The organism is Rothia sp. HMSC064F07 (assembly GCF_001837265.1).
In the GTDB taxonomy this organism is placed as follows: Bacteria; Actinomycetota; Actinomycetes; order Actinomycetales; family Micrococcaceae; genus Rothia; species Rothia mucilaginosa.
In genome coordinates, this window is record NZ_KV831926.1 from 976,348 (window position 1) to 1,091,690 (window position 115,343).

General features: G+C 59.2%; 81 protein-coding genes and 3 tRNA genes (1 of these 84 running past the window's edge). 65 read left to right on the top strand and 19 right to left on the bottom strand.

Translation table 11 applies throughout. From position 1 onward, the window contains the following. Positions 1 to 432 precede the first annotated feature (432 nt). Entirely contained in the window at positions 433 to 1,179 is a 747-nt protein-coding gene (locus HMPREF2712_RS09260; protein WP_083323946.1) for a metalloregulator ArsR/SmtB family transcription factor, read from the bottom strand. Positions 1,180 to 1,271: 92 nt separating this feature from the next. Here HMPREF2712_RS09260 and arsD point away from each other — a divergent pair, with 92 nt between their 5' ends. Both arsD and arsA read left to right on the top strand, forming a co-directional pair. Beyond that, a complete protein-coding gene (gene arsD, locus HMPREF2712_RS06405) occupies positions 1,272 to 1,673 on the top strand; it encodes an arsenite efflux transporter metallochaperone ArsD (RefSeq protein WP_070819536.1) in 402 nt (133 codons plus the stop codon). Further along, on the top strand, positions 1,664 to 3,436 hold the full coding sequence (gene arsA, locus HMPREF2712_RS06410) for an arsenical pump-driving ATPase (RefSeq protein ID WP_070819537.1): 1,773 nt from the start codon (positions 1,664 to 1,666) through the stop codon (positions 3,434 to 3,436). The genes arsD and arsA overlap by 10 nt, the downstream gene beginning before the upstream one ends. A 579-nt stretch (positions 3,437 to 4,015) precedes the next feature. Here the strand turns inward: arsA and HMPREF2712_RS06415 are convergent. Further along, positions 4,016 to 4,089, bottom strand: a tRNA-Gly gene (locus HMPREF2712_RS06415). 268 nt (positions 4,090 to 4,357) lie between these two features. Here HMPREF2712_RS06415 and HMPREF2712_RS06420 point away from each other — a divergent pair. From HMPREF2712_RS06420 to HMPREF2712_RS06445, 6 genes are all read left to right on the top strand, one after another. Continuing rightward, positions 4,358 to 4,432: transfer RNA gene (locus tag HMPREF2712_RS06420), tRNA-Pro, on the top strand. 107 nt (positions 4,433 to 4,539) lie between these two features. Next, the gene (gene tig, locus HMPREF2712_RS06425) at positions 4,540 to 5,841 is read left to right on the top strand and encodes a trigger factor (RefSeq protein ID WP_070819538.1); all 1,302 of its coding nucleotides are present in this window, start codon (positions 4,540 to 4,542) and stop codon (positions 5,839 to 5,841) included. A gap of 319 nt (positions 5,842 to 6,160) precedes the next feature. Then, on the top strand, positions 6,161 to 6,814 hold the full coding sequence (locus HMPREF2712_RS06430) for an ATP-dependent Clp protease proteolytic subunit (protein WP_070819539.1): 654 nt from the start codon (positions 6,161 to 6,163) through the stop codon (positions 6,812 to 6,814). A gap of 5 nt (positions 6,815 to 6,819) precedes the next feature. Next, on the top strand, positions 6,820 to 7,509 hold the full coding sequence (locus HMPREF2712_RS06435) for an ATP-dependent Clp protease proteolytic subunit (RefSeq protein WP_083323947.1): 690 nt from the start codon (positions 6,820 to 6,822) through the stop codon (positions 7,507 to 7,509). 508 nt (positions 7,510 to 8,017) lie between these two features. Further along, on the top strand, positions 8,018 to 9,340 hold the full coding sequence (clpX, locus tag HMPREF2712_RS06440) for an ATP-dependent Clp protease ATP-binding subunit ClpX (protein WP_210401019.1): 1,323 nt from the start codon (positions 8,018 to 8,020) through the stop codon (positions 9,338 to 9,340). A gap of 174 nt (positions 9,341 to 9,514) precedes the next feature. Further along, complete coding sequence (locus HMPREF2712_RS06445) at positions 9,515 to 10,156, top strand: DsbA family oxidoreductase (protein ID WP_070819542.1); 642 nt, start codon at positions 9,515 to 9,517, stop codon at positions 10,154 to 10,156. A 140-nt stretch (positions 10,157 to 10,296) separates the two neighbouring features. On the opposite strand, the gene HMPREF2712_RS06450 is transcribed toward HMPREF2712_RS06445, so the two are convergent. The 4 genes from HMPREF2712_RS06450 to HMPREF2712_RS06465 form a co-directional block, all read right to left on the bottom strand. Continuing rightward, positions 10,297 to 11,898, bottom strand: a complete 1,602-nt coding sequence (locus HMPREF2712_RS06450; protein ID WP_070819543.1) for an LssY C-terminal domain-containing protein — start codon at positions 11,896 to 11,898, stop codon at positions 10,297 to 10,299. 288 nt (positions 11,899 to 12,186) lie between these two features. Beyond that, on the bottom strand, positions 12,187 to 12,588 hold the full coding sequence (locus HMPREF2712_RS09030; protein ID WP_141754952.1) for a hypothetical protein: 402 nt from the start codon (positions 12,586 to 12,588) through the stop codon (positions 12,187 to 12,189). A gap of 528 nt (positions 12,589 to 13,116) precedes the next feature. Continuing rightward, positions 13,117 to 15,849 (bottom strand): valine--tRNA ligase, encoded by a 2,733-nt coding sequence (gene valS / locus HMPREF2712_RS06460; protein WP_070819544.1) that lies wholly within the window; start codon positions 15,847 to 15,849, stop codon positions 13,117 to 13,119. Between the two features lie 19 nt (positions 15,850 to 15,868). Beyond that, positions 15,869 to 16,183: a hypothetical protein gene (locus tag HMPREF2712_RS06465; RefSeq protein ID WP_070819545.1), complete on the bottom strand. Its 315-nt coding sequence runs from the start codon at positions 16,181 to 16,183 to the stop codon at positions 15,869 to 15,871. A 205-nt stretch (positions 16,184 to 16,388) separates the two neighbouring features. Here HMPREF2712_RS06465 and HMPREF2712_RS06470 point away from each other — a divergent pair, with 205 nt between their 5' ends. The 10 genes from HMPREF2712_RS06470 (at position 16,389) to HMPREF2712_RS06515 (ending at position 33,994) form a co-directional block, all read left to right on the top strand. Further along, on the top strand, positions 16,389 to 16,703 hold the full coding sequence (locus HMPREF2712_RS06470) for a hypothetical protein (RefSeq protein ID WP_005508144.1): 315 nt from the start codon (positions 16,389 to 16,391) through the stop codon (positions 16,701 to 16,703). Between the two features lie 135 nt (positions 16,704 to 16,838). Continuing rightward, positions 16,839 to 17,639 carry an SDR family oxidoreductase gene (locus tag HMPREF2712_RS06475; protein ID WP_070819546.1) on the top strand — a complete coding sequence of 267 codons (801 nt, stop codon included), beginning with the start codon at positions 16,839 to 16,841 and terminating at the stop codon, positions 17,637 to 17,639. A gap of 536 nt (positions 17,640 to 18,175) precedes the next feature. Then, a complete protein-coding gene (locus HMPREF2712_RS06480; protein ID WP_070819547.1) occupies positions 18,176 to 20,029 on the top strand; it encodes an LPXTG cell wall anchor domain-containing protein in 1,854 nt (617 codons plus the stop codon). A gap of 241 nt (positions 20,030 to 20,270) precedes the next feature. After that, entirely contained in the window at positions 20,271 to 21,278 is a 1,008-nt protein-coding gene (locus HMPREF2712_RS06485) for an NADP-dependent oxidoreductase (protein ID WP_070629457.1), read from the top strand. A gap of 554 nt (positions 21,279 to 21,832) precedes the next feature. After that, positions 21,833 to 23,848: an adhesin gene (locus HMPREF2712_RS06490; RefSeq protein WP_070819548.1), complete on the top strand. Its 2,016-nt coding sequence runs from the start codon at positions 21,833 to 21,835 to the stop codon at positions 23,846 to 23,848. 297 nt (positions 23,849 to 24,145) lie between these two features. After that, a complete protein-coding gene (locus HMPREF2712_RS06495) occupies positions 24,146 to 25,960 on the top strand; it encodes a propanediol dehydratase (RefSeq protein ID WP_070819549.1) in 1,815 nt (604 codons plus the stop codon). Between the two features lie 521 nt (positions 25,961 to 26,481). Continuing rightward, positions 26,482 to 28,239 carry a hypothetical protein gene (locus HMPREF2712_RS06500; RefSeq protein WP_246828686.1) on the top strand — a complete coding sequence of 586 codons (1,758 nt, stop codon included), beginning with the start codon at positions 26,482 to 26,484 and terminating at the stop codon, positions 28,237 to 28,239. Positions 28,240 to 28,696: 457 nt separating this feature from the next. Next, complete coding sequence (locus HMPREF2712_RS06505; RefSeq protein WP_246828687.1) at positions 28,697 to 30,187, top strand: enoyl-CoA hydratase; 1,491 nt, start codon at positions 28,697 to 28,699, stop codon at positions 30,185 to 30,187. Between the two features lie 178 nt (positions 30,188 to 30,365). Next, positions 30,366 to 33,170: an HtaA domain-containing protein gene (locus HMPREF2712_RS06510; RefSeq protein WP_070819552.1), complete on the top strand. Its 2,805-nt coding sequence runs from the start codon at positions 30,366 to 30,368 to the stop codon at positions 33,168 to 33,170. Positions 33,171 to 33,253: 83 nt separating this feature from the next. Continuing rightward, positions 33,254 to 33,994: a sirohydrochlorin chelatase gene (locus HMPREF2712_RS06515; RefSeq protein ID WP_246822811.1), complete on the top strand. Its 741-nt coding sequence runs from the start codon at positions 33,254 to 33,256 to the stop codon at positions 33,992 to 33,994. 128 nt (positions 33,995 to 34,122) lie between these two features. Here the strand turns inward: HMPREF2712_RS06515 and nirD are convergent, their stop codons facing one another. Then, positions 34,123 to 34,449, bottom strand: coding sequence for a nitrite reductase small subunit NirD (gene nirD / locus HMPREF2712_RS06520; protein WP_005505749.1), 327 nt, complete (start codon positions 34,447 to 34,449; stop codon positions 34,123 to 34,125). A 545-nt stretch (positions 34,450 to 34,994) separates the two neighbouring features. Between nirD and nirB the strand changes: the two genes are divergently transcribed. Both nirB and cobA read left to right on the top strand, forming a co-directional pair. Beyond that, positions 34,995 to 37,664, top strand: coding sequence for a nitrite reductase large subunit NirB (nirB, locus tag HMPREF2712_RS06525; protein ID WP_070819553.1), 2,670 nt, complete (start codon positions 34,995 to 34,997; stop codon positions 37,662 to 37,664). A 1-nt stretch (position 37,665) separates the two neighbouring features. After that, positions 37,666 to 38,577 (top strand): uroporphyrinogen-III C-methyltransferase, encoded by a 912-nt coding sequence (gene cobA, locus HMPREF2712_RS06530; RefSeq protein ID WP_049354524.1) that lies wholly within the window; start codon positions 37,666 to 37,668, stop codon positions 38,575 to 38,577. Between the two features lie 229 nt (positions 38,578 to 38,806). Here the strand turns inward: cobA and HMPREF2712_RS06535 are convergent, their stop codons facing one another. Together HMPREF2712_RS06535 and HMPREF2712_RS06540 are read right to left on the bottom strand one after the other, a co-directional pair. Beyond that, the gene (locus HMPREF2712_RS06535; RefSeq protein WP_070819554.1) at positions 38,807 to 39,772 is read right to left on the bottom strand and encodes a DUF6318 family protein; all 966 of its coding nucleotides are present in this window, start codon (positions 39,770 to 39,772) and stop codon (positions 38,807 to 38,809) included. A gap of 339 nt (positions 39,773 to 40,111) precedes the next feature. Continuing rightward, positions 40,112 to 41,047, bottom strand: coding sequence for a DUF6318 family protein (locus tag HMPREF2712_RS06540; protein ID WP_070819555.1), 936 nt, complete (start codon positions 41,045 to 41,047; stop codon positions 40,112 to 40,114). A 1,464-nt stretch (positions 41,048 to 42,511) separates the two neighbouring features. Here HMPREF2712_RS06540 and ileS point away from each other — a divergent pair. The 17 genes from ileS (at position 42,512) to HMPREF2712_RS06630 (ending at position 65,253) form a co-directional block, all read left to right on the top strand. After that, positions 42,512 to 45,853: an isoleucine--tRNA ligase gene (ileS, locus tag HMPREF2712_RS06550; protein WP_070819556.1), complete on the top strand. Its 3,342-nt coding sequence runs from the start codon at positions 42,512 to 42,514 to the stop codon at positions 45,851 to 45,853. 131 nt (positions 45,854 to 45,984) lie between these two features. Continuing rightward, entirely contained in the window at positions 45,985 to 47,643 is a 1,659-nt protein-coding gene (locus HMPREF2712_RS06555) for a bifunctional folylpolyglutamate synthase/dihydrofolate synthase (protein ID WP_070819557.1), read from the top strand. A 396-nt stretch (positions 47,644 to 48,039) separates the two neighbouring features. Next, the gene (locus HMPREF2712_RS06560) at positions 48,040 to 48,717 is read left to right on the top strand and encodes a TenA family protein (protein ID WP_070819558.1); all 678 of its coding nucleotides are present in this window, start codon (positions 48,040 to 48,042) and stop codon (positions 48,715 to 48,717) included. Positions 48,718 to 49,194: 477 nt separating this feature from the next. Continuing rightward, positions 49,195 to 49,857 carry a vitamin K epoxide reductase family protein gene (locus tag HMPREF2712_RS06565; RefSeq protein ID WP_070635094.1) on the top strand — a complete coding sequence of 221 codons (663 nt, stop codon included), beginning with the start codon at positions 49,195 to 49,197 and terminating at the stop codon, positions 49,855 to 49,857. A 383-nt stretch (positions 49,858 to 50,240) separates the two neighbouring features. Next, positions 50,241 to 50,480, top strand: a complete 240-nt coding sequence (locus HMPREF2712_RS06570; RefSeq protein WP_070635093.1) for a nucleoside-diphosphate sugar epimerase — start codon at positions 50,241 to 50,243, stop codon at positions 50,478 to 50,480. A gap of 579 nt (positions 50,481 to 51,059) precedes the next feature. Next, positions 51,060 to 54,872 (top strand): Rne/Rng family ribonuclease, encoded by a 3,813-nt coding sequence (locus HMPREF2712_RS06575; RefSeq protein ID WP_070819559.1) that lies wholly within the window; start codon positions 51,060 to 51,062, stop codon positions 54,870 to 54,872. Between the two features lie 523 nt (positions 54,873 to 55,395). Continuing rightward, positions 55,396 to 55,707 (top strand): 50S ribosomal protein L21, encoded by a 312-nt coding sequence (gene rplU, locus HMPREF2712_RS06580; protein WP_005505764.1) that lies wholly within the window; start codon positions 55,396 to 55,398, stop codon positions 55,705 to 55,707. Between the two features lie 40 nt (positions 55,708 to 55,747). Further along, positions 55,748 to 56,005 (top strand): 50S ribosomal protein L27, encoded by a 258-nt coding sequence (gene rpmA / locus HMPREF2712_RS06585; RefSeq protein ID WP_005505766.1) that lies wholly within the window; start codon positions 55,748 to 55,750, stop codon positions 56,003 to 56,005. Between the two features lie 194 nt (positions 56,006 to 56,199). After that, positions 56,200 to 57,807, top strand: coding sequence for a GTPase ObgE (gene obgE / locus HMPREF2712_RS06590; protein WP_070819560.1), 1,608 nt, complete (start codon positions 56,200 to 56,202; stop codon positions 57,805 to 57,807). 366 nt (positions 57,808 to 58,173) lie between these two features. Then, positions 58,174 to 58,923, top strand: coding sequence for a nicotinate-nucleotide adenylyltransferase (gene nadD / locus HMPREF2712_RS06595; RefSeq protein WP_070819561.1), 750 nt, complete (start codon positions 58,174 to 58,176; stop codon positions 58,921 to 58,923). Beyond that, a complete protein-coding gene (locus tag HMPREF2712_RS06600; protein WP_070819562.1) occupies positions 58,916 to 59,968 on the top strand; it encodes a sulfite reductase subunit alpha in 1,053 nt (350 codons plus the stop codon). The genes nadD and HMPREF2712_RS06600 overlap by 8 nt, the downstream gene beginning before the upstream one ends. A gap of 67 nt (positions 59,969 to 60,035) precedes the next feature. Further along, entirely contained in the window at positions 60,036 to 60,473 is a 438-nt protein-coding gene (gene rsfS, locus HMPREF2712_RS06605) for a ribosome silencing factor (protein ID WP_005505774.1), read from the top strand. A 195-nt stretch (positions 60,474 to 60,668) separates the two neighbouring features. Continuing rightward, positions 60,669 to 60,741: transfer RNA gene (locus HMPREF2712_RS06610), tRNA-Ala, on the top strand. Positions 60,742 to 60,853: 112 nt separating this feature from the next. After that, the gene (locus tag HMPREF2712_RS06615) at positions 60,854 to 61,828 is read left to right on the top strand and encodes a cation diffusion facilitator family transporter (RefSeq protein ID WP_070629468.1); all 975 of its coding nucleotides are present in this window, start codon (positions 60,854 to 60,856) and stop codon (positions 61,826 to 61,828) included. 344 nt (positions 61,829 to 62,172) lie between these two features. Next, positions 62,173 to 63,573 carry a glutaminase gene (locus HMPREF2712_RS06620; protein ID WP_070615847.1) on the top strand — a complete coding sequence of 467 codons (1,401 nt, stop codon included), beginning with the start codon at positions 62,173 to 62,175 and terminating at the stop codon, positions 63,571 to 63,573. Positions 63,574 to 63,923: 350 nt separating this feature from the next. Continuing rightward, positions 63,924 to 64,934: a polysaccharide deacetylase family protein gene (locus HMPREF2712_RS06625; RefSeq protein ID WP_070819563.1), complete on the top strand. Its 1,011-nt coding sequence runs from the start codon at positions 63,924 to 63,926 to the stop codon at positions 64,932 to 64,934. 46 nt (positions 64,935 to 64,980) lie between these two features. Further along, positions 64,981 to 65,253, top strand: a complete 273-nt coding sequence (locus HMPREF2712_RS06630; protein ID WP_239661600.1) for a hypothetical protein — start codon at positions 64,981 to 64,983, stop codon at positions 65,251 to 65,253. 97 nt (positions 65,254 to 65,350) lie between these two features. Here HMPREF2712_RS06630 and HMPREF2712_RS06635 read toward each other — a convergent pair whose 3' ends face one another. From HMPREF2712_RS06635 to HMPREF2712_RS06645, 3 genes are all read right to left on the bottom strand, one after another. Further along, complete coding sequence (locus HMPREF2712_RS06635; RefSeq protein ID WP_083323948.1) at positions 65,351 to 65,929, bottom strand: excalibur calcium-binding domain-containing protein; 579 nt, start codon at positions 65,927 to 65,929, stop codon at positions 65,351 to 65,353. Between the two features lie 269 nt (positions 65,930 to 66,198). After that, positions 66,199 to 66,939 (bottom strand): DsbA family oxidoreductase, encoded by a 741-nt coding sequence (locus tag HMPREF2712_RS06640; protein WP_070819564.1) that lies wholly within the window; start codon positions 66,937 to 66,939, stop codon positions 66,199 to 66,201. Between the two features lie 192 nt (positions 66,940 to 67,131). Further along, entirely contained in the window at positions 67,132 to 68,256 is a 1,125-nt protein-coding gene (locus HMPREF2712_RS06645; protein ID WP_070819565.1) for a polysaccharide deacetylase family protein, read from the bottom strand. A 177-nt stretch (positions 68,257 to 68,433) separates the two neighbouring features. Here HMPREF2712_RS06645 and HMPREF2712_RS06650 point away from each other — a divergent pair, with 177 nt between their 5' ends. The 10 genes from HMPREF2712_RS06650 (at position 68,434) to HMPREF2712_RS06695 (ending at position 84,058) form a co-directional block, all read left to right on the top strand. Further along, complete coding sequence (locus tag HMPREF2712_RS06650) at positions 68,434 to 69,543, top strand: App1 family protein (protein ID WP_070676573.1); 1,110 nt, start codon at positions 68,434 to 68,436, stop codon at positions 69,541 to 69,543. Between the two features lie 774 nt (positions 69,544 to 70,317). After that, a complete protein-coding gene (gene nrdH, locus HMPREF2712_RS06655; protein ID WP_005505794.1) occupies positions 70,318 to 70,542 on the top strand; it encodes a glutaredoxin-like protein NrdH in 225 nt (74 codons plus the stop codon). Positions 70,543 to 70,616: 74 nt separating this feature from the next. Continuing rightward, positions 70,617 to 71,147, top strand: a complete 531-nt coding sequence (nrdI, locus tag HMPREF2712_RS06660) for a class Ib ribonucleoside-diphosphate reductase assembly flavoprotein NrdI (protein ID WP_070676571.1) — start codon at positions 70,617 to 70,619, stop codon at positions 71,145 to 71,147. Continuing rightward, positions 71,120 to 73,300, top strand: coding sequence for a class 1b ribonucleoside-diphosphate reductase subunit alpha (nrdE, locus tag HMPREF2712_RS06665; RefSeq protein WP_049354718.1), 2,181 nt, complete (start codon positions 71,120 to 71,122; stop codon positions 73,298 to 73,300). The genes nrdI and nrdE overlap by 28 nt, the downstream gene beginning before the upstream one ends. 147 nt (positions 73,301 to 73,447) lie before the next feature. Beyond that, positions 73,448 to 74,425 (top strand): class 1b ribonucleoside-diphosphate reductase subunit beta, encoded by a 978-nt coding sequence (gene nrdF, locus HMPREF2712_RS06670; RefSeq protein ID WP_049342043.1) that lies wholly within the window; start codon positions 73,448 to 73,450, stop codon positions 74,423 to 74,425. A 311-nt stretch (positions 74,426 to 74,736) separates the two neighbouring features. Further along, a complete protein-coding gene (locus tag HMPREF2712_RS06675; protein ID WP_070819566.1) occupies positions 74,737 to 75,780 on the top strand; it encodes a zinc-binding dehydrogenase in 1,044 nt (347 codons plus the stop codon). 233 nt (positions 75,781 to 76,013) lie between these two features. Next, positions 76,014 to 77,726, top strand: coding sequence for a formate--tetrahydrofolate ligase (locus tag HMPREF2712_RS06680; RefSeq protein ID WP_005505800.1), 1,713 nt, complete (start codon positions 76,014 to 76,016; stop codon positions 77,724 to 77,726). Positions 77,727 to 79,084: 1,358 nt separating this feature from the next. Continuing rightward, on the top strand, positions 79,085 to 79,858 hold the full coding sequence (locus HMPREF2712_RS06685) for an MBL fold metallo-hydrolase (RefSeq protein ID WP_049352872.1): 774 nt from the start codon (positions 79,085 to 79,087) through the stop codon (positions 79,856 to 79,858). Between the two features lie 140 nt (positions 79,859 to 79,998). Next, entirely contained in the window at positions 79,999 to 82,887 is a 2,889-nt protein-coding gene (gene uvrA, locus HMPREF2712_RS06690; RefSeq protein ID WP_070819567.1) for an excinuclease ABC subunit UvrA, read from the top strand. 28 nt (positions 82,888 to 82,915) lie between these two features. Further along, positions 82,916 to 84,058: a GNAT family N-acetyltransferase gene (locus HMPREF2712_RS06695; protein WP_070819568.1), complete on the top strand. Its 1,143-nt coding sequence runs from the start codon at positions 82,916 to 82,918 to the stop codon at positions 84,056 to 84,058. 191 nt (positions 84,059 to 84,249) lie between these two features. Here HMPREF2712_RS06695 and HMPREF2712_RS06700 read toward each other — a convergent pair whose 3' ends face one another. Next, complete coding sequence (locus HMPREF2712_RS06700) at positions 84,250 to 85,749, bottom strand: glycoside hydrolase family 1 protein (RefSeq protein ID WP_070819700.1); 1,500 nt, start codon at positions 85,747 to 85,749, stop codon at positions 84,250 to 84,252. A gap of 141 nt (positions 85,750 to 85,890) precedes the next feature. Between HMPREF2712_RS06700 and HMPREF2712_RS06705 the strand changes: the two genes are divergently transcribed. The 5 genes from HMPREF2712_RS06705 to thrS all read left to right on the top strand — a co-directional run bounded on the left by HMPREF2712_RS06705 (position 85,891) and on the right by thrS (position 93,894). Next, on the top strand, positions 85,891 to 86,589 hold the full coding sequence (locus HMPREF2712_RS06705) for a lipoate--protein ligase family protein (RefSeq protein WP_070690726.1): 699 nt from the start codon (positions 85,891 to 85,893) through the stop codon (positions 86,587 to 86,589). A gap of 105 nt (positions 86,590 to 86,694) precedes the next feature. Further along, positions 86,695 to 87,585, top strand: a complete 891-nt coding sequence (locus HMPREF2712_RS06710) for a fumarylacetoacetate hydrolase family protein (protein ID WP_005505816.1) — start codon at positions 86,695 to 86,697, stop codon at positions 87,583 to 87,585. 874 nt (positions 87,586 to 88,459) lie between these two features. After that, positions 88,460 to 91,174: a Rib/alpha-like domain-containing protein gene (locus tag HMPREF2712_RS06715; RefSeq protein ID WP_070819569.1), complete on the top strand. Its 2,715-nt coding sequence runs from the start codon at positions 88,460 to 88,462 to the stop codon at positions 91,172 to 91,174. Positions 91,175 to 91,302: 128 nt separating this feature from the next. After that, positions 91,303 to 91,728, top strand: a complete 426-nt coding sequence (locus HMPREF2712_RS06720) for an ArsR/SmtB family transcription factor (RefSeq protein ID WP_049350122.1) — start codon at positions 91,303 to 91,305, stop codon at positions 91,726 to 91,728. A 132-nt stretch (positions 91,729 to 91,860) separates the two neighbouring features. After that, a complete protein-coding gene (gene thrS / locus HMPREF2712_RS06725) occupies positions 91,861 to 93,894 on the top strand; it encodes a threonine--tRNA ligase (protein WP_070819570.1) in 2,034 nt (677 codons plus the stop codon). Between the two features lie 283 nt (positions 93,895 to 94,177). Here thrS and HMPREF2712_RS06730 read toward each other — a convergent pair whose 3' ends face one another. The 3 genes from HMPREF2712_RS06730 to HMPREF2712_RS08960 form a co-directional block, all read right to left on the bottom strand. Beyond that, positions 94,178 to 94,750 (bottom strand): HD domain-containing protein, encoded by a 573-nt coding sequence (locus HMPREF2712_RS06730; protein ID WP_049347345.1) that lies wholly within the window; start codon positions 94,748 to 94,750, stop codon positions 94,178 to 94,180. A 132-nt stretch (positions 94,751 to 94,882) separates the two neighbouring features. Next, complete coding sequence (locus tag HMPREF2712_RS08955) at positions 94,883 to 95,407, bottom strand: DUF1697 domain-containing protein (RefSeq protein ID WP_080975030.1); 525 nt, start codon at positions 95,405 to 95,407, stop codon at positions 94,883 to 94,885. Between the two features lies 1 nt (position 95,408). Further along, positions 95,409 to 96,074, bottom strand: coding sequence for a DJ-1/PfpI family protein (locus HMPREF2712_RS08960; RefSeq protein WP_210401012.1), 666 nt, complete (start codon positions 96,072 to 96,074; stop codon positions 95,409 to 95,411). A gap of 1,051 nt (positions 96,075 to 97,125) precedes the next feature. On the opposite strand from HMPREF2712_RS08960, the gene HMPREF2712_RS09180 reads away from it, so the two are divergent. Then, entirely contained in the window at positions 97,126 to 97,605 is a 480-nt protein-coding gene (locus tag HMPREF2712_RS09180) for a hypothetical protein (protein ID WP_239665140.1), read from the top strand. Positions 97,606 to 97,708: 103 nt separating this feature from the next. Here the strand turns inward: HMPREF2712_RS09180 and HMPREF2712_RS06745 are convergent, their stop codons facing one another. The 3 genes from HMPREF2712_RS06745 to HMPREF2712_RS06755 form a co-directional block, all read right to left on the bottom strand. Continuing rightward, on the bottom strand, positions 97,709 to 100,615 hold the full coding sequence (locus HMPREF2712_RS06745; RefSeq protein ID WP_070819571.1) for an FAD-binding and (Fe-S)-binding domain-containing protein: 2,907 nt from the start codon (positions 100,613 to 100,615) through the stop codon (positions 97,709 to 97,711). 337 nt (positions 100,616 to 100,952) lie between these two features. Next, on the bottom strand, positions 100,953 to 101,942 hold the full coding sequence (locus HMPREF2712_RS06750) for a restriction endonuclease (RefSeq protein ID WP_070819572.1): 990 nt from the start codon (positions 101,940 to 101,942) through the stop codon (positions 100,953 to 100,955). 125 nt (positions 101,943 to 102,067) lie between these two features. After that, complete coding sequence (locus HMPREF2712_RS06755; RefSeq protein WP_070819573.1) at positions 102,068 to 103,009, bottom strand: hypothetical protein; 942 nt, start codon at positions 103,007 to 103,009, stop codon at positions 102,068 to 102,070. Between the two features lie 157 nt (positions 103,010 to 103,166). Here HMPREF2712_RS06755 and HMPREF2712_RS06760 point away from each other — a divergent pair, with 157 nt between their 5' ends. The 12 genes from HMPREF2712_RS06760 to secD all read left to right on the top strand — a co-directional run. Further along, the gene (locus tag HMPREF2712_RS06760) at positions 103,167 to 104,813 is read left to right on the top strand and encodes a potassium channel family protein (RefSeq protein ID WP_070819574.1); all 1,647 of its coding nucleotides are present in this window, start codon (positions 103,167 to 103,169) and stop codon (positions 104,811 to 104,813) included. 477 nt (positions 104,814 to 105,290) lie between these two features. Next, complete coding sequence (locus tag HMPREF2712_RS06765) at positions 105,291 to 105,953, top strand: hypothetical protein (RefSeq protein WP_070819575.1); 663 nt, start codon at positions 105,291 to 105,293, stop codon at positions 105,951 to 105,953. A gap of 87 nt (positions 105,954 to 106,040) precedes the next feature. Beyond that, the gene (locus HMPREF2712_RS06770; protein ID WP_070819576.1) at positions 106,041 to 106,616 is read left to right on the top strand and encodes an HIT family protein; all 576 of its coding nucleotides are present in this window, start codon (positions 106,041 to 106,043) and stop codon (positions 106,614 to 106,616) included. Positions 106,617 to 107,137: 521 nt separating this feature from the next. After that, positions 107,138 to 108,346, top strand: a complete 1,209-nt coding sequence (locus tag HMPREF2712_RS06775) for a hypothetical protein (protein ID WP_070819577.1) — start codon at positions 107,138 to 107,140, stop codon at positions 108,344 to 108,346. Between the two features lie 171 nt (positions 108,347 to 108,517). Then, entirely contained in the window at positions 108,518 to 109,801 is a 1,284-nt protein-coding gene (locus HMPREF2712_RS06780) for a Mur ligase family protein (protein WP_070819578.1), read from the top strand. After that, a complete protein-coding gene (locus tag HMPREF2712_RS06785; RefSeq protein ID WP_070819579.1) occupies positions 109,801 to 110,568 on the top strand; it encodes a type 1 glutamine amidotransferase in 768 nt (255 codons plus the stop codon). Before HMPREF2712_RS06780 ends, HMPREF2712_RS06785 begins: the two co-directional genes overlap by 1 nt. A gap of 132 nt (positions 110,569 to 110,700) precedes the next feature. Further along, positions 110,701 to 111,459 carry a YebC/PmpR family DNA-binding transcriptional regulator gene (locus HMPREF2712_RS06790; RefSeq protein ID WP_005508777.1) on the top strand — a complete coding sequence of 253 codons (759 nt, stop codon included), beginning with the start codon at positions 110,701 to 110,703 and terminating at the stop codon, positions 111,457 to 111,459. 297 nt (positions 111,460 to 111,756) lie between these two features. Next, positions 111,757 to 112,413, top strand: a complete 657-nt coding sequence (gene ruvC / locus HMPREF2712_RS06795) for a crossover junction endodeoxyribonuclease RuvC (RefSeq protein WP_049362705.1) — start codon at positions 111,757 to 111,759, stop codon at positions 112,411 to 112,413. A 217-nt stretch (positions 112,414 to 112,630) separates the two neighbouring features. Next, positions 112,631 to 113,251 carry a Holliday junction branch migration protein RuvA gene (gene ruvA, locus HMPREF2712_RS06800; RefSeq protein ID WP_005505871.1) on the top strand — a complete coding sequence of 207 codons (621 nt, stop codon included), beginning with the start codon at positions 112,631 to 112,633 and terminating at the stop codon, positions 113,249 to 113,251. 171 nt (positions 113,252 to 113,422) lie between these two features. Further along, positions 113,423 to 114,409: a Holliday junction branch migration DNA helicase RuvB gene (ruvB, locus tag HMPREF2712_RS06805; RefSeq protein WP_172855776.1), complete on the top strand. Its 987-nt coding sequence runs from the start codon at positions 113,423 to 113,425 to the stop codon at positions 114,407 to 114,409. A 365-nt stretch (positions 114,410 to 114,774) separates the two neighbouring features. After that, positions 114,775 to 115,134, top strand: a complete 360-nt coding sequence (gene yajC / locus HMPREF2712_RS06810) for a preprotein translocase subunit YajC (protein WP_070819580.1) — start codon at positions 114,775 to 114,777, stop codon at positions 115,132 to 115,134. A 99-nt stretch (positions 115,135 to 115,233) separates the two neighbouring features. Then, positions 115,234 to 115,343, top strand: partial view of a protein translocase subunit SecD gene (gene secD, locus HMPREF2712_RS06815; protein ID WP_070819581.1) — the beginning only. Its footprint extends 1,582 nt past the window's final position; 110 of the gene's 1,692 nt are visible here — the first part of the coding sequence; it begins with the start codon at positions 115,234 to 115,236; its stop codon lies beyond the right edge, outside the window.

Genomic DNA, 115,343 nt, shown 5'->3' on the forward strand with positions numbered 1-115,343 from the left:
TGCACAGTTTGAGCCCGTGGGTGCACGTCGTCCGGAAGACAGGGAAACTACATGACGGGAGTGCGTTGGGTAAAGGATCCTGTTGAGTCAGTGTGTTGCTCCGTTGTTGAACCTGATGGCGATAGCGTCGTCGGGGTGAATGGTGGCCTGGTCGACGAGGACTTGTGAGGCTTTGGGTGTACGGGTAATTGCGGGGTGCTGAGTGTTGGCGGCAAGGCCTATAGCTTTTGCCGCTGTTAGGCGACGCAATGCAGGGAACAGAACTGTTAATGAAGGAGTGTCGAAGCGACATTGGGGCTTCGCCAGGAGCTTTTCGCTGGCTCAATGCAGCTGTTGCTAGAGCTCCGGAAGCTGCGCGAGAGCAATAAACATGGTCCCGGCGACCTTCCTAGTTGCACCAAAACTCTTTGCAACCAGAGAGGCTCATTGGGATTACCCTTGGGAGACTGTGTCAAGCAGTTCCTGGACGCGTGTTCTGATCTGGTCAATGATGCCCCGGACTTCTTCGAGTGAACGGTCGCTGGGGTCGTCGATCTTCCAATCCTGATAATGGACGCCTGGGAAGAAGGGACAGACTTCGCCACACCCCATGGTGACGACCCAGTCAGACGTTTTCACCTGTGCGGGGTCTAGTGGTTTGGGCTGAGAATCGGGTTGGAGGCCAATCTCGGCGAGAGCCTCAACGACGACGGGATGAACTGCATCAGCAGGCTCGGATCCTGCCGACAGAATCGTCACACCTTCTGGCGCAAGTTGCTTAGCTAACGCTGCGGCAATCTGGGAACGCCCAGCATTTTGCCGGCAGACGAACAAGATTGTGGTTTCTGAGGTTGTATCGCTGACATTCATGGCGACTCTTGGCTCAAGGTTTTCAAGAAGATTGTGATCAAAGCTTGGATGGAGCGTGAAGTACGCCCATTTCCCTCGCTTCTGTCTTTCGAGAACCCCTGCTTTGACCAGCTTGCCTAAATGATGGGAAATCGTCGACTGACTCATGCTAAAGGCTTCAGGGAAGTTGCATGCACACACTGGGGACGGTGCCGCCTGCTTAACCATCAAAGCTAGCTGTAGCCGGGTGATATCACCCAATGCCTTGAACTGCTCCACCCGAGCTTCAAGCGACGTTGACGGCGAGGTCACCTCGCCCACAGGGTAAGCACACATGTAAATATCGTTCACCCTTCCATCATGTCACATATTGACAGATTTCGATATGTAGGTGTAATATGTGTCATATCGATAATCATCGATATGACATGTGGAGGTAAGAGATGACCAAGATCGAGATCTTTGATCCGGCGATGTGCTGTTCGTCGGGCGTATGCGGAGAGGACGTTAATCAGGAAGTCGTTGATGCGGCGGCGGCTGTGAGTGCCGCGCGGAAGGAAGGGCTGGACGTGGTGCGGCACAATTTGGCCAGTGCTCCGTTGGACTTTGCGTCTACTCCGGTTGTGCGTGAGTTGCTTGAGTCTGAAGGGGCGGATTCTCTTCCCGTGGTGGTGATTGACGGCGAGATCGTCCTTAAGGGCGTGTATCCCACCCTGACACAATTGCGTGCGTGGGCGCGTCGGGATTCTGTAGGCACCTCCGATTCTCAAGTTGCACGTGACGGCCGATCGGAGCTTCCAGTGGCAGGCTCGTCGTGTTGTGGAGGTGCTTCGGGATGCTGTTGAGCCAGTGGCCGCCAACAACAAAGTTTCTGATGTTCACTGGCAAGGGTGGGGTTGGTAAGACGACGGTGTCATGCGCTACTGCCCTTTCGCTTGCTGCGCAAGGGCGCAAAGTCTTGCTGGTGTCGACGGATCCGGCATCAAATGTTGCACAGGTTTTCGGGCAACCTATCGGATCTGAAATTATTGCGCTAGGCGACGTTGTTGCCAGGGAGATGGGGATGGAGGTCGAGCTCGATGCGATCGAGATTGACCCGAACATGGAGGCAGAAAAGTATCGCGAGTCGATTCTTGCGCCAGTTCGTCATCTCCTGCCGCCCGAAGTGTTGCGCGAGTCCGAGGAGACGCTCTCTGGCTCATGCACGGTGGAGGTCGCCTCATTCAACAGGTTTGTTGATTTCCTCGTTTCCCCGAACATTGTCGATGTTTACGATCACATTGTTTTCGACACCGCACCCACAGGCCACACGTTGCGGCTGCTCGCACTGCCGGGTGACTGGTCGTCTTTCATTAAGAAGGGAGCTGGTGATGCTTCCTGCCTTGGTCCGTTGTCGGGACTCGATAAGCATCGCCAGACCTATGACGATGCGGTCAACACACTGAAGGACCCTGCCCTGACCACTTTGGTGCTTGTGGCACGTGCTCAAGATTCCAGTCTCCAGGAGGCTGAGCGTGCAGCCAGCGAGCTCTCGGAACTCGGGGTTAATCCGCAGGCGCTGGTTGTCAACGCACTCTTACCCGAAGCAGGCAATGACCCGCTCCACCGTAGGCTTATGCTCGGCGAGCGGAGTGTCCTAAATGGACTCGCAACTACCCATCCAGTGCTCAGTGGATTGGCATGCTTCACGATTCCCATGAACCCTGAACCCGTCATGGGAATCAAGGGACTGACCACTGTTGCCCCGCAGTCCCACGAGAGCGTGGCCGGCCTTGAGGAACTGTCCTCCGCCGAAGTTGTCGACGTTAACGAGGCGGTGCAACCTGCCCTGTCTCAGGCAACAGAAAAGATCGTAGAAGGCGGCCCCAAAGTCGTTCTGGCTATGGGTAAAGGTGGAGTAGGTAAGACGACCGTTGCGCAGGCTCTTGCCATATCTGTCGCCAGCAAGGGGTTGCCTGTACTTCTGGCGACCACTGACCCGGCCTCGCACCTGGATGTGACTCTTCCGCAGAAATATCCAGGTCTCGATGTGGTCAGCATCGATCCTCACAAGGTTGTGGAAGAGTACCGTCGAGAAGTGCTCAACACAAAGGGTGCGACACTGGATTCTGATGGCCGAGCACAGCTTGTCGAGGACCTTGCCAGCCCATGCACGGAAGAAGTTGCTGTCTTCAGAGCGTTCTCTGCTGTCCTAGAAGAAGCCGACCACCGCTGGGTCATCATCGATACAGCTCCCACCGGACACACCCTGCTGCTTTTGGACGCTACGGGTTCCTATCACCGAGAGCTCCTGCGCCAATCCGGGGCAGATGAAGGGAGTAATGGCACCATGACCGCTCTAATGCGTCTGAGAGATCAGAACCGGACATTCCCAATCCTGGTAACGCTTCCCGAGTCAACTCCGATCTTGGAAGCCAAGGAACTCGCTGATGACCTCGCCCGTGCTGGCATTACGCCACGAGCCTGGGTCATCAACCAGTACCTACCAATGAACCAGTCACAGTCAACATTCCTCAAACAACGAGCCACAGCGCAGCGCAACACTGTGGAGCGTTATCTGGCCACAGACCAGATGCGCACCCCTGTCTGGGAAATCCCGGTGGTATAGCCGCATCAGAGCAAAGGTGGGGTGTCCAGGGCAATTCAACTCCTGGACACCCCACCTTGATCGTTCTAAAGGCGCTAAACAAAATCTGCATTGAACACTACGCCAATTTATACAAGATGAGACCGACTATCCTACGACTGTGGCACATTCTGTATCAAGGTCGAAAAACACGAGCGGCCCGATGATTGCGCTTTCCCACGCTACATACGGCATCGGTGCATGGCTTTGGAAAACCTATTGACGTTAGCCCCATACTTTTTGACGCTTCGCGCCTCAACCTGCTGAGCAAGCCCCCGAGAGGACTCTCCGAGGGCCTAATCAGCCGTATCCAGGAGTCCATCAAGGGGCATCAGCGATCAGTCGCCACAGATCAAAAACCGCTGCAGAACACGGAAAACGCCACCCCGGATACTTCCCGGGAAACCCGGAAATCTTTGCATCCAGAGTGACGTTCTGGTGGAGGGGATGACGGGCTGGAGTCTAAAAGTTTCGAAAGCTTTCGGAACTTTTAGACGTAAGCGATTCCCGGAATCCCCGGAATATAAAAAGGCCCCGACGCTTGCGTCGGAGCCTTTTTCATGGAGGGGATGACGGGAATCGAACCCGCGTAATCAGTTTGGAAGACTGAGGCTTTACCATTAAGCTACATCCCCGGAATGGAACTTGACCATAGTAGCGAGGTTCCATCTGTGCTGTCAAACTCTTTGGCGTGTTGGCGCGGTTTTGCGTGGTGGCCTTTGCCTGTTCTTGTGGGCGCTCGCCTCCTCTTTTTGTGCCGGTCTGCGCATCTTTATTAGGGGAGTACGCGCTCAGTGGAAATAAACCGCGCACGAGCCGCTGTGTTGGGCATTTAGCGGGAAAACAGGTAAACTAGGGCACTGACTGTGTTAAACACGCAAGTGCGCAACACGGTCGGTTTCACGGGGCGTGGCGTAGCTTGGCTAACGCGCCTGCTTTGGGAGCAGGAGATCGCAGGTTCGAATCCTGTCGCCCCGACGTGAAACGGTTGCCGCGACGCTACAAGGTCGTGGCGCTCTTTCCACTAAGCAACCGCGGCACACACGATTCGTGCCGCACCGAAACTATATGAGGAGATCACGGACGTGAAGACCGCCGTCGAGAAGCTCAACCCGACCCTCGCAAAGATTGAGGTCGAGGTTCCCTTCGCAGAATTCAAGCCCTACCTGGACCGCACCTACAAGAACCTCTCGGGTCAGATCAGCGTTCCCGGCTTCCGCAAGGGTAAGCTGCCCAAGCAGCTCATCGAGCAGCGTGCGGGCTTCGACTACATCGTCGAGGCATCCCTGAACGACGCTCTGAACGACTACTACGCACAGGCACTGGGCGAGAACGAACTCTCCCCCCTGGCACAGCCCGAGCTGGATGTTCAGTCCCAGCCCTCCACCGAGAACCGTGAGGCAGACGTCAAGCTGACCATCACCGTCACCGTCCGCCCCGAAATCGAGCTGCCCAACTACGAGGGCCTCGAGGTTGAGGTTGACGAGGTAGAGGTCACCGCTGAGGACGAGGTGCAGGCACTGGACGCTCTGCGTGAGCGCTTCGGCACCCTGAAGACCGTTGAGCGCCCCGCAGCTGACAAGGACTTCGTGACCATCGACATCGCAGCTGAGATCGACGGCGAGCAGGTAGACGCAGCAAACGACCTGTCCTACCAGATCGGTTCCGGCACCATGCTCGACGGCATCGACGAGGCTCTGACCGGCCTGTCCGCTGGCGAGGACGCAACCTTCGAGACCAAGCTCTCCGGCGGCGAGCACGCAGGCGAGCAGGCAGTCATCAAGGTCAAGCTCTCCGCAGTCAAGGAGCGCGAGCTGCCCGCAGCTGACGACGAGTTCGCACAGCTGGCTTCCGAGTTCGACACCATCGAAGAGCTGAAGGAAGACATCAAGAAGCAGGTTGCAGAAGCTAAGGTTGCCGAGCAGGGCACCCAGGCACGCGACAAGGTCCTCGCAAAGCTCGTTGAGCTCGTCGAGATCCCCGTCCCCGAGAAGGTTATCGAGGACCAGCTCGAGCAGCACTTCAACAACCCCAACGCTGAAGCAGACCACGACACCGAGGAGCACCGCACCGAGGTTCGCGAGAACACCGAGACCGCATTCAAGAACGAGATGGTTCTCGACGCTGTTGCGGACAAGGAAGAAGTGACCGTCGACCAGGCTGAGATGATCAACTACATCATCACCATGAGCTCCCAGTACGGTATGGACCCCAACCAGTTCGCACAGATGCTGGACGGCTCCGGCCAGGCTGGCGCACTGGTCGGCGAGGTTCGCCGCTCCAAGGCTCTGGCAGCAGTGCTGAAGACCGCAGTGGTCAAGGACACTAAGGGCAACGTTGTTGACCTGTCCAAGTACCTGGGCGAGGGCGAAGAGGCAGCTGCCTAAATCCCCGCCACGGTCTGCAAAAAGCCACCCCGCTAGAGGGCGTGCGCTGATTGCTTGAAACGTGTAGCCTCAGCGGGCATCCACCGAATTACCGGTTGGGTGCCCGCTGAGGCTCTTTTCCCCCCAAACTATTCCGCCCTCAAGTTATTCCGTACCGAGGTTTTCGCCTCTGCTTCACCCCCTGGCGAACGAACAACCCGAAGGGAAGCGGGGGAGAGCAACTATCGGTAAGGTAGTAGCAACGAAACTTTTCGCGTGCGCTCCGGCGCGTAAATCGCGCAAAGATGCAGCGAAGACCCATTAGAGAAGAAGAGGAAGAATGTCCAGCTACATGCCTCTGCCCATCGGCGCCTCCCAGGCAGCCGGCGTGGCGCCCGCGCCGTCTATGGCAAACCCCATCGTTGGTGCCCAGGAAGATTACGTCTACAACAGCCTCCTGAAGGAGCGCATTATCTGGCTCGGCTCCGAGGTGCGCGACTCCAACGCCAACCTCATCTGCTCCCAGATGCTGCTGCTCTCGGCTGAAGACCCCGAGGCAGACATCTACCTGTACATCAACTCTCCCGGCGGCTCCGTCACCGCCGGTATGGCTATCTACGACACCATGCAGCTCATCCCGAACGACGTGGTGACCGTGGTGACCGGTATGGCAGCATCCATGGGTCAGTTCCTGCTCACCGCAGGCACCATCGGCAAGCGCTACGCAACCCCGAACGCCCGCATCCTCATGCACCAGCCCCTCGGCGGTATTGGCGGTACCGCATCGGATATCCGCACCCAGGCTGAGCTGATTCTGGACATGAAGAAGCGCCTGGCAGAGATCACCGCTGAGCGCACCGGCAAGAGCCTTGAGACCATCCTGAAGGATAACGACCGCGACAACTGGTTCAACGCGGAAGAGGGCCTGGAATACGGCTTCTTCGACCACATTGCCACCACCGCCGGTAAGCTGCCCGAATCGAAGAACGCATAAGGGAGATGCACATGAACTACCTGCCGAACGATATCACCACCTCGGCGCCGGCTATGCCGAGCAACCGCTACGTGCTCCCCAGCTTCGAGGAGCGCACCCCCTACGGTTACAAGCGTCAGGACCCGTACGCAAAGCTGTTCGAGGACCGCATCATCTTCCTGGGCACCCAGGTGGACGACGCATCCGCTGACGACATCATGGCTCAGCTGCTGGTTCTGGAGGCACAGGACCCCGAGCGTGACATCACCCTGTACATTAACTCGCCCGGCGGCTCCTTCACCGCGATGACCGCCATCTACGACACCATGCAGTTCATCCGCCCCGAGATTCAGACCGTGTGCCTGGGCCAGGCGGCATCCGCTGCGGCGGTTCTGCTGGCTGCCGGTACCCCCGGCAAGCGTCTGGCACTGCCGAACGCTCGCGTGCTGATTCACCAGCCCGCACTGAGCGGCCAGCAGGGCGGTCAGGCATCTGACATTGAGATTCACGCGAACGAGGTTATGCGTATGCGTGAGTGGACTGCACAGACCCTGGCACTGCACTCGGGCAAGACCTACGAGGAAGTTGACCGTGCCATTGAGCGCGACAACATTCTGACTGCGGCTGCTGCCCTGGAGTACGGCCTGGTCGATAAGGTACTGGAGTCTCGTAAGCTGCGTAAGCCTGCGACCAACACCGCTATTTCCCACACCTAAACTTTAGTTTTGAGGAATATTCCCGAGCGTTTTTCGGGGGAGGGGCGGCATCGCTCCGTGTGCGAGCCTTCGGGCTGGTGCGCGGTGCGGTGCCGCCCTTTTTGCGCCCGCCGGGTGGGGGCGGCGAACCAAGCTGATATGTGGCGTTGACCTGCGCTTTCTTGCCGGGCTTTAGCGTCACATACCTATCGTCATATGCCGGAGTATCAGCCTCGCCGCCGTCATAAAAGACGCGCTTTGTCATATGCCCGGTAAGTCCGTTCATTTGCGGTGCGTAATTCTGAGTTCCGGGGTGAACTCCGGTAGCCTTAGAGAAGGAGAAAATTCGAGTATTTCATACCGGTTTCTCACTCAAACTAAGGCGCCCACCCACCACCGGTGCCCCTCCTGAGAAATCACCGCAGATATCAGGTCACTGACCCTTCTGCACCGATTTCACCACGCCGATCGAAAGGGAATCTTCGTGGCCACAGACATCATTGTGCCTCCCGAACAGCCCAACGCCAGCATGCGATGCTCCTTCTGCAAGAAGACTCGCGCGCAGGTTTTCAAGATTGTGCTCGGCCCGAATGTTTCCATCTGCGACGAATGCGTGGAGCTGTGCGAAGAGATCCTTGCTGAAGAGCGTCTGAAGGTGAAATCCTCCGCGGCGGCGCCTGCATCTCAGCTGGCTACTCCGCGCGAAATTTACAGCTACCTCAACGACTACGTCATCGGTCAGGACGCGGCGAAGCGCACCCTGGCGGTGGCGGTGTACAACCACTACAAGCGCATCCACGATATTGATAACCCGGTGCTGACCTCCCGCATTCTTTCGGCGACCGCGGGGGAGCAGGTGGAGCTGGGCAAGTCGAATATTCTGATGCTCGGCCCGACCGGCTGCGGTAAAACCTACCTGGCGGCAACCCTGGCGAAGAAGCTGGATGTACCCTTCGCCCTGGTCGACGCAACCACCCTCACCGAGGCGGGCTACGTGGGTGACGACGTGGAGAACATTCTGCTGCGCCTCATCAACGCCGCTGACGGCGATATTGCTAAGGCTCAGCGCGGCATCATCTACATTGACGAGATCGACAAGATTGCCCGCAAGGGCGGCGAGAACCTCTCCATCACCCGTGACGTGTCTGGTGAGGGCGTGCAGCAGGCGCTGCTGAAGATTATTGAGGGCACCGTGGCGACCGTACCGCCGGAGGGCGGACGCAAACACCCGGCACACGCGAATATTGAGATTGATACCTCGAACATTCTCTTCATCGTGGCTGGCGCCTTCGACAATATTGACGACCGCATCGCAGCCCGCGTGGGTGCCGGCGGTATCGGTTTCGGTGCTGAACTGGGTGGCTCCGTGAAGAACCCGCTGGACCAGATCATGCCCGAGGACCTGGCGCACTACGGCATTATCCCCGAGCTGATTGGCCGCCTGCCGGTCATCTCGACCCTGAGTGAGCTCAACGAAGAAGAGCTGGCTCGCGTGCTGACCGAACCGAAGAACGCACTGCTCAAGCAGTACCGCCACCTCTTCGCCCTGGACGGCGTGGACCTGGTCCTCGACGACGCAGCGATCGCGGCTATTGCCCGCCTCGCCGCCGAACGCGGCACCGGCGCCCGCGGCCTGCGCTCCATGATGGAGCAGATTCTGCAGCCGATTATGTTCGATATCCCGGACCGCACCGATGTGGTGTCCATCGTCATCGGTGAGGACACCGTGCTCAACGGCACGGAACCCCGCTACGTGCTGCAGGCGCCCGACCCCGAAACCGAGACCACCCGCACCGTGAAGGGGGAGGCGAAGGCTGCCTCCCTGAAGGAAGCGGACCGTCAGGCGGCATAACCGAATACTTCCAGCCGATAGGCTAGGGAATAAAGAAGCCGTCGCCCCGGTTATACGGGGTGACGGCTCACTAGCAGGTACTGCTCTCGCTGGCGTGTCCTGATGAGCGTGTACCGAAGAATAAGCGCCGGCTCATAGAAGCGGCTGGCGCAACCGTATGAGAGAGGAACACTCATGACTGAGAACGCACCCGCACAGATTGATTTCTGGTTCGACCCGATCTGTCCCTGGTGCTGGATTACTTCCCGCTGGATTGGCGAGGTGCAGAAGGTCCGCAACGTTGAGGTGACCTGGCGTCCCTTCTCCCTGTCCATGCACAACCAGGGCCGCGACCTGCCCGCCGACTACCAGGCAATGATGGACCGGTCCTGGGCGCCGACCCGCCTCATTACCGCTGTGCGTGAGCTGCACGGCAACGAGGTCATCAAGCCCCTCTATGACGCTCTGGGCGAGCAGATTCACCACAACAAGAACAAGGCTGATTCCTACCGCGATGCAATCGTCAAGGCGCTGGAGGAGGTCAACCTGCCCGCAGAGCTGGCGGACGTCGCCTTCACCGATCAGTACGACGAGCAGATGCGCGCTTCTTTGGACCTCGCCCTGAAGACCGTGGGTGGCACCGACATCGGTGTTCCGCTGATTTCCATTAACGGCACCGCTTTCTTCGGCCCGGTCATCTCCCCGAGCCCTGCCGGTGAAGAGGCAGGTAAGCTCTTCGATGGCGCCCTGGCGCTGGCTTCCTACCCCGGCTTCTTTGAGCTCAAGCGCCCCCGTAACGTGGGCCCGATTTTCCACGGCGAAAAGGGCGAAGCCTAAGAACCCTGCAATGCGCTGAGAGTCCTGCAATGCGCGCAGGATCGGTAGAGTCTGCGGTTGCAGAGCATAAAAGTACCGCCCGGTCATGTACTGACCGGGCGGTACTTTTCTATTCACGATGTTGCGCTGAAACGTGCAATCTACGCGCGGTGAGCGCTACTTGCAGAGGTAGCATTGGGTGCCTTCTGCGCATTGTGCGTCTTCTGTGCTTTCAGCGCTTTCTGGGCTTTCTGGGCTTTCTGAGCCTTGCGCTGTGCCCTGTGCTCGAGAACCTTCGGGTGCGTCGCGCGCTGCACAATCTTTGTATCGCGCATGTGGAAGGTGCGGGTTGCCGTGTACTGAACCGCCGCATCCGAGGTGAACGCCAGCATCGCAAACACCGCAACACCCAGCTGGAAGAAAATCGTGGACAGCGGCAGGGACTGGTGGCCCCACAGCACACCACCGGTAATCGCCGCGAAGTTCAGCGCCGTCAACAGCAGAGCCAGGCGACGAGCCTTCGACGAGCCGCGCAACGTGCTCCACAGCAGGAACAGGTGCACCGCCGAATAAATTGCTACAAAACCCACCAGCACGGTGCCGGTAATGGTGAGCAGCACGTTGCTATCCACCTGATCGAAGAGGTCCAGCAGCTCAATGTCGTTGCCGGAGCCTTCCTCCAGCAGCTTGGCGCGAAGTGCCGGGCGGCTGAGCGCCAAAATGACGCTGTTGACAATGTCGGCGAGGGTCACAGCGATGAGCATACCCGAACCAACCAGCAGGCTCAGCGGCATGCGGTACGCCAGGTCGTGCGCGCTGGAGAGGTGAATTTCTTCCTGCTCCTGCGGCTCCAGTCCCTCATTGTTTAGCACGATGACCGGGAGCGCGCCGTCCGTGCGGATCGCGTCACCGCCGCCGTTACGGGCGTGGTAGCCGGAGGAAAAATCGTGCAGAATCTCAACGTGAGTTTCCGGGTGAGCGTACTGAATGGACTCCACAATATAGTCGCGTTCAAAGTCGGTTTCAGCGTCAATGCGGTGCGTGACCTGCAGGGTGAAGAAACTGAAACCCACACCAGAGTCGTACGTGCCCGCCGCCAACCAATCCACCTGGTGACCGCCCGGCAGAAGCCAGCCGTCCGGGGTTTTCCAGAAGCGCACGTGGTGGCGCTTCTCGGGGTTGCCGTCCACTTCCTTCTGGTAGGCGAAAGCCTGCGTCTTACCAAAAATTTTCAGCGGGGAGACGGGCGCCTCCGCGTAGGAGCGGCGGGTGATGGTGGAGAGAATAATCTTCCAGGAAGAGACGAGGGTGACGTTGTCAGCGCGGGTCCAGCCTGCGTCCTGCATGACCTGGTGAATCTGCTCCTCGGTACCAATCAGACCGATATTGACCGGGTCGCCGAGCAGGCCGTCCGGGGTGCGGGTACGCCCAATAAAGTAGTCGGGCACATAGATGCGGGTCATGATGGCGTGAAAACGCGGTAGCGTCAGGTACGCGGTGACCGCCCAGAAAATGAAGGCAATGGGGAAACCCCAGAAAGAATGGCCAACCGTATTCGCCAGAATCATGAAGGTCAGCACGAGGGCCGCGATGCCGGCGAAGATAAAGAAGAGAGTGTCCCAGAAATCGACCCACAAGCTGCGCGGGACGAGGTCTTGCGCCGTGCCGCGCGCGTCAATATCACCACGGTAAACCGGTGGGGAAGTAACTGGGGGAGCAACATCGCTACGTATAGGCCGCAGGACGCGTTTTTGGTGGGACATTCCCGCCCTTTCTGCAACATAGTTAGGGTCTTTGAATATCCATAACTATAGCAAGGGGGCAGGTTGTGTGAAGTACGCATTCCGGGCAGGGCTTAATCGCTTGGGTCGATCGCCCCGCCACGGAATTGCGACGGAATCGCGGGGTGCTTCAACGTACAGAGCGTGCGCTGAAAGTGCGTTGAATAAAGGGAGAAATGAACAATAGAAGAAACAGGGGGAGTGCTAGCCCTATTTGTACCTTCCCAAAGCAGGCATGTACTGCGTGGGGAATTCCCACAGTGAGAATTCCTACTCGGGGAGGGGCTTAGTCTCAACCGCGGCGCGTGCCGCAGCAATAGTGCTTTCGTGATGCAGCATGTCGCGGCTTTCACGCATGAGGCGCACCCACTTGCGGGTCAGCTCCTCAAGCTGCTGAGCGGTCAACGAGCCGGAGGCGATGCTCGCCTCATCGGTGGCGGCGCTGGTGGAAATATGCTGATGCCAGAGCTCGTACACCTCGTTGGTGTAGCTGGCACGCAGCGCCTGGGCGTGCTCACGTGCCTGGCTGATGTATTCGTTCAGGCTCGTGTGATAGTGCTGAAGCTGGTCGGGGGAAATGTTTGCTTGCGCTCCTGGCGGTGAGCTCGGGGTTGAGCTCTGCCTCGCCTGAGGCTCTTGCGGTAATCCGGAAGATGAAGAACGTGAATTCATAGTAATTATGGGTGCGCCTACTTTGGCGCGGGTCAGAGTCAGGACGCATCGCTGCGCCTGACGGGTGGTTTACTGTCGTGCGGTTGGTCGGGGTATGTCGTTACTCGTACCGGTAATTTGTCTGTTGCTGAAGTTGAATAGAGGGTTGTTCCTGATGGTAAAACCCTCGCATCAACAATCATACATAAGTGACAGTCAATCTCATAAGGTTGATTATGCTCTTTGCACATTGATGAATATAAAAAGGGGTTGGAAATCCCACAGAATCCCCACAGATTAGCAGGCTAAACCCACATCGTTGGGGAAGGAAGCTAAGGAAAGTTCTTCGAATCAGACGCAGGTACTTGCGGGCCTCACAGAAATAAAACCCAAAGTCAGCACCGTATAGGTCCGCAGTCGGAATCTCACACCCGGCGAGCTACAACGAACAGCAGGCACAGAAAACGGGGCGGTACTGAAAACCAGTACCGCCCCGTTACCAACACCAAAGTGGCGTCATAAAATCAAGCGATAAACGCTAAGGCGCGATTACTCAGCTGCTTCTTCCACAACGAGCACAACATCGCGAACCTCCAGCTCGCCCTCAGCCGCCACCAGGGACAGCTCACGAGCGTTACCGGCAGCCTTCAGATCAGCCATGCCAGCAGCAATGCGATCCAGCTGTGCCTGGGGAGCCGCAATAGTTGCGGACTCAACCTCGGTGCGCTGCTTAACCTTCGCGTCACTCTTAGCCTTACGCAGGCCACCCAGAGCCTCAGCAACATCCGGCAGGATTTGCTTCAGCGACTCAATCTGAGCCGGGTCAGCGTCCGCCAGGACCCACTGAGCAGAAATGCCAGCAGTCGGGTTCTGTGCAGAGTACTCAGCCAGCAGGGTACCCTCCAGAATGGGCAGTGCCTGCGGCCACTCGGCGCGGTGCACGCTACCTGCACGCCACCAGGACCAAATCTCTTCGGTCACGAACGGCAGGAAGGGTGCGAACAGGCGCAGCAGAGCATCCAGGGTGGTTGCCAGCGCGGCCAGAACAGAAGCCTGCTCCTGCTCGCCGCGAGCACCGTACGCACGGTCCTTGATCAGCTCAACGAAATCGTCGGTGAAGGACCAGAAGAAGCTCTCACAAATCTGCAGGGCACGAGCGTACTCGTACTTCTCGAATGCGGTGGTTGCTTCCTCAATCAGGTACGCCAGGCGAGCCAGCAGGGAGCGGTCCAGGGCGTTGATGAGCACGCGGCCCTGAGCCTGAGAAGTGATGACGGACTTCTCGGTAGCGCCCAGGTTCAGTACGAACTTGGATGCGTTCAGCAGCTTGATGGCAAGGCGGCGGCCAATCTTCATCTGGCCTTCGTCGTAGGCGGTGTCAGCACCCAGGCGAGCCGAAGCAGCCCAGTAGCGCACAGCGTCCGAACCGTACTTCTCCAGAACCTCGTTGGGGACCACAACGTTGCCCTTAGACTTGGACATCTTCTTGCGGTCCGGGTCGAGAATCCAGCCGGAGAGCGCGGTGTTGTACCACGGCACGGAGGAAGCCAGGGTCTCCGCGCGAACAGCGGTGGAGAACAGCCAGGTACGGATAATGTCGTGACCCTGCGGGCGCAGATCCATGGGGAAGGTCTTCGCGTGCAGGTCCGGGTCCACGCCCCAGCCGGTCGCAATCTGCGGGGTCAGGGAGGAGGTAGCCCAGGTGTCCAGAACGTCCGGGTCGGCGATGAAGCCGCCCGCTACGCCACGCTGATCCTCGGTGTAACCGGGAGCAGCCTGAGAGGCGGGGTCAACCGGCAGCATGTCCTCAGAAGGCAGAATCGGGTTCTCGTAGTCCGGCTCGCCCTCAGTGTCCAGCGGGTACCAGACGGGGAAGGGAACGCCGAAGAAGCGCTGGCGAGAAATCAGCCAGTCGCCGTTCAGGCCCTCAACCCAGTTCTCGTAGCGGCTACGCATGAAGGAGGGGTACCAGTTCATCTCACGGCCGCGCTCGATGAGCTTCTCGCGGCGTGCAGCGTCACGGCCACCGTTGCGGATGTACCACTGGCGGGAAGCAACGATTTCGAGGGGCTTGTCGCCCTTCTCGTAGAACTTCACGGGGTGGGTAATCGGCTTGGGGTCGCCGTCCATTTCGCCAGCCTCAACCAGCATTTCCACGACGGTCTTCTGTGCGGTGAAGACGGTGGCGCCAGCCATGCGCTCGTAGCGCTCGCGACCCTCAGCGGAGGTGATCCACTCGGGGGTTTCGCGGGAGAAGCGGCCGTCGCGACCGATGAGGGCGCGGGTGTCCAGCTGCAGTTCACGCCACCAGGTGACGTCGGTGGTGTCACCGAAGGTACAGATCATGGCGATACCGGCACCCTTGTCGGGCTGTGCCAGCGGGTGCGCCTTGATTTCGACCTCAACGCCGAACAGCGGGGAGGTGACGGTGGTGCCAAACAGCGGCTTGTAACGCTCGTCGTCCGGGTGCGCCACGAGAGCCACGCAGGAGGGCAGCAGCTCGGGGCGGGTGGTCTCAATCCAGACCTTCTCGCCGTTGGGGCGGTGGAAGCTGATGCGGTGGTACGCGCCGGGGCGTTCCTTGTCTTCCAGCTCAGCCTGTGCCACTGCGGTGCGGAAGGTGACGTCCCACATGGTCGGTGCTTCAGCCATGTAGGCGTTGCCTGCTTCCAGGTCCTTCAGGAAGGCGAGCTGGGAGACCTTGCGGGAGTGCGCGTCGATGGTGCGGTAGGTGCGCGACCAGTCAACGGACAGACCCAGGGTGGTGAAGAGGTTTTCGAAGACCTTCTCATCTTCAACCGCGAGTTCTTCACAGAGTTCGATGAAGTTGTTGCGGGAAATGCGCGGCCACTTTGCTTGGCTGCGGTCGGGCTTGGGGGTGCCGTCTGCCTTCCAGGTGATCAGGTCGCGGAAAGAGTCGTTGTCTGCCACGGAGGGGTCGCAGAGAACGCCGTAGTAGTTCTGAACGCGGCGTTCGGTGGGCAGGCCGTTGTCATCCCAGCCGAGGGGGTAGAACACGTTCTTGCCGGTCATGCGCTGGTAGCGTGCGATGACGTCGGTCTGGGTGTAGGAGAACATGTGACCCACGTGCAGGGAGCCGGATGCGGTCGGCGGCGGGGTGTCAATGGAGTAGACCTGTTCGCGAGTGGTGTTCTCGTCGAATGCGTAGGTCTTCTCGTCGGCCCAGCGCTGCGAGAGCTTCTCTTCGAGGCCTTCGAGGGCGGGGCGGTCGGGAACGTTAATCTGTACGGGCGAGTCTGAGCCCAAAATGTTTTCAGCCATAACGGCTATTTTCTCATATTCACGGCGTTCTCTCAGCTCCAGGGGAATTCTGCGCTGTGCTTGCCTGTTCGTACTGCTTGATTGCGGCTTCTAGACGTGCCAGGAGGGGCTTGTATTGGCGCACAAATTGTGCCCTGCGTACTGCGGCGCGTACCCCTCTGGAGGCGGTGATTTCCTGCCAGCTGGCGGGGTCGAGGTAGCTCTGCCCGAGCATCAGATGCACCTCAGAACTATAGGGGGTTCCGGTGGCGGCACGGATAGTGCGCGCCCGCTGCTGGAGTGCTTGGCGCTGCTCTTTAAGAGAGGTGATGCGCTGGTGCGGTATTGCTGTCATGTGGAGGTTCCCAATATGAGGAGTAATCGGTGATTCAGCGGTGAGCTCAGTGAAAAACGGAAATGGGGAGAGAGCCCCCTAATAAGCCGCTCTCGGTTACCTGCAGTGTAGGCGCGAAAATCCGCAGTATCAACAGTTGGCGAATCCTTCTCAGGGGCGCGGGCACGGCGTAGACTGAAAGTACACGACCTTTGAGGAGTTGCCAATGAGTTCTCTGAGTATTTTTGGTTTGGGCACGTCTGAAACTGTTCTGCTGATACTGCACCTGGTGCTGGTTGCGTTGTGCGTCTGGCATTTGACGGTGCGTAGCGGCTATGGTGAGGCGCGTATGCGTTTCGTGCTACCGCTGATTATGTTCATGCCCGGCGCTGCGGTTCTTTATCTGCTGTCTGCGCGTGAAGGTACGGTCCCTCCGGACACGATTAAGACCGGCAGTAGCTCGCCCGTGTACTTTGAGCATCGCCTCGGATTCCGTGACGGCGGCAGGAGCCGCTGGGGTCTGCCGCGCCGCCGCAAGTAGCACGGGTGATGGTGTCTGTATCGTTTGTTCTGAACGGCGGCGGATACCTATCTCACTATCGAAAATTTCAAAATATATGCCCGCGAGTCTGCTCGAACTGAGCACCCGCGGGCATCACTCTACTAGGATTAAAGTATGACTGAGAACACCCACATTCCTGCATCTCCTTTCCTGCCCCATACCGGTGACGGCAAAGTGGCCGTGGTGACCGGCGCATCCAGCGGTATTGGCCGAGCCACCGTACAGCAGCTAGTAGCAAGTGGCTGGACCGTCTACGCCCTGGCTCGTCGTACTGACCGTCTTTACACCCTTTATGCGGAGACCGGCGCTCATCCGGTGACCTGCGATGTGGCCGATGAGCAGTCCGTTCAGTTCGTAGCCGAGCAGATCCTGGAAGAGCAGGGCACCATTGATGCCCTGGTCAATATTGCTGGCGGTGCTATCGGTGTGGACAAGGTTGCAGAGGGTAAGCCTGATGACTATCTGAAGATGTATCAGATGAATGTGCTTGGCATTCTGCATATGGTGCGTGCCTTCGCAGAGGCGTTGCGCCAGAACGGTCACGGCACGATTCTGAACCTGACCTCCACCGCTGCCGAGCACGGCTATGAGGGAGGCGCCGGGTACAACGCGGCGAAGTTCGGCGCTCGCGGCCTGACCGAGGCGCTTCGCCTGGAGGAGGCGGAGAATAATATTCGCGTGATTGAGATTTGCCCGGGCATGGTGCACACCGAAGAGTTCTCTCTAAACCGCCTGGGGTCCAAGGAAGCAGCCGAGCGCGTCTACGCGGGCGTTGAGAAGCCCCTGACCGCAGAGGATGTGGCGCAGACCGTGACCTTTGCGTTGAACGTTCCGCACCATGTGAACCTTGACCGTATTACGATTCGCCCGGTGGCCCAGCCGAGTCAGTTCAAGGTGATTCGCAAGGAGGGCTAAGCTCGCGGCGCGCCGTGACGCTTGAGCCTCAGCGAGGCTTTGATAGCCCCGCCTGCATCCTCGTGTGTTGGATGTGGGCGGGGCTTTCTCTGTGTTCTCGGGGCCCTATATAGAAGGTATACAGGGGGTACCTAAGGGGTTCTGGAGGGCAGGGGAGAGGTATGAAGGAGAACTTGAGGGAACTATAAAGTGGTACGTGAGACTTTAAGGTTCACTTAGATGAAAATGGTGAGTCGAAATCACCTATGGAACACCCTATATTTTCTTCAAACGCAATCAAAAGATAGGGTTATATGCCCTCGTGTGTCACTAGATGGGCGCAAAATCCCTGAATTGGTCTGCATTAAACTTCAACTTAAGGGGTGGTTTTATAACGATTTCATTACAGTTGCGCAAAGGCGGTGGTAAGCGGGCTAAACCTCCAGGGGCAAATGCTAGCCTTTTAGCAGTCACACCCATGTATGGGCTTACTGCACCTTCAAAGACGGAGGCGTACTACGGTAGGCTCAACACCGATAATCAGAGATCGAGGAAAAATGTCGAAGACTACCCGTCGCGTTTACAAGATCGCAGCAGCGGCAGCCTTTACGGCTGGTTCCGTGGCAGCAATCCCGGCAACCTTCGCGGCAGAAGCACCCGCTGATCAGCAGCAGCAGGTTGTCAATCAGAAGGCAACTGCGCAGACTTCTTCCCTGCCTGGTGGCAATGCAGCCGAGGCCCCTAAGGCTGAGGCAACCCAGGCTCCTAAGGCTGAAGCTCCTAAGACCGAGGCCCCTAAGGCTGAGGCAACCCAGGCTCCTAAGGCTGAAGCTCCTAAGACCGAGGCCCCTAAGGCTGAGGCTACCGAGGCTCCTAAGGCTGAAACCCCCAAGGCTGAGGCTCCTAAGGCTGAAACCCCCAAGGCAGAGACTCCTGCCCCCACTGCTCCGGCTACCGAGGCACCTAAGGCAGAGACCCCCAAGGCAGAGACTCCTAAGGCTGAAGCAACCGAAGCTCCCAAGGCTGAAACCCCCAAGGCAGAGACTCCTAAGGCAGACGCATCCGAGGCTCCCAAGGCTGAGACTCCTGCCCCCACTGCTCCGGCAGCCCCCGAGCCCACCACCCCTGCAACCCCGGCCCCCGAGGCAAAGCAGGCTGACCCCTCCGTCGTTATTGAGAACGCTCACTTCCCCGGTGACGCACAGTTCAACACCGTGAGCGTTGTTGCAACCGGCTTCTACGGCGAGAAGGTTGGCCCCGGCGTTCAGGTCAGCATCTACGCACTGGATGCAAACAACCAGGTCACCGGCGATGCTATCGCAACCGTTTCCGTGTCTGCAGACCAGATTCAGGACGGCTCCTTCAAGACCGCCTTCACTGTTGAGGCAAGCAAACTGCCCGCCGGCGCATCCTACGCTCTGGTTGCTGTCAGCAACCCGCAGGGTCAGCCCGAGCAGAAGCTTGTGGCTCTCTCCTCCTTCAAGGTCACTGAGTCCACCTCTCCCAAGACTGAGACCCCCAAGGCTGACGAGACTCCCGCTCCCGTAACCCCGACGCCCGAGACCCCGAAGGCTGACGAGACCCCGGCACCCGAGGCTCCCAAGACCGAGGCCCCCAAGGAAGAAACTCCTGCTCCGGAGGCACCCAAGGCTGAGACCCCCAAGGCTGACGAGACCCCCGCTCCTGAGGCTCCCGCAGCACCCGAGAACGCAACCCTCACCACCGAGGATGCATCCCTGAATCCGAACGACCAGTACAACGTTCTGACTATCAATGGTTCCGGCTTCACCCACGAGTCTGTTGCTCAGGGCGTTCAGATTAACATCTACCGCCTGGATGCTGACGGCAACATCACCGGCGAGGCTCTGGCAACCTACGATGTGCCTGCTTCCGAAATCATGGAGGGTACCTTCCGTGCGAAGGTCAGCATCCTGTCCGAGCGCCTGCAGCCCGGTTACGCATACGCAATGGTGGCAACCAGCGACCCCAACGGTCTGGTACACCAGGTAGCAGTAACCACTGCTGTTGTGAGCGATGCAGACCACCCGGCGCCGACCCTGCCGGCAGCTACCGAGGGTGACAACACCACCGTTCGCGATAATGGCGACGGCACCACCAGTGTCTTCACCGCTGAGATGCGCGAAGATGGCTCTGTTGTGGTGAGCGAGACCCGCGTACCTTCTTCTCAGGCACCCAAGGCTAAGGTTGGCAACGCATCTGCTGCTACCTCGTCGAAGGGTCACGGCCTGAGCACCTCCGGTTACCAGGGTTCGTCTTCGACCTCTTCTTCCTCTTCGAAGCAGCAGCTGGCTCACACTGGTGCTGAGGGTGTTGCAGGTATCGCTGGCGTTGGTGCCGCAGCTCTGATTGCTGGTGCTGCACTGATGCTCCTGCGCCGCCGCAGCCTCTAAGGTTTATCCTTTCACATAGAGTCTTATGAAACGCCCTCGTGGTTTCCTTGGGATTAAAATATTCCTGGAGACCGCGGGGCGTTTCTGTGTGTTCAGACCAGTGGGAACAACGTGCAAAGCGGTATTTTGCGGAACGTAACAATCGCGATAGTTGGACAAGCCGGTGCAGATTTGTTTGTTGCAGGTTTCCTGAGCCTGTGAGTTTTGGAGTCCCGAATTGGGAAGAAAGGAACGAGAAACGATGAGCGTGCAGGCGGTGCAGTATGACTGCTTTGGGCCCGTGGAGAATCTGAAGCTCGCGAACGTACCGGGGGAGAACCCCGAAGAGGGGCAGGTAAAGATTGCGGTTCATGCGGTCGGCCTGAACCCTGTGGACTATAAAATCTTTGAGGGTTCTCCTCAGCTCAAGATGCTCTCGCGCGTCATGAAAATCAGGAACCCCCGCCGCTGGTTTGAATCGAAGAAAGCACAGTTTCCTCGCGGAGTGGGGCGCGATTTCTCCGGCACTGTGACTGAGGTGGGACCCGGTGTATCGGGTTATCTTGTGGGTGACGAGGTCTTCGGAACCATTGTTAGTGCCCCCGGTCTGGGTACCAAGAGGGGGTCTCTAGCTACGGAAATTTGCGTGAATACCGGTGATATTGCGCTTAAGCCCGCCTCCATCGATTTTGACCATGCCGCTGCAATGGGTGTCGCGGCCTTGACCGTGGGAGGCGCCTTCCGCCATATTGGCGTGGGTGCGGGCGATACTGTGGTCATTTCTGCAGCCTCGGGCGGAATTGGGTCCACCGCCGTGCAGTATGCGGTGGCTCGTGGCGCACGGGTCGTCGGAATCGCGGGGGCTGTGAATGCCGAATTTGTTAGGTCACTGGGTGCTGTTCCGGTTGCCTACGGTGAGGGCGTTAGGGAGCGTGTGCTCAAGGCTGCTGAGGGCCGCGTGACGAAGTTCCTGGACTGCTATGGTGGCGACTACGTCAGCTTGGCATTCTCGCTGGGTCTGAAGGGTAAAGACATTGGAACTCTCGTTCCCTCGCCCAAGGTCATGATCAGGGGAGCGCAGTTTACGGGCCCCCGCCACTCGGAACACGGGGATTTTGAAGCCCTAGCCGAGCTGGTTACCGAGGGAAAGGTGTCAATTCGGCTGGATCGCGTGTACGGGTTCACGATTGAGGGCGTCCGTGCAGCATACCGCGATTTGAAGGCTGGCCATACGCGTGGCAAGAGAGTCGTTCGTATTACCGATTCATAGGGAGTTTATTACTGAGGGTGCTGGGGTGGGGTGGTGTAGCGGAATGATTTTGTCGACTTATTTTGTGCGTGGTTATTGGTACGTACGCTTTTAATCAATGTGCGGGAAAAGGCGCTGTGACCTGCATTTTTTCACTTAAAAGAAATAAATTAAATGCATGAATGTGCAGAATATTTTTATCTCAAATCCATTAAAACTGCATATGCATGCAATAAAACCTTGAACCTCAAGGGAGAGTTGAAAAATTTCGCCTAGTCCATGCAATTTGAGTGCTCTTGATACTGTTCCGGAGAGTAAAAAATATTCCATGTGGGTTATTGCACAAGAAAATAGTCAGGACGTAAAGCGTATTTACAGCAATAACCTAAAAAGTATTGTTAGTGTGGAATTACCGATAAATAGAGCGATTCCCTTCGCGGCAACTTCCACCATTACATGAATGTTATGACTAGTCCGTGCGTTATAGCGTTCATTCCCGAAGAGGTACCCAACCATCTTCAATCCGTGGCACCCTCCGGAGGGTATCGTTCACACTCACAGAAAAGGTGTGTTCCATGCCCGAACCCGCTCACTCAAAAACCCGAGCAACAGCCGCTATTGCTGCATCCGTCCTGTCCGTTACCGGTGTTGGTACTGCGCACGCAGATGTGCAGGTGCAAAATACCGGCGGAATTGCTTCATCGACTGCGGTAGAACCCGACAATCCCCCCTCCGCAACAAACGCAACCCCCATCGAAAACGTTGCCACCCAAACCTCCCCGCAGGTGTACGTCGAGCAGGGCGTCGTCATTAACCCGGCACGTTCCCAGAGCATCACCGTCACCGGTGAAGGCTTTACCGGCGGTGCCGTTGAACGTTACGGTGTGGCAGTGTACGTGAGCGAATACCGCCAGTACCCCCTCTACGCACTGGGCCGCGGCTCTGCAGTGACGATGACCCTCGTGCCCGAACTCGATGTGGACGGTGGCCGTTTCAGCACCCAGTTGACCCTGCCTGCAGGTACCCTCGACCCCAACCAGCAGTACGTCGTCGCAACTGCCGTGGTTGACCCTGCCAAGGGCTACGCGACGGAGGATCCCTCCTACAACTCCTCTGCACCGCTGGAGCTGCTGCCCGCAAATACTCAGGATGAGCCGCTGAATGCTCAGATTCTCTCGGGCCAGATGGAAATTCCACAGGAGAAGAACCTGGTGGTTTACAAGGTCACCGGCCTGGGTGAAGCGCAGGCATTTGAAGTGATGACCTACGTCTACGCCTTGGATAGCCAGGGTAACCGCATGCTGCTGGCTGTTTCTCCCGCGCGCGCCGACGTTGTGAACGGTACCCTCCTGGATGGCATTGAGGTGCCCGGATCCATGCTGGAAGAAGTTCAGAACGTCCACGAGAATCTGCGTTACGTGCTGAGCGTTGAGGTGGCTCCCTCTGCAGCTAATGGTTACACCGCCCAGGAAGTTGAGGTTCCCTTCATGAATGGTTGGAATGTACAGAATGGCTCCGCTCCGGTTGCCACCGCTGAGCGTGCAATGGCGGAGCAGGCACAGTTCAAGAAGAAGCAGTCTGCAGAGGAAGCGCAGCCCGAGCAGGCTACCCAGCCGACTCAGGGTGTTCAGTCCGAGCAGGTGGCCTCCTCGAATACTGCCGAGCAGTTCGACCACGTGCTGCCCGAGGATGATCCGCGCCGCCACTACGACCTGCCGCGTAACACCCTCTTTGACCGCGTCCATGACACCACCAAAGAAGACACTACCGAAGAACAGACCAACGACACCGCTAGCCCCGTGATGACCGCCCGCCTGCACGTAGAAGAAACCGTAGTTCCCGAAAACGATTCCGCAAAGACCCTGACCCTGCGTGGAGAGGGCTTCACCGGCGTCAGCTCGGTGCACCTGATGGTTAGCGCTATCGATGAATACGGAGTGGCTACCGGCGGCGTGATTGCGTCGGCTGACGTCTCTGAGATTGACGACTCCGGTGCTTTCACCGCACAGGTGCAGATTCCCGGCTCGGAGCTCAAGTCCGGTGCCACCTATCGTGTGAGCGCTGTGGCTGAGGATGAGCAGGGCACCGTGCGTATGGTCAATGGCGGCTTTACCGTCGAGCGCGATAGCGTGGATAGCCTGCCCACTACCCCTGAGCAGGATACGCCCACTGTCGAGGCTCCCGTAGCCGACACTCCCGCTGTCGAGACTCCCACGGTCGATGCTTCGGTGCCTACTGAGCCTGCGGCTGATCAGGCTTCTGTTACCGAGCAGAAGGCGGGGGAGAGCGGTGCTGAGCAGAAGAAGGACGCTCCGGCTGGTGTTCAGGGTGCTCCCGCGCAGAATGTTTCTGCACAGAATACCTCTGTGCAGAAGACTGAAGCGCAGAAGGGCAACGCGCAGAAGGTCGAAGCACAGGCATCTGGCTCCCAGAAGGTTGCCTCCGGTGCCCAGCAGAAGCGTGAGCAGCTGGCGGCTACTGGCGCCTCCAATATGTTGGTCATTAGTGCCGCTGGATCGCTGTCACTGCTTGCCGGTATGCGTTTGAGCCGCCGTCGCCGTAGTGAGATGCAGCTCAGTTCTCGCCGCTAAAACGGGTCAATTATTGCCCCACTAGGCAAAATATGCATATAGATGTAGGGATGTCCGAAATGCAAGATTCGGGCGTCCCTACATCTTTAACTTTTTCTAAGGTTATACCTATAATTTAGAGTGCTGTCATAGACGGTACTATCACTCTTTACCACCTCGTTCACCCGAGGTGAGGAGTCGCTGTGAAGCGCCTCCGGTCACCGATATCAGAGAACCGTTATTCTGTGCCTACTTCCGACCTTTGGGCGCAGGAGTCACACGACGATTCATCACACTCACTCACGAAAATAGGTGACCATGTTTTCCACGCAGCGAACTGCTCGCGGCGCGGCGCTAGTAGCGTCTGCCGCCCTCGGTTTGGGTGGCTCCGTCGCGCCTGCAACTCTGGCCCCCGCCACCTTTGCCTCTGCCGCTCACGCGCAGACTCAGCAGACCCCGAAGCCTGAACTTCCCATCGCCGTTGCCGCCGATGTGGTTAGCCACGACATTACCTTGGACCTGGTTGCTCAGAGCAATGACTACACCCTGCTGTCGTTGACCGGTGTAACCTCTTTGGAGAATCTGAGGGTTCGCCTGTCCGCCATCTCCGTTGAAGATGGCGTTGTGGCGACCATGACCGTACCCGCAGCCCAGATGACTGCCTCAAAGAATGAAGAAGGCAATATTGAGCTGAGCATCCACCAGCGCCTCAACGTTGAGCAGCCGTACATGGTGGAAATTGAGAATCTGAGCAACGGCGAGACTGTCTCCGTTGAGTTTATGCCCGAGTACGGTGTAACAGTCGACGAGATTATGGCTAGCAGCCAGAACATTTTCTTCCCGGACACCCCCGGTGTTCCCCGTGCTAACCGCGTGGAGGCGAATCCCACCCCCGAGGTGTCCCTGAGCCCCAGCGCATCCCCGAGCGGCGCGAAGGATAGCCCGCGCCCGACGGTCGCCCCGGCACCTTCTGAAGCGCCGTCTGCATCGCAGAAAGTTTCGACTCGTCCTTCTGCGAGTGCATCTGCTAGCGCCTCGGTAAGTGCGTCCGCGAGTGAGTCTGCTTCGGCGAGTTCTTCTACCGATGATGCGGCGCCCGCTGAGGTGACCGAGGATCGTCTGCTGGTGCACTCCCGCTCCGATCGGGCTCCCGCGGAGACCCGTGAGGCGACCCTGGAAATTTCTACCGCAGAGCTGCGCGGATCGGATGAGCTGCAGCCGATTAGCGTGCGCGCTAGGAACGTTGCGGAGAGCGGCCTGGGCTATGACGTGATGGTCTTTGAAATGCCTGCTGACGGCGGTGCCGTGGGTTCACCGCTGGCGACCACGCATGTGAGCCCTCAGCAGGTGACTGATGCTTCTTTCTCTGCTGATTTGAAGGTTCCCGGTACCTCTTTGAATGCGGGTAAGCGCTACCGTGTGGTTGTGGTGGGTGGTAACTCCACTGAGGAGCTGCAGCTCATGGCGACCAGTGCTTTTGGTGTGAGTGTGATTCAGCGTGCGGTTCCTGTTGATCCGGCTCCGAAGCCTACGAATACTGTTGTTCACCCGCAGATTCCGATGATTTCTGATGCGAATCAGCGTGTGAGCCCATCGGCCCCTTCGGGTCGCGTGAGCACTGTGGATTCTTCAGATGCCTCTGCGGATGCTCAAGATTTGGTGACTGATTCTGTTGCTAAGATCCCGTCGGTGGATAGCGCTCTGGGCTATATTGTGCAGACGCAGCAGTCGGCGCGTGCGATTACCGCGCAGGCTCGTAGTTCTGTGGCTGAGACTGCGGTGGTTCCTTCGACGATGGTGATGTCTGGTTATGCGGTGATGTTGCCGGGGCGTACCGTGGTGAACCTGTTGGGTTACCAGTCTGCTGAGGGGGAGACGGTGACTGTTGCTTCGCCTCAGGAGAATGTGGGTGCTGCAGGTTCGGGTAGTTTCTATACGCGTAGCTCGAAGTCGCGCGGTGATTCTGCCGGTTCGAAGCTGGAGGCGAGCGCTCAGGATAATGGCCCGCTGCCGGAGGGTACCTTGCCGCTGAGTATTGCTCTGCTGGGTTCGGTTGCCTTTGTGGGTACTGCTGTTGCGGTTAATGTGTATCGTCGCCGCCTTGAGGGTGCTGAGGAGCTGGGTGCTGAGTAGGTCAGCTATTTGTTGCTTAGCGCTGTGAGGCGTGGCTCTCTGTAGGGGAGTTGTTGAGTGGGAGGCGCTCTGTCGGGTGCGTGCCGTATGGGTGCGTGTTCGGTGGGGCGCCTTCTGCGTGCCCGGATGTTTGACTCTATTGCGCGGTGGTCTGGTGCGCCTTGGGGCGGTGTAAAAATCTCTTTTTGGTGCACTTTAGAGAATATATTTTGACATTCGAATTTTGCGTTATTTATATCTCAGTAAAGTAATTAATTCCCTTTTATTTCGGTAATTATTGCGACATAAAGTTTTAGCACATGAATGCAATGCAACATTAAGTGCAATATCCGTGTTAGGCTAGGGTGTAACCGACGTACTGGTGCGCAAATACTTGGATAGAAACACCGGGCTTGTGGTGAGCCTTCCCTAGTCCAGGCTTTGCGCCTACATCGATCGAAATGGCGCACATGACTATCACTCGACTTCCGAAACGCATTCATGCTCTTTCGCTTGCAGCCGCTTTAGGTGCAAGCACTTTTATGCTTCCTGGCGCCTCCGCAGTAGAGGCTGAAGCAATTAACGTGAATGATTGCCTGGCGGCTCTGGTTAATAGCGAATTTGAATCGAGTTGCCCCTATGAAGACCTCGAAATTGAGGTCGACACTATTGAGATTCAGATTCAGTCCATCAAGGACGGTCAGGCAACCATTAAGCTCGCCCCCCTCTATGAGGGCGGCTACGTGGGCGATGCCTCTAGGGTGTACCTGGTAATGCAGTACTACGACGCCACTGGCACGTTGCTTGGGTCTGACACTTACGAGCCCTCCGCAATGCAGGTTGAGCGTGCGGACGACGGCTCGATGCTCGTCACCTTTGAGATGCCGCAGATGCCCCAGGAGGGCTACTACTCCATGAGCGTCATGGACCTGACGACCTCCGACGCGGGCTATGGCGAATTCATGATTTCTGAGGGTTCCCTCGTTCCGCACGCTATCCCGATTGAGGATGACTCTGACGAGGTGATGGTGGACAAGAAGGAAAACGCCCACCAGGTGCCGACCATTGACGAGCTAAAGACGATGGAAAAGCTTCGTGAAGAGGAGCAGAAGAACCAGCAGGCTGCAGATCAGAAGGGTAGCAAGGATAAGGTTAAGACTGAGGTGCCTTCCGAGTCTGCTGAAAACCTGAACCTCGAAACCCACACGCAGAAGCTGGAGCAGGTCCCCGGCGGATCGACCTCTTCTCGCGATACTCAGACCCTGAGTGTTGCGGAACTGAAGGTCGCCTATGCTGAGGTTCGCTCTGATAAGGAAACCAAGCCGGTGACTATCAGTGCAGCGCGTCTGCCCGCGAATGCGGCTGGCTACGACCTGATTGTGGTTGAAACCGATATGAGTGGCAACCATAAGGGTGATGCGCTGTCCATTACGCACATCAGCTCTGATCGCATTGTGAATGGCGCGTTCAAGGAAGAGGTCGGCATGCCCGGCTCTCTTCTGAAGACCGGCTCGGTGTACACCGCCTACCTGGTGCATGCGGACGATACTGAGTATGCGGAAGAAGTTGTCTCGGTGCGATTCAAGATCAGTGGCGAGGCGACCGGCAACTCAACCTCCTTGACGAAGGATGAGCTGTCCCGCCAGGATGCAAGCGCATCGCTCGCGCCCAGCGCCAATGCGGCCGAGGCGACCGGTAGCACTCAGGGTAGCCCCTCGGCTGCTACTAGCGCCGTCTCGACTCGTTCTGATGACACCCAGTCGGGCTCGGGTCAGTCTGCCGCGAGCGCACCCCGCTCCACTCTGGATGCGGTGAGCGCCATGTCCAAGGCAAAGGAAGCGAAGGCTGAGCGTCAGCGTCAGGCTCTGCAGGCTTTGGCTCAGGCACGTACGATGGCTCCGCGTTCGGCTTTTGAGCCGACTCGCACCAATCAGATTTCGGCGTACAGTTCGGGCTCTGATCCGGCATCTATCGCTGCTACCGCGAAGCTGGATGCTTTGACGGATGAAGAAAAGGCAGCATCGGCAGCTTCCGGTAACGGAAATAAGGGTTTCACCCCCGTGGTTCATTCGGAGCCTAATAATCGTTCAGCTACGGTGAACTCGAATACCACTCAGGTGCGCTCCACCGCGAATGCTGAGCGTCAGGATGGCGTGAAGGCTGCAGCTTCGGCGGAGTCTCCCGCTAGTGAAGAGGTTGCGCAGCACGGTGTAGCTTTCTGGGCTCTTGGAGGCACCGGTTTGGCGCTGGTGGTTGGTGCCGCGTGGCTGGCTCACCGCAGGGGAGTCCTCGGCGGCTAACGCCCCTAATCCGTGCTTTTTGACGGCATCGCATAGTATGTTCGTTGTTTCATGAGGAACACTCACCCCCGCTATCTGTTGGTGCAGATCCCAGGGGGCGAGTCGTGCGTTCAGGGTGTTCAAAAAAACTCTACCCTCGCGTGAGTGAACCTTAAGGTTCGTGATAGGGTTGAAATAACCGATAAATAGATGCGAGCTGTTGTCAGGTCTTCTTCACCTGAAATATGAAGCGGAGTGTGGTACGACGAATCCGGGTGCATGGCGCACTCGGGAGTCCGTGCGGCACATGAGGAACGGGCAGTAGCACGCACATTTCCACCATGAAAAGATGCATTGCATGAGTATTTATTCAGCGAAGCACCGTATTGTCACCGCAACCATTTTGGTTGCGGGGCTTCAGTGCGGGCTTGTTGTACCCTCTGTCGCAACGGAAGCGCCCGTCACGACGCACTCTGCCGTGCAAAAAACTACGACCCTGGACGCGACCCCGAATCAAACTGAACAGAACCCGGAGGTTCAGGGTGCCGCCTCCACAATCACCATGAAGGCGCAGCTCAAGGATGGTGGTTACCTGCTACGCTGGACAGGCTTCCCCGAAGATTTGGAGGCCTCCAGCGTTCTAGTTGACGTGAACTTCTACACCCCTTCCGGCGAGTACGGTGGCTCCATTCTGGAGAACCCGGCCCTCTCTGAAGGAACCAAGGAAGGGGAGCTGAACCTCCTGATGAGCCCGGCAACGGACTCGAACGTCATGTACGTGATCGTTCTGGAGGATACGGTCCACGGCGCCTCCTACGAATTTTTTGTGACCGAGCAGGGGAACCGCCTGGTCCAGGCTGCTGACCCGCGCAACGGTAAGGTAAAGCCCACCCAGCCGCCGGTCGACATTGAGCGTGAAGAGGGAGGAGCCCCCGAAGAGACTGCCACCCCCAGCCCCGGGGCAGTGAGCCTGCCTTCGCCTACCGCTACTGACACGGTCCGCCGTACCGTAGACAACCCGCAGAACAAGGATTCTGGCCAGTACGTTATCTCCGAAGACAATAGCGTGTATGACCCGACGAATCAGCGCAAGGGCAAGGCGTACCTGTCCATTCAGGATTCGCAGGGTGACTCTCGGGATGATACGAAGCCTGTTACGGTCCGTGCCACGAACTTCCCCCAGAATGACAAGGGTTACGACCTGATCGTCATGGAAATCGACTCCAACGGCAACACTGTGGGTGACGCGCTCGCCATTGTGCACGTTAGTCCGGAATCGATTTCTGCGGGCGCTTTCGAAGCGGTGATTGGTGTGCCCGGTGCGTCCCTACAGATTGGTAAGACGTACCTGGTGGCGGCTTTTGATGCTGCCGGTGACGGTAACCTTCAGCTCAATACGGTGCGTTTTACGGTGACTCAGGCATCCTCTGAGAATGGCGGGTCGTCGTCCGGTCCTTCGTCTAAGAGTGAGGGGAAGCCGGTTGCGGCTTCTTCCGCCTCTCCTTCGACTGCCTCTGAGACTGCGAACGCATCCGGCGCGAAGGCACCCGCTGCGGGTTCTAAGTCTAAGACCCGCGGTATTCAGGCTGATACCGCCATGGCTCCGGGTACTAATGACGCCACGATTTCTATTCCGCGCCCCTCGGGTGGTTCCGCTACCGAGTCTTCCTCGGCTCTGGGGTACCGCACTGAGGAGGCGCAGCCTGTTCGGGTTGCGACCCCCGATTCTAACCTACCTTCGGGTACTGATTCGGCGGCGCAGTCTCGCCGTGCCGCGATTCTGAATGGTTCTTCCTCTCAGGTTCGTACTGAGCCTGGATCGCCGAACGGTGTGAAGGCAACGGAGGCGCAGATTACCCGCAACATGGATAAGAGTTCGCCTCTTCTGCCGATTTTGGTGACCCTGGGCGGTGGCCTGATTCTTGGTGCTCTGGGCATGTCACGCATGCATACCTCGAAGAAGGATTAGTCGCGTAGGGGGTGGGGGAGTAGCGGCCCCTGTTGCCTGTTGAGGGGGTATTGCCCTGTCGGTGTGCTGTGGGGTGGTTTGTCACAAAACGGTTTCTTGGAACCTGATGTTGAGAAATACTCACGCTATCGATATAGTAAGCCTGTCCTAACAGTGTCGATAGTATGGATACACACCAATGAAGATTTTCACATCTGGCACCCGCCTCTCCAAGGGAGCCTGCGCCCTCGCTGTCGCTGGCGCTGTCGCCCTGCCCCTGGCACCCGTTCTCGCCGAGAACATTAATATCGCTGCCCAGAACGTTGCCGCACAGAACGTCGCTGCAGGCGACCAGGCAACTGCAGGCGCGTCCTTCGGCTGGGGCGTGCGCGCCTCCTTCCTGTCCTACAACGGTATGCCCCGCGAAATGACCGACGGCGCAGCCTGGGACGCAACTGCAAAGCAGTTCACCTTCACCCCGACCTCCACCACCGTCTCTGAAGACGGCAAGCAGGTCACCCTGCAGGCTGCCGGCCGCCTCTGGTTCACCGGCCACTGCGCCGAAGGTCAAGACCCCGAAACTGGTTGCGCCCTGAACCTCACCTTCTCCAACCCCCGCGTGGAACTGAACCTTGCTGACGGCACCGGCTCCCTCTACATGACCGTGCGCACCAAAAACTACGCCTCCGGCAAGTTCGAGGGCCCCATGGAAGTCAAGATGGCGACCCTGAGCACCGGCACCGCCAAGCAGAGCGAGAAGGACGGTGTGGTCAGCATCAGCGGCATCTCCGCGAACCTGACCGCCGACGGTAACCACGCCTTCTCCGACTTCTACAACGAAGGCGCCAGCCTCGACCCGCTGAGCATCTCCTACAACGGTAGCGCAGCTAACACCCCCAAGAGCGCCTACAGCGTCGCTGAGTCCTACAACACCGGCGCGGGCGTGAACCAGCCCCAGAACACCGCACGTCTGGGCCAGAACCACATCGTGCACGTGGCACCCCCGAGCTTCGGCGGCGACACCACCTACACCGTGCTGACCAGCTCCAACCTGAAGATGACCGACACCGGCGTACTGAAGGCCAACAAGGGCGTTTTCGCCGTGGATGCTGACGGCAACCGCATGCTCGTCATCAACAGCGAGACCAACAAGCCCGAGCTGTACACCGTAACCGCTGAAGGTAAGCTCGTCTCCTCCGGCACCTACTCCAACGCAGACCTCGGCACCACCACCGTCAAGGCAATCGGCTACAACCCCGCCAACAACACCTGGGGTATCGTCAGCATTGACGGCCAGGGCGGCGGCAAGCTCACCATCATTGACGCATCCGGCAAGGCAACCTCGCAGGCTCTGCCGAAGCCCGACTCGATCGACCCGCAGGTTGTGAACGCCTACTCGCTCGACGAGTACTACGGTGATTCGTTCTCCAACAACACCGTGACCCTCGCACCGCTGCCCGACGGCAGCTTCGTGTACGCGCCGTCGACTTCCATCTACGATGCGGCCGGCGAAAAGGTGGTTCAGAAGGGTCACCTGCTGCACATGAGCAGCAACGGCGTGTCCCTGGTGCCGAACTCCTCGCCCGAGGGGTACACCACCGCCCTGCCCTCGACCCTGGTCAGCCCCAAGGGCTACATTTACCGTTGGAACAACTGGTACGGCGGTAAGGTGCAGATCCTCAAGTACGAGAACGGCACTTTCAGCGTGGTCCGTGAGTCCGCAACCCTTGAGGGCTTCGAGAAGACCGAGGTTGCCACCATGTTCCTGACCCGCGCGGGTAACGTGGTTGTGGTGGACGCATCCGGCTCCCGCCTGGTGTTCATGGATGAGACCCTGAACAAGGTGAACGAGGTGGTGCTCTCCTCGATGCGCAAGACCGACAAGAGCGGCGGCTACAACGCTCTCGAACTGCCCAACGGCGATATTATCTACCCGACCAGCTTCGAGAACCCGAACACCTACGAGGATCAGCTGTGGCTGAACCGCCTGGCAGCGAACTCGGCACCGACCCCGGCACCCGAGCCCACCAAGTCTGCTGAGCCTACCGTTGCTCCCACCGTAGCTCCGACCGTGGCACCGACTGCTGAGCCGACTAAGGCACCCGAGCCGACCGTTGCTCCTACCGCAGAGCCCACCGCTGAGCCGACTAAGCCTGCTGAGCCGACTGTCGCACCCACCGTGGCACCGACCGCAGAGCCCACTAAGTCTGCTGAGCCGACCGTCGCGCCCACCGTGGCACCGACCGAAGCCCCGTCTGCTGAGCCGACCGTCGCTCCGACCGTCGTGCCTTCTGCTGAGCCCTCGGCAACTGCAGAACCCACCGCGGAGCCTTCGGCAACGGCTGAGCCCACTGCAACCGCAGAACCGACTGCTGAGCCCACCAAGACTGCAGAACCCACCGTAGTGCCTTCGGAGGAGCCCACCTCGCCGTCTCTGCCGACCGCATCCGTGGCACCTTCTGTAGCCCCGAGTGCTTCTGCAACCCCGAGCGCATCGGTGAGCGCATCCCCGACCGCGGTTCCGAGCGTTCCCGCAGCGCCTCCCTCGGTGAGCGCGTCTGCATCGGCGTCCGCTAGTGCGTCTGCTTCTTCGAGCGCGTCTGTGAGCGCGTCGAGCTCCGCAAGCAGCTCCAGCAGCGCATCGGTGACCGCATCGGCTAGTGCGTCTGCTTCTTCGAGTGCGTCCGCAAGCGAGTCTGCATCCGCGAGCGCTTCTGCTTCTGAGAGCAGCACCGCTGACCAGAACGCAGCCGGCCACAAGGGTGGCTCCAACGGCGGTTCTGACGCAGGTTCCGGCGCCTCCGACAACTTGGGTGTGAGCAGCTCCTCCAACGGCGGTTCCTCTAACGGTGGTTCTTCCGCAGGTGGTTCCTCGACCTCCGGTAGCTCCTCCTCCAAGCTGGCACAGACCGGCGCATCCGGCGCTATGTTCGCCGCAGCAGCTGGTGCTATCACCCTGGCTGCGGGTACCGCACTGGTCGTGGCTCGCCGCCGCAAGAGCTAAAATTTAGCCTTCGTGCAACACCCCGCTTCGCCACTCGTGTTCATGAGTGGGGGAGCGGGGTGTTCCTTTCATACAATGGAAATATGACTATTCTGAATGTAATCGCAACTTCGCACGGCACTGACTCGGTCGCCGGTCGTGAAGCTATCACGCTGATTCGTGAGCAGATCAAGTTCCTGCTTGCCCAGCGTAATGACGGTGTGGAGTACCGTGTCCACGCCGCATATGTGGATGTGGAATCTCCCAGCGTTGATGATGCCGCAGCCTCTCTGCCCAATGATGAGCCCTGCGTGATCGTGCCGATTCTGCTGTCGACCGGCTTCCACACTCAGGTGGATTTGCGTCGTGCCGCACGCAATAGCGGTATTGAGCGTATTAGTATTGGCGAGTCTCTGGGACCGGATGCACGTCTTGCCGCTCTGACCCGCGCCCGCCTGGAAGAGGCTGGTTGGACTCCCGGCGACGGCCCTGTGGTGCAGGGTGCCGCTGGTTCTTCCCGCGCCGATGGTCGTGCCGATATGGAGCGTGCCGCTGAGCTGCTGGCTGACGAGCTGAACGCTCCGGTACATCACGGCTTTATTGCCGCTATCGATCCAAAGTTCCACGAGGTCGTTGCCGAACATCAGCCTAAGTTTGCCGCGACTTACCTGCTGGCGGATGGTTTCTTCTCCGGTAAGATGCGCCGTGATGCTGAGTCGACCGGTGTGCCGGTGAAGGTTGCCGCGCCGCTGGTGAACGCGCAGGGTGGTGCTTCTGCTGCCGTGGTGGCGGAGTGCTTTATTGACCGCATGGATGCCGCTATTGCCCAGCTGGATGCCGCCTAGATGACTTAAAATCAGGCTAGTGCGCTCGCTGTTCACTCACCTGATGAGGGGCTTCTGAAAATCCATACAAAAACCTCGGGAGGTGATTCTCCCGAGGTTTTTTGTATGTAGCTGAAGTAGCTGAGTGCTTAGGCAGTCTTGAGGTAGACGTCGCCGTCGCGGACCTCTACGGGGTAGACCTTGATGGAGTAGGAGGGGTCAGAGACGCACTCGCCGGTGGTCAGGTCGTAGACCTCCTTGTAGAGGGGGGAGGTGATGGTGGGGTTGCCGTTCTTCTCGCCGACGATACCGCGTGCGAGGACCAGTGCCTGGCTGTGCGGGTCGAGGTGGTCGCCGGCGAAGATGCCGTGCTTGGTCTTGTAGATGGCGTACTGGTAGCCGTCGACCAGGGCGACTTCACCCCAGTTTTCTTCGAGGTCAGATTCGGCGCAGATGCGTACCCAGTTCTCAGCCATGGGGGTTTCCTTTCGAAGTGGTGGTCTGCGCCGCGCGGGGTGCAGGACACAATAGCGGTTCGTGTGTTCTTTGTTTGGAGTTTACCTTATGAAACCCACATTTGGAAATGGGGCACGCGGAGGGTGCTAAAGGTTATTTTTACCCTAAAAGATGATCTCAAATTTCATAGATTAGCCTTACCTAATTTAATTTCAGGTAAGGTGAGAATACCCTATTCCAGCCCGGTATTCCGCGGATTTTTTGGAAAATTTTCCCAAAAAATACGGATTTTCGATGCTTCGACCCCGCGCTAGAGTGTACGATAAAAGTCGTAGTTTAAAACGCCTTTTGACTGCCTGAAGAAAACAACATAATCCCACACAAAAATGTTTCGTAATTTTCAGATGCATTCTAAAGAAGCGGGCGCTCCAACTACTCGGTACGCATCAGGTACGAGCCCAACGGTACGGAAACTAGGAGTTCCAATACCGGGCACGATCCAGCCGCACACTGAGGGTAGATAAGTGCCATGAACTACCTGCATTACAACTAGGAAGGAAAATCCATGTCGCACACCCCCCGCAACATTCTCGTTGTCGGCGCAGGCCCCGCTGCGTGGCGTTTTGTACGCGCGTACCACGAAGGCGCTGAAGCTGCCGGTCGCGCAGCGGACACCATCACCGTCCTCAACGATGAGCCCTACATCCCCTACGACCGCGTTGCTATCGAGAAGATTTTCAAGGACACCGAGAAGGACCTGACCCTCGGTGACCCCGAACTGTGGAATGCAGAGAACATCAACCTGGTCAACAACTGCCACGCAGAGAAGCTTGACCGCACCCGCCGCGTCGTCACCGACACCGAGGGCAACGAGTACCCCTACGACGTACTGGTCTTCGCGACCGGTTCCCGCGCGGTTCGTATCCCCATTCTTAACTCGGACGCCGCACACGTCTTCCGCACCATTGACGACGTGAAGAACATGGTCTCCGAGGTTAACCGCCTGCAGGACACCCTCGGCCGCGCACCCCGCGGTATTGTCGTCGGTGGCGGTCTGCTCGGCCTCGAAGCAGCTGAGGGTCTGAAGGACCTGGGCGCAGAGCCCACCATTCTGGATGTGGCTCCCTGGTTGCTCTCCGTTGAGGTTGACCAGGGCGGCGGTTACGCCGTGAATGCCCAGATTAAGGCAACCGGCATTGAGATTGAGACCGGCGTGTACATCTCCGGCATCAACAAGGATGCTGACGGCAACGTCGTCTCCGTCTCCATCGCAGATTCTCCCTCTGAGGATGCAGAAATCCGCACCCTGCCCGCCGACATGGTGGTCTTCGGTGCCGGTATTCGCCCCAACGACGAGCTGGCACGCGACGCCGACCTGGCACTGGGCGAGCGCGGCGGTATTCTCGTCAACGACGCATGCCACTCCTCCGACGAGCACATTTGGGCTATCGGTGAGGTCGCCTGCGTACTGGGCCGCACCTGGGGTCTGGTCGCACCGGCTAACGCTATGGCTGACGCTGTGGCAGCTAACCTGCTCAACGACAATGAAGAAGCTCAGGTTGAAGAGTTCGACATCGCAACCAAGCTGAAGTTCTCCGGCGTTCAGGTCGCTGGCTTCGGTGACCGCCGCGGCACCACCGAGGGTTGCCTCGAGGTTCTGTTCGCAGACCCCGCACGCGGCATGTACCAGAAGATCGTGACTAGCGGCGACGCAAAGACCCTGCTCGGTGGCGTGTTCGTCGGTGACACCGCTCCCTTCGACTCCCTTAAGCCCCTGCTCGGCCGCGAACTGCCCGCTGAACCGAACGTTTACCTGACCGCAGCTGGCGGCGGCGACGGCATCCCCGACACCGAACTGCCCGACGACGCAATCCTGTGTTCCTGCAACAACATCAGCTTCGGTGCTGTCCGCGAGGCTATCGTTGACGGCAACCACGATGTTGCATCCCTGAAGTCCTGCACCACCGCGGGTACCCAGTGTGGTTCCTGTGTTCCGATGCTGCAGAAGACTCTGGAACAGCAGATGAAGAAGATGGGTCTGACCGTCTCCAAGGCACTGTGTGAGCACTTCGACTTCTCCCGTGCGGAGCTGGCTGAGGCTGTGCGCCTGACCAACCTGGACGACTTTGACTCCGTTCTGGCACGCTTCGGCCGCGGTGGCGACGGCTGTGCAATCTGTAAGCCGACCGTTGCGTCGATTCTCTCCTCCTTCCGCAACTCCTACGTCCTGGACGCAGGCCGCGGTGGTATTCAGGAGACCAACGACCGCGCACTGGCGAACATGCAGAAGAACGGTACCTACTCCGTCGTTCCGCGTATTCCTGCAGGTGAGATTCCCGCTAAGAAGCTGGGCGTCATCGCAGAGGTCGCTGAAGAGTTCGGTCTGTATGTGAAGATTACCGGTGCGCAGCGTATCGGTATGTTCGGTGCTCGCCTGGAGCAGCTGCCCTACATTTGGGAGCGCCTGGTGGATGCCGGCTTCGAATCCGGTCAGGCATACGGTAAGTCCCTGCGTAACGTGAAGTCCTGCATGGGTTCGACCTGGTGCCGCTTCGGTGTTCAGGACTCTACCGGCATGGCAATCCAGCTGGAGAACCGTTACCGCGGTCTGCGTTCCCCGCACAAGTTCAAGTTCGGCGTTTCCGGTTGTAACCGTGAATGTGCTGAGGCACAGGGCAAGGACGTTGGTCTGATTGCAACCACCAACGGCTGGAACCTGTACCTGGGCGGTAACGGTGGTGCAAACCCCGCTCACGGTCGCCTCTTCGTCAAGGACGCCTCCAGCGAGGACATCATCCGCTACATTGACCGCTACCTGATGTACTACATCCGTACCGCAGACAAGCTGCAGCGTACCGCTCGCTGGCTCGAGGATCTGGATGAGGAGCACGGCGACGGTCTGGCACACCTGCAGTCCGTCCTCATTGAGGACTCCCTGGGCGTGTGCGAGGACCTGGAGCGCGACATGCAGCGTCACGTTGACTCCTACGAGGACGAGTGGGCAGCAACCCTGCGCGACGAGCGCCGTCTGCGCCGCTTCCGCGCCTTCATCAACGAGCCCAACGGCAGCGACGAGGGTTCGCACCTGTATGTGCTGGAGCGCGAGCAGATTCGCCCCGCAACCCCCGAGGAAATTGCGGTGGCAGAAGCTGGCGAGTCCAACACCGTCCTGCTGACCGGTGCCAAGATTCCCGTGGGCAAGCCCAGTGACCTCAACCCGGTCCCGGCAGCGTAGTATGTGCCCGAAGATTCCTCCGTTCCCGCCCCGCGAGTTCGCCACTATTGACGAAATCCTCGCGGGCGGGGCGCCCGGGCACACCCTGGACGATAGCGTGACGGAACGCGGCATTCTTCTGCCCGGCGAGCCTGCTGAGAACCCCGGCAAGGTCTACATTGTGGGTGGCGGCCCCGGTGCCGCTGACCTGCTGACCCTGCGTGCGGCACGTGCCCTGAGTGAGGCGGACGTGGTCCTTCTGGATCACCTCGCCCCGCAGGAGTATGGTGAGTACGCGCCGAACGCCCTCATTGTTGATGTGGGCAAGGTTCCCGGCAAGCACGCTGTTCCGCAGTCCCGCATTCAGCAGCTCATGATTGATTACGCGCTTTCGGGTAAGACCGTGGTGCGTTTGAAGGGTGGCGACCCGTACGTGTACGGTCGCGGCGCTGAAGAGCTGGATGCGTGCATCGCCGCAGGCCTGGAGGCTGAGGTTATCCCCGGCATTACCAGCGCCATTGCGGTTCCTGCGCGTGCGGCGATTCCGGTGACCCTGCGTAAGGTGTCCTCGATTTTCACCGTCATTTCTGGTCACTCCGGCCTGTCGGAGACCGAAGTGTCGGCGGTTGAGGCGACCCTGCGTGCCCAGGGCACCGTGGTGCTGCTGATGGGCGTTCGTACCCTGCCCGATACGGTGGCGTCTCTGCTCTCTCGTGGGATTGAGGCTGACACGCCGCTGGCAACCATTGAGAACGGTTTCTCTGAGAAGGAGCGCGTGACTGTCACGACCCTTGAGAACGCTCAGGCAGATTGCGCATCGGTTAGGGCGCCGGCTATTACCGTCATAGGTGAGGTCGTGCATTATGCTCGCGATAATCAGAACCGCTTTGTGAGCGAGGTTCACGAGCGTCTGCGTGAACGTTCCACCTCCTAGAGGCGGTGCGCTAGATAGTATTGCGCAGCCCCGCATCCTTGGTTTTCCTAGTTGCCAAGGAGCGGGGCTGTTGCTGTGCCGGGTCATATTGCCGCGCCGGGAGCGCCGCGGAGCAAAAACAGCGGCACAAAAACATACGAAAGCGGGGCGGGTATCAGTTGATACCCGCCCCGCTTTCGTCAGGGGTGTTGCGCTCAAATCCTAATCTTGGAGCTTAGAGTCTCAGAGCCTAGACCTTGAAATCGCTGCTGCTACCGGAGCTAGAGCCACCGGAGCTGCCGGAGCCGCCACCGCTGGACTTGCTTGCCGAAGCCGATGAGGAGGGACCCTCAAAGACCTTGCGGAATTGGTCGCTGTACTGGGACACGAAGTACTCGCGGCTGGTCACGCGCCACTTGCCCTCGGCGTACACCACATAGATAACGACATCCAGGGTGCTTGCCTTCTGAACCTCACCGGTGCCCTTCTGGTAGATGGTGTATTCCTTGACGACATCCCGGCAGGGGAACGCCACAACAGCCAAATCGGAAGAGGCAAGAGCCTTCGCATCGAGATCGTCACGGATGCTCAGCTTGCTCTCGTAGTCCTTAGTCCAACCGCCCGCAGCGTAGAGCTTAGCAATAGCCTTCAGGTTGTTGACCAGACCGCTGTCAGCGCCGTGGACCAGACCCTTGAGGTACTGCAGGTCGCCGTTGTACATCGCAGCGATGTACGCGCTCTGGTAAGCAGCCAGGGTCTTGTAGGCGCCCTCGAGACTGACGGTACGCTGAGCCACAGTATCAATGACCGGGATCGGAACGTTCTTCGCGGGGGAGGTGTCGGTCGGCTCAACATAGTGCGCAATGGCGGGCTTGTACTCGTACTTGACGTCGCCAATGTACTTCTTATAGTCCTTCAAGAATTCGTCGGACGGAATAATCTTCGCACTGTTACGGCTTGACGAGGACGAAGACGAAGCGGATGCCGAAGCCGAGGCAGACTCAGAAGGCGAGGCCGACGCAGACGCCGAGGGAGAGGCGCTCGGGGAGCCGGAGAAAGTGTCGCCGCTACCGGTGGGGCGAATATCCTTGTTGAAGGCGCATCCTGCTAGAGTCAAAGCACCGGCGGTCAGACCGCCAAAAAGAACGGCGCGGCGGGTCAATCCGTTTCGGTCGTTAGCAGAGAAGCTGGTGTGTGCACTCGGCCGGAAGGACATGGTATCTCCTGAAAGTGGTTGATCGAGGTAGCTCGCTTCACAACGCTGTGATGCGTACGAAAGGATCCGCCTCATCGTTTTTGTATGGTGCGCGGTACAGGGGGGGGGTACCGGGATACGGGTGTGCCGGAGCGTGAACTGCGGCGGTATGAAGTATCCACTTCTTACTATAGAAGACTGGTTTTAAAACTTCGTCAAAAAACCCTGAACATTGTCTTTAAGACGCAATAACCCAAAGTCGGTGAGGTGCAGGGGAGTGCGCCTCCTCGACTTTGGGCTAGTGCATATGGAATTGATGAGACGGGCTGCTCTCGACTAGGGTATTAGACCCCTGCGGATTTAGACCTTAGTGGAGCCGCGACCCGAGGACGAAGAACCGCTAGAACCTGCGGAACTGGAACCAGCGGAACTAGAAGAGTCGGAAGAGCCCTTGCCGCCATTCAGACGCTCGTTCAGATAATCGTTGCCGATTCGCCACCACTTACCCTCGGTGTAGAGCATCACGTGCGGAATGGCTACCTGAGTAATCGCCGGTATCTTGCGCTCGGTGCCATCCGGCTGATGGATGGCGGTGGCAGAATACTTGGCGTCCATCATGATTTCTACGTAGCCGTCACCGTTCTTCAGAGCGGTTCGAGGCTCCGTATTCCGCATGGAAATGCTGCACGTGAAGTCCATGTACCAGCCGTTCTGCTCATACAGTTCCTTGACTGCTTTAACCTCGTCGATGGCGCTCTTGTCTGCCGGGTAGGTCAGCTCAATCGCCTGATCTGCATAGTGGCCATCCTTGAGTGCAGTGATCTGAGCACTGTAGTAGGCACGCAACGTCTCGTAGGCGCCCTGGAAGGTCGGTTCTTCACGGTGCGGAACGGTCTTGAGGGGCTTAGGTACGTTCTTCGCAGGGGAAGAATCCGTTGCGGACTGGTACTCGCCCATGTATTCGCCGGTCAGTTTCAGAGGGCCGGGGTACTTTTCCCAACCCTCAACGAGTGCATCCTCAGATACGGGTACGCGTGCCGCGCTGGACGAGCTGCTCTTAGCGCTTGCTGATGCGGTCGCCGAAGCAGACTGTGAAGCAGACGGCGAACTAGACGCAGAAGCGGTCGCGCTCGCGGAAGGGGTGGGGGAGCCGACCTTCGCTTTTGCTTCTTCGCTCAACGGGCGAATATCGGAGGCGCAACCGGCCATGAGGGAAACCGCGCCACCGAGCAGTAGGGCGCGGCGGTTCATTAGACGGGAAGCGGCGGAACGGGTGCTCGAAGAGGGTGAGAGCATCGGTGAACTCCTTGAATTATGCCGAGGCGGGCTCGGGGCACCCGGCGGCGGGCGCGTGGTTGTATGGCGTGTTGGGTGAGGCCGTGAAAGGGGATAAAACTTCGGGCAAATGCCGCGGTTTCAGCCCAAATCCGGAAGTGACCTCGGGCGCGTACATGCTGCTGGTGGAGCGAACGGATACGCGGTGAACTCATCGTTGAGACTGCTATGTTCACACCCCGGTGAGAGGGTAGGTAATACTATCGAATCATCATTGATGTGTTGCACGATTCATTTTAGACTATTTTGAACTCAAAATGTACGAAAATACACCTTAGTAATCTCTGTGAGTCTATGGATCACTCAAGATATCAATCACTGTAAAGTATTGCGGCTACACCCTGTTAGTGAGGAGCTGTTTGATGGAGGCAACTGTTCCGTGAGAGGGTTGCGTGCATGTTGAGCTAAGTGATTTCAATCATATTTATGACTTGGAAAATGAAAGAGCTGCGCCTCAGTGTTTCCAAGGGTGGGGGAGAGGAGGATGGTTGGCTCAACCTTCTGGTCGTAAGAAAGTCTTCAAAAGCCCAGAAGAAATACCCGATTCAATAAGGGGAAACCCGCTCAACAATTCCCAAATATGCACTCTATTCACCCGCTATGCATTGCTGAATCATTCAGAAAAACCGGTTCCCACACGGGGTGTTGAAGAGATGAAAACGTGCAGGGGTGAATATCTAGTGGAATTACATCGGTGTTCACCCCATATCTTGTGGTTGCACTGACTGCAATCCCATGGGCTCCCACGAAAAAATCGAAACCCACTTAAAGCAACACCGGGGGAATGCAAAAACATACATCCTTAAACACGCCCGAGCGTGGGGTGAGGCAAGACCCCTTAAGCCCCCTACTCGCTCTAAATATCGCCGAACGAAGAACCATTCTGTTTTGTGTCCCCGGCATCGGCGCATCTGAATAGTACTGTTCAAACCCACACCCCGCGGGGTTGCATACAGGCACAAAAGCCACATAAACTATTAGTGTTTGCAACGACCCGGCCATCACCGGCGAGCAATTCGGAAGAACGGACCGCACCTGCGGGCACCCGCCAATCGCTGCGGCGAGGGTGTCTTAGCGGAAGAGATGTAGTCCCAGTAGAACCGGACGGTTAAGCCCGATATAGCTGTAATAAGCGACTGATACCCGCCCAACGCGCCGCTCTTCCGGTGGCTAGGTATCGCGGACACGCGACACCCCGCTAGCCCCGGGAGGGTTCGGTGCGTTGAGCTGTTAAATCAGTAAGCAAGGTGGTACCGCGCCGCATCCCGACCCCCGGCACAACCCGGGCAAGTCAGCGATGCCTAGGCGTCCTTGCACCCGTCATGTCAATCCTCACCCGCTGAAACGGTGCGGACGACGAGTGCTACGTACCCTGTCGCCCCAACCTCTCAGCGTTGAGAACAACAGATAAGGGCGCACAAACACATGTCCCATGTTTACCCCAAGGCGAGCGCCTTCGAAGCCGCAGGAAGCGGCGTCACCGCATCGCCCAAGTTCCCCGCACTCGAAGAGGCAGTCCTCGACTACTGGAAGAAGGACAACACCTTCTCCGCATCCGTCGAGAACCGCCCCGCAGGCGAAAACGGCGAAAACGAATTCGTCTTCTACGACGGCCCTCCCTTCGCTAACGGCCTGCCCCACTACGGCCACCTGCTCACCGGCTACGCCAAGGACCTCGTCGCACGCTACCAGACTCAGCGCGGCCACAAGGTAGAACGCCGCTTCGGCTGGGACACCCACGGCCTGCCCGCAGAACTCGAGGCAATGAAGCAGCTCGGCATGACCGACAAGCGCGAAATCCTCGAAATGGGCATCGACAACTTCAACGACGCTGCCCGCGCATCCGTGCTCAAGTACACCAACGAGTGGGAAAAGTACGTCACCCGCCAGGCGCGCTGGGTCGATTTCGAAAACGACTACAAGACCCTGAACGTCGAGTACATGGAGTCCGTCATCTGGGCATTCAAGCGCCTCTACGACAAGGGCCTGACCTACCAGGGCTTCCGCGTGCTGCCCTACTGCTGGAAGGACGAGACCCCCCTCTCCAACCACGAGCTGCGCATGGACGACGACGTGTACAAGGACCGCCAGGACCAGACCGTCACCGTCGCATTCCGCCTCACCGCAGACACCGCCCTCGGTGCTGACGAGAAGGTTGCCGCAGAACTCGACGGCGTCGAAGCACTCGCATGGACCACCACCCCCTGGACCCTGCCCACCAACCAGGCGCTCGCTGTCGGACCCGAGATTGAATACTCCGTCGTACCCGGCGCAGGCAAGTTCGAGGGCCGCTCCTTCCTGATCGCCTCCGAGCTGCTCGGCTCCTACGCCAAGGACCTCGGCTACGAAGGTGACCAGCCCGAAAAGGACGCAGACGCAGCCGTCACCGCACGCTACACCGGCTCCCAGCTCGAGCACGTACGCTACACCCCGCTCTGGGACTACTTCGCAGACGCCGAAAAGTGGGGCACCGAAACCTCCTGGCAGATCCTCGTCGCCGACTACGTCACCACCGGTGACGGTACCGGCATCGTCCACCAGGCACCCGCCTACGGTGAAGACGACCAGAAGGTCTGTGAAGGCTACGGCATCCCCGTGATCCTCTCCCTCGACGAAGGCGCAAAGTTCCTGAACCTCTTCGCCGAGCCCACCGCCTCCGGCACCACCGCCCTGGCTGAGATTGCAGGCGTGCAGGCATTCGACGCGAACCGCACCATCATCAACGCCCTCAAGGCAGACGATGTGCTGATCCGCGAGAAGTCCTACGTGCACTCCTACCCGCACTGCTGGCGCTGCCGCACCCCGCTCATCTACCGTGCAATCACCTCCTGGTACGTGAAGGTCACCGACTTCAAGGACCGCATGTACGAGCTGAACAAGCAGATTAACTGGATCCCGGAAAACGTGAAGTACGGCCAGTTCGGCAAGTGGGTTGAGAACGCACGCGACTGGTCCATCTCCCGTAACCGCTTCTGGGGTTCCCCGATCCCCGTGTGGGTTTCGGACGACCCGAACTACCCGCGCATGGACGTGTACGGCTCCCTCGAAGAGCTCAAGGCAGATTTCGGCCGCCTGCCCCTGAACAAGGACGGCGAACCCGACCTGCACCGCCCGTACATTGACGAGCTGACCCGCCCGAACCCGGACGACCCGACCGGTAAGTCCACCATGCGCCGCGTGGAAGACGTGCTCGACGTCTGGTTCGACTCCGGCTCCATGCCCTACGCACAGGTGCACTACCCCTTCGAGAACCAGGAATGGTTCGAGAACCACTACCCGGCAGATTTCATCGTCGAGTACATCGGTCAGACCCGCGGCTGGTTCTACGTGCTGCACGTACTGGCGACCGCGCTCTTCGACCGTCCCGCGTTCAAGAACGTCATCAGCCACGGTATTGTGCTCGGCTCGGACGGTCAGAAGATGTCCAAGTCCCTGCGTAACTACCCGGATGTCTCCGAGGTTCTCGACCGCGACGGCTCCGACGCGATGCGTTGGTTCCTGATGTCGTCCCCGATTCTGCGCGGCGGCAACCTGATCGTGACCGAGCAGGGCATCCGTGAGGGTGTTCGCCAGGTCATGCTGCCGCTGTGGAACGTCTACCACTTCTTCGCCCTGTACGCTAACGCCGCTAACAACGGCGAAGGCTACAGCGCAAAGCTCAAGTACGACTCGCAGCACGTGATGGACCGCTTCATCCTCGGCAAGACCCGCGAACTCATCGAGCAGGTCACCGTAGCGATGGACTCCTACGACATCTGGAACGCTTGCGAATCCCTGCGCCAGTACGCCGACGCACTGACCAACTGGTACGTGCGCCGCTCCCGCGAGCGCTTCTTCAACGAAGACACCGACGCATTCGACACCCTCTACACCGCACTGGTGACCGTGTCGAAGGTCGCCGCGTCCCTGCTGCCGCTCAGCAGCGAGGAAATCTACCGCGGCCTCACCGGTGAACGCTCCGTGCACCTGGCTGACTGGCCCGAGGCATCCGCTTTCGCTGACGAGTCCGACCTGCTGGCTCTCATGCAGACCGTGCGTGAGGTCTGCTCCGCCGGTTCGGCACTGCGCAAGGAAAAGAAGATCCGCGTGCGCCAGCCGCTGCAGAAGATGACCGTGGCGATCGCACCCGAGCAGTTCGCAGCCCTGGGTACCGCTTTCGGTGAGAAGGGCGCGGAGTACTTCGCGAACATCGTCGAGGACGAGCTGAACCTGCGCCAGGTGGAGCTGGTCAGCGCCGATACCGTCGACCCCGCTGACTACGGCATCTCCCAGCAGCTGAAGGTCAACGCACGTGCGGCAGGTCCGCGCCTGGGCAAGCAGGTGCAGGTTGCCATTAAGGCATCCAAGTCCGGTGACTGGACCGTGACCGAGGACGGTACCGTCCTGGTCGGCGTGGCAGCTCTGGACGGCGGCCTGGCTCTGGAAGAGGGCGAATACGAGCTGGCAACCGTGGTTGCCGCTGACGCTGAGGGTGCTGAGCACACTGCGGCTGCGGTTCTACCCGGTGGTTTCCTGGTCCTCAACATTGAGCTGACTGACGAGCTGGTTGCCGAAGGTATCGCCCGCGACACCATCCGCGCTATTCAGCAGGCTCGTAAGGACGCCGACCTGAACGTTGCGGACCGCATCAACCTGAGCATCGCTGCACCGGAGGAAACTCTGGCAGCTCTGCGCGCCAACGAAGCACTGGTGACCGGTGAAACCCTCGCCGTGTCCCTGCAGCTGAGCGAAGCAGCCGAGCTGAGCATTAGCGTAGCCAAGGCATAAAACGCCTGAACCGTACGGCCGTCCCGCCCCCTTCACGGGCGGGGCGGCCCGTCGTCTATCCCGCCGCACGGTTATCCTGCCGCACGGTGGGCCCCTGCCGGCACCGACCGGCTATCCCAGTGAGGAGAACAATGAGCGAGAAGAATTACCCCGCAATTCCCGACCCCGAGGGCGTGGAGCGGGTCTACGGTGAACTGCTGGCGCGAGCACCCGAAAACAAGATGGCGCCGCGCCTGGACGCTGTGGCGCGCGCCGTCGAAATCCTCGGCGACGTGCACCGTGCCGCGCCGGTCATCCATATCACCGGCACGAACGGCAAGACCAGCACCGCCCGCATGATTGAGGCGCTGCTGCTCGGCCACGACCTGCGCGTGGGCCGCTTTACCAGCCCGCACCTCGAAAGCGTTACCGAGCGTATCTGCATTAACGGCGCGCCCGTACCGGACGCCACCTTCGTGCGCATTTGGGAGGAAATTGCCCCCTACCTGCAGATTGTGGACGCGGAGATGACCTCCCGCGGCGAGCCCGCCCTGACCTTCTTCGAGTCCGTTACCGTGCTTGCCTTCGCGATTTTCGCGGACGAGCCGGTGGACGTGGTGGTGCTCGAGGTCGGTATCGGCGGCACCTGGGATTCCACAAACGTTGCCGACGGCGTGGTTTCCGTGGTCACCCCGATTGGTCTGGACCACACCGACATGCTCGGCGAAACCCTCGCCGAGATTGCGACCGAAAAGTCCGGCATTATCAAGCCCGGCGGCTTCCTGGTTTCTGCGGCACAGGACCCGGAAGCGGCGGACGTACTGCTCGCTTCCGCCCGCGAGAAGGAAGCATCCTTCGCCTTTGAGGGCGTGGAGTTCGGCGTTGTCTCCCGTGAGCTTGCGGTCGGCGGTCAGCTGCTGACCCTGCGCGGCCTAGCGGGCGAGTACCCGGATGTGCCGCTGTCCCTGCACGGTGCACATCAGGCGCAGAACGCCGTGGTGGCTCTTGCCGCCGTGGAGGCGTTCTTCGGCGGTCAGCGTCAGCTACCCGAGGACGTGGTGCGTACCGCCTTTGAGACGGTGCGCTCGCCGGGCCGTCTGGAGGTTGTGCGCACCGAGCTGCTGACCATCCTGGATGCGGGCCACAACCCGCACGGTGTGCGTGCTTCCGCGGCTGCGCTGACTGAGGCGTTCAAGCTGTCCCACCTGCACGCCGTGGTCGGTATTTTGGGTGAGAAGGATGCTCTGGGCATGTTTGAGACCATGCGCGAAGAGTACGTTGACGCTTCTGACGGTACCTTCCGCCTGTACTTGGCGGCGTCGGATTCGCCGCGTGCGATTGCGCCGGAGCGTCTGCACGAGCTGGCGCTGGACGCGGGCCTGGACGAAGACTCGATCGAGGTGTTTGAGCACCTGGACGAGGCGATTGCCACCGCCATGGAGAACGCCCTCTTTGAGCAGGAGTCGGCGGGTGTGCTGATTACCGGTTCGATTACGGTCATTGGTGAGGCACGTACCCTGCTGGCGGCGCATGAGCAGGCGAAGACCCCCGGCGCTGAGGCTGAGGAGCTGCCGGATGAGCTGGGCGCCGAGGGTGCTTATGCGGGTTCTGCGGGCGCGGCGTCGGCTTCGACTCTGGCTGCCGCGGCGGCTGCGGCTGCCTCTGCTGAGCCGGATGAGCTGCTGGACGGCATCATGGCTGAGCTGGGTGGCGAGGCGGCGGGTTCTTCGCTGGAGGATTCGCTGGGTCTGCCGCTGGGGGATTCGTACACCGATGATTTCTTCGGTGACGATGACTCTGAAGACGAATAAAGCCCACTGAGGTTATTGATAAGAAGGCGGGGTGCCGTCCTCCGGCTAGTATTTCTAGTATTTACTGGCTGGGGGAGTGGCACCCCGTTTTTTCGTGCCCCCGCTTTTTATGCCTTTGCCCTCATAGTCCCACTCGAACGCATGATTTCTCACGTGTTCCCATAGGCTCTCACCTAACCCCAATCGCGCGAGTTTGACCGGCATCATCCGCCCTCACCCACCCAAAAATCGAAAAGAACGAAAATTTGCGGGCACCGGGGCGCAAAACCGGGCACGCCTTGGCGTCACGGTGCTATATTCGCTGAGGCGCCGGCCCCAACGCCTGAGGCCGCACCAACACACCCGCACACATACGCATACCAGCGACGGTATGCCACATAGTGAAAGGCACCCATCATGCCCGCACCCTTCACCGATTTGATTGGCACCGATTCGTTCACGGAGACGCTGCGTCAGGAGAACATCGACACCTGGCTTTCCGCCACGAATCACCGCTTTGTTGCTGAGCTTTTTGACGGCTCGATCGCCCCGCAGGTCATGGCGGGGTACCTGGTGCAGGACTACCGCTTCCTCGATACCTTCCTCGCCCTGATTGGTGGCGCGATTGCTAACGCTGATACTCTCGCGGGTCGCCTGCGCTTGGCGCAGTTTGCCGGCGAGATTGCGGGCGATGAGAACACCTACTTCCTGCGTTGTTTTGAAACTCTCGGCGTGACTGAGCATCAGCGTGATTCCATGCCCGATACGGAGGCGACCACCGGCTTCAAGCGTCTCTTCCTCGACGCGGCGGCTAGCGGCAGCTACGCGGCGATCCTGTCGGTGCTGGTGGTTTGCGAGGGCCTGTACCTGGATTGGGCGTCGAAGGCTCCCGCCAAGCGTCCTGAATCTTTTGTGCACCACGAGTGGATTAGCCTTCACGACTACCCGGAGTTTCGTGAGCTGGTTGATTTCCTGCGCCGCGAACTGGACCGTGTGGGCCCGTCGGATGCGCAGCGTGCCCGCGAGTTCTTTAGCCGCGCGGTGGAGCTGGAGCAGCTGTTCTTTGATGAGTCGTACACCCACCCGCTGCCCTAGGTAATACCGCCCTAAGTGATGCCCCGGATAAAGCCCTAGAAAATATCCCGTTGAAACCCTCGGAAGGTTCCGCCCGCCGCTGAATTGCGGGCGCCTCCCGGGGGTTTCGCGTGCTCAAGACGCCCCGAAAGTGCCCGGAATGAGCCCCTGAAAATGCCCCGAAAGTGCACAGAAAACGCGCCCACCTGTGTAAAATAGCACGTCATAAAACGGAACATATAGGCTGATGGCGTGCCATTTGGCGGTGTGAGAGGCTAGGATAAATGGGGTACCGCTTCCGGGGTGCTGGCTATGCCGCGCCGGTATGTACCCGCTACTGCACGAGGTGAGGCGCACCCTTGAGGAACCTAACCGGCACCTCCTCAACCCTCCCCGGCGTCTGCCGCGTTGACGGTTGCATGCGCCCCTCAACACTACAGAGCTTAAGACGGTGCTGCTGGGACAGTACCACCGTAAAACACTATCTAAAGGAGTCGTATGAGTACCGCCGCATCGAGTACTACCGAGCCCACCCGCGCTGCAAAAGAAGCGCAGCACGGGCACGCGGGAACCCCGGGCAGCTACTCAGACCGACAGCTCGGATTCTGGCTGGTTGGCGCCGGCCTGATCGCACTCATTTCTTCAGCGATTCTGGTGTACGAGCGCCTGCAGATTTACATTGATGCCGGCCACTCCACGGTCTGCGATATCAACGCCCTGCTCAGCTGCGGCACGGTGATGCGCACCCCGCAGGCGGAAGCTTTCGGCTTCCCGAACCCGTTCATTGGTCTGGTGGGCTTCTCGATTGTGGTGACTATCGGTGCCGCAATCATGGCAGGCGCACAGTTTAAGAAGTGGTTTTGGGTGTGCATGAACATTGGTCTGGCTGCGGCAACCGCGTTCATTATGTGGCTGTGGTACCAGACGACGTTCCAGATTAATGCCCTGTGCCTGTTCTGCATGATCGTGTGGGTTATGACCATCACGCTTTTTGTGAAGACTACGGTCCGCAATATTTCGGCGGGTGTTATTCCGGCGTCGCAGTCGATGCGTGAGAGCGCTCGCGGCTGGTCCTGGTTTGCGATTAGCCTGTGGCTGATCCTGATTTTCGGCATTATTGTGATCCGCTTCTTCGAGGTCATTGTGAATATGATGCGCTAAGCAGTTGAGGGCTGATGCCCCGAACGTGCAACGCCCCGGTGCCTGTTGGTGCCGGGGCGTTGTTGCGTCTGCGGGTGGGTGAGGCTGCGCAGAATACGCCGGGCTGATCGTGCCGGGCAGAATACGCCGGGCTGATCGTGCCGGGCAGAATACGCCTGGCTGATCGTGCCGGGCAGAATACGCCTGGCTGGGGCGCCGGGTAGTGGGGGAGGCGCCGGTGACTTTGCCGGTGGCAGTCAGCGGGGAGGCGGCGCGGGTGCGTATAATGGTCAGGTATATTCTTGAGCGGCGTCAGCCGCAGCCGTCCGCGGGTTTTGCCTGCGGCGTTGACTGCCTGCCGTTCTGCTGGACACTAGATTCTTGATACCCCTTCGAGGAGAACCGTGAAGACTGCCGGAATTGCCGCAATGGGCGTTGCTGCCGTTATTTTTCTGACTGCCCTGCTGTTGCTGACCGCCGGTCACTTCTCGCTGCTGTGGGTGATTCTGCTGGTTGTTTCTCCGTTTGTTTTCATTCTGGGCGTTCCGTTTGCGACCGGTTCCGGTCCGGAGTACCTGCCGACCGACCCGAAGCTTGCTCAGCAGGCTCGTGAGGCGCGCGATGCGGAGCTGGGTCTGGACTAGCCCCTCCTCTGTGAAAGTTTTTGAAGCCGGGTGGTGCGTAGTGGCACGCCCGGCTTTGCTGTACCCGCCATGCGCCCGCCGCAGTGTGCCCGCGGCAATGTACTCGCGCATCCTGCCGGGAGGTGGAGCCCAGATAGGATGGGTGGGGTGGCTTAGAGGTACCCTCTACCGGGTATAATGGAACACGGTGTCTTGTGCGCCCCGCACGCGCATAAAGATCCCCACCAACGCATCGAGGGAGAGTACCCGAAGAGCGCCGGCTATAAGCCGCGGAGCATAACTGTCGCACCGCGCGGGCCGCCCGCCTCGGCGAAGAAACCCGAAGACCGGCAGGGCACCCAGGAAGGTGTGAGCGTGCCGTGCTCGAGAGCGAGGTGGCTGTGACCGTCGCGGCGCGCTCTGCGTTCCGCCCGCTCGCCCCCTACGGCAGAAGCACTGAACGAGATAGTGCCCGGTAGCGCTGATGAACGCGCGCCGTAGGGTGAGGCTTGAGCCGCGGTGACAGCAACTAGGCTTTGCGCTGTATGCGCGCTGTTAAAATCCTTGCGGTGCGGAGCAGGGTGTAACGAAAGAAGATTAATGTCTGACGAGAAGAACGTCGAACTTGGGGTTTTTGAGGCGCTGAACGCCCTCGCGGAGGAAAAGAACGCCTCTGCAGAGACCCGTGAAACTCTGCGTAAGAATGTTCGTGAGAGCTCTGACGCCCAGCAGGGTACTGAGCGCCGCCGTCCGGGTCGCCCGAAGAAGGAGAAAGCTCCTGAGGTTCCCCTGGATGAGGCGATTGCTGCTGGCCTGACCAACCTGCGTAACGCTAAGGCTAAGCACGCGCCGGCACCGAAGGTTGCCGCTCCCGCTGCATCTGAGACCGAGGTTGCTTCTACTCTGAATAGCCTGTTTGAGGCTGCTGAGAAGAAGGCGGCTGAGCCTGCTGTTGTGGAGAACACCGCGAAGGTTGAGACCGTCGAGAAGACCGCGAAGGTGGAGGAAGTTGTTTCCCCCGCCGCTGAGTCTGCTGAGCCCGCCGCTACTGAGCCCGCTGCCGAGTCTGCCGTTGAGGTGAAGGAAGAGACCGCCAAGGTTGAGGTCGTGCCCCCGGCACAGGCTGAGGAAGCTGAGAAGGCTGAGAAGACCGAGGCTACCGCTGAAGCTGCTGAGCAGCCCGCCGAGGCTACTGCGGTTGCTGAAGAATCCGCAACCGAAGAAGCTGTACCTGAGGCACCCGCCGCAGAAGAGTCTGCGGAGGAGCCCGCAGCTGAGGATCCCGCAGAAGCTCCCGAGCCGGTCAAGACCATTAGCGACCTGCAGCGCGAAAAGCTGCAGGAGCTGCGCTCGCGTACCCCCATGGGTGCGATGCCGCTGTTCATGGCTCCCGAGCCGGAGGAACTGAGTGAGCTCGCTGTTGCCGCCAAGTTGGAGCGTGAGGCGCGCCGCGCCGCTGCCGAGGAGCAGAAGCGTAAGGAGCGCATGGAGCGCCGCCGTGAGGAGGCTGCCGCTGAGGCTGAGGTGACGAGCCACCGTCGCCGTCGTCGTCGCCGCGGTACCGAAGATATTGAGATTGAGGGCGGCGTTGATGACGACGTTGAGACCGTCACCAAGGTGCGTGCGCCGCGCCTGGCTGACTCTCACGCATCCAACACTGTGACTGGTGTGCGCGGTTCTACCCGCCTGGAGGCGAAGCGTGTGCGCCGCCGCGAGTCCCGCTCCCTAGGCCGCCGCCGCCACATCGTGACTGAGGCTGAGTTCCTGGCTCGCCGCGAGTCTGTGGACCGTCAGATGCTGGTTCGTCAGAAGGACGGCCGCATCCAGATTGGTGTGCTTGAGGACGGCGTGCTGGCTGAGCACTTCGTGTCCAAGACCCAGCAGGATTCCCTGATCGGCAACGTGTACCTGGGTAAGGTTCAGAACGTTCTGCCGTCCATGGAAGCTGCGTTCGTTGACATTGGACGCGGCCGCAACGCTGTGCTGTACGCGGGCGAGGTCAACTGGGATGTCACCGGTCTGGACGGTGCGCCCCGCAAGATTGAGAACGCCCTGAAGCCCGGCGATTCGGTTCTGGTGCAGGTCACCAAGGACCCGATTGGTCACAAGGGTGCCCGCCTGACCAGCCAGGTTTCCCTGCCCGGTCGCTTCCTGGTGTACGTGCCGGGTGGTTCGATGACCGGTATTTCCCGTAAGTTGCCCGACACCGAGCGTGCGCGTCTGAAGAAGATTCTGAAGGACAAGCTGCCCGAGGGTGCTGGCGTGATTGTTCGTACCGCGGCGGAGGGCGCTTCTGAGGAGGAGCTGACCCACGACATTAACCGTCTGCGTGTGCAGTGGGAAGAGATTCAGGAGAAGGCTAACTCCCGCAAGGTATTGGCCCCCGAAATGCTCTACCAGGAGCCCGACCTGATGATTAAGACCGTGCGTGACGTCTTCAACGAGGACTTCACCGCGATGATCGTTCAGGGCGAGAACGCGTGGGATTCCATCGAGGCGTACGTGACGTACGTGGCGCCGGACCTGGTCTCCCGCCTGCAGCAGTGGGACGGCGATGACGACCTCTTCGACCACTACCGCATTAACGAGCAGCTGGCGAAGGCACTGGACCGTAAGGTGTACCTGCCTTCGGGTGGTTCGCTGGTGATTGACCGTACCGAAGCCATGACCGTGGTGGACGTGAACACCGGTAAGTTCACCGGTAGCGGCGGCAACCTGGAAGAGACTGTCACCAAGAACAACCTGGAAGCTGCTGAGGAGATTGTCCGTCAGCTGCGTCTGCGCGATATCGGCGGCATTATCGTCATTGACTTCATTGACATGGTGCTTGAGTCGAACCGTGACCTGGTTCTGCGTCGCCTGATTGAGTGCCTGGGCCGTGACCGTACCAAGCATCAGGTGGCTGAGGTGACTTCGCTGGGTCTGGTTCAGATGACCCGTAAGCGCCTGGGTACCGGTCTGCTTGAGGTCTTCTCGGAGCCCTGTGAGCATTGTGCCGGTCGTGGCCTGGTGGTTCACGATCAGCCGCTGAGCGGTCGTAGCGGTGGCGCGTCGGATTACATCCACCGCCATGAGCGTAATGACCGTAAGCGTAGCCGTGCCGCTGCCCGCGAGGATTCTCGTGACCAGCAGAAGCAGGATGCTCTGGAGTCGAAGAAGGCTGAGCGCCGTAACGCTATGGCTGCTGTGGCTGCCGCATCCGCTCAGAGCGAGGACGTTTCGGAGGAGACTGCTTCGACCCGCAAGAAGCGTAAGCGCCGTAAGCGTTCGCGCCGCGCGGAGACCGCTGAGCTTTCGCTTGAGCAGGAGATTCAGGGTATTGCCGAGGCCGCCAGCGAGCAGGCTCACGCGGAGGTTGCTCAGCGTGAGGACAAGGTCGCTGAGGTCACCGAGGGCAACTGGATTGGCGAGCAGGGCGGTTTCTCCCTGGAGCAGCTGGCGAGCGCGTTTGACCGCGTGGAAGAGTCCGCTGAGGATTCCTCGAAGGACTCTGAACAGGAGCGTTCGGAGGATCGTTCGGAGGAGCGTCGTTCGTCCAAGCGTGGCGAGAAGAAGTCTTCTCGTAACCGTAAGCGCCGTGAGCTGACCGATGCGGATATTGCCGCTGTGGAGGATTCCGGCGCGGGTGCGCTGGAGGACGAGCACCACGTTGACCCGGAGCTCGACCCGCGCTTTAGCCGCTCTTCGGATCGTTTTGAGGCGATTCGCGCCGGTGAGGCGAAGGCTCGTGCTTCTCAGAAGGCTGGCCGTATTGCCCGTGCCGAGGGCGAGTCGTTCCGTTCGGGCCGTGAGGATCGTTCGGAAGAGCGTCGTTCGTCCAAGCGTCAGAACCGCGAGCAGCAGAACGCAGAGGTAACCTCCGCTGAGGTAAACTCGGGTGTGCAGAAGGCTCAGGAGTCCAAGCGTGTTGAGCGTGAGGACCTGCGCATTGAGGACGTTCGTGAGACTCCGCGTGCCTCCCGCCGCCGTGCTCGTCGCGAAGCTGATGAGAAGCGCGCCGAGAAGGCAGCTGAGCAGAGCATGGCATCCGAGCAGGCACCCGCAAAGGCTGATAAGGTTGAGAAGCCTGAGTCTCGTACGGTTGTGACCGGCGTGATTGGTGCTCCGGCGGTGACCGGTGTGGTGGGCGCGGCTCCCGCAGCGGTTGAGGCTCCGGTTGAGGAGGCTCAGAAGCCTGCGGTTCAGGTGCCCGGTTCGACCCCGCGTAAGCGTCGCACTCGCCGTGCGGCGTCGAGCGCTGGTGCCGGTGCTCAGGTCGTGACCGTGGACGCTTCCGAGCGTGCTGAGGGTTCCGTGGTTGCTTCCGCTTCTGTTGCGGATGTGGCTCCGGTGGCTGATGACGCTTCGGCTCCTGTTTTGTTCGGCATTGGCGTTGCTGCTGCCGATATTAAGCGTGAAGGTAAGGACGATTAGTCTTTAGCTTCCGATCATCGGAATCCCGATGGTATGTGCATGTCGAGCCCCGGTGGGGTGGAGTAATCCACTTCGCCGGGGCTCGTTTATGCGCGAGCTATGCGCGGGATGCACTCCCGGTCCACGTATGGCGCCGCTACCGGCTTGAGTAGCATCACGTGCCGACTTCGAGTGTTCCGCAAAATTATCTATTGCGCGGCGCGTAGATCATGCCGTATCCTTAAGGACTGGTGTTTATCTCAGTGAAGCCCTATCGACGCAGGGCCAGCGGGAGACACCGCTCCCACCCGCATCGTCTTCGGCGCGGTCGAGTAGTCGGCTGAGTTTGGAACGTGCGGGAGAGAGACACCACCGGTGAGCCTCGCGTGTTGGCTTCGGCGGGCAATCCCGCCGGAACGCACGGGCCGTTCCTCCTTGTTCGTGGTCATTCGACTGGCGGGGGAGGGCGCACAGCAATGAAAGCGCAGGCTGCTCATTCGTGTGAGATTCAAGAAGCAAGTTGTCGAGAAAAGTGAGTCCCATAGTGGCATACGCGATTGTACGCGCTGGCGGCCGCCAGGAGAAGGTTTCCGTAGGCGACCTCGTTACCCTTGACCGTGTTGCAGGCGAGCCCGGCAGCACCATCGAGCTGCCCGTGCTGCTGCTCGTCGACGGTGACAAGGTCACCGCTGACGCAAAGTCCCTGGCTTCCGCCAAGGTTGTTGCTGAGAAGGTTGAGGACCTGCGCGGTCCGAAGATCGTTATTCAGAAGTACAAGAACAAGACCGGTTACAAGAAGCGTCAGGGCTTCCGCGCCGAGCTGACCACCGTCAAGATTACCGCTATCAACGCGTAATCGAAACGACCGGAATTCAACCCTAAGGTAGGAATACAGAATGGCACACAAGAAGGGCGCAAGCTCCACCCGTAACGGCCGTGACTCGAACCCCCAGTACCTCGGTGTTAAGCGCTACGGCGGCCAGTCCGTCAACGCAGGCGAGATTCTCGTTCGCCAGCGCGGCACCCACTTCCACCCCGGCCTGAACGTTGGCCGCGGTGGCGACGACACCCTGTTCGCTCTGGCAGCAGGCACCGTCGAATTCGGTACCCGCAAGGGCCGCAAGGTCGTTAACATCCTGGCAGCAGCTGAGTAATACTCACCGCTAGGGCAGAGGGGGTAGGCGTTAGTCTACCCCCTCTCGCTATGACCTCGAATGCCGTGGACGCCCGTGCTGGGCTCCACGATGAGGCGCACCCCAACCCGGTCGCGCCTGCCGCCGCATCCGCAGCATGATTGGTGTGTGCCGTGCGGTGGCGAAGTGAAGATTTTCCAAGATAAGGAGAACCCGTGGCAGAATTCGTGGACCGCGTGGTCTTGCATGTATCTGGCGGTCGCGGAGGTAACGGCTGCGTCTCCGTGCGACGTGAAAAGTTTAAGCCCCTGGGCGGCCCTAACGGCGGTAACGGTGGTAATGGTGGCGCGGTGATTCTGCGCGTGGATAACCAGACCACGACCCTGCTGGAGTACCACCACAGCCCGCACCAGCACGCCCCGAATGGCGATATTGGTCGTGGCGATATGCACCACGGCTTTAACGGTGAGGACCTGATTCTGACCGTGCCGCAGGGTACTGTGGTGAAGGACCGCGAGGGTAATGTTTTGGCTGACCTGCTGCGTGTGGGCGACGAATATGTTGCTGCCCGTGGCGGTATGGGCGGTCTGGGTAACGCTGCGTTGGCTTCGGCTAAGCGTAAGGCTCCCGGTTTTGCTCTGCTGGGCACTCCCGGTGAAGAGGCTGATATTGTTCTGGAGCTCAAGTCCATTGCGGATGTGGCTCTGGTGGGTTACCCCTCGGCGGGTAAGTCTTCGTTGATTGCTGCGATTTCTGCGGCGCGTCCGAAGATTGCTGACTACCCCTTCACCACTTTGATCCCGAACCTGGGTGTGGTGCAGGCAGGCGATGTTCGCTACACCGTCGCGGATGTTCCGGGTCTGATTGAGGGCGCTTCGGAGGGCCGCGGTCTGGGCCACCGCTTCCTGCGCCATGTGGAGCGTTCTTCGGCTCTTGTGCATGTGATTGACTGCGCTACTTTGGAGCCGGGCCGCGACCCGATCAGCGACTTTGAGGTGATCCGTGGCGAACTCCAGAACTATGAGGTTGACCCGACTGCGGGTGTGACCGTGCCGCTGCATGAGCGTCCGCAGATTGTGGTGCTCAATAAGATTGACGTTCCTGAGGCTCGTGAGCTGGCTGAGTTTGTTCGCCCCGAGTTTGAGGAAATGGGCTTCAAGGTCTTCGAGATTTCGACTGCTTCCCATGAGGGTCTGAAGTCCCTGATCTTTGCGATGGCAAAGCTTGTGGAGGAGGACCGCGTGGCTCGTGCCGCTGCAGAGAAGGAAGCGGAGCGCGTGGTTGTTGAGGCTCCTGTGGTTCGCCCGAAGGGTTTCCGCGGTAAGAAGAAGCAGGAGTTCACTATTCGCCGCGAGGAGCGTAACCTTGAGCCGCTGTTCCGCGTGATTGGTGAGAAGCCTGAGCGTTGGATTCAGCAGACTGACTTCAATAATGATGAGGCTGTCGGCTACCTGGCGGACCGCCTGGCGCGCCTGGGTGTTGAGGATGAGCTGTTCAAGGCTGGTGCTCGTGCCGGTGACGCCGTGGTGATTGGTGAGAACGACAACTCGGTGATCTTCGATTGGGAGCCGACCATGGTCGGTGGCGCTGAGTTGCTATCCTCCCCGCGTGGTACGGACGCTCGTCTGGAGGAGATTATTCGCCCGACTCGTGCGCAGAAGCGTGTGGAGTACAAGGAGCGTATGGACGCGAAGGCGGAGGCTCGTGCCGAGCTGGAGTCCGAGCGTGTTGCAGGCGTGTGGACCGAGTCGGTTGAGTACCGCAAGAAGTTGAAGGAAGGCAAGGTCGACGAGAATATCGACATGCCGAACATCGACGACTAGTAGCTGAAGCGTAGCTGTTTCCTAGACAGTGAATGGTGCCGCGTACCGGGGTTTGGCTCCGGTGCGCGGCGCTTTCTTGTGTGCGGTGCTTTCTCGTAGGTTCTGTGGTTGCCGCTCGCGCCGGATGTGCGTGTCGGAACACGCGGGTGAGCCTGCGGTCGGGCGTGCTGGCTGGGTATTCCACTGGCGGCTTAGCTCACCCCCGTCATTTCGATGTTTTTGACCGTAAGAAGGTAGCATAGAGGGGAATGTACGCGGGCACCTTTTTCGGTGTTGCGTACCTTCTGTGTACCTGCCCGCATCCGCGCCTGTGGTGGCTTTTTAGCTGCTGTGGTGCGGTTTCTGTCCCCAGCAAGGACGGCATTTGTGACTGACCAGCCTGTTCACCTTGATTTTGGTGCTCCGAGCACCGAGTCGATTCCCCCGCGCACTCCCGGTCGGGTGCGTCTGGGCGTGATGGGTGGAACCTTCGACCCGATTCACCACGGACACCTGGTGGCAGCTAGTGAAGTTGCCGCCGTGTTCGACCTGGACGAGGTCGTGTTCGTTCCGACCGGTCAGCCCTGGCAGAAGGTGGGGGAGCGGCACGTGAGTGACGCTGAGCATCGCTACCTGATGACGGTGATTGCGACCGCGTCGAACCCGCGTTTTACGGTGAGCCGTATTGATATTGACCGTGGCGGCGCCACCTACACCTTTGATACGCTTAACGAGCTGCGCGCCCTGCGCCCGGATGCTGACCTGTTCTTCATTACCGGGGCGGACGCGATCAGCCAGATTATGACCTGGCGCAATGCCCATAAGCTGTGGGATTTGGCGACTTTTGTGGGCGTGACCCGCCCCGATCATGAGCTGGATCCGCCGCTGGCAGAGGGTCGTCATATTACGACCCTGAAGATTCCTGCGATGGCGATTTCTTCGACTGATATTCGTCGCCGCGCAGCTGCAGACGCCCCCATCTGGTACCTGGTGCCGGATGGTGTGGTGCAGTACATTGCTAAGTACGGCCTGTACAAGAAGGACGCCTTGACGGCGTACCGTGACGGCTTGCCCCACGTGAAAGATGAGTCTGGGCAGGCACCCCAATCTACGAATAATGAGGGAACACATGAGTGAAGCTACGGGTTCGAAGCCCTATAGCGAGGACGAAGCGTACCTCTACGAGACGTACGTGACCGAGGACGGCATTGAGGTGCCGCCGCCTACTAAGGTGATGGGTCCGCGCCGTCTTGCCCGCTACCGTGAAGAAGTTGCCGAGTACCTGCGTGCAGCCCGCCGCGGTGAGCCCGCGAAGCCTGTTGCGAATATGGGCTCCGTGATTCATGCGGACGCTATTGACCCGCAGGTTCTGGCTGTTCAGCGTCGTTTTGCGGCGTTGGCTGCCCAGGGCAAGATTGACACTGAGGCGAACGATGAGGAGAAGCTGCACGAGCCTGCTCCTCTGACCAGTAGCCTGCGTGTTCTGCGCCCCGAAGAGATCGCGCAGAACCGTGTGGATGCGACCAGCCCCTCCGCGGTGGATAACCCGATGACTTCTTCGATCCCGGTCATTGCCGTGGTCAAGGAGGAGAAGCCGGAACCCGAGTTGCACCAGTACTTGGTGCGCGATGAGCCGAAGGTTGAGGAGCTGGACAGCTCAGACGTTGAGGCTGAGCAGACTGAGGTCGCTTCCGTTGTGGAAGAGACCGTTGAGGTTGCTGAGGTTGAAGAGTCTGCTGACGAACTGCCCACCCGCGTGAGCGCAGTGAACGCGCAGGGTCTTGACCTGAGCGTGCTGGATAGCGCCTCCGCAGGGGATACCGTGGATTCGGTGGACGGCGACCCGACTGTTGCTCTGAGCCCGGATGAGGTTGAGGAGCTGCTGCAGCGCATGGTGGATCGTCAGGATCCCGAGGAGTCCGCTGCCCTGGTTGAAGAGGTTACCGAGGGCGCTGAAGAGTCTGAGGAAGCCGCAGAAGACGGCGAGTCCAAGTCTGCTAAGTCCAAGTCTGCTCCGGTACCTTCCGCTGAGGCTTCCAAGGAGTCCGCTTCTAAGGGCGCTGTTGAGAAGGCTGAAGAGGTTCTGCAGCCTGCGCAGAAGCCCTCCCTGGCGTGGCTGTGGATTGTGTTGTTGCTCGCCCTGGTCGTTGTTGGTCTGATTATGATTTTTGGCCCCAAGTAGGCCGTGAACAATGCACCCCTGTTGCGGGGTGTTGCCGGCGGGTGTTCTGCCGGCAAGGAAGGAAAATATGACTGCTGCACAGTCCTCGATTGAGGCTCTGCGCATTGCCGCCCGCGCTGCGGAGGAGAAGCAGGGAACGAACCTGTTCGCTGTGGATGCATCCGACGCGATGGGTCTGATTGATGGCTTCCTGGTGGTTTCTGCCCACAATGAGCGCCTCGTGAACGCTGTTGCGGATGAGGTTGAGGACGCTCTGCGTGAGCAGGCTGACTTGAAGCCGGTCCGCCGTGAGGGTCGTTCCTCGGGTCGTTGGATTCTGCTGGACTTCGGCGATATTGTCGTGCATGTTCAGCATGAGGAGGACCGCGAGTTCTACGCTCTGGATCGTCTGTGGGCTGAGGCTCCGCGTATTGAGCTGGGCGTTGAGAACGAGGCTCCCTTCGACATTGAGGGTGAGACTGAGGAAGATGCTGCACGCATCATTCCCGCTCAGGACGAGGCGTAGGCTTCTGCTTAATTTTTAGCTGATGAGGGGTGGGCTCTGCTGGCGCTGTATGGTGCCGCGGGGGCCGCCCTTCTTGCTTAGCCTTTGGCTTACCCGCCGGGAACTTTTTGGATTTTTGGGTGCGCTGGTTTGCATCGCTGTCCGTGGTGTGTGTAATATATTCATGTTGCCTCGTTGAGGTCACTAACAGAATATGGGGATATGGCGCAGCTGGTAGCGCACCTGCATGGCATGCAGGGGGTCAGGGGTTCGAGTCCCCTTATCTCCACGTTTTCCTCGGTTGAGGAGCTTGTCGCCCGGTTCTTGTGAATCGGGCGATTTTGCTATCTGCCGATAACTCTCGATAGTCAACAACACAGTTCATAGTTGAGGAGTCACTCATGGGAGCGCACGCACATCACGGCCACGGCGGGCATCACGGGCATCACCACGACCATTCGCATGCCCCGAGCCCGGAGGACGCCGCCTCGATGCGTCCGCGCCTGCTGATTGCGTTCAGTCTGGCGGTCGTTATTGTGTTGGCGCAGGCGATTGGTTCGTTGGTCACCGGAAGTCTTGCGTTGCTGACTGATACGGCGCACGCTGTTACGGATGCCTCGGGCCTGCTGGTGGCGCTTACGGCGGCTTCGCTCATGACGCGCCCGGCAACGTCCCGCCGCACGTGGGGTTTCCGCCGTATTGAGGTGCTTGCCGCCCTCGGGCAGTCGGTGCTGCTGCTGGCGGTGGGTATCTACACGGCGGTGGAGGGCGTGCATCGCCTGTTCGCCCCGCCGGAGGTGCCCGGCACCGAGCTGCTGATCTTTGGTGTGGTCGGCCTGGTGGCGAACGCTATTGGTATTGCGGTGCTGGCTACGGCGAGGAACGCGAACTTCAATATGCGTGCCGCGTTCCTGGAGGTGCTCAATGACGCCCTGGGTTCGCTGGGTGTGATTGTGGCGGCTATCGTGATTTGGCTGACCGGCTTCTACCAGGCGGACGCCCTGGCGGGTCTGTTCATTGCGGCGCTGATTGTGCCGCGTGCGATGCGTCTGATGAGGCAGACGACTGCGGTGCTCATGGAGTTCACCCCGGACGGTCTGGATTTGGACGCGATGCGTGAGCACATGCTGCGCGTTGAGGGTGTTGTGGAGGTGCACGATGTGCACGCTTCGATGGTGGCGACCGGTCTGCCGGTGGTGACCGCGCACGTGGTGGTTGCCGATTCGTGCTTCCATGACGGGTCTGCGGTGGCAATTCTGGACCGTATCCGCTCCTGCGTGGCGACCCATTTTGAGGTGTCGGTGGAGCATTCGACGTTCCAGCTGGAGACTGCCGAGTTGGGTGGTCGTGAGCCGGCTTCGATTCGCCACCCGTAGGTTTTGCCCGGGCTTCGCCGGAGGTTCTGCCCGCCGCGGTAAATTACGGCAGAAAACGGCAAACCAGAACAGGTACCAGAGCCTGAAATAGCGGGGGAGTAGTGACCGTTATATTTGGTGGCTTCAACACGCAAAAGATACACTCTTTAGGGAGCAAAAGGTGCTCCTCACCCACGCACTTTGACAGGTTCGCTGGCTGGCTCTTTAGTTTGGTAGCCGCGGAAGCCTGTAACGATGAGCGCCTCAGCCCGACTGAAACGGAACAGCTGAAACGGAACAGCGGGCGGGCGCATCCTAGAATTTTTGACGAGAACAACCACGATTAGCAGCAGATACGGAACACTATGCATTCACCTATTGCCACTTACCTGACCGAGACCCTCGAGTCGGTCGCTTCTGATACCTCCGGTGAGTTGGCAAACTACATTCCGGAACTTGCCGCCGTGGACCCGGACAAGCTTGCCGCGTCTATCGCCATGGTTGATGGTGAGCAGTACGCCGCCGGTGACTCCGATGTGGAGTTCACGATCCAGTCGATTTCTAAGCCGTTCGTGTACGCCCTGGCGCTCGCGGACCGCGGCTATGATGATGTGCTTGCGAAGGTGGGTGTGGAGCCTTCCGGTGAGCCGTTCAACGAGCTGTCCCTGGAGGACGGCTCCGGTAAGCCGCTGAACCCGATGATTAACGCTGGCGCGATTACCACCCATTCGCTGGTGGGTCCTCCCGGTGCGACTCAGGGCGAGCGTATGGAGCGCGTCATTTCTGGTTTGTCTGCGTTTGCGGGCCGTCGCCTGTCGGTGAATGAGCGCGTGTACGAGTCTGAGCTGGAGCACGCGCACCGCAACTACGCGATTGCGCACATGCTGCGCGGCCACGGCATCCTGACCGGTGACCCGACTGTGGCGGTGCAGGGTTATACCCGCCAGTGCTCGCTGATGGTGACGGTCAAGGATTTGGCGTTGATGGCGGCGACTTTGGCGAACTATGGTGTGCATCCGGTGACGGGTGAGCAGGTGGTTCCTAAGACTGTGGTGCGTCAGGTGCTGAGCGTCATGTTCACGTGCGGCATGTATAACTCTGCGGGTGACTGGGCGACCCAGGTGGGTGTTCCGGCGAAGAGCGGCGTGGGCGGCGGCATTATTGGTGCGGTGCCCGGTCAGCTGGGTGTGGCGACGTTCTCGCCGCGTCTGGACGGTCACGGTAACAGTGTGCGCGGCGTGGAGCTGTTCGAGCAGTTCTCGGATGACATGGGCATGCACGTGATGAATGTGCCGACCGTGGCTCGTTCGGCGTTGCGCGCGAACTACCAGATCGGTTCGGGTGACGAGTCTATGCGCCTGATTCAGTTGCAGGGCCGCATCCGTTTTGCGGGTGTGGAGCGCGTGATTCGTGAGATTGTGGAATCCCCGATGGAGGGCTCCAAGGTTGCCCTGGACGTAACGCGCGTGTACGCAGTGGATGAGGTCGCTCAGAGCATGCTCCTGGAGCTGATGCGTCGTCTGCGGAATGACGGGTACAAGGTGTACCTGATTGATAATGACGAGACGATCACAAATACGGATGCGCTGCGCAGCATGGGTGTGAAGGTTCTGACGAACCCGGCAGCGGTGACTTCTGCTGAGTCGGATGCTGAGCGTGTGGCTGAGGCGGACGCCGAAGAAGCGGCTGAGGCTGCGGCTCTGGAGGCGCTGAATGCGCTGGATTCCGCTAAGGCGGAGCAGCCGGAAGCTTCGGAGTCCGAGTAGGTTTCACTCCGCGTACTTGATCGTATCTGCGTACTTGGCAGTACGATTGCGTGAACTTTATATATTGAGGCCCCTTTCCTAGGCGCGTTATGAACGTGTTCAGGGGGAGGGGCCTTGCTGTGCTTACCTAGAGCTGCACCTTGCGCTGTAGCTGGAGCTGTACTTGAATCTGTACCTAGAGCTGTACCTTGATTATCTGGCGTGCGGGTAGCTTAGTGTACTGAGCGTGGTCTTCGGTGAGTGAGGGGACTGAAAGTGCATAAAGGTTCTTTAATAGCGCCGTTGTTAATCATTAAGTAATATTTTGAATTTTTCGATAGCTGACGGCGATCTCATCATACACTCATAATATGAACACTGTTCCACACTCAGAAACACCTATCACTACTCGTCAATCCGCTATTACTGACCCCACCGCTGACCGGGCGGTGGTGGGTGCCTCTGCCCGCGCCTCCATGGGACGACGGGAACTTTTACGACACGTTGGTACCTTTGGCCTGGGCGCGGTGAGCTTCGGTGTGCTGGGTCTTGGCCTCACCGGCTGCACCCCGTCGAACACCCCATCGAGCAGCCCGTCCGGTAGTGCGTCGGGTAGCGCCTCGGCGAGCCCTTCTTCGACCCCTTCGGCAAGCTCGGCGGCTGCCCCTTCCGCATCTGGCTCCGCAACGGGTACTGCATCTCCGACCGCCGCGGCATCTAAGACCGATTCTGCGACTGCGACCTCGTCGAACCCGGTTCCCGAAGCTCGTGCCTGGGACGGCCCGCAGACCGGCCTGCCCGGTGAGGGAAAGTACATTGCGTGGACGGTTGATGACGGTGCCGACCCGGAGGTGGTGCGCGCCTACGCGGAGTTCGCACGCCGTACCGGCACGCGCCTCACCTTCTTTATCAACGGCCAGTACCCGGCGTTTAAGCAGCATCGTGACCTGTTGCTTCCGCTGGTGAAGAGTGGCCAGCTGCAGATTGCGAACCATACGTATAGTCATGCGGCGTTGACGAGCCTGACGGATGAGCAGATTGTTCAGGAGTTGACCCGTAATGATGAGGAGATTAGGCGGCTTTTTGGGGTGTCTTCGAAGCCGTATTTCCGCCCGCCGTACGGGTATTATGATGCGCGCGTGTTGGCGGCTGCGGCGTCGTGTGGTTTTACGCGCCCGGTTCTGTGGTACGGGTCGTTGGCGGATTCGTCTAATATTTCTTCGGCTGAGGTGTATGCCTATGCGGAGAAGTATGCGTTGGCTCAGCATATTGTGATTGGGCATTTGAATTATCGGGGTGTGGTGTCTGAACTGGACCGTATTCGGGCGTTGTTGGATCGGCGCGGGTTGAAGACGGTGACGATTCGTGACTATTACGGGTAGTGCGGGGGAACCCCGGCGAGGGGTTCCGGTGGGTATACTGGGAGGCATGATGAAGCTTCCTCAGAACCCTCTCCTTCGGCAGGTGCACCGCTTCCGTGAGTCGCTGCTGCTTCTGCTGTATTACTCGCTGTCTTTTCTGGGTGTGCGGTGGATGCGCACGGGGCATCCGCGTGTGGCGGCGGTGTGGTCTGTTGGGTTGTGGCTGAATTTGGTGCTGCGTGGCATGGGCCAGGTGGTGCGTATGCTGGTGCCGGTCCTGCAGGATGCGGAGGCGCGCCGTGCTCGCGCTGAGCGTGCCCGCGCCTACCAGCCGCGCTAACCTCACCGGCTGCTCTAACAGAACGAGGCTGATACGACGAAGCCCCCTCGTACTAGAAATAGTACGAGGGGGCTTCGTCATATCTGGGGGTAGAAGCTTAGTGCTTCTTCTTCGGCTCGCACGCCACGCCGTCACCATCAGAATCAAGACCAGGGCGGTAACCCGGCTCGCCACGATGCAACGGCGCCGCGCCAGCTGCACGTACCGCATCACAATTCTTGTAATAAACACTCGACCGCGCCGGAGCCTGCTGAACCGGCTGCGCGGGAGCTTGCTGAGCGGGCGCCTCAGCCGCCGGAGCCTGCGCGGGCGCCTGCTGGACGGGCGCCTCCGTAGCTACCGGCGCCTGCTGAACAGGCTCAGCCTGTTGCGCGGGTGCCTCAGAAACCGGAGCCGTCGGTGCCTCCGCGGAAGGCGCCTCAGTAGCCGGTGCCTGCACGGGAGCCTCAGTAGTCGGAACCGGAGACGGGGTTACCGTCGGGGTAGGAGACTCCGAAGGAGTCGCAGACGCACTCGGAGAAGAACTAGGAGTAGCTGAAACCGAAGGGCTAGCAGAAACAGACGTCGACGATGACGCAGAAGGCACAGACTTCGGAGCGCGAACAGACGAAGAGCAACCAGTCAGCAGCAGAGCACCCGCAAGAACACCAGCGGTCGCGGTGTGAATTTTCAACACAATATTCCTTTATAAAGTGAGTGGACAAGTGTGTTCACCGTAGAACACACACTCAAGTGTAAATGAAAACAGTCCTATCCGCAGGTAATATTGAGCTCCCAAATATTCTGACAAGGGAAGATGTAACGTGCGGGCATAGTAAAGCCCCCTCGTACTAGAAATAGTACGAGGGGGCTTCGCTATATCTGAGGCTGCATTAGCCAGGGGTGCTAGCCGGGGGCGCTAGGGGAGCAGCACCCCCGCCGGGGCAGCTCTATCCAGGACTGTCGCTAGGAGCAGTTGCCGTTCATATCGCAGGAGGGACCCGCCTCCGCAGCACCGTCACCTGCCGCGTCACCAGCCGCGCCCGCCAGAGGGTTCAAAAACTCAACACGGTGAGTCTCCTCCCACACCTGACGCAGCGCCTGCACCAGCATCTTCGCAGGCTGCGCACCACTGACCGCCCACTTCGACTCAATCAAGAAGAACGGCACACCATTAATGCCCAGCTGGCGCGCCAACTGCTCATCAGCACGCACATCCGCCGCGTAACGGTCGCTCTTCAACACCGCCTCAACCTCGGCGGTATCCAGGCCAATCTCAGAAGCAATATCCAGAATTGACTCGTAATCCTGCACCGAACGGCCCTGCGTAAAGTACGCCAGCTTAAACGCCTCCTGCGCTGCCGACGCCAAACCCTGCTCCGCCGCATAATGAATCACACGGTGCGCATCAAACGTGTTACCGTAACGCGCCTGACGCCAATTGAAATCCAAACCCACCTCGCGGGCACGCTCCGCCAATGACTCCTGGCTCGCAATCGCCTGCTCCAACGGCATCTGATACTTGCCAGCAATCATCTCAGGCAACGAACCTGCCGGATGCTCCGTAGCCGACGGGTCCAGCTCAAAACTATGCCACACCACCTCAACCTCGTCGCGGTGCTCAAACTCGGCGAGCGCCTGCTCCAGGTTACGCTTGCCCACGTAGCAGAAGGGGCACACAATATCGGACCAAATATCAATACGCATGCTGTCTATTCCTCTCACACTCGGATGGGGCAACTGCCGCAACTGTACGCTCACCTAACGCCCCGGTTGCCGCGTTTATTCCCCAGCCTTTATTCCCGCGCGTTTATTCTCGCCGGGTACGGCAAAGCCCCCTCGTACCGGTCCGTAGGGGAACCGGGTCAAGGGGGCTTAGCACACGTGAAATACGCGACCCTATCGGCGGGCAGCCGCCGGTGCGGTAGTGGCAGTGGCCGCGGGAGCAGTCGTAGCCGCAGGTGCGGCGGTCGCACGAGCCGGCGGAGCCGTCGTTGCCGCCGGAGCGGTCGTAGCCTGCTGATTAGCTGCCGCCTCATCCTCATAGCGGGTAGTCGGCGCCTGAGTCGGAGCCTCAGTAGTCGGTTCCGGGGTAGGGGCCGGCGCCTCCGTAGTTGCCTCAGGGGAGGGGGTGTTCTCCTCCGGGGTGGGGGTCGGCGAAGGAGCCGCCGCCTTAATCTCTTCCTCGGATGCGTCACCGTAGTAGTCACGAACCGTCACCGCAGTCAGGCCGCGGTCATCAATCAGACCCTTCACCTTATCCAGAATCGGGATGATCGTCTCGTAGTTCAGGTGACCCAGCACAATCTGCTGCGGCAGCATGTAGCGGATGCAACGCATGTAAATCACGCGGGAGCTGGTCTTCGCCTCGTCACCGGTGGTGCCGTTCCACATGACCGGGCGGGTAAAACCAATCTCACCGGCAGCCTTCAGCACCGCATCGTTGTAGCGGCCGTAGGGCGGGCGGAAGTACGGCTTCGACGAGACACCGAACATGCTCATAATCTCGTCTTCGTTACGCTGCAGCTCTTCCTTCACGCCCTCAGCATCCAGGGTGGTCAGATCGGCGTGGCTGTACGTGTGGTTCGCAACCTGAATCTGGCCGCTCTGAACCAGCGGACGCAGCAACGACACATGCTCCTTAAAACCGGTGTAAGAAGCGTTAATGAAGAAAGTCAGGCGAGTATTCGTACGCTTCGAGAACTCAGCGTAGCCGCGAATCGCCTCCGGGCTTGCGCCGTCATCAACAGTCCACGCAACATACTTGCCGTCACCAACGAGGGAGTTGCCGATACCGGGCCATTCGCGCGGCTTATCAACCGGGTTGCCAGCAGCGGCAACCGTCGGCGAATTCGTTGCGGCGGGGCGAGTAGCGGCAGCAGAGGTCTCGCCGCCAGCCTGATACGGAGTGAAATTACCGCTGGTGCCGTCGTAGTCATTCGACTTCTTCGAGCAGGCAGCAATCAGCGGAAGCATAGCAGTGCCGAGCACAAAAAGTCGGCGGTTAGGCTGTGAGTGGGTCATACCTTCCAGGATAACGCCCCCACCTGCAAGGAACGAATCTGAACAGCGAATACACCCTAAATAATGTGCACATCACACCGCGAGCTCAGCACCACAGTATTAATAGGTATAAAAACTAGGTATAAGAACACAAAATCAAGAAGCCGCAAGCCGGTAACGCTCCGCTACACTAGTGGGATGGAGAATTTGGGCACTCACGAACTGCGCAACCTTGTGAACGATGCTGCCGACGAGGCAGTCAACATCGGCTACCGTGTTGCAGACCGGCTGCACAGGTGGCGTGAAAAACGCGCCATCACCGCCGGTCGCGAACCTATCCTCGTGCCCACCGAAGGCTACGGCCGCGCCCCCTCCGAAGGAAACCCCGGCTGGGTCCGCATCATCGCCCGCGCACTCTACAAGACGGTCAACCTCGAACGCCTGCTGCAGGTCGTAGAAGGCACCCAAGACACCGCCAACCCCATGCGCGGCTGGCGCTCCTTCACCGCAACCGCAATGTCCGATGCGCCCGTCACCATCGTCATCGACGGCACCAAGTACGAGGCGTACACCGACCGCGGCGGCGTGCTCGACGTCAAACTCAGCATCGACCTGGAACCCGGCATGCACGAAGTCATCATGTACGTGCCCGGCTCCCGCGCCGTAGCAACCAGCGTCTACATCGTTCCCGAAAGCCAGAAGCTCGGCGTCATCATGGACGTGGACGACACCGTCATGGTCACCATGCTGCCGCGCCCCCTCGTCGCCGCCTGGAACTCCTTCATTCTCGACGAGCACGCACGCATCCCCACCCCCGGCATGGCGGTCATGACCGACCGTATCCGCCGCAGCCACCCGGATGCGCCGTTCATGTACCTGTCCACCGGCGCCTGGAACATCACCCCGACCCTGCGCCGCTTCCTCAGCCGCAACGGCTACCCGCGCGGCACGTTCCTGCTCACCGACTGGGGCCCCACCCCCGACCGCTGGTTCCGCTCCGGCACCAACCACAAGGTCGAGTCCCTGCGCCGCCTCGCCGAGGAATTCCCGCAGATGAAGTGGATCCTCGTCGGCGACGATGGGCAGCGCGACCCGTACATCTACAACGGCTTCGCGGTACGCTACCCGGACAACGTGGCGGCAATCGTCATCCGCAACCTGACCGTGGGGGAGACCATGCTCGCCTCCGGCCGCGTGTGGAGCGACTACCGCGCCGAACAGATGATGCGCTCACCTCTGTGGATTGAAGCCACCGACGGCGTAACGCTTAGCAAGAAGCTACGCGAGCTGGGCCTGATCGATTTCTAGCCGGTTACTGCTTGTCGGTTGCTAAAACCAGCGTGGATACCGAGTAAACCCACCGCAAATACCGTGAAATACCGGTATATGCGGTGGGTTTTGGTGTTTCAGCGGAATTAACCAACTTAAACCCACGACACACCGGCTGCTGAAAAAGAGTTAAAAATCTTTTCTACAGCCTTAATCACATAGCTTAAACCCGCTCGAAGGGGGTTAACCCCCGCCTTTAAGAAAGTCCGTTCTGCTTTAAAACCGCGCCGTTCCGCGCAAGAACGGGCGAGAGTTAAGATCTCTTTAAAATCAAGCCCGAATCTGCCGGGTTTTATGCCCTCAAACGCATACATGAGGTTAACTGAACCTCAACTCAGCGGGCGAATGAACCCTTAAAAATCCTGACCAACTTAAACCCCACCTGTGGATAACCCGGCACACCCCGCGAAAATACGGCGAACTAGCCCCGCGGCAGGGTGTGGATAAGCTGTAGACACCCCCTCTTAAGTGGGTTCAACTGTGGGTTTATCGAACGAAACACGACCCTCGCACCACATCATCTTGTGGTGCAGAAAAATCTTGACACTAGATGTAGTATTAATACTCGGTTCCACCACTACGGCACTTTTAGGCGCCCTGCCCCAGCGCAGGAAACCACCACGCCCCACTAGGAGGGGGCAGTGGACGGCACAGCGCCCGCCGTAAACAACACGTGGCGAACCACCGACGAAACACGCCAGATTCATTCACGAGATAGCCCCGCCCGAGCGGGAGAAAGTAAGAGGCACTCCCATGGTAGTGACCGTGTACACCAAGCCCCAGTGCGTCCAGTGCAACATGACCTACCGCGCCCTCGACGCGAAGGGTATCAGCTACACCAAGGTTGATATCACCGAAGACGCTCAGGCCCTCGAAATGGTCAAGTCCCTCGGCTACATGCAGGCACCCGTCGTCATCGCAGGCGACGAGCACTGGTCCGGCTTCCAGCCCGACAAGATCAACGCTCTGGCAGCGTAACAACCCTGCCGAAACCCGTACAAACGGACAATCGGCACGGAACCACACCGGCACACGAGAATAAGGAGTACAGATTGAGTACCGCCCTCACGCCCAACCCCGTCGACGAGCACGCAGAAATCCGGAAGATCCTTCTGGACGCACGCAACGCCTCCGAGGGTCGAGCGACCGAGGTCGAACTGGACGACACAGCGCCACTCATCGTGTACTTCTCCTCCATCTCCGGTAACACCCACAAGTTCGTGGAGAAGATTCGTGCCCGCCGCCTCCGCCTGCCGCTGCGCACCGGCGAAGACACCCTCATTCTTGATGAGCCGTTCGTGCTCATCGTCCCCACCTACGGCAAGCCTGAAGGCGCCGGTAACGTTCCCCCGCAGGTGGTTAAATTCCTGAACGTGGAGCAGAATCGCCACCACATGCTCGGTGTGATTGGCTCCGGCAACACCAACTTTGGTCCGCTCTTCGGTATCGCGGCAGACATTGTCGCCAAGAAGTGCGACGTACCGGTGCTCTTCAAGTTTGAGCTCATGGGCACCGATTCAGATGTAGAAAAAGTCAACGAAGGATTGGAAGCATTTTGGACGCAAAACTGCCCTCAGCACTAGAAACTCTCGGTGCGGGCCACAGCGGCAAGAGCGTGCCCGAGAAGTTCAAGGGTATGAGCTACCACGAGCTGAACGCACTGCTGAACCTCTACGATGAGAACGGCCAGATTCAGTTCGATGCAGACCGTCAGGCGGCACGACAGTACTTCCTGCAGCACGTCAACAACAACACCGTCTTCTTCCACGACCTGGAAGAGAAGATCGAGTACCTGATCGAGAACCAGTACTACGAGCCGGAACTCTTCGACAAGTACAACTTCCAGTTCATTAAGAACCTGTTCAAGCGCGCCTACGCCGTGAAGTTCCGCTTCCCGACCTTCCTGGGTGCCTTCAAGTTCTACACCTCCTACGCGCTCAAGACCTTCGACGGTCAGCGCTACCTGGAGCGTTTCGAAGACCGCGTCTGCATGGTCGCACTGCTGCTGGCAGAAGGCAACGAGAAGCTCGCCGAAGACATCGTCGACGAGATCATCTCCGGCCGTTTCCAGCCGGCAACCCCGACCTTCCTCAACGCAGGTAAGAAGCAGCGCGGCGAGCTCGTCTCCTGCTTCCTGCTACGCATGGAAGACAACATGGAGTCCATCGGCCGCTCCATCAACTCTGCACTGCAGCTCTCCAAGCGCGGCGGCGGCGTGGCATTCGCCCTGACCAACCTGCGCGAGTCCGGTGCGCCCATTAAGAAGATTGAGAACCAGTCCTCGGGCGTGATCCCCGTGATGAAGCTGCTGGAAGACGCCTTCTCCTATGCAAACCAGCTCGGCGCACGTCAGGGTGCCGGTGCCGTGTACCTGCACGCACACCACCCCGACATCTACGCCTTCCTGGACACCAAGCGTGAGAACGCTGACGAGAAGATCCGCATCAAGACCCTCTCCCTGGGCGTTGTCATCCCCGACATCACCTTCGAGCTGGCGAAGAAGAACGAGGACATGTACCTCTTCTCCCCGTACGATGTGGAACGCATCTACGGAGTGCCCTTCTCCGACATCAACGTCTCCGAGAAGTACTACGAAATGGTCGACGATGCACGCATTACCAAGACCAAGATCAACGCGCGTGAGTTCTTCCAGACCATCGCAGAGATCCAGTTCGAGTCCGGCTACCCGTACGTGATGTTCGAAGACACCGTCAACCGCGCGAACCCCATCGCCGGTAAGGTCATCATGTCCAACCTGTGCTCTGAGATCCTGCAGGTTTCTGAGCCGTCCACCTACCACGCTGACCTCGGCTACGAGACCGTCGGTAAGGACATCTCCTGCAACCTCGGCTCGCTGAACATTGCACTGACCATGGACGGCGACGACTTCGGCAAGACCGTGGAAACCGCGATTCGTTCGCTGACCTCAGTCTCCGACCAGTCCGACATCCGCTCCGTGCCCTCCATCGAGCGCGGCAACGGCATGAGCCACGCCGTGGGTCTGGGCCAGATGAACCTGCACGGCTACCTGGCACGCGAGCACGTCTACTACGGTTCCGAAGAAGCACTGGACTTCACCAACATGTACTTCTACACCGTTGCCTACCACGCAATCCGCGCTTCCATGCAGATTGCTAAGGAACGCGGCCAGCGTTTCGAGGGCTTCGAGAACTCGAAGTACGCATCCGGTGAGTTCTTCGCAAAGTACATTGAGAAGGAATGGGCACCGCAGACCGAGCGTACCCGCGAACTGTTCGCTAAGCACCACATCCCCACCCGTGAAGAGTGGATTCAGCTGGCTGCTGACGTGGCACAGTACGGCATGTACAACCAGAACCTGCAGGCTGTTCCGCCGACCGGCTCCATCTCCTACATCAACGGTTCGACCTCTTCGATTCACCCGATCGCTTCGAAGATTGAGATCCGCAAGGAAGGCAAGCTCGGCCGCGTCTACTACCCGGCACCGTACATGACCAACGAGAACCTGGAGTACTACCAGGACTCCTACGAAATTGGTTACGAGAAGATCATCGACACCTACGCTGTTGCAACCCAGCACGTGGACCAGGGCCTGTCGCTGACCCTCTTCTTCCGCGATACCGCAACCACCCGCGATATCAACCGCGCCCAGATTTACGCATGGCGTAAGGGCATCAAGACCATCTACTACATCCGTCTGCGTCAGATGGCTCTTGAGGGTACCGAGGTTGAAGGCTGCGTATCCTGCATGCTCTAGCCCGAATGCTGTGACGCATTCAGCCTGAGCTGGCACACTATAACTAAAGACTGGAAGGGGCGGTTACGGTGAACACGCAAACCGCCTGCGCGACTGGCTGGCCGCGCGTGGCACCGTAACCGCCCCTTAAGAATCGGAGAATTACTAATGAGCGAAAAGGTGAAGCTCGTCGACCACGTGGTCGAGGCTATCAACTGGAACCGTATTGAGGACGAGAAGGACCTTGAGGTTTGGGATCGTCTGACCGGTAACTTCTGGCTGCCGGAAAAGGTGCCGCTGAGCAACGACGTGCCCTCCTGGAAGACTCTGACCGAGGAAGAGAAGCAGCTGACCATGCGCGTCTTCACCGGTCTGACCCTGCTGGACACCATCCAGGGTACTGTCGGTGCTGTGTCCCTATTGCCGGACGCTGTGACCGCGCACGAAGAGGCCGTGTACACCAACATTGCGTTCATGGAGTCCGTGCACGCAAAGTCGTACTCCTCGATCTTCTCGACCCTCGCCTCCACCAAGGAGATTGACGAGGCGTTCCGCTGGGCTGCTGAGAATGAGCACCTGCAGAAGAAGGCGAAGATCGTTCTGTCTTACTACACCGGTGACGACCCGCTGAAGAAGAAGGTTGCCTCCACTCTGCTGGAGTCCTTCCTGTTCTACTCGGGCTTCTACCTGCCCATGTACTGGTCTTCGCACGCGAAGCTGACTAACACCGCTGACCTGATTCGTCTGATTATTCGTGACGAGGCAGTGCACGGCTACTACATTGGCTACAAGTTCCAGCGCGGCCTGGCGAAGGAGTCCGCGGAGCGTCAGGCAGAGCTGAAGGAGTACACCTTCAACCTACTGTACGAACTGTACGAGAACGAGGTGGCGTACACCCACTCCCTGTATGACGGTGTGGGTTGGAGTGAGGACGTGAAGAAGTTCCTGCACTACAACGCTAACAAGGCTCTGATGAACCTGGGCTACGAGCCGATGTTCCCGGCGTCCGTGACTAACGTGTCCCCGGCGATCCTGTCGGCGCTGTCCCCGAACGCGGATGAGAACCACGACTTCTTCTCCGGTTCCGGCTCTTCCTACGTGATCGGTAAGGCCGTGAACACCGAGGACGAGGACTGGGACTTCTAAGCACCCTTCTCGCCTTCAGATATAAGGCTGAATAAACCGAGCGGAACCCCCGCGTGTCCACTGTGGATGCGCGGGGGTTCCGCCGTTTAACCGGGCTATCTAGTGTGCCGAGATGCCCAGACTTTCCCGGTGTAACCTGGCGCGGAAGTAGTGGAGAAGGGCCGGAGAAACAGGGGAGCGGGCGCGGTTTTGCCGGTTCCGGTTGTCGGAATTTTTACCTTCACCCCGTAGCATAAAAAATTATTGATATATCGGGGTGCGGGGCGTACTCTGATACGACTAACTATCAGCGCAGATTTGAAAGGAACATCATGCGTTCAGTTGTCATGGAAGCCCCCGGCAAAGTCGTCGTCAACGAAGTCGACAAGCCGACCTTCCTCGAACCCACCGACGCCATCATCAAGCTCGCCGCATCCTGCATCTGTGGCTCCGACCTGTGGCCCTACCGCGGCGCACAGCCCGTTGACCACCGGGCAATGGGCCACGAATACATCGGTGAGGTCGTCGAGGTCGGCTCCGAGGTCACCACCGTAGCCCCCGGCGACTTCGTCGTAGGCTCCTTCTGCATCTCCTGCGGCGAATGCGAAACCTGCACCGCAGGCTACCCCTCCCGCTGCCTCAAGGCAATCGCGGCAGGCGACGCCTTCATTGGCGCACGCTCCAACGGCACCCAGGCAGAATACGCCCGCGTACCCTTCGCAGATGGCACCCTCGTCAAGACCCCCGCTGCACCCACCGCAGAGCAGATTCCGCACCTGATGGCGGCATCCGACGTGCTCGGCACCGGCTGGTACGCAGCAGACGCAGCGCAGGCAGGCCCCGGCAAGACCATCGTCGTTGTTGGCGACGGCGCAGTCGGCCTGAGCGCAGTCATCGGCGCTAAGCAGCTCGGCGCGGAGAAGATCATCATCATGTCCCGCAACCCCGAACGTCAGGCGCTCGCTAAGGCATTCGGCGCAGCCCACATCGTGGAAGAGCGCGGCGAAGAGGGCATCGCCAAGGTCATGGAGCTCACCGACGGCGTGGGCGCACACGGCGTCGCGGAGGCTGTTGGCACCCAGCAGTCCTTCGACCAGGCTCTCGGCTGCGTACGCCACGGCGGCTACATCGGCTTCGTGGGCGTTCCGCACGACAGCTCCATCGGCACCGATAAGCTCTTCGGCAAGCAGGTTCACCTGGAAGGTGGCCCCGCCCCCGTACGCAAGTACCTGCCGACCCTCATCGACCTGATTTACAAGGGCGAAATTGAGCCCGGCCGCGTCTTCGACATGGTTCTGCCCATTGACGAGGCGGCTAAGGGTTACGAGGCAATGGACCAGCGTACCGCTACCAAGGTTCTGCTGACTATGCCGTAATAGCCGCTCGTATCGCCGGTTCCTATACCGGCTGCTGTACCCGCAACCCGGCGTATATGCGCTACTAATCCCCGCACCGATCCTGCCGCTCCACGTGAGCGGAGGTCACCGGTTGCGGGGATTAGTGCATTAAAAATTGGGTTTATTTGCCACCTTCCGGCGAGGTGAGGGACAAATGAGTGAGCCAAGGCATAGAATAAAAGAGCATGATTCGTACAACTCGAAGGATGACAATGACGAAGAAGCCTTTCCCTTCCGACCTCGAAATCGCACTTGCCGCCGATCTTTGGCCTATTAACAAGATCGCAGCAGACAACGGCATCAGCGAAGATCGCCTTGAACCCTACGGCAAGTATGTCGCTAAGGTCCTCCTCGACGAAACCACCAACGCAGAGACCGCCCGCAAGCGCGGCTCCAAGTACATCGTGGTTACCGCGGTGACCCCGACCCCCCTCGGTGAAGGTAAGACCGCAACCTCCGTCTCGCTCGCACAGGGCTTCGCACAGACCGGCCGCAAGGCAATCCTGGCTCTGCGTCAGCCCGCAATGGGCCCGACCTTCGGCATTAAGGGCGGCGCAGCGGGCGGCGGCTACTCCCAGATCGTTCCCATGGAGAAGCTGAACCTGCACCTGACCGGCGACTTCCACGCCGTCACCGCAGCACACAACCTGCTTGCCGCAATGATCGACAACCACCTGCACCACGGTAACGAGTTGCGCATCGACCCGCGTGCAATCGAGTGGCGCCGCGTTATCGACATGAACGACCGCTCCCTGCGCAACATCGTCGTGGGCCTGGGCGAACGCATGGACGGCGTGGTCCGCGAGACCGGTTTCGACATCACCAGCGCCTCCGAAATCATGGTGATTCTCTCGCTGGCAACCTCCTTCAAGGACCTGCGCGAGCGCCTGGCAAAGATCGTGATCGGACTGAACTACGACGGCGAGCCCGTCACCGCAGCCGACCTGAAGGCTGACGGCGCAATGTCCGTCATCCTGGCAGACGCAATCAACCCGAACCTGCTGCAGACCCTGGAGCACACCCCCGCACTGATTCACGCGGGCCCCTTCGGCAACATCGCAACCGGTAACTCCTCCGTGGTCGCCGACTACGTTGGTCTGGAGTACTCCGACTACGTGATTACCGAGGCTGGCTTCGGTGCCGATATGGGTGCGGAGCGTTTCTTCAACGTCAAGTGCCGCGTCTCCGGCCTGAAGCCGGACGCAGCAGTGCTCGTCGTAACCGTGCGCTCCCTGAAGTCCCACTCCGGCCTGTACAAGATCGTTCCGGGCAAGCCCCTGCCCGAAGGCATGCTGCAGGAAAGCCCCTCCGACGTGGAGAAGGGCGCAGAGAACCTGAAGAAGCACATCGAGATTGTGCGCAACTTCGGTGTTCAGCCGGTCGTGGCAATCAACGCCTTCCCGACCGACTTCGAGTCCGAGCACGAGACCATCCGCCGTATCGCTGAGGAAGCCGGTGCTCGCGTCGCTATCCACCGCGGTGTGGCTGAGGGCGGTAAGGGCACCACCGACCTGGCAGACGTGGTTGCTGAGGCATGTGACGACGTTTCGGATCTGAAGTACACCTACGATCTTGAGGACTCCATCGAGACCAAGATTGAGAAGGTTGCGACCAAGGTCTACGGCGCGGACGGCATTTCGATTGCTCCCGCTGCCGCTAAGCAGCTGAAGCGTTTCGCTGAGCTGGGCTACTCGCACCTGCCCGTGGTTATCGCGAAGACCCACCTGTCCATCTCTTCGGATGCAACTCTGAAGGGCGCACCGACCGGCTGGACTCTGCCCGTGCGCGAGGTTCGCCTGGCTGCAGGTGCTGGCTACGTCTACGCTATCTGCGGCACCATGCGCACTATGCCGGGTCTGAGCAAGAGCCCCGCAGCTGAGCGCATCGGCTTCGACGAGAACGGCGTGATGATCGGCCTGTCCTAAGGCGGCTGTTCCAGCTGATTTATAGCTAGTGGAGGCGGCGCTCCTTCCCCACAGCGGGGGAGAGGCGCCGCCTTTGCTGTAGCCTGTGGCGCTTTTGTGGAGTGGCTCTGCCCCAGATATATGGAAGCATGAGGGGCGAATACGAGGTGCGCAACGCTTGAGGGCGGGGGAGCGGAGCTCTTGAAAATAGAGTGAAACTAGGTTGCAGCCAGGCTACAACCCGGGCTGAAACTAGGCTGCAACCAGGCATCAACCAGGGGGAGTGAAGGATCCTGAAACCCCTAGTGGAGGGGTCTTTCAACCTTTCATTGAGGCTTCTATAGCGCCTGTTTTGAGGGCGGAATTGGTACGTGCTGGTTAATAATTGGGCTCTATTTGTGCTTGAAGGTCAGGTTTTATTAAACAATCTGTAGAGGTTGATTTTTTAGTGACACACTGTCTTGCATTTTGTGAAAATACGGCATTGACTAGGTATTTTGCTTTTTGAAAGGGGTTTTAATGGGTGCACTCAGTGAACCTGAAAGTGGGGCTGATGTTATTGTTTTGTAATAAAACCTCTACTTTAGGGGGTACCTACAGGGGTAAAACAGACCAATTGATTTTGCCCTCGCGCGAATAATTGTGTAGATTTTGAACGGTGAGCAGTACATTTTTTCCCGCTTATGAAGTTGCAAGTACTTGAAGATACTTTCACCTTAACCCTCTACTTCCGCAGAATACCGGGCTAAAACTGGGTATTGAACCTTTGGGATTGCCGAGTGCGGAGCTTAAGTTAAAGGTGCACCGAAGTGCCAAAAGAGGGAAATTCTAAAATTATTTTGGGTGAAATAAGTCACGCTAAAACTCGAAAAAAATGAAATTGGTACGTATGGATACCCTAAAAAACACCTGTTTTTATTACAGAATGATTACAATGAGGTGCGGGTCACTAAATCCGGCTCTCCGTACCAAATTGGGTGGTAAAACAGCCCCCAAAAAGTTCGCTACTATTGAGTCATCAAGTAATCGTGAGATTTCCAAAGTCCTCGGGTTGCTTGTGTTTGAGTGAGTGATAGATACCCCTGGGTGTCATGAGAAGCGACTGTGTATCGATGCGCAGTCGCTTCTCTGTTTAACTTTTGAATTTCGCTGTTTGAATTTCACTGAACCCTCAGCCGGGCGGGATCCAGCCGAAACCTAATCCGCGCTGAACCCAATCCGTACCGAGCGTGCTCCAGAATCTGTTCCCTGTGCATCCTATACATACAACCCGCACATGCACCCGTACATGTATCCCGCGCGTTCAACGCCGAATGCGCTGATAGGGGAGCGAACCGCATAGCTGCATGCTGTGCGGTCACAACCCCTACACTGGAACTATGACTACTTACCCCGAACCCACCCTCATCTTTGAGAACCCCGAACTGACCGTCCGTGCGTTCAGCGTCTCCGAGATGGACAATAGCGTCTACCTCATCACCATGCGCGCCACCGGCGAGCAGGTGCTCATCGACCCCGCAGACGACGCAGAAGAACTCTACGCATTCACTCTCGACGCGCTCCTGAACGACTGCCCGCAGCTCGAACTGGCAGACGGCGAAGAACGCCGCGTGCGCGTCATGGAGAAGGAAGAGGACTTCAACTCCATCAGGCCCCGCGCAATCGGTCTGACCGGCATCCTGGTCACCCACGGCCACTGGGACCACATCCGCGCTATTAAGGAGCTCGACCACCTCACCGGTGCCGTGACCTCCGCGGGTGCAGCTGATGCCGCCGCTATTAAGGAGCAGGAAGACTACACCGTCGAAGAAGAGCTGACCGGCGGTGAAAGCTTCGACTTCTACCTCTCTGATACCGTCATCCGCGCCCTGCACGTGCCCGGTCACACCCCCGGATCCATCGTCTACACCCTCGAAACCACCTGGGAAGACGGCACTCCCGCAACCCTGCTGTTCACCGGCGACGCCCTCTTCCCCGGCGGCGTGGGCAAGACCGACTCCCCGCAGCAGTTCGGTGAGCTCTTCTCCAACGTGCTCGAAAAACTCTTCGGAGGCTTCGAAGACGACGCCATCGTACTGCCCGGCCACGGCCGCTCTACCACCCTCGGCGACGAGCGCCCCCACCTGGAAGAGTGGGGAACCCGCGGCTGGTAGGCCGCACTTGATGAATTGCGCCTCCTAGTCCACCTCATATAAGTACTGCACCCTCATGCCTTCACCCGCCGCATAATCCCGCTGGTGAAAGGCGTGAGGGTGTAGAATTTAAGTTCGAAGATAAGACGAAAGGATTTTCGATGACACCCCGCCCGGCACACGGTAGCACCGCACTCAAAGCGAACGATCTGACCAGCATCCGGGTTCAGGGTGCCCGCGAAAACAACCTCAAGAACGTAGACCTCACCATTCCGCGTGATGCGATGGTCGTCTTCACCGGCCTCTCCGGCTCCGGTAAGTCCTCCCTCGCCTTCGACACCATCTTTGCGGAAGGTCAGCGCCGCTACGTCGAGTCGCTGTCCTCCTACGCGCGTATGTTCCTCGGACAGGTCGACAAGCCCGACGTAGACTTCATCGAGGGCCTCTCCCCGGCGGTGTCTATCGACCAGAAGTCCACCTCCAAGAACCCGCGCTCAACCGTCGGTACCATCACCGAAATCTACGACTACATGCGTCTGCTCTGGGCGCGCATCGGCCACCCGCACTGCCCCGAATGCGGCGAAGAAATCACCCAGCAGACCCCGCAGCAGATTGTGGATATTCTGCAGGAGTACCCCGAACGCACCCGCCTGCAGATCCTCGCACCCGTCGTCAGCGCACGTAAGGGCGAGTTCGTAGACCTCTTCAAGGATCTGCTCACCCAGGGGTACTCGCGTGCCCGTGTGGACGGCGAAACCGTGCAGCTCTCCGACCCGCCCAAGCTCGCCAAGCAGTACAAGCACACCATCGAGGTGGTCGTCGACCGCATCGTCATTAAGGACGGTATCCATCAGCGCCTGACCGATTCCATCGAAACCGCGCTCAAGCTCGCCGACGGCCGCGTGCTCATCGACTTCGTGGACCGCGAGCAGGACGACCCCGAACGCACCCGCTCCTTCAGTGAAAACCTCGCCTGCCCCAATAATCACCCGCTGCAGATCGACACCATCGAGCCGCGCGCCTTCTCCTTCAACTCGCCGTTCGGCGCATGTACCGCCTGCGACGGTATCGGCTCGCGCCTGGAAGTAGACACCGAACTGCTCGTACCCAACCCCGACCTGACCCTCGGCGAGGGCGCTATCGCCCCCTGGTCGCAGGGCAAAGCAACCACCGAATACTGGCTGCGCCTGCTCGCAGGCCTGGGGGAGGAGCTCGGCTTCGACCTGAACACCCCCTTCAAGGACCTACCCGCCAAGACCCGCGCCGCCATCCTGGACGGCAAGGACTACAAGGTTGAGGTGTCCTACCGTAACCGATTCGGCCGCGAACGTCGTTACACCTCCGGATTCGAAGGCGTGAAGGCGTACATCAAGCGCAAGCACGAAGAAACCGAATCGGACTTCGCCCGCGACCGCTACGAACAGTACATGCGCCAGGTTGCCTGCCCCTCCTGCGGTGGCGCGCGCCTGAACCCGACCATCCTCGGCGTGAAGGTCGGCGGCCAGTCCATCGCAGACATTACTGACCTGTCCCTGGCTGACGCGCTCGCCTTCGTGCGCGGTCTGCAGCTCAGCCCCCGCGAAGCCAAGATTGGCGAGCAGGTCCTCAAGGAAATTGATGCGCGCCTGCAGTTCCTGCTGGACGTGGGCCTGGACTACCTGACCCTCTCACGCTCTGCCGGTACGCTCTCCGGCGGTGAGGCGCAGCGCATCCGCCTCGCAACCCAGATTGGTTCCGGCCTGGTCGGCGTGCTTTACGTGCTCGACGAGCCCTCCATCGGTCTGCACCAGCGCGATAACCGCCGCCTCATTGAGACTCTCACCAAGCTGCGCGATATGGGCAACACCCTTATTGTGGTTGAGCACGACGAAGACACCATGCGCGAAGCCGACTGGATCGTGGATGTGGGACCCGGCGCCGGCGAGCACGGCGGCGAAATCGTGCACTCCGGCAGCTTTGAGGAGCTGCTGAAGAACACCAAGTCCATTACCGGCGACTACATGGCTGGCCGCCGCAGCATTGAGGTGCCCGCCTCCCGCCGACCCGTGGACAAGGAACGCCAGCTGACCGTGCGCGGCGCCCGCGAAAACAACCTCAAGAACGTGACCGTCTCCTTCCCGCTGGGCGTGTTCACCGCGGTGACCGGCGTGTCCGGATCGGGTAAATCCACCCTCGTCAACGACATTCTGTACACCTCCCTGGCGAACAAGCTCAACGGCGCCAAGCAGGTACCCGGTCGCCACAAGAGTATCGACGGCCTGGAACATCTGGACAAGGTCATTCACGTGGACCAGTCGCCCATCGGTCGTACCCCGCGTTCGAACCCCGCCACCTACACCGGCGTGTTCGACCACATCCGCAAGCTGTTCGCAGAGACCAGCGAAGCGAAAATGCGCGGCTACACCCCGGGTCGATTCTCCTTCAACGTCAAGGGCGGCCGCTGCGAGGACTGCTCCGGCGACGGCACCCTGAAGATTGAAATGAACTTCCTGCCGGACGTGTACGTGCCCTGCGAAACCTGCCACGGCAAGCGCTACAACCGCGAAACCCTCGAAGTGCACTACAAGGGCAAGACCATTGCCGACGTACTCGAAATGCCCGTGGAGGAGGCAGCAGAGTTCTTCGCCGCATTCACCCCGATTGCGCGCCACCTGAACACCCTCGTGGATGTGGGCCTGGGCTACATTCGCCTGGGCCAGCCCGCAACCACCCTCTCCGGCGGTGAAGCGCAGCGCGTGAAGCTCGCAACTGAACTGCAGAAGCGCTCCAACGGCCGCTCCATCTACGTGCTGGACGAGCCGACCACCGGCCTGCACTTTGAGGACATCCGCAAGCTGCTCGCCGTGCTGCAATCGCTGGTCGACAAGGGCAATAGCGTCATCACCATCGAGCACAACCTGGACGTGGTCAAGTGCGCCGACTGGATTATCGATATGGGCCCCGAAGGCGGTAGCGGCGGCGGTACCGTCATCGCCGAGGGCACCCCGGAACAGGTGGCTCAGGTGAAGGGCTCGCACACCGGCGCGTTCCTTGCTGAGATCCTGAACTAGTCAAAAACTTGCCCTAGAGGAAACCTACGTGACTGATACTCAAGGAACCGAACCCACGCGGGGAGCTCAAGCAACCCGTGGCGCTGTGAACCGTGATGCCGTGAATCGTGGTGCTGTGACCACTGCGGACCGTGCGCGGCACATCCTGCACACCCAGCTGGAGGCGGACTTCTGCCAGGCACCCGGCTCGATTAGCCGCGCCCTCGAAGAGCTACGCGACTACCCGGAAGCCGAGAGCCTGCCGCTACTCGCCACCGTGCAGCCTCCCTCCGAGAAGATGGGCGCCGCACGCCGCCGCAACGACGATATCTGGGAGTTGCGCGTCGCCAACTACGCGAGCATCGGCATTCTCTGCGCCAAACATCCGCGCGTGCTGGACAAGGCCATCGACTACATGCTCGGCGACCAGTCGAACTGGCTCGGCGACTACGCGCAGCTACGCCAGCTCAACGAACTGCTCACCCCCTACACCCAGCAGGTCAGCGGCACGAGCATCTACTACACGCCCGGCCGCGCCCTGCTGAACTCGGTCGTACCTGAGGGTGTGCAGGCGCAGGAGGTCAAGTGCGCCGTGCCCGGTGTGGGCATGATGCGCCGCGTTGACCCCGCCGAGCTAAAGGCTGCGTTGCTTGCCGAAATCACCGGCGAGCGCACCATCCGCAGGGAGGCGAACGCCTCCGCGGGGGCGCTTGAGGCCGACCCGGAGGACACCGAGGCGCGCGTAACCCGTCTGCGCGTGGAGCTGCTGGACGCTGAGCAGTTTGAGCGCTTCCGCGGGGATAAGCGCTACTCGAACGCGCTGGGCTTTAGCGTGACCCGCCCGGACGTGCTGGTGCTTGCCGCATACCCGGTGGAAGAGGATACACCTGATGCACCCGCGGCAGGGGAGAGCCCCGCGCTCGCAGACCCTATCGCTATGGTTGGCCTGAGTGACGATTCGCCGATTATGCGTCAGATTGGCATTGATGTGCTGCCCGCCTTCCGCGGCGCGGGTATTGCGAGCGCCCTGGTGCGAGATGCCGCACGCCTGACCCTGGCGGAAGGGTACCTGCCGTTCTACGGTACGAGCCCGTCGCACATGCTGTCGCAGAGGGTTGCGATGAATGCCGGGTTGGTGCCGACCTGGTGGGAGTACGTGTCCACCAGCCTGAATGACCTACCCATGGATTAGATTTGCCTACAGACTAGAGCCGCCCGCGCTAGGCATAACGACATGTAGAAAGCCCCCGAGATTCGGAGTCTCGGGGGATTTTTGCTGCTGAGTTTCGCGTGTTAGCCGCGCGGGATTCAGCGTGCCGGGATTTTCGCGGGATTCAGCGTCTAGGGTCGCCGCATAAGGAACAACGTCTAGAGCCTTACCAGTTACAGCTCCGCGCCGTTGCTGGCAATCACCTCGCGGTACCAGTGGAAGGACTTCTTACGGTAACGCGCCAGGGTACCGGTGCCGTCGTCGTTGCGGTCCACGTAGATGAACCCGTAGCGCTTGGACATCTGCGCGGTGGAGGCGCTAATCATGTCGATGCAACCCCAGGTGGTGTAGCCGAGCACGTTCACGCCGTCCTCAATCGCCTCGCGTACCGCGTGCAGGTGCTGGCGCAGGTAGTCGATGCGGTAGTCATCCTCCACGGTGAGCTCACCGTTCACCTCGACCAGCTCGTCGCGGGCGCCCAGGCCGTTCTCCACGATGAACAGCGGCTTCTGCCAGCGGTCCCAATACTGGTTGAGGACCACGCGCAGGCCGATCGGGTCGATCTGCCAGCCCCATTCGCTGGCGGGCAGGTTCGGGTTCACCACGCCGCCGAGGATGTTGCCCTCGCCGCGTTCGCCTCGTGCCGGGTCGCCGGTCGCGCAGGTGGACATGTAGTAGCTGAACGACACGAAATCCACGGTGTTCTTCAGGTCCTCGCGGTCCTGCTCGGTGATGTTCAGTTCCACGCCCTTCTCACGCAGGGCACGCAGGAAGTAGCCGGGGTATGCGCCGCGCACGTGTACGTCACCGAATGCGAAGTTCGCCTGTTCCGTCTGCATGGCGGCGAGTACGTCGGCGGGGTCGGGGGTGAGCGGGTAGGTGGGCATGGCAAGAATCATGCAACCGACCTGGGCGCCGGGCGCCAGTTCGCGTGCCGCAGCGGTGGCGCGTGCGGAGGCGACCAGCTCGTGGTGCATCGCCTGGTACAGGTCGGCGTCGCTGAGCTGATCCGCCGGGGTGTTAATGCCGCCGGACATGAACGGCAGGTGCAGCATCGAGTTGATTTCGTTGAAGGTCAGCCAGTACTTCACACGCTTGCCGTAGCGGGCGAACACGGTGCGGGCGTAGCGTTCGTAGAAGCCGATGAGTTCGCGGCTGGTCCAGCCGTTGTACTGCTCCACCAGGTGCAACGGGGTTTCGTAGTGGCTGAGGGTGATGAGCGGTTCCATGCCGTGCTTTTCGAGCTCGTCGAGCACGCGGTCGTAGAAGGCGAGGCCCGCCTCGTTCGGGGTTTCTTCGTCGCCGCGGGGGAAGATACGCGACCAGGCGATGGAGAAACGGAAGACCTTGAAACCCATCTCCGCGAGCAGGGCGATGTCTTCGCGGTAGCGGTGGTAGAAGTCAATGCCCTCCAGCTTGAGGTTGTTCTCGGTGGGTTCCGCGGTGCGCGGGTACAGGCCGCCGGCGGGCAGCACATCCTGCAGGCTGGGGCCCTTGCCGTCTTCGTTCCAGGCGCCCTCGAACTGGTTGGCGGCGGTGGCGCCTCCGAAGAGGAAACCGTCAGGGAACGCGCCGAGCGGCTGCGGCTCGGTCAGCGCCGGGTTGGTGGGCTGTTCAGCGCTGACGCTGGGTAGCGCGGTGGTTTGGGCGGTGATGTGCTGGTCCTGATGCACGGCATCCTCCAAGGTGCTTTAGGATTTTCTTCTACCCTAGCGGAGGGGGAGGGGGATTACTAGGTTTTAGCTACCCGGGTGGGCGTTTTCCATTGTGGGGAGACGTAGGAGCTGTGGCGGGCGTAACCGTAAAATAGGAACGTGCAGATTATTCGAGAGACCGGCCCCGAATCCGGCGATATCCTCATTCACCACGACCAGACGCTGCAGATGCTCCGCGAGGTGGCAAGCGGGCAGCGTGAAGCAACCCTACGCATGTATCAGCCGAACCCGACGGTCGCGTTCGGCCGCCGTGACGAACTGAACCCCGGCTTCGCGGAGGCCTCCGCGGCGTGCGCCAAGCACGGTTTTGAAGTGTTGGTGCGCAAGGTCGGCGGGCACGCCGCCGCCTACCATCAGGGGTGCCTGGTCGTGGACCATTTTCAGCCCGCCTCCGACGCCCGCAGCGGTAACACCCTACGTTACGAACTCTTCGGTTCCATGTACGCGCAGGCGCTCCGCGAGGTCGGTGTGGATGCGCGCATGGGCGAGATTCCGGGGGAGTACTGCCCCGGCGAGTATTCGGTGCACGCGCAGCTTCCCGCCTCCGCAGGTGGTGGCCGCATTAAACTGGTCGGCACCGCCCAGCGTGTGGTGACCGGCGGCTGGTGGTTCAGCACCGGCATCGTGGTCTCCGACTCTGCGCCGCTGCGGGCGGTCACCGCGGATGTGTACCGTGCCCTCGGCATGGACCTGGACCCCGCTACGGTTGGCGCGGCGCAGGATGCAAACCCCGCCCTGCTCATGGAAGACCTGGAAGACGCCATCGTTGAGGTGTACGCCCAAAACGGTTTTCACTAGGCTACCCATCTGACGGAGCGACTATCGGGTCTGCTCCCAGCGGCCTAAACCCCACCCCTAAACTTTTATTCCGTTTTTACCCCCACCTGAAGCGAAGGAGCATCCATGCGTTGGGCACAGATTAAAGACTCGAAGGGCAGCCGCGCGGTCTGCTTCTTCGAAGAGACCGTGTACGAGCTTCCGGCGAAGCTTAGCCCGCTACTGAATTTCTACAGCCGGTTCCGGCTGAACTTTGGCGACCCGAAGAACGCCGTGGCGATCCTGAAGGAGAACGGCGCGACCGTCATGGGTCACGGCGAGGAGCTGTGGAACTCCCTACCCTTTATTCGCCCGCTGGATAAGCCCGGCAAGATTGTGTGCGCCGGCCTGAACTACCGCGACCATGCCGCGGAAATGAACCTTGAGGTGCCTGAGCATCCGGCGCTGTTCGCGAAGTTCCCGAACGCGCTGATTGGCCCCGGCGAGCAGATCCGCATGCCCGCCGCCGACGGCACCGGCAGCACGAAGGTCGACTGGGAGGTTGAGCTGTGCCTGGTCGTGGGCGCTCGCCTGCGTAATGCCACGGAGGAGCAGGCACTTGAGGCTCTGATGGGGTACACGGTCATGAATGATGTGTCGGTGCGTGACTGGCAGGGTCGTTCCTCGGAGTGGTTCCAGGGTAAGAACTGGGATGCGATGACTCCGTTTGGTCCGGTGATTGTGAGCCCCGATGAGGTTGACCCGGTTGCCGGTCTGGAGCTGGTCTGTGAGGTGGATGGTGTGGTGCGTCAGCGCGGCACGACGGCGGATATGGTGTTCACTCCGGCGCAGCTGCTGTCCTATATTTCGCGGTTTATGACCCTGGAGCCGGGTGACCTGGTGGCGACGGGTACTCCCGCCGGGGTTGGTTTATCGCTGCATCCGCGTCAGTGGTTGAAGCCGGGGCAGACGGTGCGCACCCGCATTGAGGGCATTGGTGAGCTGGTGAATGTCTGCTCGGAGGCGGGCGCCCTGTAGCTATCCGGTAGCTCTGTGAGTAATCGCTATTGAACCCACGTGAACCCACGCTGGGGGGGGCTACCGATACCTGCTGCGGGGCGCACCCGCGGTAGCTATAGGTGAATATATATGCACTCCGCATGTGTTTTTAAGGCACATGCGGAGTACTTTTTTGCATTGATAAAGCCCCCGGTGGGCGGCTTGGAGTCGTTGCTGGGAGCTGCGTGCAGCACCTCGAGTGGGGGCGTGGTGTGTTTGCATGGTTACACACTGACAAACACATAGAAACTTTGAACTTTTACGTGAATTTTAGGGTTTTACGTGGGTTTTGAGGGGTCAGCGAGGTGAAGCGCAGGGTGCCCCTGTTGGGTGATGGTTACCAGAAAATTGCTCTTTGAGGGGTGGCTGGGTGCCCGTCTCGGTGCATGGGGTGCTATCTGCTCTCGGTGCAGAATCTCAGATTGTGGTCACCTGTGAGAAATTCAACAGGGAGTTTTGGCGCGTCTTTTGGGGAATTTTAAGGTTTAAGGTTTAGTTCCCCGTGCGCATTTTTCGTTTTCTTCACATCATCATCGCTTGACTAGGAGTAAAGCCTAAACACTGCGGTGCAAATTCTGCGTCTTCAAACACCAATAAATGCACAAAGGTGCAAGGAGATGTGACTCTAAACCTGAACCTTTATCAAAAAATCGGTGCCCAAAATCACAAACTCGTTTTGCGTTCACCCAAAAGACTATGTAGGGTATGGGGATTATCTGAGAGTTTCCTGAGAACTCCTGCCAGAAGATTAGGACCCACCCGGGCACACCCTCAGATGCATATTTCACTCACGTCCGTGTTTGTTCATACAAACGCACTCACTCAAATAAGCCGACACGAACGAAAGAAAAACATGACCGCAACTGCATCCAAAAACCCGGCACAGCGCCCGGCAAACCGCCGCCGTGCCACCATCGCTGCCTCCGCAGCACTGGCAACCGTCATCACCGGCGCGAACCTCCCCGCGACCTTCGGTGCAACCGCCCCCACCCGTAACGTAGCCGGTACCACCTGCGTCGACGCAGGCTACCGCACCGTGCCGACCCTGGCGAACCTCACCAACGTGGCGCCCGGTCCGACCTGCTACTGGAACCCCGACCAGAAGGCACAGAGCATCGCGACCCTCGCACCGGTTAACTCCTCCCTCACTAAGGCGCAGCTGACCACCACCGAGAACACCTCGCCCCTCAGTGGTAAGCTCGCCCGTGATTCATTCGCCGCCAAGAAGCTCACCGGCACCGAAGCCGTCGTAGCCAATAGCAGCGAAATCAGCCGCACCTTCCTCGAATACAGTGCCGATGCGGGTAACCACCCCATCACCACCGCCATCAACGCGGGCACTGTGAAGAAGGACCGCGCCCAGACCGTTGGCGGCCACGAGAATATCCCGACCCTCGCCGTGAACTCCGCGAACCCGCACCAGGAGTACGTCGAGGTCGTCTCCCGCGATGGCCGTGTCAACGCCAATGCAGAGAACAAGCGCATCCTCACCGGCGGCGTCCCGATCCCGAAGTGGCTTGCCGAGGACCACGGCCTCTCTGGCGACCAGTCCGTCGCCCTCTACGACGAAGCGACCGGCATCTGGCGCTCCTACTTCAAGTTCGTCAAGGATGCAGACGCACAGACCTACACCAGCACCGCCCGTGTGCAGGTGGGTGGCGGCAACGTATCCACCCCCAAGAGCGCAAAGATTCAGTACGACAACGTCGGCCGCGGCAACGCAGGTCAGACCGTCACCATCAACGCACCCGTGAGCATCGACGCGAAGTCCGGCAATGCCCGCACCTCCTACCCGATTGCTCGCGGCGCGAAGTTCCGCCTGGCAAAGAACGTACCCGGCGCGTCCATCGACGCGAACACCGGCGTTATCACCTACAAGATTCCCGCAGGCACCCGCGGCACCGTGGACATTCCCGTGGCGGTTGACTACCCGGCAACCTACCACGTGTCCTCCGGCGGTTACATGCTCGCTAAGCCGAACTTCGGCGGCGTGGGCGAAGACAACTACTGGCTGACCCTCAAGAACGGCACCTCCTCCGTGGTGGGCCTGGCAAATGAGCTCACCCAGATTGGTGTGGACGAGCTCAAGGCCGGCAAGATCAACCACATGGTGTCCATCACCGCGGCTGACTACGCTGCACTGGTCTCCTCCTTCCCCGCGAAGGGTACCGACGGCAAGATTGACGCGAGCAAGTACCCGAACGCACCCCGCGCAGGTCAGCGTGGCTTCCTGCCCGCAAGCTTTGATGTGGAAGAGCACCTGGCAAACACCGGCCACGCTGACGACCAGCTCACCCGCATGATCCTGACCGCAATGAAGGAATACGGCTTCATCCTCACGGACCACAACCTCTTCACCAACGCATTCAACCTGGAGGCGGCAAGCTCCTACGCGCCCTACGCCCGCCAGGGTAAGAACGTGTATAAGGAAGACCCGCAGCTGGCGGCAATGTTCGCGAACTTCGTGCCCAGCGGCTTCACCGGCAACCAGTTCCCCTGGCAGCAGGTGCAGTGGATGCCCGTGAACTACACCGAGTCCGCTGAGAACACTGCACGCCGCGAGGGCACCCAGGTTCTGCCGCAGAGCAACAACCAGGCTGCCGACTCGAACGCTGACGCGCACAAGATTGCACGCCCCGTGACCGTGCGCCGCTCCGCCGTGCGCACCCCCAAGGCCGTGCGCATCAGCGACGCCGAGACTCAGAACGCGGCAGTGAACCAGGCTTCGGACGCCGTGAAGTTCAAGTACCCCTCGGATTCCTACGGCAAGACCGGCACCGGCTCCGGCGTGTTCTACCAGCCCGCCGAGCACCACGCCACCGTCTACGCCGGCGAAACCGCAGTCGCGCAGAGCGTTCACCAGTCGCACAAGGTTTCCCCGAACTACCGTTACGCCCGCGACTACAACTTCCAGGAAATCGAGCAGACCCCGAACTTCCGCCCCAGCCGCTGGGTCAACAAGGAGAAGGTCAACACTGCTGGCGGCCAGTTCTCCAGCGCGGAGACCGGCATCCGCTTTGCCTCCAACGGCAAGACCGGCACTTACTCGATCGATTTGAACACTCACGAAGTCACCGGCACCACCTGGGATCTGCGCCGCGACAACGGTACGAACATCACCGTGAACCGCACCGGCAAGGCACCCGCACGCATGTCCGATGTGAAGGCGAAGAGGGGCTCCGCCGCGCAGCTGTACTCGATTCCGCTGAAGGTACACGTGGTCGACAAGAACAGCCCCATCGCACGTGAGGATTCCGTCTCTCTGTACTCGGGCACCACCCAGAACGTGGCAGTCCTGAACAACGACGAAGCATCCTTCGGCGCATACAGCCGCGGCGAAACCGTGAAGAAGCTCGAGCTGCTCAACCAGCGCGGCCAGGCCGTCAGCGCATACAGCGATGAATACGGCACCTACCGTGTGGTGACCCTGCCCGACGGCACCCAGGGCATTGCGGTATCTGCTAAGAATAAGCAGGGCTTCGCGCCGCTGGTCCGCTACCGCGCAGTGACCGACAAGGGCGTAAAGTCCGCTGAAGGTTACCTGCAGGTGGCAGTCGCTAACCGCTAAGGGCCCGCTAGGGTTGCATGCCCGCGAGCTGATGCGCAGTTAGGGGAGAGGGGCACGTCAAGAAAGCACGCCGCGCAGGCGTAACTTCCTTGACGTGCCCCCTTTCCTGTACATAAGGTGAAAATACTATGACTCAGAGCCAGCACACAGACCAGACCGAAACTAACACCACCCACACTGACCATGCCCATGAGCATGCATCGGACCATACCCACGAGGTACCCACCAACGCGCCCCTCCTCGAAGGCAGCGGCCCCAAAGACTGGGAGGAACAGTTCGGCGGATCCGTCGCGATTTTCTCTGCGCTCGCGAACCCGCTACGCCTGGCGATTGCGCACCACCTGATGCACCGCCCGCACAGCGTGAGCGAACTGCACACCTGCCTGGGTATTTCGCAGCCGCTCGCCTCGCACCACCTGCGCATCCTGCGTGAGGCTCACGTGATTGACCGTGAGCAGCAGGGACGCACCACCATTTACCGTCTGAAGGACGACCATATTAGCCACATTGTGGTTGACGTGTATGAGCATACGCGTGAGCATCATGCGGACTAGTTTGCCCTCAAGCTGAGCGTTGCCTGGGAGCCGTTGTAAGATAGTGTGTGTCCGTGCACCAGTACAGTGCGGAATAGTATGCGCACCGGCGGCGCCCAGAGTGGCACGCTTGCGCCTGAGTTAAGGAGACTTATGTCTGCCGCTGATTCTTCAGCAATTGTTATTAGCGTTTCTGGTGAGGAGCGCGAGGTCACCGCGAAGACTGCCGCTGAGCTGTTCGCTGACGACCCGAAGATCGTTGTGGCACGCGTGAACGGCGTGCTCGTTGATCTCTCCCACGAGCTGTCTGCTGGCGACTCCGTTGAGCCGGTTTTCATTCACGAACCGGACGGCCTGAACGTTCTGCGCCACTCCGCTGCGCACGTGATGGCGCAGGCGGTGCAGGAGTACCGCAAGGACGCCAAGCTGGGCATCGGCCCGTACATTACTGACGGCTTCTACTTTGACTTTGATGTGGCTGAGCCGTTCACCCCGGAAGATCTGAAGAAGATCGAAAAGTCGATGATTAAGATCATCAAGTCCGGTCAGCTGTTCCGCCGCCGTGTGGTCACCCACGACGAGGCTGTCGCCGAGATGGCGAACGAGCCGTACAAGCTGGAGCTGCTCTCCCTGACCCAGGGCCCCGGTTCTGGTGCGGATGCTGCCGAGGGCGCATCCGTGGAGGTCGGCGAGGGTGAAATCACCATTTACGACAACGTGAACGCGAAGACCGGCGAGACCGTCTGGAAGGACCTCTGCCGCGGCCCGCACCTGCCGAACACCAAGCTGATCGCTAACGGTTACGCCCTGATGCGTGCCGGTGGCGCGTACTGGCGCGGTTCTGAGAAGAACCCCATGCTGCAGCGTATTTACGGTACCGCTTGGCCGACTAAGGACGAGCTGGTGGCATACAAGGAGCGCATCGCTGAGGCGGAGCGCCGTGACCACCGCCGCCTGGGCCGTGAGCTGGACCTGTTCTCCTTCCCGAAGAACATTGGTCCCGGTCTGCCGGTCATTCACCCTAAGGGTGGCGTGATTAAGCGCGAGATGGAAGACTACGTGCGTACCCGCCACATTCAGGAGGGTTTCCAGTACGTCAGCACCCCGCACATTTCGAAGGAAGACCTGTTCTACACTTCCGGTCACCTTCCGTACTATGCGGACGGCATGTTCCCCTCCATGGAGCTGGATAACGGTAACTACCGCCTGAAGGCCATGAACTGCCCGATGCACAACGAGATTTACCGTTCTCGTGGCCGTTCGTACCGTGAGTTGCCGCTGCGTTTCTTTGAGTTCGGCACCGTGTACCGTGACGAGAAGTCCGGCGTGCTGCAGGGCCTGACCCGCGTGCGCATGATCAGCCAGGACGACTCCCACTCGTATGTGACGAAGGAGCAGGCACCGGACGAGGTGCGTCACCTGCTGAAGTTCATGCTGAGCCTGCTTGAGGACTTCGGCATGACTGACTTCTACCTTGAGCTGTCCACCCGTGACACTGAGGGAGATAAGAAGGATAAGTTCATCGGTACTGATGAGCAGTGGGAGGAGGCTACCGCGGTTCTGGAGCAGGTTGCGAAGGAGACCGGCCTGGAGCTCGTCCCGGATCCGGGTGGTGCTGCGTTCTACGGCCCGAAGATTTCGGTTCAGGCGAAGGACGCGATTGGCCGTACCTGGCAGATGTCGACCGTTCAGTACGACTTTAACCAGCCGAGCCGTTTCGGTCTGGAGTACCAGGCTGCGGACGGTACCGTGCAGGAGCCGGTCATGATTCACTCGGCGAAGTTCGGCTCGATTGAGCGCTTCTTGGGTGTGCTGACTGAGCACTATGCGGGCGCGTTCCCGGCGTGGCTGGCACCGGTTCAGGTCATTGGTGTGCCGGTTGCTGAGGCGTTCAACGACTACATGACCGAGATTGCGGACAAGCTGCGTGCGCACGGTGTGCGTGTTGAGGTGGATTACGGTTCGGACCGCTTCACCAAGAAGATTCGTACTGCGTCTACTGAGAAGGTTCCGTTCATTCTGATTGCTGGCGGTGAGGATGCGGAGCACGGCGCTGTTTCGTTCCGTTTCCGCGGCAACAAGCAGGAGAACGGCGTGCCCGTGGATGAGGCTGTGGCACGTATTGTGGAGCATATCCGCAACCGCGTGAACGAAGACCCCAAGCCCAGCACGGAGGCTGCTGAGTAGTACTAGGCTTTCTGGGTCTAGCTCATATATAGAAACCACCCCCTTTTGCGGCGACAAGCTGCGGAGGGGGTGGTTTTTTGTTTGCTTTGAGGAGGCGCGGGTGTCTTCGTGCTAGTGTAAGCGATGGCGCTAACGTTCCTTGCCGTTCGGAGGTGCCGGTAATTGTTCGATTTAGATAAGGATGTCTGAATGCATTGAACAACTTAAAATGGGGGGTAATAGTCGATTTAGCATATCTTCCTCTCAAATGAGTCTTTTATAAAAGTTAATTTCAATGTTTTATTCAGTACAATTCCTTTTCTAGTTCATTTAGGAAGGTGATTAAAAATTGATGGCGACTTTCTGCCATTTGTTTGGCAGTCTCCGTGTTCATTTCATCTTTTAAGAGGAGCAACTTGTCATGGAAATGTTGAATGGTATCAGTAAGGGGTCTCCCTTTGTGGCCACCATAGGAAAAAGTTCGCGCAATTCCTACAGCTCCTATCGCATCCAGGCGGTCTGCATCCTGGACAATCTTGCCTTCTATGGTTTCTGGATGTTTACCGCGATTTTTGCTGAAAGAAACAGCATTGATAACCTGGCAAATCTGGTCGATTTGGTTTTGAGGAGTACCAATCTCTTCTAGAAACGTGCGAGCATTCGCATTATTCTCTGTTTGAAATAATTTATCATCATCAGCATCGTGAAGAAGAGCTGACAAGCCCACTACCTCCATATCACATAGACCTTCTGCTTGTGCGATTCTCATAGCATTGGTATAGACGCGAAGGGTATGCTCTACATCATGGCCATCCGCTCGATCAGCAAATAAAGTTTTAACATACTGCTTTGTAGCATGGATTCGTTCTTCTATCATCGTTCTTCTCCTTTGTATACCTTACTTCAATCAATCTCATGATAGGCTTTGCCTGCCATATCTAGATCGTAATATTGATAGAACTCTTCTTTTGTCTGTGTGGTATGGACTTGACCATCCTTTTCTGTCTGGTTAAAACTTTGAAAGTCGATTAACTACACTTAATTTTCGCATAGTCATCCGAATTCCAAATTTTTTTTCAAGATAATTAGTATTTAAACGTTTTTTTCGAGCTTCACGTGGTAAATATAGGTAACAGCACTCGTGACCACCATAGAACTCTTCATCTCCAAAATTCTCTCTACTAAGTTCTGTTAGAGTACTTTCGGGAATCTGTTCATTAGTAAAAACTAGATGAACGCGAGAACTATCATAAGTATTATCAAATGGGTTTTCTTGAATAGCAATCTCTAATTGGTTAATTTCTTTGATAATTATTGATAAATCAGCTCCAATTTTATCCAAAATTGTATCATGAACTAACTTTCTGATTTCTTCGTCAGATAACTCTGATTCTAAAATAATATTCCCACTCTGAATATATGTTTGAACGTTTAAAAAACCAACTTCTGTTAGGATTTCTACTAAATAAGACATTTTGGGAATTCTATTGGTACCAGTTGGTGTTACTCCACGAAGGAAAATAATCTTTTTCATATTATCTTTCCAATGCGTCTTTTGCTAGAGAGTTCATCATTTCCCCATAATATTGAGGGGCTCCCGTTGAAAAATAATTAAACCATGCTTCAACTGTAGTTTTTGAATACAGACCCAACTCCTCGACAATTAACTTAGCCCATAATAAAGAGCCGGCTGAACTTGCGGTAATAAGCTTTCCGTCTTGAACTGCAATCTCATCTTTGTAATAACTATGTCCTCGATAATGTTGGCTCATTTGGCTTAAAAAGAATGAAGCATTACTTGTATGATATCGATTATCTAAAATTCCTTTTTCGGCTAATCCCAAAGTGGCTCCACAGATAGCTCCAACTAAGATATTTTCTTGTAGTAGTTTAGAGGCAAGTTCTAAAACGTCATCTTGCTCATTGTTTAACCAACTATCTCCTCCGATAAGCAATAGAGCATCTGTATTTGCAGTATCTATATCATATAGATTAAAATCTGGAACAATTGTCATTCCTCCAGCAGTTTTTATAGACTTTTTCCCTTTAGAAACCGTTAATAATTTTACTTTAGGTTCTCCTAATATATCCTGTAAACTTAGTGCATGCATCAAATAGCCATGTTCCCAATCAGCCATAGTATCTTGAACATACATATAAATATTTTTCATAATGCTTACCGCCCTTTGATAAATAATCAAACTATTAATTTTTTATTGTATCATATTTTGTGTTTCACTGTAATACCAATATTTTTACTTCATTAGTAAAATAGAGATTTTTAAATATTGAACAACTTGCGGAGGGGGTGGTTTTATGTGTGCTTTGAGGGGGAGGTTGGGTGAAGAAAGTTGTGTTGTGAAGGGAGTTTTTAACCCCAGAGTGCTAGTGTAGTAGTAAGGTGAACGTCCATAGTCATTCAGAAAATGGGTAGCTGGATGTCTGCGAAAATGATGTATCGCTGTTGATTATTGAGGGAGCACGAGCGTATGAAGTCGAATAAGTATGTTCCTGTTGGGATGCTGTTCTTGATCCTGGCAATTATCTTGAACGCAGTGTCAACTGTCAGCGACCTAGTGCTTGGAATTCTCTACGGCATCTCGATAGCGGTATTGATTATTGGACTATCTAATAGTCGAAAATAGGTGCTGCAACTGAGAAAAGGGGGCTGGGGGTCTTCCCGGTTTGGCCGCTCAGCTGGCAGTAGCTGCATGGAGCTGCCGAGGTGCATTATAAGCAACCAAGGAGGTATATTATGAAAAGTATTATTTTTCAGAGCATCGGTGCTTTTATCCTCGTATTTTCTCTTTCCTGTCTGTTCTTGACAGTGATTCAGGGAATGGGAAATCTTTGTTCACCAAACGTTCTTATGATTTCCTTAGGTATGGGTTTGGCATCGGCTACCATGTACTTCTTTGCATTCAGGAATCATGACTAGTCAACCGTGCTATCTTAAAACATCTTAGAGGTAGGGCTATTGTCAGCCCTACCTCTCTTTTGTGTGTCTGTGCCATATGGTGTGTCTACGGTAGCGCACTAGGGTTCGTTTGAAATCCTGTACTCGCACCTAGTTGTTCCCAATCTTTTTGCGCGACGGCGGCGGTCAAGCACGGTGCTTGCGCGGGTATACCTGTGCCTTCGCTATTACATGGTCGAAGAGAACCGACCCCTGAATAGTATTATGGAAAGCAACGCCGCTTACGAAGAAGCAACAGCCTTTATCGTAGAAGGTGCATTTGAAAGGATTGAAGAATGGCAAGCATTGAAGTGATGAAAGAACGAGCTCGCATTGCGGGACGCTTCAACCTGTCTGCCCGCCGCAATCCAGAACACCGCGCACTCGTAACCCTAGCGGCTCAACGTGCCGGAGGAGAATGCCACGTCATCCCCGCTGCACCCGGCGAGAAAGTCGCTGACGTTTTCCGCCGCTCCCGTAACATTGCTGGAGAATCAGCCGTCATCATCGTCACCGAAATCAACGGAACGCTCTACGCCCAGATTATCCAAGCCGAACGCGTCCGAAACCTCGGGCAAGACTCACGCGGTGTAACAACCGTTGCCAGCGCATCTGGCGTTACCCAGCCAGAAACCGCACACGAAGACCTAACAATCGGCACCTTCCTGCAGTACGCACAGATGATCCCGAACGGCTCAGTTGTCCTAGAAAGCGACCTGAGCTCGGTGCAGGCAGTTGCACAGAACGCGCTGGGAACTCACTTAGTCATTGCCTAGAGAAAAGCCCAGAAGAACCGAGATAGACGAAAAGGACCCGGCGGACTATCCATCAGATAGCCCGCCGGGTCCCTTCTTTATACCGTTGCTACGCGCTCAGCCCTTAGCGAGTAGTCCGTTCCAGCAGCTGCAACACGTTCTGGTAGCTGTGGCCGGTCGCCTCCGTCATACCCTGCTCACAGGTGCGGTTTGCCGAAATGTATGCGGCGAACTGCTTCTGCTCGCTCAGCTCCGCAGCCTCCGCCTCCGTAGCGCTCGCAGTCAGCTCCGGGTGCAGCATACCGCGGTCACCCGCATAACCACAGCAACCCCAGTGCTTCGGTACGTACACGTCGTCACTCATCGCGTTCGCAATCTTCTCAAACGCAGGCTGAGTACCCAAGTGAGTCATGGAGCAGGTCGGGTGCAGCGCAACCGACGGCAGGGGAGCAGACACAGTCAGCTTATCCAGCATGTTGTCGGCGGCAAACTGCACCGCATCGTACATGCGCAGACGCGAGAAGTCCGGCTCGCCCGGCTTCAGACCGTTCACGATCTTGTGCTCAAGCGCCTTAATAACCTTCTCGCGCATCACCTCAAGGCCCTCAGTACAGGACGAAGCGTCACACACGACCGGCAGACGGCCACCGTCAGTAGCCTCCCACAGGGACTTCAGCACACGGTCGCTCATAATCGAGTAGCCGTCGGTGAAGCCCTTCGACTTCCACGGGGTGGAGCAGCACATCTCGCCAATATTGTCCGGGATGCGGTACTTCACGCCCGCACGCTCACACAGGCGGATGAACGCCTGGGTTGCGTTGACCGGGTCGTGCTTGCCGTCGCCGTCCACACCGCCGAACATGGAGTTCACGCAGGCGGGGAAGAACACAATCTCAGCGGTTGCGTCCTTGTGCGGCTTACGTGCCGGGCCACCGACCGGCAGGTCCTTCTTGTAGGAAGGAACCATGTCGTCGCCCATGACCTTGCGGGCAATGTTGGTGGTGCCGTGCACCACGGGGAACGGCAGCTTCTTCGCCACGGTCAGCGACTTACCGGCGACCTTATCCATGATGCCCCACTGCTGTGCGGCGATCTTCCAGCCGGTAGCGGCCAGCTTGTCCTGGTTCTCAGAACGCAGGCGGCGAATCAGGTCACCGGTGTTGATGTTCACGGGGCAACGGGTCTGGCACATGCCGTCCACAGCACAGGTCTCAATGCCGTAGTACTCGTACTCCTTACGCAGGCGCTCAGCGAGTTCGTGGTCGCCGTTCGCCTCAGCGGCAGCAATCTCACGGCGTAGCACAATACGCTTACGGGGGGTCAAAGTCAGGTTGCGGGAGGGGCAGACCGGCTCGCAGTAGCCGCACTCCACGCAGCGGTCGACTTCTTCCTCAACGGTTTCGGCGACCTTCAGGTCGGTCACGTAGTCGGTGTCCGGCTCAACCAGCAGAACGCCCGGGTTCATGAAGCCCTTCGGGTCAATGAGGCGCTTGATCTGGCGCATCACGTCGAAGAGTTCGTCACCGAACTGGCGGCTCACGAACGGAGCCATAATACGGCCGGTACCGTGCTCAGCCTTCAGCGAGCCCTCATTACCAAGAATCAGCTGAACCATTTCTTCAGTGAAGTCGCGGTAGCGGTCCAGCTGCTTCGGGTCGCGGAACTGCTCGTTCAGCATGAAGTGGATGTTACCGTCCTTCGCGTGACCGAAAATCACGGAGTCCTGGTAGCCGTGTGCGTCGAACAGCTTGGTCAGGTCGCTGCAGGTGTTACCCAGAACCTCGACGGGTACGACCACGTCTTCCAGCAGTGCGTTAGTGCCGGAACGGCGGTTACCCGCAACGGTGGTGTACAGGCCACGGCGTGCCGCCCACAGTGCGTTACGCTCAGACAGCTTGCTGGTCATCGACACCGGCGAAGCCACCGGCAGGCTCTTAAACATGGGTGCCGCAGCGGCAGCCAGGTCGTTCAGCTCCTGCTCAGAGTTGCCCTGGAACTCAACCAGCAGGGCGGCGTGGTCCTTCACGTCAATGGCGGCGAGCGCCTCCGCAGCCTGGCCGGTACGCTGAGCCACACGAATACTGGTGGCGTCCATCAGCTCCACGGTAGCGAGCTTGTTAGCAACCAGTTCGGGCACGGAACGTGCAGCATCAATCAGGTTGTCGAACACGAGCAGGCCGGTGGAAATGTTCTTCAGAATCGGCAGAGTGCGGTAGGTTGCCGAAGCGACGAAACCGAGGGTGCCCTCCGAACCAATCAGCAGGTGCTGCAGAATGTCCACGGGGGTCTCGAAATCGACCAGGGAGTTCAGGCCGTAACCCATGGTGTTCTTCATGGAGTACTGCTGGCGAATCTTCGCCATGGATTCGGGGTTCTCGGTGACGCGCTTACGCAGGCGCAGCAGGCCCTCGTGAAGTTCAGGTTCGAGGGAGCGTAGCTTCTGGTCGGCGTCCGGTTCTGCGGTGTCAATGATGGTGCCGCTGGGGAGCACGAACACCATGGAGTCGAGGGTGTTGTACGTGTTGTAGGCGGTACCCGAAGACATACCGGAGGAGTTGTTCGCAACCACACCACCGATGGTGCATGCGGACCAGGATGCCGGGTCGGGGCCGAGCTTGTAGCCGTAGGGTGCTAGGTAGTTGTTGACCATCATGATGGTCGCGCCGGGCTGCACACGCACCTTCTTGCCGTCTTCAAGGACCTCGATCTTCTTGAAGTGGCGGCGGGTGTCGACCATCAGGCCGTCACCGCTGGACTGGCCGGAGAGGGAGGTGCCGCCGGAGCGGAAGGTGAGCGGCAGGCCGAGGTCGCCGGCTGCGCGGAAGATGTTTGCGACGTCTTCGGCAGAGTCAGGGCGGACCAGACCGGCGGGCACGAGCAGGTAGTGGGATGCGTCGTGTGCAATAGCGAGGCGTTCGAGTTCGGAGACGCTGGATTCGACTGCCTCGGCGCGCGCATCGGAGAGTAGGCGCTTGAGGGTGTCCTCGTAGGGGGACTTGAGTGCTTCGGACGTGTTTGACACGACGGTCATGATCTTGCTTCCTTACTGGTGAAGGGTGTGAATGCTGTCCTTATTCCAGTATCTGCTCTTGAACACCGTCTTTTCCTGTTAGCTATGGCTAAGCTTGGCGACTACTTGTCACCATAAAGAGGGTGGGTTATACACCGTGCCGATGCGCGTTTTTGCCGCGTATTTGCTGGTTTTCCGGGGGAATACGCCCGGGCTTGCGGAGGCGCACCCACCACACGCAGAACGCCGCGGCTGCTCTTAGGCGCCGCCGCCGAGGGCCGTAACATTCCAGCTGGTAACCAAAAAGAAAGCGTGGGGCAGAAAGCTACAGGCTTTCCACCCCACGCTTGTGTAACGTTTAGGCTTCGTCGAAGAAGTCCTCGTCAATCCTCTTGATGGTGTAGGTTCGTTCCACCTGCACGCCGATACCATACTTCACCATAAGACGGGCCAGCTGTTCACCATCCACCAGGACCACTGAGGTGCTGCCGCTGAGCTTCTTGGCGAAATCTCGAGCATCGGTGGTGAAAGAGCTCGAGGTGATGAAAACACCCTGTGTGCCCTCTGCATGTACCGCACCGACAAACTCCTGGATAGCCGGTCGGCCTACGGTGTTCTTTTCACCGTATCGCTTGGCCTGAACGTAAATCTTTGACAGGCCTAGTGCGTCTTGGTCGATAACTCCATCGATACCGCCATCGCGGGATGCCTGAGTGACAATACCACGCTCTTCGGCACCGCCGTATCCCATGGCAAGCAGAACATCTATCACCAGTTGTTCAAAAGCATTAGGAGAGATGGAACGTACGCGCTCCAAAATATCGTGCACGAGCGCGGACTCCAGCTGAGCAATACTCTCATCAATGAGCTCTTGGGGAGTGTTCTCATCTACGTTCGTCGGTTCGGATGCGCTGTGGGCTACATTAGGTGCGATATTCTTCGCGCCGCTCTTAGACAGCTGAGTCGGGGTTTCCGAGGCGGAATTCGACTTAACGCTGCGAACAATCTCCGCGACAATCTCAGAAGGGAGACCTTGAGGATACTGAGCGGTAAGCTTCTTGCCCTTGTCCGAAATCTTCTGACGGCCGCGGCCCGGCGATTCGACGGCCCCCCACTGCTTGAGGTAGGTGAGACCCCAGCTAATGCGGTCCACGTACACGAGGCGTCGACCGTTCGACATGAGCTCCTTCATCTGGTCAGGAGAGAGCGCGGAACGTTCGGCAACGGCGGCATAGATTTCCTTATTACTGCGCTCGCGGCCGTCGGCCAGGTAGTTCAGAATAGCCGGAATGAACTCGTAGAACTTGGGCACTACAACCTGAATATGGTTGGGTGACTGAGCGGTCATAGGTATCTCCATTGATCGATAACGGCGGGTAGTCCGTTCTTAATATACCTCTGTTACAAAAGATAATCGTTGTAGGGAGAACCTGTTTTCCCTTGTGTAGGATTTATTGGTACTACGTCGAACTGTTAGGCGCGGCCGCCGAGGGCCGTAACATTCCAGCTAGCAGTACTATCGGGCGTCACCACACCACAAAACAGGGGAGAACCCGCCGAAGCACGCACCCCCAAATCCTCCACAAACACACGGCCACCCGCAGGCACACTACGCTTCTTACGATCCACACCCGCACAATACACCGTCATCTTCGCACCCGAACGGTTCTCAACCGCAACCGAACTGCCGCCCGATTTCGACACAGTATCGTGCACAAAACCGCGGCTGCCCTGCATCTGAATCTCGCCAACCTCCGCGCTCTGACTCGTCAACGGCACACCATCAGGTGCCTCAAACTTACCGGAAGAATCAACACCCGCCGCACGAACCGACACCATCCACTCAGCATCATCAGTCAACTGCGACGTCGAAGCCGTCACACGCGCCGAACTATACGGCACACTCACCGTACCGGCAGACTTAGCGGAACCAGAAGGACCGGAACTAGACGGGCTCGGCGCCGATGCGCTCGCCGTATTACGAACCCACACGCCCGCACCCTCACCCGAACCGCCAGCAACCACCTCAACCTGAGTACCCGAACCGTCCGAAACCGAAACCTTCATCGTGCCCTCCGGCTCACCGCGACGCTCAAACTCCACATACGAATAGGAGGCGGGCGCCGCCGGGCCCTCAAAAACCGCCTCCTCAACGGGGCCGCGACCCGTAAACAGGCGGAAACCTTCAGAATCCTGAAGCACCGGCGCCGTCGCATGGCTCGCCGCAGTCGGCGTAGACGAAGCCTCAGCAGACGCAGAAGGGGAGGAGTTCAAGGTGGCGCATCCGCCCAGGGCGGCGGTAAGTGCACCGGAGAGGCACAGGCTCGCGCCCAGCTGACGGAAACTCAGCTGACGGGAACCCGGCTGACGGAAGTTCCGCAGGCGGAAGAAGAAAGCGGTGGTGGGTGAAGGCATAAGGCACTCCGATGTGCGGGGCGACAACGCTGCATCGGCAACACGGCCACCGTGGTTGGTACATCACATATTGTGTCAGGTTGAATGCTCACAGTGCAAAGACTGTAGTGCAAAGAAATAGTCGGGCAGGATTGCAAGGCGGAGTATCATTCACACTATGGATAAGGCGGAACAGAACCAGGCAGAAAACACGGTAAAGAACGGCACAGCACCCAATGCGTCGGTGGAGAACAGCCCGGTGGGTGCGTCTGCGCGCCCTGAAACTGTTGCATCTGAAACTACCGCATCTGAAGCCGCCGCTGAGAATACCGCAAAGGCTGGTTATACCCAGTCGGCACCGGCAGAATCCAGTGCCGCCAAAACTAGTGCTGCAGCAAGTAGCCCCGCAGAGGCTACCGCTCCTCGCATGGAGGCAGTGCAGGTTGATGCCGTGCAGATTGATAGCGCCCACCTGGACAGCACCCACTCCGTCTACTCCACCGACCTGGATCCTGATGACGACTACGAAGAAGTCGTCGAAGAATACGCCACCACCGACGCGCCGGACGGCACGCACCGCGAGGAACGCCGCATCACCCGCACCACGCATCACCCGCACGGCAAGGGCGACCAGAAAGCGGGCACCCAGAAAGCAGGCTCCCCGGGTGGCCCTGATGGTGCCGCCGAGATTATTGACGCGGGCGAACCTGAAACGCACACCACGACCATCCGCACGGTCACTCGCACCGTCACGGACCCGCCGCGTCCTGCCCCGCGCACCCGCTTATTCCGCACGCTCAGCAAGTACCGCGGTGAGAAGAACCTAGCAGCGTGGGAGGAGCGTTCCTCCCGGCCCATGTTCGTGGCGTCCGTACTGTACTTGCTCGCGTTCGCCGCGCCCATCATGAGCACGCGCATCCAGGAGCCGTACGACGGGTACCTCAACATCCTTCAGCTGATTCTGTGGGGCCTATTCGCCGCCGACTACTGCATTCGCCTGTACCTGGCGCCGCGGCGACTCTACTTCATCACGCATAACCTGATGAACCTGGCGATTGTGCTGCTGCCCGCGTGGCGTATTGTCAGCTTCCTCGCCATGATTCACCTGACCACCAACCGCCAGTACAAGAGGCTTTCGGAGCTGGCGGTGAAGCTCTTCGGATACACCGCAATCTTCATCATCATGTTCGCCCTGGCGATCTATTCGGTGGAGTCTTCCGAGCCGGGCGCGATGATTCGTGACCTGCCCACCGCCTACTGGTGGACGTTCACGACCCTCGCCACGGTCGGTTACGGCGACGTCTACCCGGTCACCGGTATCGGCAGGGTTATCGCCGTGGTCGTCATGCTGTACGGCGTGGGTATGGTCGCGGTCGCGACCGGTGCGCTCGCCAGCTGGATTATCGAAAAGATCGGTGGCAGGGAGGAGCAGGAGTACCCCGCAACCAAGGCTGACGTGGACGATCTTCGCCAGGAGATTTCTGAGTTGCGTGCCCTGCTGGCTCGTGAGTATGCGCGCCGTGAAGCTCACGACTACACGTTGCGTGAGGTCGTGGATGAAGACGGTGTGCACCCGGTTCCTTCGGAGGCGGAGGCGGCACGCCGCGCAGGTTTCAGGGCTGGTGGTTTCGGTGCCGCCGGTTTTGCCGCACCGAGCGCTTCTGCAGATGCTCCGAAGGCCGCACCTACTGAGGAATCCGCCGATTCCTCGGCATCTCATGAGGTTGCGGTGCGTGAGCAGGAGCCGGTCGCCCTGCTGGAGGAGACTCGCCAGACCTTCACGATTATTCGTGAGAAGTTCTCGTTGCGTTCCCGCAAGCAGTAGCCCGCTCGCAAATACCCTGCGAACAGTAGCTGGACTGCGGTAGCGCTGGCATCAGCGCAGATATAACAGTTCAGTTGAGGCTCGGCACTCAAACCCACACCGCTACCCGTTGAAGCGGTGGGTTTGGGTGCCGAGCCCACGCGAAGGCAAGACGAAGGCAAGAAAATTGCCGCCCACACCACAGTGCGGGATATTTTGCCTTGTCGAGGCAAAATTAGCCCGCGGAGTGCAAATTGGGGTTCGTGTGCGTGAAAAACCCCTCAACTTAAGGTCTAATGTGACCAAACTATCTTTTAAAAATGGCTGCCACTGGTGAAACTCCTAGCCAGAGCCTATAAACTATCTACCGTGCCGGTTATCGAACGCCCTGTAGCCTCAATGCGCTACGGGGGTGTCGTCGTATCCCCACCTCACTCACGGGGAGGCACCACTCAACTCACAAACTCACTCAAACACATACTCTGTTAGGACACTTTCGTGGCACCTAAGTCCACTCTGGGCGCGCTCGCTCTACTCGGCGCGCTCTCCCTCACCGCGTGCGCATCCGCACCGAATAACGCCTCCGCAAGTGCGGTTGTTGACCCCGCAGCTTTTGAAACCGCCGAGCCCAGCGCTGTTTCCGCCCCCGGCGACGACAGCACCGGAATCAAGGCGGCGGTTAATGCCTCGCAGGATCCGTCGATTCACCCGACCGCGACCCAGCCCACTGAGACCCCCGCGCCGGCGGGTGCCGGTAGCTATACGCCGGATGCTCAGGAGCAGGCCGCCTTCACCGCGGCGCCGATGCCTTCCTCTGCCGCCGTTGTGCGCTCGCAGAAAATCATGGACGGCACATGGGTTCAGCAGGACTCCACCAACCTTGAGAACTACATGGATGCCGTCATTCACGACGGCATTATCGAGGTCACCTACCACCTGAACCACGAAGAGCTGGCAACCCCCTTCTGGGTTGGCACTTTCGAGGCGAAGACCGGCAGCTTCAGCTACGTTTCGCACGTGGATCGTGCGAAGCTGAGCCGCGCGCCGTATGCCTCCGATAAGGAGACCAAGGAATTCACCATGGAGGACGGCGTGCTGAGCTTCCCCATGACCTTTGAGGGTGCCACCCGCATCATTCACCTGGAAAAGCAGCACAGCTAAGCGCGCTGCCGGGGGAGTTATCTCATATCTGGCACGCATGATGGGCGGGGCGTTCCCGTTGCCGCGTGTGGGCTATAGAATGGGACTATGAGCGAGAACACGACCCCCGAGCACGGCACCGCAGCCTCGGTGCAGGATTCCTTCGAGCTGCCCGGCGCACCGGACCAGTTCCAGCGCCTGTGGACCCCTCACCGCACCGCCTACGTGAGCGGCGGCCAGAAGGACTACACCGAGAAGACCTGCCCCTTCTGCACCGCGCCCAGCCGCAGTGACGAGGAGTCGCTGATTGTGTACCGCGGCGAGCATGCCTTCGTGATTCTCAACCTCTACCCGTACAACCCCGGTCACCTGCTGGTCTGCCCGTACCGCCACATCCCGTTCTATGATGATGCGACCGAGGCTGAAACCATGGAGATTGCGCAGCTGACGCAGCTCGCCATGAAGGTTCTGCGCGAGGTGTCGCATAATGACGGCTTCAACATTGGCATTAATCAGGGCAAGGTGGGCGGCGCGGGCATTGCTGATCACCTGCATCAGCACATTCTGCCGCGCTGGAGTGGAGATACGAACTTCCTGCCGATTATTGCTCAGACGAAGACCATGTCTCGCACGCTGGATGATATGCGCTCTGCGATTGCGGAGGGGTTTGCCCGCCTCAGCTAGATGGCGTGGCTCATCCGTCAGATAGTCTGGGTGGCTTGGTGATTTTGAAATTTTGCACTAATTGCTTCAATTTGCCAGCTAGTGCACAGAAATTCTGCGTCATAAATGCGCAGATTGGGCAGTCGACGCGTATTTGAATGATGTTATGTCCATTGGATATGGCAAAGTTTTAAATGCAGCGACGCTGTTGGGAAGCTTCCGGCTTCCAGAAACACCGCATAGCTCACCGAAAAATAGCGGTCACCGATCGCTTTCGGGCTTGGCAGGGTAAGCACCCTGCCTCAACCACAGAGGTCAGCGCCTCAGCTGAGAACCCACCCCGTCGTGCGTGAACGCACGGCAACACTGCGAGGGGTGCGGATCAGCGTGAAGGACGCTGGCCTCTTTTTTGCATTTCGAGGGCGCTGCTTTTGCCCCTCGGGGACGTTGCGCCAGGATGCGCCGCCGAAGACGTGATACCCGGATGCACCGCACCCCACCCCTCGAGAAAGAACCCGCCAGACCCGCTAGAGTGGAATGCTATGGACTACCCCAACCTGCTTGAGACTGCTTTCGACGAGTTTAGTGCTGTGCCCGCCGCCGGTAATGGTGCCGGTGCCGGTCATGATGCCGCTGGTGATTCTGCAGGCGCGCCGCAGCTGCTCATCTGGAGGCAGATCCGCTGGTCCAACCGCCGCCCGCTCATTGAGGTGGAACCGGTCGTGCCCGGAGGGGTCGCTGAAGGAGCTCATAACCGGGCATATCAAGCGGCGGGGGAGAGCGCCCCCAACCAGGAAAACAGCCCCGCGCAGCGTGGCGTTCCGAGCGGGGTTCGCATCCAGATTCCGTTGACTCCCGGCGCCTACCTGGGGTTGCGTATTCCGCGCGATAGCGAGGGGGAACTCTACCGTTACTGCGCCGGCTACACCACCGGCACGAGCAATGACGCCGCCCCCGAATCCGTGGGAGCCTCCGCGGGAATCCGCCGCGTACCCTGCCCCGAAGGCACCCACATCCAGCGTGGCCAGCAGTGCCCGCGCTGCACCGCCCGCGACGAATTTACCGCCCTGCACCGCGCGCACCTGTACCCCGGAACGCTCACCGAATCCATGCGCGCCTATGCCATGCTGGAGCATCGCCTCTACATCGCGACCTTCCCCGACGGCACGCACAAGGTCGGCACGAGCTCCCTGCATTCGACCCCGCGCCGCCTGGATGAGCAGGCGGTCGCCACCGCCACCTACATTGCGCTTGCACCTGACGGCCTTGCCATTCGCCGCGCCGAGGACGCCGTGACCGCCCTCGCGAAGATTCCGCAGGTCAAGCAGGTGGCGAGCAAGTACCGCGCCTGGACGAACCCGCTGCCCGGTGCGCAGCTTCGTGTTGCCCATCAGGAGGCGGTTGCCCGCGCCCGCGAAGCGCTCGCCGAACTAGCACGTACCGACCCGGAGGTGCCGCTCACCGCCCTGGATGAGCCGTGGATTCCGTCGCTTGCCATGAACCGCCCGTATGCGGCTCTGCGCGCGCAATCGCCCGAACCGCTGGCGCCCTGTGAATCTGGTCTGGGTGGTTCCGGTACTGAGAGCGGGGCGGCTGGCTTCTTCTGCACGGGCGCGGCGGGTCAGTTTTTGAGCGCCCACACCGGCGATGCTGACGCGGCGTTCCTGGTGAATACTGCCGCGTGGCGGAATGTGCTGGTGGAGCCGGCGCAGGAGTTCACGCGGGTGAGGGTGCAGGGTTCTCTGTTCTAAGCGGGCTTGCTCTTCTAAGCGGGCTCGCTGTTCTAATACCCCCGGCGCTTCGCCCTAGCCGGAGCCCCGCACCAAACCCCACCCCGCACCAAAACCCCAGTAACCCCGCCCCGTCCGGCATGAGCGAACGAGCCCGGCGGGCCATTCAGCCGCTGGCGTGCGTGTACTAAAATGGTAAGCATGTCCAAACCCCTCATTCGTCTTCTCGGCCAGGGCGTACGCGCCGCGACTAAGCTTCGCGGCGGCGGCTCCGCCTTCCCCGGCCTTGTCATGGAAAAATTGCACCCCGACTTCGTCGCTGAAGAGCTCGCGAAGCTGCCCTACGGCGTGGTTGTTGTCTCCGGCACGAACGGTAAGACCACCACCACGAAGATGGCTGTGCAGCTGCTTGAAGCTCAGGGTCTGAAGGTTTTCACTAACCGCACCGGTTCGAACTTTGTGCGCGGTGTCGCCGCGGCACTGCTGGGCGAGATGACCCTCGGCGGCAAGCTTGACGCTGATATTGCTGTGCTTGAGCTGGACGAGGCGCACGCTGTGCACTTCGTCAAGGCCGTCAAGCCCGATTACGCTCTGCTGTTGAACGTTCTGCGTGACCAGCTGGACCGCTTCGGTGAGATTGACACGACCCGCCGCATGCTGGCGACCGTCGCCTCCGCAACGACCGGTACCGTGGTGCTCAACCGTGAGGACCCGCGCATCCGCTCCCTCGCTGAGAACGTGCAGCCGGGCGTGACCGTCAAGTACTACGGCCTGGATGAGTCCCTGCGCTCGTACTTCCCTTCGGATGATGAGATGCGCGGCGGCACCGTCGCGAAGGCGACCCTGCCCGAGGCAGACGTCACTCTGACCGCGTTCTCCGGCACCTCCGCAACCTTCGACCTGGCGGGTGTGGAGCAAGTCGGCGAGATTAACCTCTACGGCATTTACAACATCTTCAACGCGGCTGGCGCTATGGCGCTGACCCGCGCCGTCATGGGTGAGAAGCTCAACGAAGATAAGCTCATCGCCGAGCTGGCGAAGATTACCCCCGCCTTCGGTCGCGGTGAGACTCTGAACGTGAACGGCCGCCCGCTGCAGTTGCTGCTGGTGAAGAACCCGAGCGGTTTCCGCCTGTCCCTGGCGAGCGCGAACGCTGACGACTACGCCACCATGATCACGATTAACGATCAGTACGCTGACGGTCGTGACGTGTCCTGGCTGTGGGATGTTGACTTCGACAGCTTGAAGAAGACCGGCGTGCAGATGGTTTCGGGTGTGCGCGCCTGGGATATGGCGCTGCGCCTGGAGCATGACGGCGTGAAGGTTGACGAGGTCAACGAGAACCTCGCCGATGCGCTCAAGGGCTTCATTGCCTCCAGCGGTAACGCGCCCATGCGTATTTTCTGCACCTACACCGCAATGCTGGCTCTGCGTGAAGAGCTCGCAAAGATCACTGACGTTGAGAGGGTCTCCTAATGACGGCAACTCACACTTTTGAGGGCACCCCCGCCTCCGGCCCCAATAACGGTAAGACTCTGCGTATTCTGCAGCTGTATCCGCTCGACATGAACATTTACGGCGACTGGGGTAACACTCTGGCGTTGGCTCGTCGCGCGCAGGCGCACGGCTTTGACGTGCAGATTCTGGACCACAACCCCGGTCAGCCTTTCCCAGAAGATGTTGACATCATTCTGGGTGGCGGCGGCCAGGACTCCGGTCAGTCCGTGATTCAGGATGACCTGCACGCTAACGGTGACACGCTGCGCTCGCTGGCTGAGGCTGGCGTACCGATGCTCGTCATTTGTGGCCTGTACCAGCTGTTCGGCAAGGAATTCCGCACCCGTGAGGGTGAGGTGCTGAAGGGTATCGGCATTTTTGATGCGCATACGGTCGGCGGCGATGACCGCCTGATTGGCAACATTGTTGAGGAGTCTGAGGAGTTCGGCACCGTGATTGGTTTTGAGAACCACTCGGGCCTGACCTACCTGGGCCCCGGCTGCACCCCGCTGGCGACCGTCACCAAGGGTGAGGGCAACAACGTGACCGATGCGTATGAGGGTGCGCGCGTGCACAATGTGATTGGCACCTACCTGCACGGTTCGCTGCTGCCGAAGAACCCGAAGATTTCGGACTACCTGATTGAACAGGCGGCTAAGCGTAAGTTTGGCAAGTTCACGCCGAACACGATTAACGACTCGCTGGTGGAGAAGGCACGCGCTTCGGCTGCGTCTCGCCCCCGCTAGCCTATTCCTGGTGGTGGCGTGCACTTTCTGAGGTGGTGTGCGCCTCCGCTACGGTATAGTTATGTGAGTACAGTACGGTGCGTGGGACGTTTCGCCGTGCCCGCACGGAGGTTTTGACTAAGGGAGATACGAATGTCCGGTCACTCTAAATGGGCGACTACTAAGCACAAGAAGGCTGCTATCGACGCTAAGCGCGCGAAGGCTTTCGCGAAGTTCATTAAGGCAATTGAAGTTGCGGCACGTATGGGCGGCGCTGATATTGCTGGTAACCCCGCTCTTGACCTGGCTGTGTCGAAGGCGAAGAAGAACTCCGTTCCTAACGACAACATTGACCGCGCAATCAAGCGTGGCGCTGGCCTGACCGGTGAGACCATTGACTACACCGAAATCATGTACGAAGCACGCGGCCCGCAGGGTACCGCTCTGTACATTGAGTGTCTGACCGATAACCGTAACCGTGCAGCGTCTGAGGTTCGCCTGGCTGTGACCCGTAACGGCGGCACCATGGCTGACCAGGGTTCGGTTGCGTTCCTGTTCGAGCGTAAGGGCGTTGCTGAGGTCACCAAGACTGACGGTCTGACCGAGGACGACGTTCTGATGGCTGTTCTGGATGCAGGTGCCGAAGAGGTTCTGGACGAGGGCGACGTGTTCACCGTTGTTTCCGCACCGACCGATCTGCCCGAGATCCGTAAGGCACTGGACGAGGCTGGCCTGGAGTACAACAACGACGACCCGGTCTTCCGCCCGACCATGCAGGTTGACCTGGACGCTGAGGGTGCTAAGAAGTTCATGAAGCTGGCAGACGCTATTGAAGAGCTCGACGACGTTCAGAACGTCTACTCGAACGCTAATGTTTCTGCTGAGGTCATGGCAGAGCTGGAAGCTGAGTAATCACTCGGATTCTGATATCTGATGCTTGAAGAAGCCGCTCCTTTAACCGAGCCGCCGTAGGGTGGCTGGTTGGGGGAGTGGCTTCTTAGCGTCTGGGGCTATTTTTGGGAGGCGCTGGGTACTTTTGGTGGTGCGCGCGTGACTGTTCACGTGGTGATTGTTTACGCGGTGACCGTGTTCGTGGCACGCCCCGGTACCGGGTGCTAGGATTCTGAAGGGCTAGAATCTAGAGATTCTATAGGGAGTTTGTCGAAAGGGGAGATGATGGCCGCCGCTCAACCTGCCGCACGCGATAGCATGCGCGAGAACCGTACCGCCGCCGCCGTGGAGCGTGTGCCGGGTGCAACCCGCATCATGGGTGTTGACCCGGGTCTGACCCGCTGCGGCTTCTCCATGCTCGATATGACCGCCGACCGTAAGGCGCACTTCGTGAACGTGGGTGTTGCCGGCACGATCCCGGCGGAGTCCCTGGACCAGCGTATTCTCTGGATTTTCAACGCCGCCTCCCACTGGCTCGACACCTACAAGCCGGATGCCCTGGCGATTGAGCGTATCTTCGCTCAGGAGCAGGTGAACACGGTGATTGGTACGGCACACGCTTCAGGCGCGGTGATTTCTGCTGCGGCAATGCGCGGCGTGCCGGTGTTCTTCCATACCCCCTCGGAGGTGAAGGCGGCGGTGACCGGTAGCGGCCGCGCCGATAAGGCGTCCGTGGGTCGTATGGTGACCCGCATTTTGGGGCTGGATTCCATGCCGAAGCCCGCCGATGCTGCCGATGCCCTGGCGATTGCGATCTGTCACGGCTGGCGTGGCGGCGGTATTGGTTCGGGTATCAACATGGCGGCCCAGACGCAGACTCACCAGGGTTCACGCCCGGCGCAGGCTCGCCGTGGCGGGTCGTTGACTCCGGCGCAGCGTGCCTGGATGGAGGCGGAGGCGCGTGCTCGCCGCTAGAGGCGCATTCGTGGGCTTGTGTGCCGTCTCCTGTTGGCTCGCATGTATTCGCTAAGAAGTTCGAATATATGCTTGATTTCAGAAGAAATATTCTAATATACTTGTAGTGTCTCCCCGTTGAACTGGGGGAGTGCGTTCTGTGGGTGCCGGAGTTCCCGGGGCCCTCACACTGCCGCGAGCCTCAATCTGTGGGCGCGGTGTTGAAAGGTGGAGAGAAATGATTGCATCCCTGACCGGTCGTGTGGCTCAGGTGGGCCTTGATCATGCGGTGATTAACGTGAACGGTTTCGGCATGCTTGTGTACGCTACCGCGCGTACTCTCTCCAAGCTACGCACCGGTGAGGAAGCTACCGTGCTGACCACCATGATTGTGCGTGAAGAGTCGATGACTCTGTACGGTTTTTCGGAGCCTGCCGAGCGTGAAGTGTTCGATATGATGCTTTCGGTTTCCGGTATTGGTCCGCGTATTGCGCTGGCGGTGTTGAGTGTTCACACTGCCGCTGAGGTGGAGCGCGCTGTGGCGACCGGTGACGATAAGGCATTCACGAAGGTTCCCGGTATCGGTCCGAAGGGTGCCCGCCGTATTGTGCTGGAGCTTGCCGGCAAGCTGATTCTCAGCGATGGTCAGACCGATGAGCTGCCGCTGAGCCAGGGCATTGTCTGGAAGCCGCAGGTGCTTGACGCTCTCACCTCTCTGGGCTGGAGCGAGAAGGACGCTTCCGCCGCTATTGACGCTTACGTGCAGCACAACCCTGCCGCAGAGACTGAGCCGGTGGGTGTGGCTCTGCGTGGTGTGCTCGCCTCCTTGGGTACTCAGAACACGGTGGGCCGCCACTAAGCGGTGCGCCCTGTTCGATGTATCCCACTCAAACTTTTGTGAAAGAAGAATTCTATGAGCCAGAATCCCTATGAGCCGCAGCCCGCGGCGTCCCTGGTTTCCGGCGGGTATTTTCCCGGTCAGGTGCCCGGCACTCAGGCGTCTTCAGCTCCCGCCCAGCGCCTGGTGGCGATGGAAGAAGAGCCTGAAGAGAAGATGATTGAGGCGGCACTGCGCCCTAAGTCCCTGGATGACTTTGTGGGTCAGCGCCGTGTGCGTCAGCAGCTGTCCCTGGTGCTGGAGGCTTCGAAGATGCGTGGCCGTAGCGCCGACCATGTGCTGCTGTCGGGCCCTCCCGGTCTGGGTAAGACCACTCTCGCAATGATTATTGCGGCAGAGATGGAGGCGCCGCTGCGCATTACCTCCGGCCCGGCGATTCAGCATTCGGGTGATTTGGCGGCGATTCTGTCTTCGCTGACCCCCGGTGAGGTGTTGTTCCTGGATGAGATTCACCGTATGAGCCGCCCGGCTGAGGAAATGCTCTACATGGCGATGGAAGATTTCCGTGTGGACATTGTGGTCGGTAAGGGTGCGGGTGCGACCTCCATTCCGCTGGAGCTGCCACAGTTCACCCTCGTGGGTGCGACGACCCGTGCGGGTCTGCTGCCCGGCCCTCTGCGTGACCGCTTCGGCTTTACCGGTCACCTGGAGTTCTACTCGGTGGAGGAGCTGGAGCTGGTGCTGCGCCGCAGTGCTGGTCTGATGGATATGCAGATTACCTCCGAGGGTTTCACGGAGATTGCCGGTCGTTCCCGCGGCACGCCGCGTATTGCGAACCGTCTGCTGCGTCGTGTGCGTGACTGGGCGCTGGTGAACGGCGTGGACCGCATTAACGCGACCGATGCCGCAACCGCGCTGGATATGTACGAGGTGGATTCGCGCGGCCTGGACCGCCTGGACCGCGCCGTGCTGGAGGCGCTCATTCACAAGTTCGGCGGCGGCCCGGTGGGTCTGTCCACCCTCGCCATTGCGGTGGGTGAAGAGACGGAGACCGTGGAGACGGTTGCCGAGCCGTACCTGGTGCGTGAGGGCCTGATTGGTCGCACTCCGCGCGGTCGTGTGGCTCTGCCCGCGGCGTGGGAGCACCTCGGCTTGGAAGCACCGGAGATTCAGCTCTAGATCCGTATCAGCTTTAGGCCCGCATCAGCTGATAACACTGTAGTAGCCCGTGGGAGGTATCCGCCTCCTGCGGGCTTCTCTGTGCCCCCGGTAGCTCTTCTGCAGGCGCGGCAACTTTTCTACCGGTTCTGCAGGCGCTGTCGGGTTCCATTGGGCTCTGCCGGGCTCTGCTGGTCTTTACCAGCGACATAAAATTACGCCGAGAGAGTCCAAAACTCAGGTTAACCTCACAAAAACGCTGGTTCGGGGCGCTAAAGCTCATGCTCTCGCGTAGGATGGATACGTACTGTATCTACGATTCCACACCTTCTGGTACGCTCAACCCTCGCGGTGAGCGGCACGGGTGCGGATGTGAAAGTGAGACCATGGATTTTAACCTCCTGATTATGATTGCCATGATGACGCTGCTGGCATGGATGATGTTCTCCGCCCAGAAGCGTCAGCGTAAGCAGATGGAGGAACTGCGCGCAATGCAGCAGTCTCTCGTCCCCGGCACCCAGGTGATGACTGGTTCCGGCATCTACGGCACCGTTGTCAGCACTGACCTTGAGAACAACAAGCTGCAGCTTCAGATTGCGGACGGTGTTGTTATCACCCTGGCACTGAACGCGATTATGGCCGTCGTCGAGGAGGAAGCCCCCGCAGCGCCCCTGACCGAGGACGCGTACGAGGCTACCGCATCCGAAGCTCCCGCTTCCGATACCTCTTCTGATACTGCTAAGTAATTCAGAGCGTATGAGCCCGGCGCCCAGTGAGCGGCGTCGGGTTTTCGCGTTACGGAATCTGTAGAACACTCAATACTATTCACACGAAGAAGGAACATTATGGCTAAGCGTTCACCGCTTGCAGCCGCGCGAGGGGCGCTCCTCTCGATGGTCCTGCTCATGGTTGTTATGGCTGCCGGTATTTTCGGCACCACCTACGCGGGAGGTTC

Excerpts from the sequence above, each read along its gene's own strand:
- arsD (WP_070819536.1), top strand. The coding sequence starts at position 1,272 with ATGACCAAGATCGAGATCTTTGATCCGGCGATGTGCTGTTCGTCGGGC.
- arsA (WP_070819537.1), top strand. The coding sequence starts at position 1,664 with ATGCTGTTGAGCCAGTGGCCGCCAACAACAAAGTTTCTGATGTTCACT.
- HMPREF2712_RS06430 (WP_070819539.1), top strand. The coding sequence starts at position 6,161 with ATGTCCAGCTACATGCCTCTGCCCATCGGCGCCTCCCAGGCAGCCGGC.
- HMPREF2712_RS06435 (WP_083323947.1), top strand. The coding sequence starts at position 6,820 with ATGCACATGAACTACCTGCCGAACGATATCACCACCTCGGCGCCGGCT.
- clpX (WP_210401019.1), top strand. The coding sequence starts at position 8,018 with ATGCGATGCTCCTTCTGCAAGAAGACTCGCGCGCAGGTTTTCAAGATT.
- HMPREF2712_RS06445 (WP_070819542.1), top strand. The coding sequence starts at position 9,515 with ATGACTGAGAACGCACCCGCACAGATTGATTTCTGGTTCGACCCGATC.
- HMPREF2712_RS06450 (WP_070819543.1), bottom strand. The coding sequence starts at position 11,898 with ATGTCCCACCAAAAACGCGTCCTGCGGCCTATACGTAGCGATGTTGCT.
- HMPREF2712_RS09030 (WP_141754952.1), bottom strand. The coding sequence starts at position 12,588 with ATGAATTCACGTTCTTCATCTTCCGGATTACCGCAAGAGCCTCAGGCG.
- valS (WP_070819544.1), bottom strand. The coding sequence starts at position 15,849 with ATGGCTGAAAACATTTTGGGCTCAGACTCGCCCGTACAGATTAACGTT.
- HMPREF2712_RS06465 (WP_070819545.1), bottom strand. The coding sequence starts at position 16,183 with ATGACAGCAATACCGCACCAGCGCATCACCTCTCTTAAAGAGCAGCGC.
- HMPREF2712_RS06470 (WP_005508144.1), top strand. The coding sequence starts at position 16,389 with ATGAGTTCTCTGAGTATTTTTGGTTTGGGCACGTCTGAAACTGTTCTG.
- HMPREF2712_RS06475 (WP_070819546.1), top strand. The coding sequence starts at position 16,839 with ATGACTGAGAACACCCACATTCCTGCATCTCCTTTCCTGCCCCATACC.
- HMPREF2712_RS06480 (WP_070819547.1), top strand. The coding sequence starts at position 18,176 with ATGTCGAAGACTACCCGTCGCGTTTACAAGATCGCAGCAGCGGCAGCC.
- HMPREF2712_RS06485 (WP_070629457.1), top strand. The coding sequence starts at position 20,271 with ATGAGCGTGCAGGCGGTGCAGTATGACTGCTTTGGGCCCGTGGAGAAT.
- HMPREF2712_RS06490 (WP_070819548.1), top strand. The coding sequence starts at position 21,833 with ATGCCCGAACCCGCTCACTCAAAAACCCGAGCAACAGCCGCTATTGCT.
- HMPREF2712_RS06495 (WP_070819549.1), top strand. The coding sequence starts at position 24,146 with ATGTTTTCCACGCAGCGAACTGCTCGCGGCGCGGCGCTAGTAGCGTCT.
- HMPREF2712_RS06500 (WP_246828686.1), top strand. The coding sequence starts at position 26,482 with ATGCTTCCTGGCGCCTCCGCAGTAGAGGCTGAAGCAATTAACGTGAAT.
- HMPREF2712_RS06510 (WP_070819552.1), top strand. The coding sequence starts at position 30,366 with ATGAAGATTTTCACATCTGGCACCCGCCTCTCCAAGGGAGCCTGCGCC.
- HMPREF2712_RS06515 (WP_246822811.1), top strand. The coding sequence starts at position 33,254 with ATGACTATTCTGAATGTAATCGCAACTTCGCACGGCACTGACTCGGTC.
- nirD (WP_005505749.1), bottom strand. The coding sequence starts at position 34,449 with ATGGCTGAGAACTGGGTACGCATCTGCGCCGAATCTGACCTCGAAGAA.
- nirB (WP_070819553.1), top strand. The coding sequence starts at position 34,995 with ATGTCGCACACCCCCCGCAACATTCTCGTTGTCGGCGCAGGCCCCGCT.
- cobA (WP_049354524.1), top strand. The coding sequence starts at position 37,666 with ATGTGCCCGAAGATTCCTCCGTTCCCGCCCCGCGAGTTCGCCACTATT.
- HMPREF2712_RS06535 (WP_070819554.1), bottom strand. The coding sequence starts at position 39,772 with ATGTCCTTCCGGCCGAGTGCACACACCAGCTTCTCTGCTAACGACCGA.
- HMPREF2712_RS06540 (WP_070819555.1), bottom strand. The coding sequence starts at position 41,047 with ATGCTCTCACCCTCTTCGAGCACCCGTTCCGCCGCTTCCCGTCTAATG.
- ileS (WP_070819556.1), top strand. The coding sequence starts at position 42,512 with ATGTCCCATGTTTACCCCAAGGCGAGCGCCTTCGAAGCCGCAGGAAGC.
- HMPREF2712_RS06555 (WP_070819557.1), top strand. The coding sequence starts at position 45,985 with ATGAGCGAGAAGAATTACCCCGCAATTCCCGACCCCGAGGGCGTGGAG.
- HMPREF2712_RS06560 (WP_070819558.1), top strand. The coding sequence starts at position 48,040 with ATGCCCGCACCCTTCACCGATTTGATTGGCACCGATTCGTTCACGGAG.
- HMPREF2712_RS06565 (WP_070635094.1), top strand. The coding sequence starts at position 49,195 with ATGAGTACCGCCGCATCGAGTACTACCGAGCCCACCCGCGCTGCAAAA.
- HMPREF2712_RS06575 (WP_070819559.1), top strand. The coding sequence starts at position 51,060 with ATGTCTGACGAGAAGAACGTCGAACTTGGGGTTTTTGAGGCGCTGAAC.
- rpmA (WP_005505766.1), top strand. The coding sequence starts at position 55,748 with ATGGCACACAAGAAGGGCGCAAGCTCCACCCGTAACGGCCGTGACTCG.
- HMPREF2712_RS06600 (WP_070819562.1), top strand. The coding sequence starts at position 58,916 with ATGAGTGAAGCTACGGGTTCGAAGCCCTATAGCGAGGACGAAGCGTAC.
- rsfS (WP_005505774.1), top strand. The coding sequence starts at position 60,036 with ATGACTGCTGCACAGTCCTCGATTGAGGCTCTGCGCATTGCCGCCCGC.
- HMPREF2712_RS06615 (WP_070629468.1), top strand. The coding sequence starts at position 60,854 with ATGGGAGCGCACGCACATCACGGCCACGGCGGGCATCACGGGCATCAC.
- HMPREF2712_RS06620 (WP_070615847.1), top strand. The coding sequence starts at position 62,173 with ATGCATTCACCTATTGCCACTTACCTGACCGAGACCCTCGAGTCGGTC.
- HMPREF2712_RS06625 (WP_070819563.1), top strand. The coding sequence starts at position 63,924 with ATGAACACTGTTCCACACTCAGAAACACCTATCACTACTCGTCAATCC.
- HMPREF2712_RS06630 (WP_239661600.1), top strand. The coding sequence starts at position 64,981 with ATGATGAAGCTTCCTCAGAACCCTCTCCTTCGGCAGGTGCACCGCTTC.
- HMPREF2712_RS06640 (WP_070819564.1), bottom strand. The coding sequence starts at position 66,939 with ATGCGTATTGATATTTGGTCCGATATTGTGTGCCCCTTCTGCTACGTG.
- HMPREF2712_RS06645 (WP_070819565.1), bottom strand. The coding sequence starts at position 68,256 with ATGACCCACTCACAGCCTAACCGCCGACTTTTTGTGCTCGGCACTGCT.
- HMPREF2712_RS06650 (WP_070676573.1), top strand. The coding sequence starts at position 68,434 with ATGGAGAATTTGGGCACTCACGAACTGCGCAACCTTGTGAACGATGCT.
- nrdH (WP_005505794.1), top strand. The coding sequence starts at position 70,318 with ATGGTAGTGACCGTGTACACCAAGCCCCAGTGCGTCCAGTGCAACATG.
- nrdF (WP_049342043.1), top strand. The coding sequence starts at position 73,448 with ATGAGCGAAAAGGTGAAGCTCGTCGACCACGTGGTCGAGGCTATCAAC.
- HMPREF2712_RS06675 (WP_070819566.1), top strand. The coding sequence starts at position 74,737 with ATGCGTTCAGTTGTCATGGAAGCCCCCGGCAAAGTCGTCGTCAACGAA.
- HMPREF2712_RS06680 (WP_005505800.1), top strand. The coding sequence starts at position 76,014 with ATGACGAAGAAGCCTTTCCCTTCCGACCTCGAAATCGCACTTGCCGCC.
- HMPREF2712_RS06685 (WP_049352872.1), top strand. The coding sequence starts at position 79,085 with ATGACTACTTACCCCGAACCCACCCTCATCTTTGAGAACCCCGAACTG.
- uvrA (WP_070819567.1), top strand. The coding sequence starts at position 79,999 with ATGACACCCCGCCCGGCACACGGTAGCACCGCACTCAAAGCGAACGAT.
- HMPREF2712_RS06710 (WP_005505816.1), top strand. The coding sequence starts at position 86,695 with ATGCGTTGGGCACAGATTAAAGACTCGAAGGGCAGCCGCGCGGTCTGC.
- HMPREF2712_RS06715 (WP_070819569.1), top strand. The coding sequence starts at position 88,460 with ATGACCGCAACTGCATCCAAAAACCCGGCACAGCGCCCGGCAAACCGC.
- HMPREF2712_RS06720 (WP_049350122.1), top strand. The coding sequence starts at position 91,303 with ATGACTCAGAGCCAGCACACAGACCAGACCGAAACTAACACCACCCAC.
- thrS (WP_070819570.1), top strand. The coding sequence starts at position 91,861 with ATGTCTGCCGCTGATTCTTCAGCAATTGTTATTAGCGTTTCTGGTGAG.
- HMPREF2712_RS06730 (WP_049347345.1), bottom strand. The coding sequence starts at position 94,750 with ATGATAGAAGAACGAATCCATGCTACAAAGCAGTATGTTAAAACTTTA.
- HMPREF2712_RS08955 (WP_080975030.1), bottom strand. The coding sequence starts at position 95,407 with ATGAAAAAGATTATTTTCCTTCGTGGAGTAACACCAACTGGTACCAAT.
- HMPREF2712_RS09180 (WP_239665140.1), top strand. The coding sequence starts at position 97,126 with ATGGCAAGCATTGAAGTGATGAAAGAACGAGCTCGCATTGCGGGACGC.
- HMPREF2712_RS06745 (WP_070819571.1), bottom strand. The coding sequence starts at position 100,615 with ATGACCGTCGTGTCAAACACGTCCGAAGCACTCAAGTCCCCCTACGAG.
- HMPREF2712_RS06750 (WP_070819572.1), bottom strand. The coding sequence starts at position 101,942 with ATGACCGCTCAGTCACCCAACCATATTCAGGTTGTAGTGCCCAAGTTC.
- HMPREF2712_RS06755 (WP_070819573.1), bottom strand. The coding sequence starts at position 103,009 with ATGCCTTCACCCACCACCGCTTTCTTCTTCCGCCTGCGGAACTTCCGT.
- HMPREF2712_RS06760 (WP_070819574.1), top strand. The coding sequence starts at position 103,167 with ATGGATAAGGCGGAACAGAACCAGGCAGAAAACACGGTAAAGAACGGC.
- HMPREF2712_RS06770 (WP_070819576.1), top strand. The coding sequence starts at position 106,041 with ATGAGCGAGAACACGACCCCCGAGCACGGCACCGCAGCCTCGGTGCAG.
- HMPREF2712_RS06775 (WP_070819577.1), top strand. The coding sequence starts at position 107,138 with ATGGACTACCCCAACCTGCTTGAGACTGCTTTCGACGAGTTTAGTGCT.
- HMPREF2712_RS06780 (WP_070819578.1), top strand. The coding sequence starts at position 108,518 with ATGGTAAGCATGTCCAAACCCCTCATTCGTCTTCTCGGCCAGGGCGTA.
- HMPREF2712_RS06785 (WP_070819579.1), top strand. The coding sequence starts at position 109,801 with ATGACGGCAACTCACACTTTTGAGGGCACCCCCGCCTCCGGCCCCAAT.
- HMPREF2712_RS06790 (WP_005508777.1), top strand. The coding sequence starts at position 110,701 with ATGTCCGGTCACTCTAAATGGGCGACTACTAAGCACAAGAAGGCTGCT.
- ruvC (WP_049362705.1), top strand. The coding sequence starts at position 111,757 with ATGCGCGAGAACCGTACCGCCGCCGCCGTGGAGCGTGTGCCGGGTGCA.
- ruvA (WP_005505871.1), top strand. The coding sequence starts at position 112,631 with ATGATTGCATCCCTGACCGGTCGTGTGGCTCAGGTGGGCCTTGATCAT.
- ruvB (WP_172855776.1), top strand. The coding sequence starts at position 113,423 with ATGGAAGAAGAGCCTGAAGAGAAGATGATTGAGGCGGCACTGCGCCCT.
- yajC (WP_070819580.1), top strand. The coding sequence starts at position 114,775 with ATGGATTTTAACCTCCTGATTATGATTGCCATGATGACGCTGCTGGCA.